100 protein-coding genes, 1 tRNA gene, 6 pseudogenes and 1 riboswitch (2 of these 108 only partly in view) are annotated in these 115,343 nt (G+C 43.9%); of the genes and pseudogenes, 8 read left to right on the top strand and 99 right to left on the bottom strand.

The window, feature by feature from the left end:
• On the bottom strand, positions 1 to 961 hold the 5' portion of the coding sequence (locus EYS05_RS14285) for an MFS transporter (RefSeq protein ID WP_118623784.1). It extends 440 nt beyond the left edge of the window; 961 of the gene's 1,401 nt are visible here — the first part of the coding sequence; its start codon is at positions 959 to 961; the stop codon falls past the left edge of the window.
• Between the two features lie 261 nt (positions 962 to 1,222).
• Between EYS05_RS14285 and EYS05_RS14280 the strand changes: the two genes are divergently transcribed.
• Complete coding sequence (locus tag EYS05_RS14280; RefSeq protein ID WP_138277408.1) at positions 1,223 to 2,803, top strand: PucR family transcriptional regulator; 1,581 nt, start codon at positions 1,223 to 1,225, stop codon at positions 2,801 to 2,803.
• A 21-nt stretch (positions 2,804 to 2,824) separates the two neighbouring features.
• Here EYS05_RS14280 and EYS05_RS14275 read toward each other — a convergent pair whose 3' ends face one another.
• From EYS05_RS14275 to EYS05_RS14240, 8 genes and pseudogenes are all read right to left on the bottom strand, one after another.
• Positions 2,825 to 3,607, bottom strand: a complete 783-nt coding sequence (locus tag EYS05_RS14275; protein WP_138277407.1) for an arylamine N-acetyltransferase family protein — start codon at positions 3,605 to 3,607, stop codon at positions 2,825 to 2,827.
• A 15-nt stretch (positions 3,608 to 3,622) separates the two neighbouring features.
• Positions 3,623 to 4,162, bottom strand: coding sequence for a DUF2284 domain-containing protein (locus tag EYS05_RS14270; RefSeq protein WP_138277406.1), 540 nt, complete (start codon positions 4,160 to 4,162; stop codon positions 3,623 to 3,625).
• Positions 4,163 to 4,178: 16 nt separating this feature from the next.
• Entirely contained in the window at positions 4,179 to 5,879 is a 1,701-nt protein-coding gene (locus tag EYS05_RS14265; RefSeq protein ID WP_243119121.1) for an ASKHA domain-containing protein, read from the bottom strand.
• A 91-nt stretch (positions 5,880 to 5,970) separates the two neighbouring features.
• Entirely contained in the window at positions 5,971 to 6,603 is a 633-nt protein-coding gene (locus tag EYS05_RS14260) for a corrinoid protein (protein ID WP_015524728.1), read from the bottom strand.
• A gap of 54 nt (positions 6,604 to 6,657) precedes the next feature.
• On the bottom strand, positions 6,658 to 7,473 hold the full coding sequence (locus tag EYS05_RS14255; protein ID WP_138277405.1) for a methyltetrahydrofolate cobalamin methyltransferase: 816 nt from the start codon (positions 7,471 to 7,473) through the stop codon (positions 6,658 to 6,660).
• 411 nt (positions 7,474 to 7,884) lie between these two features.
• Positions 7,885 to 8,817: a homoserine O-acetyltransferase MetA gene (gene metA, locus EYS05_RS14250; RefSeq protein ID WP_118515882.1), complete on the bottom strand. Its 933-nt coding sequence runs from the start codon at positions 8,815 to 8,817 to the stop codon at positions 7,885 to 7,887.
• Positions 8,818 to 8,908: 91 nt separating this feature from the next.
• Positions 8,909 to 10,870: an NAD-dependent DNA ligase LigA gene (gene ligA, locus EYS05_RS14245; protein ID WP_138277404.1), complete on the bottom strand. Its 1,962-nt coding sequence runs from the start codon at positions 10,868 to 10,870 to the stop codon at positions 8,909 to 8,911.
• Between the two features lie 133 nt (positions 10,871 to 11,003).
• Positions 11,004 to 11,606, bottom strand: a pseudogene (locus EYS05_RS14240) (pseudouridine synthase); the annotation flags it as partial.
• Positions 11,607 to 11,718: 112 nt separating this feature from the next.
• On the opposite strand from EYS05_RS14240, the gene EYS05_RS14235 reads away from it, so the two are divergent.
• Positions 11,719 to 12,255 carry an N-acetylmuramoyl-L-alanine amidase family protein gene (locus tag EYS05_RS14235; protein ID WP_138277403.1) on the top strand — a complete coding sequence of 179 codons (537 nt, stop codon included), beginning with the start codon at positions 11,719 to 11,721 and terminating at the stop codon, positions 12,253 to 12,255.
• Between the two features lie 66 nt (positions 12,256 to 12,321).
• Here EYS05_RS14235 and EYS05_RS14230 read toward each other — a convergent pair whose 3' ends face one another.
• The 12 genes from EYS05_RS14230 to EYS05_RS14175 form a co-directional block, all read right to left on the bottom strand.
• Positions 12,322 to 13,242, bottom strand: a complete 921-nt coding sequence (locus EYS05_RS14230; RefSeq protein ID WP_227752215.1) for an SH3 domain-containing protein — start codon at positions 13,240 to 13,242, stop codon at positions 12,322 to 12,324.
• A 57-nt stretch (positions 13,243 to 13,299) separates the two neighbouring features.
• A tRNA-Arg gene (locus EYS05_RS14225) sits at positions 13,300 to 13,371 on the bottom strand.
• 207 nt (positions 13,372 to 13,578) lie between these two features.
• Positions 13,579 to 14,409: a hypothetical protein gene (locus EYS05_RS14220; protein WP_138277402.1), complete on the bottom strand. Its 831-nt coding sequence runs from the start codon at positions 14,407 to 14,409 to the stop codon at positions 13,579 to 13,581.
• A 34-nt stretch (positions 14,410 to 14,443) separates the two neighbouring features.
• Positions 14,444 to 15,508 carry a DUF6077 domain-containing protein gene (locus EYS05_RS14215; protein WP_138277401.1) on the bottom strand — a complete coding sequence of 355 codons (1,065 nt, stop codon included), beginning with the start codon at positions 15,506 to 15,508 and terminating at the stop codon, positions 14,444 to 14,446.
• A gap of 1 nt (position 15,509) precedes the next feature.
• Positions 15,510 to 17,804 (bottom strand): xanthine dehydrogenase family protein molybdopterin-binding subunit, encoded by a 2,295-nt coding sequence (locus EYS05_RS14210; RefSeq protein WP_138277400.1) that lies wholly within the window; start codon positions 17,802 to 17,804, stop codon positions 15,510 to 15,512.
• A complete protein-coding gene (locus EYS05_RS14205) occupies positions 17,801 to 18,271 on the bottom strand; it encodes a (2Fe-2S)-binding protein (protein WP_015524717.1) in 471 nt (156 codons plus the stop codon). Before EYS05_RS14205 ends, EYS05_RS14210 begins: the two co-directional genes overlap by 4 nt.
• On the bottom strand, positions 18,268 to 19,080 hold the full coding sequence (locus tag EYS05_RS14200; RefSeq protein ID WP_118623768.1) for an FAD binding domain-containing protein: 813 nt from the start codon (positions 19,078 to 19,080) through the stop codon (positions 18,268 to 18,270). Before EYS05_RS14200 ends, EYS05_RS14205 begins: the two co-directional genes overlap by 4 nt.
• Before the next feature lie 121 nt (positions 19,081 to 19,201).
• Positions 19,202 to 20,878, bottom strand: coding sequence for an alpha-glucosidase (locus EYS05_RS14195; protein WP_138277399.1), 1,677 nt, complete (start codon positions 20,876 to 20,878; stop codon positions 19,202 to 19,204).
• 192 nt (positions 20,879 to 21,070) lie between these two features.
• Positions 21,071 to 22,234 (bottom strand): RNA-guided endonuclease InsQ/TnpB family protein, encoded by a 1,164-nt coding sequence (locus tag EYS05_RS14190; protein WP_119238777.1) that lies wholly within the window; start codon positions 22,232 to 22,234, stop codon positions 21,071 to 21,073.
• Positions 22,164 to 22,820 carry an IS607 family transposase gene (locus EYS05_RS14185; RefSeq protein WP_174235862.1) on the bottom strand — a complete coding sequence of 219 codons (657 nt, stop codon included), beginning with the start codon at positions 22,818 to 22,820 and terminating at the stop codon, positions 22,164 to 22,166. The genes EYS05_RS14190 and EYS05_RS14185 overlap by 71 nt, the downstream gene beginning before the upstream one ends.
• Positions 22,821 to 22,909: 89 nt before the next feature.
• A complete protein-coding gene (locus EYS05_RS14180) occupies positions 22,910 to 23,545 on the bottom strand; it encodes a GNAT family N-acetyltransferase (RefSeq protein WP_015524714.1) in 636 nt (211 codons plus the stop codon).
• Positions 23,546 to 23,565: 20 nt separating this feature from the next.
• On the bottom strand, positions 23,566 to 25,611 hold the full coding sequence (locus EYS05_RS14175) for a M28 family peptidase (RefSeq protein ID WP_243119119.1): 2,046 nt from the start codon (positions 25,609 to 25,611) through the stop codon (positions 23,566 to 23,568).
• 415 nt (positions 25,612 to 26,026) lie between these two features.
• Here EYS05_RS14175 and EYS05_RS14170 point away from each other — a divergent pair, with 415 nt between their 5' ends.
• Positions 26,027 to 26,614: a cytidylate kinase-like family protein gene (locus EYS05_RS14170; protein ID WP_118515872.1), complete on the top strand. Its 588-nt coding sequence runs from the start codon at positions 26,027 to 26,029 to the stop codon at positions 26,612 to 26,614.
• 378 nt (positions 26,615 to 26,992) lie between these two features.
• Here EYS05_RS14170 and EYS05_RS14165 read toward each other — a convergent pair whose 3' ends face one another.
• The 39 genes from EYS05_RS14165 to EYS05_RS13965 all read right to left on the bottom strand — a co-directional run bounded on the left by EYS05_RS14165 (position 26,993) and on the right by EYS05_RS13965 (position 70,686).
• Positions 26,993 to 28,099 carry a DUF362 domain-containing protein gene (locus tag EYS05_RS14165; protein ID WP_138277397.1) on the bottom strand — a complete coding sequence of 369 codons (1,107 nt, stop codon included), beginning with the start codon at positions 28,097 to 28,099 and terminating at the stop codon, positions 26,993 to 26,995.
• 177 nt (positions 28,100 to 28,276) lie between these two features.
• Complete coding sequence (locus tag EYS05_RS14160; protein ID WP_118515870.1) at positions 28,277 to 29,125, bottom strand: alpha/beta hydrolase; 849 nt, start codon at positions 29,123 to 29,125, stop codon at positions 28,277 to 28,279.
• Between the two features lie 16 nt (positions 29,126 to 29,141).
• Complete coding sequence (gene thrH, locus EYS05_RS14155) at positions 29,142 to 29,744, bottom strand: bifunctional phosphoserine phosphatase/homoserine phosphotransferase ThrH (RefSeq protein WP_015524708.1); 603 nt, start codon at positions 29,742 to 29,744, stop codon at positions 29,142 to 29,144.
• Positions 29,745 to 29,879: 135 nt separating this feature from the next.
• Complete coding sequence (locus tag EYS05_RS14150; protein ID WP_138277396.1) at positions 29,880 to 31,271, bottom strand: alanine/glycine:cation symporter family protein; 1,392 nt, start codon at positions 31,269 to 31,271, stop codon at positions 29,880 to 29,882.
• A 248-nt stretch (positions 31,272 to 31,519) separates the two neighbouring features.
• Entirely contained in the window at positions 31,520 to 32,914 is a 1,395-nt protein-coding gene (mgtE, locus tag EYS05_RS14145; protein WP_138277395.1) for a magnesium transporter, read from the bottom strand.
• Positions 32,915 to 33,455: 541 nt separating this feature from the next.
• On the bottom strand, positions 33,456 to 36,803 hold the full coding sequence (locus EYS05_RS14140; RefSeq protein ID WP_138277394.1) for a DEAD/DEAH box helicase family protein: 3,348 nt from the start codon (positions 36,801 to 36,803) through the stop codon (positions 33,456 to 33,458).
• 95 nt (positions 36,804 to 36,898) lie between these two features.
• Positions 36,899 to 37,207: a hypothetical protein gene (locus EYS05_RS14135; RefSeq protein WP_138277393.1), complete on the bottom strand. Its 309-nt coding sequence runs from the start codon at positions 37,205 to 37,207 to the stop codon at positions 36,899 to 36,901.
• Positions 37,182 to 39,320, bottom strand: coding sequence for a histidinol phosphatase (locus EYS05_RS14130; protein WP_138277392.1), 2,139 nt, complete (start codon positions 39,318 to 39,320; stop codon positions 37,182 to 37,184). The genes EYS05_RS14135 and EYS05_RS14130 overlap by 26 nt, the downstream gene beginning before the upstream one ends.
• A gap of 30 nt (positions 39,321 to 39,350) precedes the next feature.
• Complete coding sequence (locus EYS05_RS14125) at positions 39,351 to 40,268, bottom strand: DUF6602 domain-containing protein (protein ID WP_138277391.1); 918 nt, start codon at positions 40,266 to 40,268, stop codon at positions 39,351 to 39,353.
• Between the two features lie 258 nt (positions 40,269 to 40,526).
• Positions 40,527 to 40,988, bottom strand: a complete 462-nt coding sequence (locus EYS05_RS14120; protein ID WP_138277390.1) for a hypothetical protein — start codon at positions 40,986 to 40,988, stop codon at positions 40,527 to 40,529.
• Positions 40,989 to 41,447, bottom strand: a complete 459-nt coding sequence (locus EYS05_RS14115; protein ID WP_138277389.1) for a DUF3990 domain-containing protein — start codon at positions 41,445 to 41,447, stop codon at positions 40,989 to 40,991.
• 102 nt (positions 41,448 to 41,549) lie between these two features.
• Positions 41,550 to 42,302, bottom strand: coding sequence for a hypothetical protein (locus EYS05_RS14110; protein WP_138277388.1), 753 nt, complete (start codon positions 42,300 to 42,302; stop codon positions 41,550 to 41,552).
• A 216-nt stretch (positions 42,303 to 42,518) separates the two neighbouring features.
• Positions 42,519 to 43,706, bottom strand: a complete 1,188-nt coding sequence (locus tag EYS05_RS14105; RefSeq protein ID WP_138277387.1) for a restriction endonuclease subunit S — start codon at positions 43,704 to 43,706, stop codon at positions 42,519 to 42,521.
• Positions 43,663 to 45,165 (bottom strand): class I SAM-dependent DNA methyltransferase, encoded by a 1,503-nt coding sequence (locus EYS05_RS14100; RefSeq protein WP_138277386.1) that lies wholly within the window; start codon positions 45,163 to 45,165, stop codon positions 43,663 to 43,665. The genes EYS05_RS14105 and EYS05_RS14100 overlap by 44 nt, the downstream gene beginning before the upstream one ends.
• 14 nt (positions 45,166 to 45,179) lie before the next feature.
• Positions 45,180 to 46,235, bottom strand: a complete 1,056-nt coding sequence (locus EYS05_RS14095; protein WP_138277385.1) for a Fic family protein — start codon at positions 46,233 to 46,235, stop codon at positions 45,180 to 45,182.
• A 249-nt stretch (positions 46,236 to 46,484) separates the two neighbouring features.
• The gene (locus tag EYS05_RS14090; RefSeq protein WP_138277384.1) at positions 46,485 to 47,048 is read right to left on the bottom strand and encodes a Fe-S-containing hydro-lyase; all 564 of its coding nucleotides are present in this window, start codon (positions 47,046 to 47,048) and stop codon (positions 46,485 to 46,487) included.
• Between the two features lies 1 nt (position 47,049).
• Positions 47,050 to 47,892 (bottom strand): fumarate hydratase, encoded by an 843-nt coding sequence (locus tag EYS05_RS14085; protein WP_118063568.1) that lies wholly within the window; start codon positions 47,890 to 47,892, stop codon positions 47,050 to 47,052.
• A 51-nt stretch (positions 47,893 to 47,943) separates the two neighbouring features.
• Entirely contained in the window at positions 47,944 to 49,554 is a 1,611-nt protein-coding gene (locus EYS05_RS14080) for an FAD-dependent oxidoreductase (protein WP_138277383.1), read from the bottom strand.
• A gap of 13 nt (positions 49,555 to 49,567) precedes the next feature.
• A complete protein-coding gene (locus EYS05_RS14075) occupies positions 49,568 to 50,245 on the bottom strand; it encodes a 2Fe-2S iron-sulfur cluster-binding protein (RefSeq protein ID WP_021652990.1) in 678 nt (225 codons plus the stop codon).
• Between the two features lie 263 nt (positions 50,246 to 50,508).
• Positions 50,509 to 51,363 carry an FAD/NAD(P)-binding protein gene (locus tag EYS05_RS14070; RefSeq protein WP_015524689.1) on the bottom strand — a complete coding sequence of 285 codons (855 nt, stop codon included), beginning with the start codon at positions 51,361 to 51,363 and terminating at the stop codon, positions 50,509 to 50,511.
• Positions 51,356 to 52,393 carry a 4Fe-4S dicluster domain-containing protein gene (locus EYS05_RS14065; RefSeq protein WP_138277382.1) on the bottom strand — a complete coding sequence of 346 codons (1,038 nt, stop codon included), beginning with the start codon at positions 52,391 to 52,393 and terminating at the stop codon, positions 51,356 to 51,358. Before EYS05_RS14065 ends, EYS05_RS14070 begins: the two co-directional genes overlap by 8 nt.
• Before the next feature lie 3 nt (positions 52,394 to 52,396).
• Positions 52,397 to 53,371, bottom strand: coding sequence for a 4Fe-4S dicluster domain-containing protein (locus EYS05_RS14060; RefSeq protein ID WP_138277381.1), 975 nt, complete (start codon positions 53,369 to 53,371; stop codon positions 52,397 to 52,399).
• Entirely contained in the window at positions 53,359 to 53,802 is a 444-nt protein-coding gene (locus tag EYS05_RS14055; protein WP_015524686.1) for a hydrogenase iron-sulfur subunit, read from the bottom strand. Before EYS05_RS14055 ends, EYS05_RS14060 begins: the two co-directional genes overlap by 13 nt.
• Positions 53,793 to 55,781, bottom strand: a complete 1,989-nt coding sequence (locus EYS05_RS14050; RefSeq protein WP_118623737.1) for a CoB--CoM heterodisulfide reductase iron-sulfur subunit A family protein — start codon at positions 55,779 to 55,781, stop codon at positions 53,793 to 53,795. The genes EYS05_RS14055 and EYS05_RS14050 overlap by 10 nt, the downstream gene beginning before the upstream one ends.
• Before the next feature lie 4 nt (positions 55,782 to 55,785).
• Positions 55,786 to 56,175 (bottom strand): 4Fe-4S dicluster domain-containing protein, encoded by a 390-nt coding sequence (locus EYS05_RS14045; RefSeq protein ID WP_015524685.1) that lies wholly within the window; start codon positions 56,173 to 56,175, stop codon positions 55,786 to 55,788.
• Positions 56,172 to 56,966, bottom strand: coding sequence for a CoB--CoM heterodisulfide reductase iron-sulfur subunit B family protein (locus EYS05_RS14040; RefSeq protein WP_118623982.1), 795 nt, complete (start codon positions 56,964 to 56,966; stop codon positions 56,172 to 56,174). Before EYS05_RS14040 ends, EYS05_RS14045 begins: the two co-directional genes overlap by 4 nt.
• A 375-nt stretch (positions 56,967 to 57,341) precedes the next feature.
• Positions 57,342 to 58,781 (bottom strand): L,D-transpeptidase family protein, encoded by a 1,440-nt coding sequence (locus EYS05_RS14035; protein ID WP_138277380.1) that lies wholly within the window; start codon positions 58,779 to 58,781, stop codon positions 57,342 to 57,344.
• A gap of 216 nt (positions 58,782 to 58,997) precedes the next feature.
• Positions 58,998 to 60,242, bottom strand: a complete 1,245-nt coding sequence (locus EYS05_RS14030; RefSeq protein WP_138277379.1) for a 3-isopropylmalate dehydratase large subunit — start codon at positions 60,240 to 60,242, stop codon at positions 58,998 to 59,000.
• Positions 60,243 to 60,263: 21 nt separating this feature from the next.
• The gene (locus EYS05_RS14025; RefSeq protein ID WP_015524680.1) at positions 60,264 to 60,755 is read right to left on the bottom strand and encodes a LeuD/DmdB family oxidoreductase small subunit; all 492 of its coding nucleotides are present in this window, start codon (positions 60,753 to 60,755) and stop codon (positions 60,264 to 60,266) included.
• A gap of 135 nt (positions 60,756 to 60,890) precedes the next feature.
• A complete protein-coding gene (locus EYS05_RS14020) occupies positions 60,891 to 62,141 on the bottom strand; it encodes a 3-isopropylmalate dehydratase large subunit (protein ID WP_138277378.1) in 1,251 nt (416 codons plus the stop codon).
• A 3-nt stretch (positions 62,142 to 62,144) separates the two neighbouring features.
• The gene (locus EYS05_RS14015; RefSeq protein ID WP_022426042.1) at positions 62,145 to 62,627 is read right to left on the bottom strand and encodes a LeuD/DmdB family oxidoreductase small subunit; all 483 of its coding nucleotides are present in this window, start codon (positions 62,625 to 62,627) and stop codon (positions 62,145 to 62,147) included.
• Between the two features lie 139 nt (positions 62,628 to 62,766).
• Entirely contained in the window at positions 62,767 to 63,903 is a 1,137-nt protein-coding gene (gene fliB, locus EYS05_RS14010; RefSeq protein ID WP_044962413.1) for a flagellin lysine-N-methylase, read from the bottom strand.
• Positions 63,904 to 64,042: 139 nt separating this feature from the next.
• Complete coding sequence (locus EYS05_RS14005) at positions 64,043 to 65,431, bottom strand: MATE family efflux transporter (protein ID WP_138277377.1); 1,389 nt, start codon at positions 65,429 to 65,431, stop codon at positions 64,043 to 64,045.
• Positions 65,432 to 65,851: 420 nt separating this feature from the next.
• Positions 65,852 to 67,534 (bottom strand): recombinase family protein, encoded by a 1,683-nt coding sequence (locus EYS05_RS13995; RefSeq protein WP_008979761.1) that lies wholly within the window; start codon positions 67,532 to 67,534, stop codon positions 65,852 to 65,854.
• A 94-nt stretch (positions 67,535 to 67,628) separates the two neighbouring features.
• Positions 67,629 to 67,883, bottom strand: coding sequence for a DUF6870 family protein (locus tag EYS05_RS13990; RefSeq protein WP_008979760.1), 255 nt, complete (start codon positions 67,881 to 67,883; stop codon positions 67,629 to 67,631).
• Between the two features lie 480 nt (positions 67,884 to 68,363).
• Positions 68,364 to 68,606 (bottom strand): helix-turn-helix domain-containing protein, encoded by a 243-nt coding sequence (locus EYS05_RS13980; RefSeq protein ID WP_002604473.1) that lies wholly within the window; start codon positions 68,604 to 68,606, stop codon positions 68,364 to 68,366.
• A complete protein-coding gene (locus EYS05_RS13975) occupies positions 68,590 to 69,027 on the bottom strand; it encodes a sigma-70 family RNA polymerase sigma factor (RefSeq protein WP_002604474.1) in 438 nt (145 codons plus the stop codon). Before EYS05_RS13975 ends, EYS05_RS13980 begins: the two co-directional genes overlap by 17 nt.
• A 473-nt stretch (positions 69,028 to 69,500) precedes the next feature.
• A complete protein-coding gene (gene rlmN, locus EYS05_RS13970) occupies positions 69,501 to 70,484 on the bottom strand; it encodes a 23S rRNA (adenine(2503)-C(2))-methyltransferase RlmN (RefSeq protein ID WP_002584956.1) in 984 nt (327 codons plus the stop codon).
• A 16-nt stretch (positions 70,485 to 70,500) separates the two neighbouring features.
• Positions 70,501 to 70,686 carry a cysteine-rich KTR domain-containing protein gene (locus EYS05_RS13965; protein WP_003431289.1) on the bottom strand — a complete coding sequence of 62 codons (186 nt, stop codon included), beginning with the start codon at positions 70,684 to 70,686 and terminating at the stop codon, positions 70,501 to 70,503.
• Between the two features lie 387 nt (positions 70,687 to 71,073).
• On the opposite strand from EYS05_RS13965, the gene EYS05_RS13960 reads away from it, so the two are divergent.
• The 3 genes and pseudogenes from EYS05_RS13960 to EYS05_RS13950 form a co-directional block, all read left to right on the top strand.
• Entirely contained in the window at positions 71,074 to 71,430 is a 357-nt protein-coding gene (locus EYS05_RS13960; RefSeq protein ID WP_002584957.1) for a helix-turn-helix transcriptional regulator, read from the top strand.
• Between the two features lie 201 nt (positions 71,431 to 71,631).
• Positions 71,632 to 71,961 (top strand): plasmid mobilization protein, encoded by a 330-nt coding sequence (locus tag EYS05_RS13955; RefSeq protein WP_008979758.1) that lies wholly within the window; start codon positions 71,632 to 71,634, stop codon positions 71,959 to 71,961.
• Positions 71,922 to 72,248: pseudogene (locus EYS05_RS13950) on the top strand (relaxase/mobilization nuclease domain-containing protein); the annotation flags it as partial. The gene EYS05_RS13955 and the pseudogene EYS05_RS13950, both read left to right, overlap by 40 nt.
• Here the strand turns inward: EYS05_RS13950 and EYS05_RS18120 are convergent.
• The 12 genes and pseudogenes from EYS05_RS18120 to EYS05_RS18115 all read right to left on the bottom strand — a co-directional run.
• A pseudogene (locus EYS05_RS18120) lies at positions 72,247 to 72,939 on the bottom strand (CD1108 family mobile element protein); the annotation flags it as partial. The pseudogenes EYS05_RS13950 and EYS05_RS18120 sit on opposite strands and share 2 nt — an antisense overlap.
• Position 72,940: 1 nt before the next feature.
• A pseudogene (locus EYS05_RS13940) lies at positions 72,941 to 73,297 on the bottom strand (PcfB family protein); the annotation flags it as partial.
• 36 nt (positions 73,298 to 73,333) lie between these two features.
• Complete coding sequence (locus tag EYS05_RS13935; protein ID WP_008979747.1) at positions 73,334 to 74,278, bottom strand: DUF6017 domain-containing protein; 945 nt, start codon at positions 74,276 to 74,278, stop codon at positions 73,334 to 73,336.
• Between the two features lie 128 nt (positions 74,279 to 74,406).
• Entirely contained in the window at positions 74,407 to 74,625 is a 219-nt protein-coding gene (locus tag EYS05_RS13930) for a hypothetical protein (RefSeq protein ID WP_008979746.1), read from the bottom strand.
• 145 nt (positions 74,626 to 74,770) lie between these two features.
• Positions 74,771 to 75,190: a hypothetical protein gene (locus EYS05_RS17825; protein ID WP_305764570.1), complete on the bottom strand. Its 420-nt coding sequence runs from the start codon at positions 75,188 to 75,190 to the stop codon at positions 74,771 to 74,773.
• A 123-nt stretch (positions 75,191 to 75,313) separates the two neighbouring features.
• Positions 75,314 to 76,393, bottom strand: coding sequence for a tetratricopeptide repeat-containing glycosyltransferase family 2 protein (locus EYS05_RS13920; RefSeq protein WP_138277376.1), 1,080 nt, complete (start codon positions 76,391 to 76,393; stop codon positions 75,314 to 75,316).
• 104 nt (positions 76,394 to 76,497) lie between these two features.
• Complete coding sequence (locus EYS05_RS13915) at positions 76,498 to 77,148, bottom strand: HAD family hydrolase (RefSeq protein WP_021650403.1); 651 nt, start codon at positions 77,146 to 77,148, stop codon at positions 76,498 to 76,500.
• Positions 77,149 to 77,163: 15 nt separating this feature from the next.
• Entirely contained in the window at positions 77,164 to 77,637 is a 474-nt protein-coding gene (gene ribH / locus EYS05_RS13910) for a 6,7-dimethyl-8-ribityllumazine synthase (RefSeq protein WP_006427673.1), read from the bottom strand.
• 29 nt (positions 77,638 to 77,666) lie between these two features.
• The gene (locus tag EYS05_RS13905; RefSeq protein WP_118515669.1) at positions 77,667 to 78,884 is read right to left on the bottom strand and encodes a bifunctional 3,4-dihydroxy-2-butanone-4-phosphate synthase/GTP cyclohydrolase II; all 1,218 of its coding nucleotides are present in this window, start codon (positions 78,882 to 78,884) and stop codon (positions 77,667 to 77,669) included.
• 18 nt (positions 78,885 to 78,902) lie between these two features.
• Entirely contained in the window at positions 78,903 to 79,556 is a 654-nt protein-coding gene (gene ribE / locus EYS05_RS13900) for a riboflavin synthase (RefSeq protein WP_118515667.1), read from the bottom strand.
• Positions 79,538 to 80,665, bottom strand: coding sequence for a bifunctional diaminohydroxyphosphoribosylaminopyrimidine deaminase/5-amino-6-(5-phosphoribosylamino)uracil reductase RibD (gene ribD, locus EYS05_RS13895; RefSeq protein WP_021977314.1), 1,128 nt, complete (start codon positions 80,663 to 80,665; stop codon positions 79,538 to 79,540). The genes ribE and ribD overlap by 19 nt, the downstream gene beginning before the upstream one ends.
• Before the next feature lie 2 nt (positions 80,666 to 80,667).
• A pseudogene (locus tag EYS05_RS18115) lies at positions 80,668 to 80,793 on the bottom strand (DUF6783 domain-containing protein); the annotation flags it as partial.
• Here EYS05_RS18115 and EYS05_RS18110 point away from each other — a divergent pair.
• Positions 80,743 to 80,940, top strand: a pseudogene (locus EYS05_RS18110) (DUF6783 domain-containing protein). The pseudogenes EYS05_RS18115 and EYS05_RS18110 sit on opposite strands and share 51 nt — an antisense overlap.
• 159 nt (positions 80,941 to 81,099) lie before the next feature.
• Positions 81,100 to 81,214: riboswitch (FMN riboswitch) on the bottom strand.
• Positions 81,215 to 81,403: 189 nt separating this feature from the next.
• On the opposite strand, the gene EYS05_RS13880 reads toward EYS05_RS18110, so the two are convergent.
• The 18 genes from EYS05_RS13880 to EYS05_RS13795 form a co-directional block, all read right to left on the bottom strand.
• Positions 81,404 to 81,670 carry a hypothetical protein gene (locus tag EYS05_RS13880; protein WP_044960682.1) on the bottom strand — a complete coding sequence of 89 codons (267 nt, stop codon included), beginning with the start codon at positions 81,668 to 81,670 and terminating at the stop codon, positions 81,404 to 81,406.
• 305 nt (positions 81,671 to 81,975) lie between these two features.
• Positions 81,976 to 82,914: a translation elongation factor Ts gene (tsf, locus tag EYS05_RS13875; protein WP_118515661.1), complete on the bottom strand. Its 939-nt coding sequence runs from the start codon at positions 82,912 to 82,914 to the stop codon at positions 81,976 to 81,978.
• Between the two features lie 36 nt (positions 82,915 to 82,950).
• Entirely contained in the window at positions 82,951 to 83,694 is a 744-nt protein-coding gene (rpsB, locus tag EYS05_RS13870; RefSeq protein WP_138277374.1) for a 30S ribosomal protein S2, read from the bottom strand.
• A gap of 178 nt (positions 83,695 to 83,872) precedes the next feature.
• Entirely contained in the window at positions 83,873 to 84,640 is a 768-nt protein-coding gene (locus tag EYS05_RS13865) for a pseudouridine synthase (protein WP_138277373.1), read from the bottom strand.
• Positions 84,640 to 86,823, bottom strand: coding sequence for a DUF6449 domain-containing protein (locus EYS05_RS13860; RefSeq protein WP_138277372.1), 2,184 nt, complete (start codon positions 86,821 to 86,823; stop codon positions 84,640 to 84,642). Before EYS05_RS13860 ends, EYS05_RS13865 begins: the two co-directional genes overlap by 1 nt.
• On the bottom strand, positions 86,798 to 87,700 hold the full coding sequence (locus EYS05_RS13855) for an ABC transporter ATP-binding protein (protein WP_138277371.1): 903 nt from the start codon (positions 87,698 to 87,700) through the stop codon (positions 86,798 to 86,800). The genes EYS05_RS13860 and EYS05_RS13855 overlap by 26 nt, the downstream gene beginning before the upstream one ends.
• Complete coding sequence (locus tag EYS05_RS13850) at positions 87,693 to 88,067, bottom strand: GntR family transcriptional regulator (protein WP_118515651.1); 375 nt, start codon at positions 88,065 to 88,067, stop codon at positions 87,693 to 87,695. The genes EYS05_RS13855 and EYS05_RS13850 overlap by 8 nt, the downstream gene beginning before the upstream one ends.
• A gap of 279 nt (positions 88,068 to 88,346) precedes the next feature.
• Positions 88,347 to 89,141, bottom strand: a complete 795-nt coding sequence (locus EYS05_RS13845) for a CPBP family intramembrane glutamic endopeptidase (protein ID WP_243119117.1) — start codon at positions 89,139 to 89,141, stop codon at positions 88,347 to 88,349.
• A gap of 32 nt (positions 89,142 to 89,173) precedes the next feature.
• On the bottom strand, positions 89,174 to 89,821 hold the full coding sequence (locus EYS05_RS13840; RefSeq protein ID WP_118063528.1) for an HAD family hydrolase: 648 nt from the start codon (positions 89,819 to 89,821) through the stop codon (positions 89,174 to 89,176).
• Between the two features lie 46 nt (positions 89,822 to 89,867).
• Positions 89,868 to 90,776, bottom strand: a complete 909-nt coding sequence (locus EYS05_RS13835; RefSeq protein WP_118623715.1) for a hypothetical protein — start codon at positions 90,774 to 90,776, stop codon at positions 89,868 to 89,870.
• Positions 90,754 to 91,995: a serine/threonine protein kinase gene (locus tag EYS05_RS13830; protein WP_243119116.1), complete on the bottom strand. Its 1,242-nt coding sequence runs from the start codon at positions 91,993 to 91,995 to the stop codon at positions 90,754 to 90,756. Before EYS05_RS13830 ends, EYS05_RS13835 begins: the two co-directional genes overlap by 23 nt.
• Before the next feature lie 275 nt (positions 91,996 to 92,270).
• Positions 92,271 to 94,037 carry an arginine--tRNA ligase gene (gene argS / locus EYS05_RS13825; RefSeq protein WP_138277370.1) on the bottom strand — a complete coding sequence of 589 codons (1,767 nt, stop codon included), beginning with the start codon at positions 94,035 to 94,037 and terminating at the stop codon, positions 92,271 to 92,273.
• A 39-nt stretch (positions 94,038 to 94,076) separates the two neighbouring features.
• Positions 94,077 to 94,946 (bottom strand): DegV family protein, encoded by an 870-nt coding sequence (locus tag EYS05_RS13820; protein WP_118623709.1) that lies wholly within the window; start codon positions 94,944 to 94,946, stop codon positions 94,077 to 94,079.
• 255 nt (positions 94,947 to 95,201) lie between these two features.
• Positions 95,202 to 96,818, bottom strand: a complete 1,617-nt coding sequence (gene ptsP / locus EYS05_RS13815; protein ID WP_138277369.1) for a phosphoenolpyruvate--protein phosphotransferase — start codon at positions 96,816 to 96,818, stop codon at positions 95,202 to 95,204.
• Between the two features lie 195 nt (positions 96,819 to 97,013).
• Positions 97,014 to 98,276, bottom strand: a complete 1,263-nt coding sequence (locus EYS05_RS13810) for an ABC transporter permease (protein ID WP_138277368.1) — start codon at positions 98,274 to 98,276, stop codon at positions 97,014 to 97,016.
• Positions 98,277 to 98,293: 17 nt separating this feature from the next.
• The gene (locus EYS05_RS13805) at positions 98,294 to 100,375 is read right to left on the bottom strand and encodes a hypothetical protein (RefSeq protein WP_138277367.1); all 2,082 of its coding nucleotides are present in this window, start codon (positions 100,373 to 100,375) and stop codon (positions 98,294 to 98,296) included.
• A gap of 4 nt (positions 100,376 to 100,379) precedes the next feature.
• Positions 100,380 to 101,051, bottom strand: coding sequence for an ABC transporter ATP-binding protein (locus EYS05_RS13800; protein ID WP_015524653.1), 672 nt, complete (start codon positions 101,049 to 101,051; stop codon positions 100,380 to 100,382).
• Positions 101,048 to 102,490, bottom strand: coding sequence for an efflux RND transporter periplasmic adaptor subunit (locus EYS05_RS13795; protein ID WP_138277366.1), 1,443 nt, complete (start codon positions 102,488 to 102,490; stop codon positions 101,048 to 101,050). The genes EYS05_RS13800 and EYS05_RS13795 overlap by 4 nt, the downstream gene beginning before the upstream one ends.
• Positions 102,491 to 102,934: 444 nt before the next feature.
• Between EYS05_RS13795 and EYS05_RS13790 the strand changes: the two genes are divergently transcribed.
• Complete coding sequence (locus tag EYS05_RS13790) at positions 102,935 to 104,068, top strand: hypothetical protein (protein ID WP_138277365.1); 1,134 nt, start codon at positions 102,935 to 102,937, stop codon at positions 104,066 to 104,068.
• Positions 104,069 to 104,152: 84 nt separating this feature from the next.
• On the opposite strand, the gene EYS05_RS13785 is transcribed toward EYS05_RS13790, so the two are convergent.
• The 9 genes from EYS05_RS13785 to recJ all read right to left on the bottom strand — a co-directional run.
• Positions 104,153 to 104,908: a sulfite exporter TauE/SafE family protein gene (locus tag EYS05_RS13785; protein ID WP_173753132.1), complete on the bottom strand. Its 756-nt coding sequence runs from the start codon at positions 104,906 to 104,908 to the stop codon at positions 104,153 to 104,155.
• A gap of 6 nt (positions 104,909 to 104,914) precedes the next feature.
• Complete coding sequence (gene aspS / locus EYS05_RS13780; RefSeq protein ID WP_138277364.1) at positions 104,915 to 106,714, bottom strand: aspartate--tRNA ligase; 1,800 nt, start codon at positions 106,712 to 106,714, stop codon at positions 104,915 to 104,917.
• 77 nt (positions 106,715 to 106,791) lie between these two features.
• On the bottom strand, positions 106,792 to 108,045 hold the full coding sequence (gene hisS / locus EYS05_RS13775) for a histidine--tRNA ligase (protein WP_118608503.1): 1,254 nt from the start codon (positions 108,043 to 108,045) through the stop codon (positions 106,792 to 106,794).
• On the bottom strand, positions 107,978 to 108,613 hold the full coding sequence (locus tag EYS05_RS13770; protein WP_306466225.1) for an HD-GYP domain-containing protein: 636 nt from the start codon (positions 108,611 to 108,613) through the stop codon (positions 107,978 to 107,980). Before EYS05_RS13770 ends, hisS begins: the two co-directional genes overlap by 68 nt.
• 21 nt (positions 108,614 to 108,634) lie before the next feature.
• Positions 108,635 to 110,188 carry a coproporphyrinogen dehydrogenase HemZ gene (gene hemZ, locus EYS05_RS13765; RefSeq protein ID WP_138277363.1) on the bottom strand — a complete coding sequence of 518 codons (1,554 nt, stop codon included), beginning with the start codon at positions 110,186 to 110,188 and terminating at the stop codon, positions 108,635 to 108,637.
• The gene (locus EYS05_RS13760) at positions 110,136 to 110,765 is read right to left on the bottom strand and encodes an MBL fold metallo-hydrolase (RefSeq protein ID WP_118608501.1); all 630 of its coding nucleotides are present in this window, start codon (positions 110,763 to 110,765) and stop codon (positions 110,136 to 110,138) included. The genes hemZ and EYS05_RS13760 overlap by 53 nt, the downstream gene beginning before the upstream one ends.
• A gap of 22 nt (positions 110,766 to 110,787) precedes the next feature.
• Positions 110,788 to 113,112: a RelA/SpoT family protein gene (locus tag EYS05_RS13755; RefSeq protein WP_118515623.1), complete on the bottom strand. Its 2,325-nt coding sequence runs from the start codon at positions 113,110 to 113,112 to the stop codon at positions 110,788 to 110,790.
• A 78-nt stretch (positions 113,113 to 113,190) separates the two neighbouring features.
• Positions 113,191 to 113,715, bottom strand: coding sequence for an adenine phosphoribosyltransferase (locus EYS05_RS13750; protein ID WP_118515621.1), 525 nt, complete (start codon positions 113,713 to 113,715; stop codon positions 113,191 to 113,193).
• Between the two features lie 202 nt (positions 113,716 to 113,917).
• Positions 113,918 to 115,343, bottom strand: the 3' portion of a protein-coding gene (recJ, locus tag EYS05_RS13745) for a single-stranded-DNA-specific exonuclease RecJ (protein WP_138277362.1). The gene runs 293 nt beyond the window's last position; the window shows 1,426 of its 1,719 coding nt (coding positions 294-1,719); the start codon falls outside the window, past its right edge; the stop codon is at positions 113,918 to 113,920.

The following is a 115,343-nucleotide window of genomic DNA, read 5'->3' as shown; positions in this document are numbered from 1 at the left end:
CAATGATCATAGTTGTACGGGACGATATTGCTTTTGCAATGTATCTCATGGAAAAAGCTCCGATGATGGCACCGATGGCAACCCAGAGAAGATAAGTGGTCATCAGTCCCGGATTTCCCATTGCATCCCTGAAATAGTAAATAGCTGATGCTGCTGTTACAAATTTCACACACCATTTTGCAAGGTCTGCCAGCATCAGGACCATAAGAGGCGGATTCTGAAACAGGGAAGCAAACATCTCTCTGATCGTGATCTTTGTTTTGTCATTTTTCTTTCCTGCTGTTTCCGTTTCAATCTCTTCATAGCCTTCCGTCATCTTGAAATGGGCAAAATAGGTTACGACCATCAGAATACCCAGGCAGAAAGCTGCTGCTGCAAATTTATTTTTCTCACCGACATATCCGGCAAGAAGTGTTGCAAATGGAAGACCCATATAGGAAAACAACAGACCGCCTATGTTATTCCAGGTTGCCCTGGAGGATGCAAGCGTTGCTTTGTCTTCCGGTGTTTTACCAACAACACTGATCAGGGTTGCGTTGGCAACATAGCTGAAATTCCATGCCACATGAGATGCGATGGATGCGACAATGATCACCACTGCCGAAACCCATTCATTATCGCTGACACGTATGAACATGAATGCATACAGAAACGGCACCATCCACGGAACCATGATCAGCCAGGAACGATAACGCCCCCATTTCTTTGCTTTTGTGCCGTTGATGATTCCTCCGTAAAGCCAGGACAGACAGGCATCAACAATGGTAAATACGGAATTGATCACACCAGCTACACCAGCTGCAAAGCCTGCCAGATCCGTCAGAAATGTCATAAAGTAAAATGTCTCGATGTTACTCATAAGAACAAATCCGGCATCACCAACACCAAAGAAATATTTCAGGGCATTTGTAAGACCCTTTTTCTGTTTCGGATCTTGTTTCGGTATTTCATTTTTACTCATTTTCTTTCCCCCTTCGCTGTTTTTTGTGGGGCCGGCCATTTCCACAACTTCACGTTACCTTTGATGGTTATAGTATAGTTGTTTTTTTCCTGTTCGTAAATCCGCACACTTCTTCATTCTTTCTCCAATGCTTCATACTTTTTGTACAGTTATTATTGTAAATATGCACAAATAATTTTCTCTCCGTTTTCTTTTTATTTTCCGTCTAATATGTTATAATTTCCTATAAATACAAGGCTTTTATGAATTGGAGGAAATATTTTGAATAAAAGAGAGCATTTCGTGAATAGCCCGCATACCGGCTTCCATCTTAATCTCCAGATCATTGCTGACGATTTTGCGGAGAAAAAAGAGGATGTTTCCATCCTCTGCCGTGAAGACCCCCTGACGCTGGATGGTCTTCGCATATATCAGGCAGGAGCCCTGCTGAAGCCATGCTACCTTTATCTTGTCTTCGGCAATTCTCTTTCCGAAAGTTTCCTGCGATACCAGAACATCGCATTTGTAGTGGTGGGTTCCGGTGATCTTTCCTGTTTTTCCGAAAGCTGCAGGATCCTTCACATAAAGGGCACCCTTTCTTTTTCTGAGATCTTCAACCAGATACAGCAGACCTTTGACAGATATTCTGACTGGGACAGCAAACTCCAGCTTGCACTTGGAAGTATCGATCCGCTGAATGAGATGCTGGAAGCCAGTCTGGATATATTTCATAATCCGGTTTTTGCCCACGACACCAACTTCTATATCCTTTCTTCTCCCCGGCACGTAACCGGTATGTCCGAATGGGTCCATGACCAGCGTACAGGAAGACTCATCGCACCTTTAAGCCTGATTCAGGATTTCAAGCTTGACGCCGAATACCAGCGCACACTTATCACCCACGGCACCAATATTTATTCCGAAGAGCTCCGCGGTTACCGTATCCTCTACATGAATCTCTGGGTCAGCGGCAATTATCAGGGTCGGATTTGTGTGGATGAGCTTCAGACGGAGATACAGCCCGGGCATTTTTCTGCTCTTGAGTATCTTGGCTCCTTTATCGAACTGTGTATCCGTCGGCACAATCTGTTCCAGATCTCAATGGGAAATGACTCCCGGCAGTTTTTCACGGAGTATCTTTCCGGAAAGCTCACAGAGCTACAGGCAGTTACCGATCAGATTCAGTATCTGAACTGGAACCGTCATGACCGGTATCTTGTACTTCGTCTGGAAACCCAGCAGCAAGATGACCGTATGCACTCTTCCATCGCCACACTTGGACACATTGAAGCCCAGATCCCGGAAGGTCTGGCCTTTACCTATCAGCAGGGAATCGTTGTGATCGTTAATCTGTCCTTTAAGCACTCTGTATCTTCCGATGTTATCAGTTCACTTGCGATCATCATGCGCGAAGGGCTTTTTAAAATGGGAGTAAGCTCTGAATTTCGTGATTTTTTCCTGATCCCTCAGGGCTATATTCAGGCTGTTTCCGCCTTGCGCCTGGGCAAAAAAAGCCAGAGCATGGTCTGGTGCTATCATTTTGATGCTTATCTTCTGGAATATATGCTTTCCCAGATCAGCCATCAGATCAGTCCCGAGCTTCTGGTCTCTTCACGGCTGGATGCACTGCAGAATTATGACCGAAAAAACAATACTGAACTGTATCACACACTCAAGGTCTATCTGGAGCACGAACGCAATTCTCTTCAGACAGCCCGTGAGCTTTTTATACACAGAAGCTCCCTGACCTACCGCCTGGAGCGCATCCGGAAGCTCACAAAGATTGATCTGGATGATCCGAAAGACCGGCTTCTTCTGCAGCTCTGCTTTCTTCTGCAGGAAAAGGACCAGACTGTCACCTGACAACCTGGTCCTTTTTTCTGTTTATATCTGTAAAAACTCCAATCCGAAATAATGTTCCATCCATAGCCTGATGGTTTCTTCCGAATCGCTTATTTTCGTTTCAATGGATCCATCTTCCTTCTGGATCGTAAGAACATCCCCGGTCAGCGCAACACTTCCTTCCGGTCTGCAAATGCTCACCACTCTTTTTCTGGTAAACAATACATCCGGAGATTTTGCACAATAGAAATTCAACAGTTCAAAATCTGCTTCTACTGCAGGAATCTGTGAAAATCTGAGTATTGGCAGATATTTTTCTTCTTTCTTTCGTTCAACAAGAATCTCTCCGTTTGTATTTCCCGGTTTCATGTTAACACGGTACCATCCGTTTTTTTCTCTGTGGATACCATCCTTCATAAGAACCGGCTTCTTGGGTCCGGGGCCTCCGTATCCTACATCACAGTAATAGCTTCCTTCCTCAAAAATAACAAGCGTTGCCCGGTGCAGGACCGGCGGAAGCTCTTCCCGGTTCCACAATATCCTTACCGCCACAGGGATCACACGGAAATCCAAAGCTTTCAGAAGCTCATAAAACAATTTATTCAGCTCAAAGCAATATCCGCCTCGTTTTCTGACAATGATCTTCTCATAAATATCTTCCGACCTCAGAGAAGGAACCCTTCCATCGTCAAAAACTTCCAGATTTTCAAAGGGAATACTGCATAGATGAAGTTCCATTATCTTTTCCAGACATTTTTTATCTGTTCTTAATTCCCCCTCATATCCGATCCTGTTCAGATATGCCTCCCGTTCTCTGTCATTCATTTTTTCACTCCTGTTCTATTCAAGAAGATAGCAGCTGGTATAGGCGATCGTGCAGGGACCATAATAGTATTCCAGACCATTTGCCTGGCATACCTGTGTTACCAGCATTCCATAGGCTTCCATCGAAGAAAATGCCTGTTCGGGGAAACGGCATGGAGCATCCGGATATGTACACGTTTTACATTTTGTACAGCACCCGGCCCCTATGGGGAGCATGCCCGGCCATCTTTCTCTGAGCACTTTTTCAAATTCATAAAAATTCTGTTTATGAACCGCTTCTGTCTCCATCATCGTCTCTCCGTCCAGAGGATCCTCCAGTTTCCCCACTGTCTGGACAATAATGCCTTCCCTGTACTTTTCTATATTTTTTCTACATACTTCAAGATCTCCGCATCCAGGAGGACAGCTCCAGCGTTTTGCATACATATGGCAGGTATTATTTTTGCACATTTCCCTTACTTCCGGCATAAGCTCGATCGAATCGCTCTTCAGAAGCGCTACATGGGAAAATCCTGCCTTTTTTCCCATTTCTTCCAGTTCTTTTATATTTAGCATATCCATTCTCCTCGCATTACGGAAAGCATAAGCCATCCACAAAACAGTCCTGGAACTCCGGCGAAGCTGCCAGCTCCACAAAATCCATATTTTTGACAATCCGATCCATTTCTTTTCTTTCCTCTTCATTCAGAAGCGCGATCCTGGCACCTTCTCCGGCTGCATTTCCCACCGGCTGTATCCTGGGCAGCAGCCCGGCCGGGAACATCCCGATCACCGCCGCACTTTCCGGATTCATGTAATTGCCGAATGCACCGGCAAGATAGACCCGTTTAATATCCTTTTCCGTGATCTCCAGTCTTTTCATAAGGAGAAAAATTCCCGCTGCGATAGCCGCTTTTGCCAGCTGCACCTCTCCGATATCCTTCTGTGTCAGATAAACGCCCCTGTCATTCCCCGACTTTTCCGGAGGTACTAGCACAAACACTCCTGCCTTTTCCTGGCCGCTTTCCAGATGGCCACTTTCATCAATAAAACCAGCCAGGTACAGCTGTGCCACAAGATCGATCAGACCTGAGCCGCATAAGCCTGCCGGAGCCTTATTTCCTATGGTTGTGTATTCCCATTTTCCATCTTTGTATACTACATGATCTACTGCTCCTGCTCCTCCGCGCATCCCGCACTCGATCTTCGCACCTTCAAATGCCGGACCGGCAGCTGTTGAACAGCAGGCTAATCTCGTTTTATTTCCGAGGACCATCTCCCCGTTCGTTCCAATATCGATCATAAGGCTGATCTCGTTCTGCTGATCCTGTCTGAGCGTCAAAATGCAGCCACAGGTATCTGCCCCTACATACCCGGCTATATCAGGCAGTATAAGCAGTTGCCCCTTTCTGTGGATATGGAGCCCATATTGCTCTGCATTCAGTGTAAGTCCCTGACTGATCGCCGGATTATACGGCGCATGGACCAGCGATGCCGGAGAAATCCCAAGAAAAAGATGATGCATGCAGGTATTTCCTACCACTGATACCTGACAGATATCTGATCTGCTTCTTCCTGCTTCCTCTGCCAGTTCCTGGAGCATTTCATCAACCGCATTTCGTATGCAACCGGACAGCTGCTCTACGCCATGCTCCAGAGCATGATCCGCACGCATGATCACATCTGCGCCATACTGAGTCTGTGGGTTCATTCTGCTCTTCAGAGCCAGCTGCTTCCCGGTTAATGCATCCATAAGATAGCCGACCACCGTCGTTGTACCTATATCAAAAGCCGCAAAACAGATTTTTTTCTCTTCTCTGCTGATATCCAAGATTTCATTTCCTGCACAGATCACATACCATTCTTCTGCTTCTTTTCTGCAGCCGTAAAGCTTCGATGCAATTTCAGTATCAGGCAGAACAGGTTTTTCCACATCCAGCTGCTCTGTCAGCCGCTGCCATTCAGAGCGGTTATCTCCTGTCTCCGGTTTCTCAAGAATAACTTTTTTCTGTTTCAGATCAGGCCTGAACGCAACCGGTCTCTGCATTCCTTCTGTAAGGATCTCCTCTTCCCGGCATCCGGACAATGTATCTACTTCAAGGTCACTGTGGATTTCCGTCTGACATGCAAGCACCATGTGATCCTCTATTTTAACACGACATTTCCCGCACTTTCCCCGGCCTCCGCAAGGTGCATCAGGAACCAGCTTTGCTTTTCTTTCCGCCTCAAGGATCCTGGTACCCGGTTCCACCAGGATCTCCTTTTCCTCCCTGATAAATTTTATTCGGTACATTTTTATCCCTCCGATGGTCACTGTAAAGCAAAAGCCGCTCTGCCGTCTATGCCATGCACAGACAATACAGAGCGGCCCGTTTTATTTTCCCTTATGCTGCCAAAGCTTTTGCAAGAACTGCTGCGCTTGCTGCATCTTCTGAATATCCATCTGCGCCGATCTCATCTGCAAATTCCTTCGTGATCGGTGCTCCTCCAACCATGATCTTAACATTGCTTCTGAAATCTTCCGCATTAAGTGCTGCAACTGTATCCTTCAGAGCCGGCATTGTAGTTGTGAGCAGCGCTGAAAGTGCAATTACCTTAACATCCGGATTTTCTTTGTAACATTCAATAACCTTCGATGCAGGTACATCAACACCGAGATCAATAACTTCAAAGCCGGCACTTTCGATCATCATCGCAACAAGATTCTTCCCGATATCATGAAGATCTCCTGCTACAGTAGCGATGATAAGTTTTCCCATACTTCCTGTAGCGCCGGATGCAAGATGCGGTTTCAGAACCTCAACACCTTTTTTCATTGCACGGGCTGCTACCAGCATTTCCGGAACAAAGATTTCTCCGTTTTTAAATCTTTCACCTACAACAGCCATTGCATCGATCATGCTGTTAAGAATCTCTGTTGCCTCACAGCCTTCATCAAGAGCTGACTGTACAGCTGCACCTACAAGTTTTGCTTTTCCTTTTTCTACCAATTCTGCTACTTCTGTGATTTTTGACATAATCAAACACCTCCGCTTTTTATTTTTTATCCGCATTCCGCATATGCGTTTTATTTATTTTTTTACAGGTCCGATCAGACCTTCTCTGTATGCTCCGATGTATTCCATACAGTAATCATCCAGACCAAGCAATGCCTCTGTTGCATATACAAGTCCAAGCATATCTCTGTTTGTAGGATCCATGATCGCGCTGTCAAGGCCGGCATTCATTGCAAGTACCACAAATCCGAAATTGATAAGCTTACGTACCGGCAGATTGAAGGAAATGTTGCTGATCGCCGCTGTAATGTGGATCATCGGATACTGTTTACGAACACTTGAAATTACTTCCACGTTCATCGCAATACCATCTTCAGATGTACAGAGCATCTCAACCAATGGATCAATATGGATACGATCCGGTGAAATTCCGTACTCTTTTGCTTTTGCCATGATCTTGTCAAATACCTTCAGCCTGTCTTCCGCACTTTTGGGGATACCTGTATCATCGCTTAGAAGTGCGATAACCTGCCACCCTTTATTTTCAGGCTGTGCCATAAGAGGAAAAATCTTATCGATCTTATCTCCCTCACCGGATACAGAGTTAAAAATACCCGGTTTTCTGCAGAATTTGTAAGCTTCTGTAAGAACATCTGCGCTGGGACTGTCTATGGAAATCGGAAGATCTGTCACTTCCTGAATACAGTCGATCATCCATTTCAAGGTTTCTACTTCTTCTGCTTCCGGAACAGATGCGCAGCAATCGATATAGCTTGCTCCTGAGTTTGCCTGAGCAAGTGCCCGCTGCTTGATGAATTCTGCATCTCTGTTTGCGATCGCCTCCGCCACAGAGGGGATAGATCCATTGATCTTTTCACCTATGATTATCATATTATTTATCCTCCCGTTAACATATTCTGGCCTGCATCAAGAACTGTTACTGTTCTCTCCGTTCTCAGCAACGCGCTTCGCGATATACAAAATTTATGCTAATCTCATAAATTCACGCGGTATTTCCCGGGTTTTCTGTGACCTTTGCTCACAAAAATCACCTCGCGGAATATTACCAATGAACAGTAACCAAAAATTCTTATTTCAGTTCCATGTCTTTTATGTAATAATTGTATCAAAATAAATGCAAAAAGCCAGCCGCATTTCATACCATAAACATTGCATTTATTCCTACATTTTGTAGGAAAATTTTTCAGGGAAGATATTCGTGAGCGACAATCTAAAATAAACCCATAAATCATAGCTTTATCTACGATTTATGGGCTTATGCCAATACTTATTTCATATTTCTTACAGTTCCCTAAAATCCGGTGTCCCGTACAGGTCATACGGAGTACTCTGGTATACGTAATAATTCAGCCAGTTCGTATACAGATTGTTGGCATGGGCTCTCCAGGTGAGGAGTGGTTTGTTGTTTGGATCGTCATCTTTGTAATAGTTTTTTGGGATTTCAATAGGCAGACCCTTGGCAAGGTCTCTCTTATATTCGCCATCCAAAGTCACGCGGTCGTATTCCGGATGTCCCATAACAAAGATTTTACGGCCTCCCTCCGCCATTGCAAGGAACAGACCAGCCTCTTCGCTTTCCGCCAGGACTGTAAGGTCTTTGCATGCATGGATATCTGCAATGGGAACTTCTGTGTGTCTGGAATGCGGCGCAAGAAATACATCATCAAAGCCCCGGACCAGCGGGATCTTACGGTTCAGTACCCTGTGCTGGAAAAGTCCGAACATTTTTTTATCCAGAGGTTTTTTCTCCAGACCATAAAAATGATAGAGACTGGCCTGCGCTGCCCAGCAGAGAAAGATTGTGGAAGTCACATGCTTCTCAGTCCAATCCATGATCTCAGTCAGCTCATTCCAGTAATCCACTTCCTCAAAAGGCATCTGCTCCACCGGTGCTCCTGTAATGATCATTCCATCAAATTTACGTTTCTTTATATCGGTGAACGTTTCATAAAACTTGTTCAGATGGCTGAGTGATGTATTCTTCGCTTCATGGCTCTCCACAGCCATAAATGTTACATCCACCTGCAGCGGTGTATTGGAAAGAGAACGCAGAAGCTGCAGCTCTGTTTCTTCTTTCAGCGGCATCAGATTCAGGATCAGAATCTGGATCGGACGGATATCCTGGTGCATGGCACGTTTTTCGTCCATTACAAATATATTTTCTCTCTCCAGGATCTCCTTTACCGGAAGATCCCCCTGTGTTTTGATCGGCATTGTTTGCCCTCCTTATATATGAAGCGTCTCTTATAAAGGAGCCGCTTGGCTTTTTTCTTCAGATAAAAAGTATCTCCAGTCTGTACGGCCTTTACTGTACTCCGGCAAGTTTCCGAAAATCTTCTTCTGAAAGGATCGGAATCCCCAGTTCTCTTGCCTTTTTGTTTTTGGATGAATTTGACTGGATGTCGTTATTGATCAGATAATTGGTCTTTTTGGTAACTGAACCGGTAACCTTGCCTCCCAGGGATTCGATCAGCTCTTTGGCCTCACTTCGATTTCCAAAGTGCACCAGACTTCCTGTGATCACAAAATTCATTCCTTCAAAGATCTGTTCCTGTTTGGGACTGTCCTCCTGAATATGAAGAAAGCTCATCAGATGATCCAGGCGGCGATTGTTATCCTCATCCTTAAAATAAGCTACCAGATTTCCGGCAATGACCGGCCCGATGGTATCAATATCACTGACCTCTTCCAGACTGGCATGACGTATCCTGTCCAGATCATTGTCAAAATGGCGGCAGATCACTTTTGCATTAGCCAGACCGATATTTGCGATCCCAAGACTGTAGATCACCCTTGGAAGTGTAGTCTCTTTCGCCCGTTCCAGACTTTCCATAAGATTATCATAGGATTTCTGCCCAAAGCCCTCCATTTCCACAATCTCATCTTTATACCGGCTGATCTCAAAAATATCGCCAAAGTCATGGATAAATCCCCTGGCAATAAATTTCTCCAGTGTTGCCTCGGAAAGTCCGTCGATATTCATGGCATCCCTGCTTGTAAAAAGCCCAAAGGACTTGATCTTCTTGGCCGGGCACCCCGGATTGACGCAGAAAAGACATTCCACATCGTTTTCTTTCTTCACTATCGTTTCCTGTCCGCAGGCCGGGCAGTTATGCGGGATCGGTGCATTGCCGCTTCCGGTCAGATTTTCCGCGATCTGAGGAATGATCATATTTGCTTTGTATACACGAATGGTATCTCCGATCCCCAGTTTCAGTTCTTTCATGATACTGATGTTATGCACACTGGCTCTGCTCACTGTGGTGCCTTCCAGTTCCACCGGCTCAAAAATTGCTACCGGATTGATCAATCCGGTCCTGGACGGGCTCCACTCAATCTCCAGAAGTCTCGTATCACGCATCTCATCGGCCCATTTAAATGCCATGGCATTCCTTGGAAACTTGGCCGTAGTTCCCAGAGATTCTCCGTAAGCAATATCATCATACAATGCCACAAGCCCATCTGACGGAAAATCATTGGTCGTAACTGCTTCCGCAAAGTAATCCATCGCTTCATCCAGAGTTTCTGCTGTGACTTTTCGATATTCCACAACCTCAAAGCCCTGTTCATTCAGCCACCGGAACTGCACCTCCCTGGAATTTCGGAAATCCACACCTTCCGCACTCACTAAAGAAAAAGCATAAAACCGTACGTTTCTCTTCGCTGTAATTTCATTATTCAGCTGACGGACAGAACCACTGCAGAGATTTCTGGGATTTTTGTATTTGGCGTCTGCATCTCCGATGGTTTCGTTGATCTTTTCAAAATCCGAATAGGTAATGATGGCTTCTCCGCGAAGGACCAGTCTCCCTTTAAAAGAAATTTTCAGGGGTATGTTCTTAAATACTCTGGCATTATTGGTAATAACCTCTCCCACAATACCATTCCCCCTGGTAACTGCCTTTATAAGCTCTCCGTTTTCATAGGTAAGCACGATCGTCAAGCCATCCAGCTTCCAGGATAAAAGTGTAGGATGTTCCCCTATAAACTCTCTCAAAGCTTCTCTCTCTTTAGTCTTGTCCAGAGACAGCATCGGTCTCTCATGTTCCTCCTTGGGAAGCTGTTCCACTGCCTCATATCCTACATTAACGGTTGGACTGTCTGCCAGAACGATCCCTGTTTCTTTCTCCAGCGCGCTCAGAGTGTCGTACAGGGCGTCGTACTCCACGTTGGACATGATCTCCCTGTCTTCCTGATAATAGGCCCTGGACGCTTCCCGGAGTTTTTCTCCCAGCTCTTTCATTTTTTTTATGGATGATTCGTTCATGGCTTCCTCCCGTCCTTTTTTTTGATTTTCCGGAGGAAAGCATTTCCTCCAGTTCTTTTCGTTCTTCCGGCCGGATCTCACGATATTTCCCCTCTTCCAGGCCATCAAGGTGCAGATTCATGATCCGAACACGTTTCAGTGTTACGACTTTATATCCGAAATATTCACACATACGACGGATCTGGCGGTTCAGACCCTGGGTAAGGATGATACAAAAACTGTTCTTACCTGTTTTTGTGACCTTGCAGGGACGTGTGACCGTATCGAGGATCGGCACCCCGCCACTCATGCCACGGATAAATTCTTCTGTCACCGGTTTATTCACGGTTACCTGATATTCCTTTTCATGATAGTTTCCCGCCTTCATGATGCGGTTCACCAGATCTCCTTCATTGGTAAGGAGAAGCAGGCCTTCGGAATCTTTATCCAGCCGTCCTATGGGATAAACCCGCACCGGATAATCCAGATATTCTGTTACTGTCATCTCATTCCGCTGTTGTCTGGTGCTACAGACAATCCCTTTTGGTTTATGAAAAAGAAGCAGGATCTTTTTTTTCTGTTTTTTTACAGGCTTTCCGTCAATACAGATCTCCGCATCCGGGAGGATCTTCATTCCTGTGGAAACCAGTTCTCCATTGGCAGTAACTCTCCCCGCTTCTGTCAGTCGGTCTGCCTCTCTTCTTGAGCAGACTCCTATATCGCTTAAATATTTATTGATTCTGATTTTTTCGTCCATTGTTCTATTATATATTTTTTCTCAGGTGTTCGCAACCGGTTATTTTTCTTGTATTTTCTTGCTCATTATTGTATGATAAACAGAAATGCACTTAAATATCAGGAGGAAAAACATGTCAGAACGTACTCCACGTATAAAACGGCTGCTGATCTTTATCACTGTTTTCCTGTGTCTGATCTGCGGTATTCTCTTTACCCAGTCATCGGCCGGTCCTTTTGAAAACAGCAGTACTTCCGTAATTTCCGTAAATACAAGCGATATTTCGGCTATTGAACCAGGTTCAGATCGCGATCACCATACAGATGCATCTATATCTTCCGGCGCTCCCTCACCTTCCGCCACACCGTCTCCTGTTCCCACAGAGATTCCCGAAACAGAACAGGTTTCGCCGGAGGCAGAAAACGGAGTCTGGACACCGGATGGTACCAACTGGAAATTTATGGTTGACGGAACCGCCTATACCGGATGGCTTACCGATACAGATGCTCATCGATATTATTTCAACAAGGATGGGATCATGCAGACCGGCTGGATCACCCTGGGCAAAAAACGTTATTATCTGGACGAAGACGGAATCATGCAGACCGGAACCATCACCGTAAATGGAAAAAAATACACATTGGCAGCAGACGGTTCACTCAAAAAATGATCTTTCGTTATATCAGAACAACAAAAATGCAGGTTCTTCCGGAACCTGCATTTTTGTTAACCCTTATTATTCTAACAGACCACTATAGACATAACCGGTCTGCCCATCATAATCAACCTGTATCCAGTCGCCTTCCTGCCCCTTCTTTTCAACTTCCGTTCCTGCAGAAAAACCACCGATAACCTCACCCTCTGAATCTGCGGAAGCACGAACATTACAATCCTCTGTAACTGTAAGCATTGTCCCTGCATCTGCGGAAGCACTGGCATCTTCACCAAGGCCCTGAAGGAATTCTGCCAGAGAGGAATCACTCTCCTGCGCAGCTTCATAGTCTGCCTTTACCTTTGTGATAAGCTCCTGCACATCCTTCTCGGATTCCAGTTTTTTCACATAGGCACTGATATCTGCATCGTCATCAGCACCACCTTTGATCTTCAGATTGCCGTCACTGCCCGTCTCCACGTAAAACTGGCTCAGTGCCGGAACCGGAGTCTCAATTCCAGTACAGATATAATTAAAGACTACATAAACGACATACGAATCGTCCGTCAGTCCCTTCTTAGCGTAAACATTCTGTACTTCATACCCATCAATATAATCCCTTGAATTAACCTGCGATTCGTCAGCCGGCGTAAATCCGTCCTCGATCGTCTTAAGTGTTGCAATGTCTTTTTCCCCAAAAGCTTTATAATAGCTCTGAATCAGCTCGGTTACTTCCGTGCTGGCTTTTTCCATGGTTGTCTCCGCATCCGTATCTGCCGCGGGACTGGCGTCTTTCTTCTCGTCTGTCTCCCCATCATTTGCCGGAGAAGAAGGATCATTTTCCTGGTTACTTTGGGCTGTTGTCTGATCTTCATTGGAATTCCCCTTCTTACCTCCAACACAGGCGCGGACGCCAAAGATCAGAACAAGCACGATCACCAGAATGGCTCCGCCTAACATAAAATAGCGAAGGTTATCTGATAACCATTCTCTGAAATCATCCAAGTTTTTGTCCTCCTTATCATAACAACACGCCGGAACAATTCCCACTGTTCCGGGTAACACACCTGAAGGGAATCGAACCCCCGCACATGGTACCGGAAACCACTGCTCTATCCACTGAGCTACAGGTGCATAATGAAAAACATAACTTCTAAATTCAGGTATGAAATTATCAAAGTAGGTTTACACTGTTTATGATTTTAACACAAATCCATGAAATTGTAAAGATTTTTTTAAACAGTACATATTCATCACACATTTTATGGTTGCTGTTCACTCCGTTCTCAGTATCATTTTACGCACTTTAGTCATTTTCCCAGGCCAGAAGGGTGAACACATTCACCCTTCAAACCTGTATACCACATATTTTTCTGTCTGCGCAACAGGGGTACATCCTGCCTGACGGATATAGTCATGATTTGTAAGATTTACCGGAAGAACGAGATAATCGGTTTCCGTTCTTTTCAATACCTGCCGGAACTTATCGATTCCTACATCCATCTGATAACTTATCACATCCATGATCACTTTCTGGATCTGGTAGGCCTTGCTGTTTTCGTAGTTTCCTACCACAGTACTTCCTGCACGATACAGGGTAAAATTACGATCCAGAACAAGGATCAGTGAAGGATCATACTGTCTTGCCACCAGATTCAGCTCATTGTCAAAAACAACCTTGGGTTGTTCTTTATCGCAGTCCTGATGGATCACATCGCATACTGAACGCAGCTCATTCGGGACTTTATAGATATTTTCCGCCATCACATAATCTTTTGCAATGCCGGGCACAGGTGTCCCCGTAGTGACGATCACTGCCGCAAGGATCAGCGCTGTTACAACTTTCAGCCATCGAAACCTTACCGCTTCCACGATCCGTACAACATAATAGGCAGCACCCGGGATCACCGGAAGGATCCAGATAAAACGATAATATTCACTTTCAAAATGCACCTTTGGTATCACATATTTTACAAGAACCGGATTATATACCGTAAGTGCCAGAAAGACCAGATAATACAGGAACACTCTGGATTCTTTTCTCCTGCGGTAAAAAATATCCCAGAGTACACCTGCCAGAAAAAATACAGGCAGCAGACAGCCACTCCAGTAATTCTCCATACAGATCTGCACAAAACGCAGTCCCAGTTCTTCGATTGTTACTCCCGTCATTTTCTTCTCCTATCCATGGTATCTTCCCAGTTTCCTATGATGCCGGAAATGCGATCCATCCAAGCTTTGCCGAAAAATAAACCAGGGCATACAAAAATCCCGGCAGCATACAAAGCGCATAGGGAACTGCGTAGGAAAGCTTTTTCTTCAGCACCATCACCGGAAGGATCGCCGTACTGACTACTGCCGGATAAATAAGGGAGGATCCTGAAAACGTCAGCGCACTGACGGCCGCAATGAAAAGCAGCACCCAGCTTTCTTTATTTCTGCCATCTTTGTTGAGCCAGAGACGTATACTTACCAGAAGCGCCGCCGGAATGGAAATATTTGCCAGCAGGGCCTTCCCTTCATAAACCCGCATAAACGCAAAGGTTCCTGTTGTATAGATAGAAAAAGAAAACAGTTGCATCAGGCACACAAAAAGAACCATCAGGTCTGCTTTTTTTTCATCTCCACGAAAAAGGCTTTTTCCGATCTGGTAGATCAGAAGATTGATCATCAGCATGTTGATCACAGACATCACGACCTTGGACTGAACGATCGGGTGGATGCCCAGAAGGACACACCACACCGCATTGTTCATCGGATATGCAGAAAGATCATAGCGGAGATTAAAATTTCTCTGGATCACACCGGTAAGCGGACTGTATCGGGCAAGAGTGTCTGTATACACAGAAGTGCTTACTGCACCAATATAATGTGTTGCATCTGCAGTAACGTCCTGATATGCAGCCACCAGAAAACACTGCAGGATCACTGCCGCAGCGATCAAAAGCAGCAGCAGTGAATGTTTCCGAAATGTTTCTCCTATCCGGTCCAGCTGTCCCTTCCAAAGTTTATGCGCGAACAGACATGCAGCCAGTACACAAGCTGCCATGATCGCCATCCACAGATACGAAAAGGCACTCAGTTTTACCCATTTCAGTGTCATAGGAACTGCAAGTATCTCAAAAGCCGCAAAATACAGAAGATATCCCAGGACCAGTTCCATGGTTATTTCCGCCTTAATTTTCAGTATCCGTGTCAGCAGACTTCCTGCACAGAAAAATACCAGCAGCTCCAGGATCAGTCCGGCAATTGCCAGTATCAGCTCCTGCATTTCACACCTTCTCTCCGGTTTCTCTGGCAAGGATTCCCATTGCAACCTTCTCCGGAGTGATCGGAAGTTCTCGGACACGTACACCTGTTGCATTATAAACTGCATTGGCAATAGCCGGACAAGGTGTATCGATCACAAGCTCACCAATGGATTTTGCACCGAAAGGACCTGTCTTCTCGTAGCTGCTCTCAAACTCGATCCGCACCTTCGGAATATCCATACGGTTGGGGATCTTATACTGCATAAAAGAATTATTACGGATCTTTCCCTTATCTGTATACTGCACATCCTCATACAGAACCATTCCGATTCCCTGACCGATACCGCCTTCTGCCTGCACTCTGGCAAGATTTGGATTGATCGGGGTTCCACAGTCGATCACGCCCACATAATCAATGACGTCGATCTGTCCGGTCTCTTTATCGACCTCCACTTCAGCGGCACCTACCATAAACGGTGGCGGAGAGATCGGAGAAGAATATTCTTTTACGACCTGAAGCTCACTGCAGACTCCGCAGGTCGCTTTTCCTGCGATCTGCTGCAGCGTTACCTCTTTTCCGTCTTCTGTGCGGACTTTTTCTCCGTCAAAATCAGAATCCTCTGCAGATACTCCAAGCATCTGTGCGCCAAAAGCGTGGATTCTCTTTCTGAGTTCTCCGCAGGCCTGGATCACGGCATTTCCGGTAGCGTAGGTTGTGGAAGATGCATAAGAACCGGAATCATAAGGAGAAATATCTGTATCCACACTGAATACCACGATATTTTTCATATCTGTATCCAGACAGTCTGCTGCCATCTGAGCAAGAATGGTATCACAGCCGGTTCCCATATCAGAACATCCAAGTGCCAGGGTATAGGAACCATCCTCATTTAATTTAATGTCTGCTCCGCCGACATCGATCCCTGCAATAGATGAGCCCTGCATGGCCATAGCAATGCCGACACCCCGTACTTTACCGTTACCCATATCACGGAACGGATATTTCTCATCCCATCCGATCATTTCCTTTGCACGGGCAAGACATTTATCCATGGTACAGCTGCCATTGACCGGTACATCCGGATATCCCGGAAGTGCCTCTCCCTCCATAGGCATGTTCAGCTCACGGAATTTTACCGGATCCATCCCCATCTTATGAGCCAGCTCATCTGCTGCGGACTCCACAGCAAAAATACCCTGTGTGGCACCATAGCCACGATAAGCGCCAGCTGCCTGCATATTGGTGTAAACAACATCATAAGCAAAACGGTAAGCTTCCGTATGACGATACAGCGCAATGGATTTGTGGCCTGAAAGTCCTACGGTTGTAGGCCCATGCTCTCCATAGGCACCGGTGTTGGAAAGAGTATAAAGATCGATTGCCTTTACAATACCGCTTTCGTCTGCACCCATACGGATATGGACTTCCATCTCATGACGCGGAGAAGACGCGATCATGGATTCCTTTCTGGAAAAAACGATTTTGGACGGACGCCCGGTAACCCATGTTACCAATGCCGGGAAAACCTCACTGACAGAAGACTGTTTTGCACCAAAGCCCCCGCCGATACGCGGCTTGATCACACGAACTTTGGAAGAAGGAATGTTCAGCGCGTTTCCTACGATCCTTCGGATATGAAACGGGATCTGGGTGGAAGAAACCACCGTCAGTCTCTGAAAATGGTCCATATAACAGTAGGTGCGGAAGGTCTCCATCATGGTCTGCTGATTTGCCTTTGTGTGGTAAACCTGGTCTACTGTATACGCACATTTCTCCAGCATAGCATCCACATCACCCACTTCTTCTACATTGGAGGAACAGAGATTACGCTTATTATCTCCGCCGGCCGGGATCGGCATATACCAGTCATCCTCCGGGTGCACCAGAATGGGATTATCCTTGGCTGTGTGGATATCCAGAACTGCTTCCTCCACACGATATTTTACCTTAATGCGTTTCAGGGCTTTATCTACTGCCTCTTCTGTCTCACCAGCTACGATGGCAACCGGATCACCTACAAAACGCACATGCTTATCTATGATATAACGATCCCATGGACTGATCTCAGGCGCTGTCTGTCCGGCCAGAGTAAATCTTTTGTGAGAAACATCCTCATAGGTCAGAACACAGGCAATCCCCTCGATCTTCTTTGCCGCATCTGTCTTGATTTCTTCCACCCAGGCATTTGCATGAGGACTTCTTAAGATCTTGACGATCAGGCAGTCAGAAGGTGCAAGATCATCGGTATAGACCGGTTTTCCGGTTACCAGCGACATTGCATCTGTTTTTGGCACTGGCTTGTTTACGTATTTCATTTTCCTTCCTCCTGTCCTTTTTTATAGTCAAGAAATTTCAGGATACTTCTGGTCTGTCCCACAAATCCCGAGCAACGGCACAGATTTCCGGAAAGATACTCCAGGATATCCTCTTCTGTGGGATCTTCCAGTTCCTTTAACATGGCAAATACATTCATGATAAATCCCGGATTGCAGAAACCGCACTGCTCTGCTCCCTCATTTGCCATAAAAGCTCCGAATTCCTTTGCTTCCTCCTGCATTCCCTCCAGAGTCACGATCCGTTTCCCGTCTGCGCGGGCAGCCAGCATGGAGCAGGACAGTACCGGACGTTCATCCATCAGCACAGTACAGAGACCACAGTTTGCAGTCTCACAGCCACGTTTTACGCTGTAACAGCTGTTTTTCCGCAGGAAATCCAGAAGCAGTTCATCCGGACGTACCTCTGCCTGCCGTTTTACACCATTCAGCCAGAAAGTGATATTCATTCTGCTCTCCCTCCGATCTCTTCCCAGGCTCTTCTCGTGAGGACTTTCACAAGAAGACTCCTGTATTCTTTTGAAGCACGCATGTTCTTGTCTGTAGGAACATGTTCCGCTGCATATGCAGCAAAAGAAGCTGCTGCATCCTTTTTCTGCTGTACATTCATCTGTACAAAATCTTTTAAAATTCCCTCTTCATCTTCCACGATCATTGCTTTTCCGGGTCTGGCCCCAATGACAGTTCTTGCTTTTCCGTCAATAAGAGCGGCCGCACAGGTGAGCACAGGAAAATCTGTGGAATTGTTCCGCTGACTTAAGTACACACTGTTCAGCGGCTGTTTTTTTACAATGATATTTACCAGGATATCGTTATCCTTTTCCATGGATGCAAACTGTGCCAGCGGAATGGTTCCGCCATTATACAGCTCCACCCAGGTATCCAGTGCCAGAAACATGGTCAGTACATCGGAAAACCCGAATCTTCCGAAAATACTTCCGCCCACTGTGGCACAGTTTCGAAACTGCACACCCACAATGTGCCGTACACTTTCCCGGATAGCACCGTTTGTATAGGCATTCAGCTCTTTATGGGTTTCCAGCGCATGAAGTGGTGTCATGCAGCCGATCACAAATGCTTCTTCTGTTTCTGTAATAGTATCCAGCCCAAGACCTGACAGATCAATGGCTGTCATGATGTTCCGGTTTCCCATTTTCAGCCAGACCATACCGCCCAGCACACAGGCTGTTCTTTTCTGGTTCAGTTCATATGCCTGTTCAAGGCTTTCTGCCTTTACATAATTCTTTATCTTCAGCATACTTTATTCCCTTCTGAATTCTCATTCTCTTTCTTTACGGCTGTTTTTTCAGCCGAACATTTATTTTAACAGACTGTCAGCTAAATAGCTATTGTTTTTTCTCTGCTGTTCTGACGCCGCATTAGTCAGCTGTCTCCAGAACGATAAACTGATACGGTTTCAAAACAATCTCCTTTTCTGTGATCTCCACAGCTTTCTGATTATTCAGAAGCACCTTTTTCACTTCTCCCGGCAAAGATACCTTCTGTGACTGTGCCTGCATATTTCCCAGGATCAGAAGATTTTTCTCACCATTTCTTGTATATGCGATCAGATTCTTCTGTTCTTCCTGATATGGAGCGAATGTTCCGTATACAAGCGTTTCTTTATATTCCGGAGCTTTTCTCAGTGCAGTCAGCTTTTTGTAGAAAGAAAGGAGGGAGTCACTGTCCGTTAACTGGGACTCTATATTGATCTCCTTATAATTCGGATTAACCCCAAGCCACGGCTCTCCTTTTGAAAATCCCGCATTTTTCTCTGCGCTCCACTGTACCGGAGTTCTGGCATTGTCTCTGGAAAATGCGGAAGCAGCATCAAGCGCTTCTTTTTCACTGCATCCGGCACGGAGCGCTACCTGGTATTCATCGATGGTACTGATGTCATCGATCTGGTCCATAGAAGTAAACTCCATATTTTCCATACCGATCTCCTGCCCCTGATAAATAAACGGAATTCCCTTCAGCAGGAAATAAACACCTGCCAGGAGCTTCCTTGAATCCGGACAGCGGTCTTCCGGAGAAATATAGTGACAGACACCTCTTGGCTCATCATGATTCTCAATAATGTTGGAGATCATACCAGTATCCCCGATCCTTTTCTGAGTATGGAAAATACACTTCTTGTACTCTTCCGGAGTCAGGTACGGTTTGGATGCATACCAGCCATCCTCGCTCTTTCCGTAACAGGTTTCCTCAAAATCAAACATGGATGAAAAGTATCCGTTTTCTCCGATAAAATCTTTGATCTCATCTTCCTTCTCATTGAATACCTCTCCTACAGTAAAAGCATCATAGGGATGAAAGCACTTCTCAGCCATCTCTCCCAGGAATTCTCCAATCCCCTCTGCCTCCTCCAGCATCCTCTCGATGCTGCAGAGCCCGTCTGCACGATCGGCAGGATAATCAGAAAATGGAAGCTTCTTCTTGATATTGATAATGGCATCAATACGGAATCCTCCAAGCCCCTTTTCCATCCACCAGCGGATGTTTTTGTAGACTTCCTCTCTTACTTCAGGATTCTCCCAGTTGAGATCCGGCTGCTTTTTGTGGAATACATGGAGATACTGTTTATCCGGATGTCCCGGAAGCTCTTCCCATACCGGGCCACCGAAATAGCTTCTCCAGTTGCAGGGAGCCTTGTCATCCTTTTTGTCCCGGATATAAAAGAAATTTCCATACTTTCCGTCCGGATCCTTAATGGCCTCCTGAAACCACTCATGCTCATCGGAGCAGTGATTCACCACCAGATCCATAAGGATGTACATTTCTCTTTTGTTTGCTTCTGCGATCAGACGATCCATATCCTCCATGGTCCCAAACCTAGGATCAATAGAATAATAATCTGCGATGTCATATCCCTGGTCTGCAAGCGGAGATTTATAGATCGGGGAAAGCCAGAGGATATCTGCTCCCAGTTCCTTCAGATAATCAAGCTTGCTGATGATTCCCGGGATGTCTCCGATCCCGTCTCCGTTAGAATCATAAAAGCTCTTGGGGTATATCTGATATACCACCTTGTCATGCCACCATTTTCGTTGCATCCTAATTCCTGCCACTCAAAATGTGATTAAACATACTCACATCGAGATAATGCGGATTCTCACGAATACCGCTTACTGTTTCTTTGTGTATGCTTTTGAGTAACCGGAGTTATCTCTACTCACAGATCCTAAGTACACTCCACAGTCGTTAATTCCCGAAATAGCCTTCGGTACATACTTACGTTTGCGGGATCATGCAACTTCGTAAGTCTCTGCATCTCTCAGATTCAGTGCTGCATTGAGATCTCTGTCCTCAATATATCCACATGTGCATCTGTAGATCCTGTCTGAAAGTTTCAGATCTTTTTTTATACAGCTGCAGCAGTGGCAGATCCTGGAAGATGGATACCATCGGTCAACTACCCTCAGTTCGATTCCATATTCAGCACATTTTGTTTTCAATTTTGTCCGGAATTCATAGAATTTCTGGGACGCAACTGCTTTTGAGAGATGCCGGTTCTTCATCATCCCGGATATGTTCAGATCCTCAATCGTTATATGAGACGGCTTGGTTTTCACTATCTCAGATATTACCTTGTTGATATGATCTGTACGGATATTTTCTATCCGATGATGAAGTTTCTGTACTTTAAGCTTTTGTTTGCATATATTTGCTCTTTGAGTGGACTCTCCTTTCTTTAAGTTCTCATATTTACGGGAAAGCTTTCGCTGTGCCCGTCTTAATTGTTTCTCAAGTTTTCTGATCCGTGCTGTTTTATTGATATTTCTGTATACAGTTCCATTTGACACAACTGCAAAGTCTTTCAGCCCCAGATCGATTCCGATCCCATCAGTGAAATTTCCAGCTGCTTCCGGAGCAGGTATATCGACAAGTGCAGACACATAATATCTGCCTGCTTTCACGGAAACTGCCCCGCTTCGGATCACATATCCATCCTTAGAGGTCGGAATGTAACCTTTTTCTTTCAGCCTTACCCAGCCAAGTGTTGGGATCTTGATCCTGTGACGTTCACAGAGACAGTCTTTGGGATTATTCTTTACAAAATACATTTTTACATCAGATCTTCCTTTTTTCTTATATCTCGGGAAACTACTCTGATGATGAAAAAATCTTGAAAAAGCGGTACAGGCATTTTCGATTGCATTCTTTACCGATTTGGAACTGACTTCTCTGATCCAGAAATATTCCGGATGCCTTGGAAGGTATTCATTGTTCAGCCATACACTGAACGACTTGCCGCTCATAAATCTTTCACCGGCATCATAACGTTCTTTATTATGAAACAGATAGAAATTATAAATATATCTGCATGTGCCGATTGTCTTATGTATTTTGATCTTCTGCTCTTCTGTAGGATCGATCTCTGTCTTGAAGCTCTTCAGCAATCTCCTCATCCTTTTCTATCTGTTTTTTATACTTACGAAGTCCATATAATCTACAGGAAAACACATGAAGGATGGAAATAATATCCTGTACAAGTTCTTCCTGTGGTGACAGTTCTTCATTGTTCACCACCAGTATCGTTGTGTGGAATTTCATGCAGAATCTTTCAAACCAGTCGTATCCAAAACGGATAAATCTGTCTTTATACGTGATCACTATGGTTTTGACCTTCTGCTCCATGACTTCGTCCAGTAATCCATTCCATTTCTTGCGGTTATAATTAAGTCCGCTTCCATAGTCTTCAATGCACTGGTCTACGATCATTCCTCTGGCATTACAGAACTGACGCAGAAATGCTGTCTGATCTTGAAGATCATCCCTTTGGTTTTTGGTAGATACTCTTGCATAAATAACAACTTTTCGTTTATCATGTTCTATATTTATACCTTTAAATTGAAGATACTGGTCATATGTGTAATAACGCCTGTCTGTTGGAGTTCGGTTTGCTTTTAAGATTCCCTCTCTGTCCCATCTCTGAAGCGTTTTTACAGAAACACCTAATAATTCAGCAAAATCTTTTGGTTTATAATTTGTGATATTTGATGTGTTCATAATATACCTCCATAAGTATATTTAAACACATTTAATATCTTTTTACAATATATTTAGTTACTTATATCATCCTCCTATGCCTGTTTGATCATGCAGTACTGCTTCAGATCAAATCCTTTTTTCTGTACAATGCCATATAATTTAAATCCGAATTTCTCATACATGGAAACATTTGCCGGATTATGGGTTTCCAGAGAGATCATCAGCTTATGCCTGTCCGCATAATCGATCACCTCATCCATCAATTTTTCAGCAAGACCGTGATGCTGCATCTTCGGCGCCACTGCCAGATAGATCACATGAAGCCTTTCTGCTGTATGAAGCTGGGAAGTCCAGCTGGAATTCAGATAGTCTTTTCCCTGGATGAATTTCCGCAGGGTCGCAAGACTTGGATCCTCCTTGATCAGATAGCCATCTGTTTTCAGAAGGGCAAAAAAATCTACCATCAGATTATGTAAGGCTGCTTCATGCTCCGTTCCGTCGGATACTACCAGGATACTGTTCAGCTCACTGCTGTCTGCATAGATCTCGCAGGTCTCAAAAAACTCCGTAAGATCACAGGTAAAAAGCTCCGGCATCAGCCGTTCTCTGGTATCCCTGTCCGGGATCAGTGCATGATACAGAGGATCCTCCGAAAAACATACAGTCAATATCCGGATCAGCTTGTCCAGATCTTCTTCTTTCACTCGGTATAAATTATGGCTTTCCATTCTTTCCTCCAGGTATGGTTTTATTCTGTTCTTTTTTCAAACATATCACTGACCTCACAGATCAGATTCCTGAGTTTTTCCACTGCACGGATCAGATATTCAATATCATCCTCATAATAATGCTTCTGTCTTTCCCAGGCTTCCCTCAGGGTCTGCTTTTCCGCCTCCAGGCTGTCACCCGGCTTCTTTTCCTTCAGCCTTTCCACAAGATCATAAAGATTCTCATGGTGGATGATCCTGCCCTTTCCCCACATCAGGCGATCCGGGGACTGCTTCAGGATATATTCTGTAAAATGATAAAAGACTTCCCGCTCAAACTGAAAGGCATAACAGTTGTTGTCAATACTGTAAAAGGCCTCCAGCGCAGGTGCGATCTCTCCCTTTTCCAGATATCCCATAGCTTTCTTCAGTGCATAAAGATTATTCTGCACTGCCTGCTGCGGAAAGATCACATTATCATCCCAGTCCAGACGTACCAGATAATCCTGAGATTTTCGGAATACACCGAGAAGCTTTTCGGTAATGGCATCGGCTTTTTTCCAGTCACGTTTTTCTTCCGGAAGGCTGTTGAAGCGCCGTACCTGCTCTGCAAGGATGGCAGCCGCTTTTTTTGCCTCTTCTGTTTTTTTCAGAAGAAGTATACTGTCGACGCCGGTCTGCATACACAGATCCAGATCCAGGGTCTTAATACTTTGGTCCAGTACCCGACTGAAATCCATTGGCGGCAAAGCAAGGCTGTCAATAGCCAGAAGAAGTTTCAGATAAAATTCATGATGGAATCTGTATACCTCTTCCTCATAAACATCCTGGTTATCATACTGGGAATGATAATAATTTTCCATAAACGGGCCACCGCTGAAATCATTGACCATGGACGGGATCCCGGAAATAGCCATGGTAAAATCATCAGACCAGGTTTCAATGGGATACAACGTGGTCATGCCCTCCGGATAAATCCCCTCCGGCATCTGCACAGTATCCACGAAGCTGCGCACAAAATCCGCATACTCATAGGTACACCGTACTGCATCTCTGGTACTGTGTGCATGAGCCGGAAGCTCAAAATTCAAATCTGCGATCACGCGACCCTGCCACTCCGGTCTTGCCTCAAACACCTGGCGGTAAGCACCTGTGGACCAGTCATATTTTGTGTCGGAAATCCCCCATTCTTCTGCTGCAAGAGCACATACCACAATAGTATGGCGAGGTTTGTAGCCACCACGGATCAGCGCCCTGGCAATTCCAATGATCATGGCCACTGCCGCATTATCGTCCTGAAATCCTTCAAAATAGGAATCATAGTGAGCGCTTAACAGGATCATGGAATCCGAATCAGTTCCCGGGATTTTGCCAACGATATTGTAGGTATACTGGTCTTTGATCACCTCTGTGTCCGCATCAAATTCCACGGAAAGCTCCGGAACACGATTCCCATTCTCATTTTTCTCTTCCATCAGCCGGCGGATCATAAGAAAATCTGCCCGTGACATGGAAAATGCAGGCGCACAGGAAGGTCCTGCGATATCCTGTGCATTCAGAGCCGTATCATCGATCTGTGCATATCCCCTGCTCTGTACGGCGATCAAAGCCGCTGCACCCTTCAGGTGTGCCTGATACACCGGGTAGTTGATCCACCATTCTTCTCTCTGATTGATCTCAATAAGAACCAGCTTTCCTTTCACATCGATATTCTTATATTCGTCAGCTGTACCTTTTCCAAGATATACAAGATCAAACCTCTGAAAGCCATTGGTCTTAAAATCTGTCTGATATGCGCCAAGCTGGATCTCCCGGCAGGTTCCCTCTCTGTCATGGCAGCGCATCACCGCTTTCTTAAATTCCCATGCATCCACACGGATCTTATCTTTTTCTACCTGGGTGAGACCGGCTTTTTTCATTTCTTCCAAAAGCATATCTCCGGTTTTTCGCTCTGCCAGGGAGCCTGCTGTACGATATCCCAGAACCGGATTTGTTTTTTCCTGTTCCATGCGCCTGGCCAGATCATAAGATTCTTTTATATTCAGGCATGAAACACATTTCTCTACGATGTTCAAATTTACTGTCATCCCTTTCTCGGCAGTGTCCCGGTCATCAGTTCTGTCAATCCGGCAGGGACATGCCTTTAACTGCTATAAATTATACCTTATCAATGTGCGGATTTCCAGATAAAAAAACGCGATTTGTTCAGGCAGGAAAAATCCTTCTCACAAATCACGTTTTTATAATATCGATCTGAAAAGACATGCTCTTTCCGTCCTGTGAAACCCCGGTAAAAAAGATATGCTATTTTTCATATGTAAATACGGATAGTTAATCATATTTTCTGTCTGTTACCATCATTTTTGTATATATTAAATATTATTTTAAGTATTATACATTATTTTCTGGTATTTTTTACCGAAATATGTTATAAAAGAAGTAAGAAAAACTACCGGAAATCAGATATTCCTGTTTCCGGTCCGAGATAAAGGAGGTATCTTTATGGAAAAACGTATTATCACCATCAATCGTATGTTTGGAAGCAACGGACGCCTTATCGGCAAGACTCTGGCTGAAAACCTGGACATCGGTTTTTATGATAAAGAACTGATCGACATGGCTGCCAAGAAAAACAATATCCCCTTCGACACCCTGGCAAAGGTAGACGAGAAAAAGGCCAGTCAGTGGGTATTTCCCGTTGACAGCGAACTGCAGTTTACAGATAATTTCTCCTTTGTACCAATGAATGATGTTCTCTATGATCTTCAGAGAAAGATCATTCTTTCCCTTCCGCAGAGAGAGGACTGCGTAATTGTCGGCCGCTGTGCGACCAATATCCTGAAGGATAAATCACTTAAAATTTTTATCCATGCTCCTTTTGAGGAAAGAGTCCAGAATGTGATACGCCGTACCGGCAGAGAAGAAGCCAGCGCACGGAAGCTGGTCAAAAAAATGGATAAAGAGAGAAAGGCTTACTATGAATACTTTACAGACAGCAAATGGCTGGATATGACACAGTATGATCTCTGTATTGACAGCAGCCGGTTTTCTATGGAGCAGATTGTTGAGATTGTAAAGAGATGTCTTTAGGATTCTTTTTTTCTGAAAAATGTTTTTACGCTTTGGAAGCGTAAGTGAAACCGCAGGGGAGGGGAAGCACTCGTAGTTGCGAAAGGCCGTTTCCCCTCCCCTGCACCCCTTCCCTCTGGCCCCGCTATGAACCGTACGTTTTGGTTATGTTACGTTGTTGACAGGGTGATGGATTCTGCGTTTGTTTAAAACGACAGGCTGTGCCGATCTCATCGGCATAACACCTTTCAACAAGAAGACGTATTCTTCCCACACCTCCAACGGCGGACGCTCAACTCATCAAAACGTAAGGACAGGACACCACGCGTCCGCTTCCACCTCTCCGGCTGAAACGTCAGCCGGGGAAGTGACAGTCCTCCGGGCTGCTACGGAGGACTGTCACTTCCCCGGCGTCCGTTCGCCAATATACCCTTTCAAAAACTCATATATATCCCTCTCCAGCGGCGGACACCCTTCCACATAATTCTGAAACTTACAGGTACAGTGTCCCACACCAAGCACACCCGTCTTACCACGATACCCCTGCCCGATGCAGATTTTTTCATCCAGCTTCTCAAAAAGCCCCTCTTCCTTCAGCATCTCCAATGCCGGGATCAGATACCCGTAGCAGGCACTGCAGGATTCCACTTCCTCCACGGCATCCGCAAGCTCCACAACCTTTCTGGATACCGGCATCCTCTGATCCGCACCATCCTCCAGAAATCTGACATCTGCCTTTGAAATATCTGAACAGCCCACGCCAAGCTCACCTGCCAGCTTCACATAGGGAACCTCAGCTACCTCATAATGCATCATCTGACACACATACGCGTCCACGAGAACCGGATCACAGGCAGCCATTACACGGTTCATCACGACAGGATTTCCGCCATCTTCAAAATCCAGATCCCCGCAGATATTATCCACAACAATAAAGTCCTGCTGTATCCCCATATTCAGATGAGCAATGGGTTTATGAAGCCCCAGAGAATGAAAACGTCTCTTTTCCTTATTTGGGATCAACCCCTTCATATTCTTAAGGGCACAAGTGATCTTTGTCTGACAATGGCCTTTCAGAACCGGCACATTAATCAGAAAATCAAGCTCCTTTACCCGCTCACAGACATTCAGCTCCATGCCGCCACAGTCCACAGAAACACCTTTATCCTTCTGCATATCCCAGAACGGCACCTGATACTCTTCCTCAAGTCTGTCAAAGCCACAGGTCTCAAAGGCCTCCCCTGTCTTATCTCCTACCCAGGATCCCTCCAGCATCACCATATCCCGGAAGCCATGCTCCTTCAAATACTCAATAATTCCTGCAACCACTTCCGGATGAGTCGTTGCGCCCCAGGAAGCCTCTGAAGGAGAAACCAGATTCGGCTTGATTCCGATCTTTTTCTTTCTGTCTCCGATATGGGACTGAAGATCCGCTTTTTCCAGAAGCTCCTTTGTCATTCTTTTATATTCCGTGCCACTGGTAATAAAAATCTGATTTTTATCCATAATTATCAAAATTCCTTTCTTTCTGAAATGTGAATACTGATCTATAGCAAAGCTTTTTTCATCAGACAGGCCAGACAAAACAGCCGACAAATACAGCAGTCATCACAATTATAAAAAATACCCTCTCTACCGGTTTCCCGGTAAAAAGGATATTTTATCCGACATAGCAGTCTCGTATTATCTTTCAATCTTTGCTCCATTCCACCATGGGAATTCACGGTTCAGCCATTTTCCTGCAAGCTCACTCCATGGTTCACAGGCTCTTGCGATCCCTCTGCCGTTTTCGTTGGCAGTCAGCTCATTTGCCAAGCCGATTCCATGGGGACCCTGCGGAAAAACGTGATACTCCACTGGAATGCCCTTTTTATAGAGTGCCTGAACAAAGAGAAGTGTATTATCCAGCAGCACCGTCTGATCCTCAAAGGTATGCCAGATAAAGGTTCTGGGTGTATCTTCCGTAACCTGAAATTCCAGAGACATCTGATCTTTCAGCTCCTCATAACGATCTCCCAGAAGATTTCGAAAGCTTTCTTCATGGCCAGCTTTCCCTGAAGTGATCACCGGATAATTCAGGATCATGCCATTGGGACGGATCCGCTCGTTTTCCATTCCCGTGATCCCGGCAAGCTCCTCAGTATTCCAGAACACTCCCAGAGAAGCTGCCAGATGGCCTCCTGCCGAAAAGCCGGATACAATGATCTTATTCTTTTCAATATGCCACTTATCGCTGTTCTCTCTGAGAAGAGCTACTGTTTTTGCCAGCTGACGGAGAGCCACCGGATATCTGGCAGGTGCCACACTGTAACGAAGTACCACTGCGTGATAGCCCATTCCCATAAACCGGACAGCAATGGCTTCTGCTTCTCTGTCTGAAGTCATGCAATAAGCTCCGCCCGGACAGATCACTATGACCGGACGCTTCTGTCCCGGATAGAGTTCTTCCGATTCCTGCCAGAAATAAGTTTCTATCCATGCCTCATTATAATCCTTTGTTTTCTCTTCGATCATAATTCTTTCGTTGATCATTCCAGTTTTCCCCTCTTCATTTCATCGCTTCTCTGATCGCTGCAAGAAGTTCATCGTATTCTTCGTAAGCAGGAATTTCCGGATGATCTGCACGGATCTGCTCTGTACTGCGGAAAAGGAAGCCTGCTTTGCTTGCCTGGATCATTCCGAGATCATTGTAGGAATCCCCGCTTGCGATAGTCTCAAATCCCATGGACTGCAGTGCCTTCACAGTTGTCAGCTTGGATTTCTCACAGCGCATCTTAAAGCCTGTGATCTCTCCATTCTCTGCTACTTCCAGGGAATTACAGAAAAGTGTCGGTCGTCCAAGCTTCTCCATCAGTGGAGTTGCAAACTGTGTAAAGGTATCACTGATCAGTATCACCTGGGAAAAAGATCTCAGCTCATCCAGAAATTCTTTTGCTCCCGGAAGGGGATCGATCTTTGCAATAGTCTCCTGGATCTCTTTCAGTCCCAGACCATGCTCCTTCAAAATTCCAAGTCTCCAGTTCATCAGCTTATCATAATCCGGCTCATCACGGGTTGTTCTCTTAAGCTCTGGGATTCCGCTTGCCTCTGCAAATGCGATCCAGATTTCCGGTACCAGTACACCTTCTACGTCCAGACATGTAATATACATCTTTCATATCCTCCTCTTGATCCAACTTACCGTTGATATTGCACAGAGTCTGACTCCTTCCGGCTGTCAGAACTCTTTATTCTTTTAGCGCTTTACCCTGATATTATCATATGCTCTCAAGGTCTGTAAACCGTTTTATTTTTTCTTCTTTTCCGATTCATAGATTTTCAGCTCTTTCAGTGCTTTTTCCCCAAGAGGATACAGCATGAAAATATTAAAGATCGTCATCAGGCCAATTCCTACATCTCCCAGATCCCATACAAATGTGTAAGCTGCGATCCCACCGATAAACAGCATCACCAGTGCCAGCACCTTATATCCTGTCTGTGAACCCCAGTTATCCCCAAAAAGATAGGACACATTGCCTCTTGCATAAAACAGGATTCCCAGGAATGTGGAAAAGCTGAACATAAACAGTGTTGCAGCAATAAAGATCACTCCAAACTGTCCCATATGATAATGCATGGCAGTCTGAAGAAGTTCCATTCCGGAAAGTCCCTGTACCAGATCCTCCGGTACCAGAAGCATGATCATGGCTGTACAGCTACAGATCACGATCGTATCCACAAATACACCCAGGGCCTGGACAAATCCGGCTTTTACCGGACTGTCACATTCTGCTGCCGCTGCTGCACAGGGAGCGGAGCCGCTTCCCGCTTCATTGGAAAAAAGACCTCTTTTTACTCCGTTCATCAGCACGACGCCAAATCCGCCGGCAGCAGCCTGACGAAATCCGAAAGCTTCTTCAAAAATCCGTTTAAATACTCCTGGCATACTTCCGAGATTTGTAAATATAATAAACAGTGTGATCACAAAATAAAGCACTGCCATCACCGGCACCAGAATATCCAGAACTTTAACCGTTGCATTCTTCCGAAGCACGATCACAGCTGCGATCACTACCAGCACGATGGTAGTATACAGCGGCGGAATATCAAAAGCATTTTTGAAAGACGCCGTGACGGAATTGCTGATAACCTGACTGATCCCACACCAGCAGATCAGGCCGGAAATGGCAAACAGAACGGAAAGCAGAACCTTTTTTCGTTTTCTGCCCTGTTTTTCTTCCCAATAGCGGTGGATATAGTAGGCAGGACCGCCCCTGTAGCCACCATAAAGAGGATCCTTTTCTTTATAGAGCTGTGCCAGGGTCGCTTCGATAAAAGCAGTGGAGGAACCGATCAGCGCCGTGATCCACATCCAGAATACCGCTCCTGCACCTCCTGCTGAGATTGCAGCTACCACACCGACCAGGTTTCCCATTCCCACACGGGTAGCTGTAGATACGATCAGCGTCTGAAATGCTGAAAGATTTTTTTTGTCACTTTTCTTTTCTGACAGGGCTCGCACCATATCCGGAAAAAGACGGATCGGCAGAAGCTTTGTCCGGATGGTAAAATAAATACCAGTCGGAATCAGAAGCAGGATCAGAAGTGAGATTCCCAGCGTACTTCCTCCCGGAAGCGGGATCCTTATCAGATCTCCCCACAGAAATGAATAGACCTTTTCGATCATTGTTACTATCATGTTACTGTTTCCTTTCCCCAATCACCCCATGTGATCGTTTTGTTCTCTTTTTCTGCCCGTTATTTGTATTTATTTCTGCAACGTTTTAAACGGGCAAAGTGTATCTTTTATTATAGTAGCTTTCTGTTCGTATGTAAAGAAAAATCCCGAATCTTTCGATCCGGAATTTTTTTATATTGGTAACTTTTCTGTTATTCGACAGATTTCTGATATCTGTCTCTTTTTATGAGCATAGCTGCATTTTACTCTCAGCCAGCCAGGTGGAACATCTCAATCAGGAATATCCAGCTCATTCCATAGTATGTTATCACGGCTACAAGGTCATTTACCGTAGTGATCAGAGGACCTGAGGCTACTGCCGGGTCCACACCAACCTTTTTGAAAAACAGCGGTATGCAGGTTCCCACTGCACTGGATACCAGCATGGCCACCAGCAGGGATAATCCGATACAGCCGGATACCGCATAGGCAAATACGAGTGTTTTTCCTTTGAATAAGAAAATATACAATCCGATCAGTACAAAAGACAGAATACCGAGCAGACCACCGTTGCAGAGACCGATCCGCATTTCCTTCAGCACAAGCTCTGCTTTCTGTCTTCCCGTCAGCGTCTCATCCATCAGTACACGGATGGTTACAGCCAGGGACTGGGTTCCAACATTTCCTGCCATATCCAGGATCAGAGACTGGAAGCACATGATGATCGGCAGACAGGTAACTACTTTTTCAAACATTCCCACAACAGAAGATACCAGCATACCAAGGCCCAGAAGAACGATCAGCCAGGGCATTCTTTTTTTCATGCTTTCAAAAAGAGGTTCTTTCAGATCTTCCTCTGCAGTCAGACCGGCCAGCTTTGCATAATCCTCTCCCATCTCATCATCTACCAGATCGATGATCCCTGCGGATGTGATCACTCCAAGGAAACGATTGTCATCGTCCAATACAGGAATGGAATCTTCGGAATAATCCTTCAGTCGTTCCATACAGTCATCGATCTGCTCAGTACCATACACATATGGATAGGAAGTTACGATCAGCTCTTCCATAGGGTGGTCCTGTCTTGCTGTGATCAGATCCTTCAGATCCAGGGCTCCATAAAACTCCCCTCTGTCCGTCACTGCAAAAATCGTAGAAATATTATCATTATCTGCCGCCTGAGAAACCAGCTCACTCATGGCCTGCTTTACGGTCAGGTTTTCACGGATCACAATGCAGTTCGTTGTCATTCTGCTTCCGATCTCATCCTCATCAAAGGAGCGGATCATTTCGATATCTTTCCGCACCTGTTCATCCAGAAGCTGGATCAGAAGCTTGCGTTTTTCTTTATCGATCTGCTTTAAAACATCTGCCAGGGCATCGGTTTCCATTTTGGAAAGAATGGCTGCCGCTTTTTTAACATCCATCTCCTCCAGATATTTTACAGTTTCTTCTTCCTCCAGATACTCAAAAACATCTGCCAGCATACTGCTTTCCAGGATACGGTATAGTCTGCTGCGCTCCGCAGTGCTTAATTCTCTTAATACTTCCGCCAGATCGTTTTCGTGGAAATCCTGCAGCCTTTCACTTAAAACTGCCGGAGAAACACTGCTTCGGATCAGACTCAGAATATCTTTTGAAAAATCCTGATTTCTTTTTGTCATTTTCTCATCCTCCTCACATAGTATCGCACAAAATACGCACACCAAAAACAGACATGTTAAAGCATGTCTATGTGCTGTCTGATTTTTGATTGTGTTTCCTTGGGATTTGAGTATAAAGCGAAATGAATTTATACATGATCGCTTTACTGTAAGATTCTCAGAATGAGAAGAATGAAAAAAATATATATTATAATCCTGCTGCAATTATAATGTAATAACACCGTACAGGTTCTGCTGACACCGTTACATCCTGTCATACATATCCTTCCGATATGCAGATATACTATTCTCACAGATATTCTGTATACTTAAAACAGAATGGAACAGTCTCATCCTTCTCTGTTCTTTCCATCTTTCACTCTGAGAGCTACAACTTCGCCCATGAGAATCACAACTGTCCATTCTGTTCACCTGCCTTTTTTCTTAAAATATTCTATCAACCCGGCCATTATAACGTTCCCGGCCGGGTTTTGTCAACCGGATTTATGGTTAAATTTATTGTAAATCCGGGTAAAATTTTTCCACTTTACAGAGGTGGAGTTTATGCTGCTGCATTTCCGTTGATCGTATCAATGACTTTTTTTATTCCAAGCCAAACACTCATATCTGTAAAGATTTCTGAAATGCTCCCACGATCTGTAAACGGAGATTCCAATAAAACAGAAAGATCCTTCATCATCCCATTATGAACAATATACTCAATGATCTGATTTACAAAATAAATCTGCCTGCTGTCCAGACTTACATCCTCAAGATACTTTGAAAAAGCTTCCTTGGCTGCATTCATATCAAGACCTACCATTTCTCTGATAAATTCTCCCAATGGCTTTCTGCCAAATTCTGCTTCATAATCCTCTTTTGTACCAAGCTCGCTCCAGAGAATTTTTTCCAGTTCATCTACATCTTTTTCTGTAAGTGGCTGATTCTTTTTCAACTTTGATATCACATGGTCATCCTGATGCTGCCGGACATAATATTCTACCCGTGCCTTATAGTTTTTCAGATCATCGTTTTCCAATTCTGCTTCTTTCCATTCCGTTGAAAGAATTTCGTCTGTAAAATTGGTCATATATTTATTCCTACTCTTATCCGGAATATACTTCATAAGATCTCTAAGATTTTCCCTGATATTTTCAAATTCATTGATTCCTGCATTTTCCATATAATCTGTATGCAAAATCTGATCGATCAGCCCTGCTTGTGCCTGAATCTCCGGTATATTTGCCACACCGGCAATTCCGGAAACCTTTTTTAAAAGATCTTTTCGTGCACTTGTATATTTCTTTCCAACCAGAGATGCAAGTTCTATTCCATACATAAGTGCATCAAAACGTACTGCTGTTACTTCATCACTTTCAGGCAAAATCAAGGGTGCAACTTCTTCCCTTACAAGTAAAGTATCTTCATAAGTAAGCATCTGATAGTTCGACTCTTCTGAATATAATTCTACATATTTCAAATGTTGGCGAACTGTAAAACTATCTCTTGGGAGCTCTTTTACTTTTTCAGTCATGTGCTTTACAAGCGCAGTCCTGTACGCAGTTAATTTATCTGTCTGATATTTAATATCCTGAAGCTTGTACGAAATCTCAAACTGAAGATTAAAAACCGCACTTTGCAACGCCATCAGATTTGCACTTGCTTTTCCCTTATTCATTCGGAAAAACTCAAAATTCCCACAGAAATCAAAAATGTAAAACTTTTTCTTATCTTCCCCATCCAGCAATCCCGGGCATAGTCTTGTTCCTCGTCCGATCATCTGCCAGAATTTTGCTTTACTCATGACTTTCTTAAAGAATACAAGATTAAGAACTTCAGGTACATCAATTCCAGTATCTAACATATCTACAGAAATTGCGATCTGCGGTAGTTTTTTCGGATCTGAAAACTCATCAATTGCACTCTGTGCATATTTCATTCTGTTATCGATCACCATGGCATAATTCTTTAAATGCGGATATTCCTTATTAAAAATCTCAAGGATTTTTTCTGCATGATCATGATTTTTCGCAAAAATAATTGTTTTTCCAATCTTCTGTCCATATTCAATTTTAATTCCATCTCTCATCAGGACATGAAGAACTTTTTTAATTGTATCTTCGTTAAAAATCCAGGTATTCAATGCAGCCGAATTTATCGCTTCCGGAAGCTTTCCATTTTCGTCTTCAAAAGTATTTTCATAGATTTCTTTATCTGCTTCTGAAAGTTCATCATATACAATTCCCTGATCAATAAATTTCACCCTGGATTCTACTGACAGATAATCAACCAGATATCCATCCTTAACCGCCTGCGCCAGATCATATCCATAAGTAGGATCTCCGTTTGCCAGTTCAAATACTTCATATGTATTTTTGTCAATCTCATCTTTCGGTGTTGCAGTAAGTCCTACAAGCAGTGCATCAAAATATGTAAAAATATCTTTATACTTATTATAAATAGATCTGTGCGCTTCATCACAAATGATCAGATCAAAATGACCACAGGTAAAAACTTTTCCTTCTTTATCATTTATCACATCAATACAATTTATCATGGTCTGATATGTGGAGAAAACACATCGTGACATATAATTATTCTTTTCTTCAACCAGATTTGTACAGGAAAAATCCTGCATCCAGTTTACAAAATTTCTTTTCGCCTGCGTTACCAGTGAATTTCTGTCCGCCAGAAAAAGGATATTCTTTACCCAGCCCGCATCAACCAGTACCTTGCACAAAGCCATTACTGTTCTGGTTTTTCCGGAACCTGTGGCCATAACCAGCAGTGCTTTTCTCCGATTCTTTTCATCAAAACTCTGGCATACTGCTTTTATCGCGGCTTCCTGATAATAGCGTCCTGCAATTTTTTTATCTACAGAAATATCCTGCAGGCTTGTCCGCATACTCAAAAGATTAAACCATTTCTCCAGATCCCGTTTGGAATAAATAACCGAACATTTTCTTTCCGGATATTGTCCGTCTATGATCCGGGTTTCAAAACCATTGGTAAGGAAAATTACCGGGCGTCGTTCATATTTCTTTTCCAGCAGATCTGCGTAAAGTTTCGCCTGCTGCCTGCCCTCGGCAACGTCTTTACAGGTACGTTTTGCTTCAATAATTGCCAGAGGTTTCCCTGTATCATCATAGAGAATATAATCAATACGTCCAATTCCTGATTTATTCGGCATTCCTGTCACGGTCATCTCATTTAACCAGTCTTTTCCCTGTGTCCATCCTGCATCAATGAGCATAGAATCTATGTAAAGTTTTCTGGTTTCATATTCAGACAGATCCAGAGGTTTCGGAACATATGTCTGCTGCTGTTTCTCATGACGTGCGGACAGTTCTTCCCTGAGAAAAGTATTTTCTGCCATTAGTTTTTGTAGATCCAGTTCCTGCTGGGCAGTTTTTTCCTGTTCTTTCAGAAGTGTTTCCTTTGTTTTTCTGGCTGTTTCCCTGGATGCCTTTGCCTTCTCAATTCTGTCATCAATAATCGACTTGTCAAATGGATGCTCATGATACTGTTCTCCATAACAATATGCAACGTAATCTAAAAAAATTGACAGATTTTCAAGGCAGAGCATCGCTGCATCTCTGCCAGGTTTTTTATTGCTATGTGCCACACTGTTTCCACATCTGCGGATATAATCCATCCGTTTCCAAAGATCCGGTCCCACTAACTGTCTGAATTCCTCTGTATTCATCAAAGTGTGAAGGTTATCCTGGTACGGAATCTGCAAACTGTTCTCCACAGAATACAACCATTTCACAGCAAATTCCATAGCCCGCCGGCTGTTAAGAATACTCGCATCCGGATCTGCTAATATAATTTTCTCTGCAGAGATGGCAACATTCGCAAATGCAGAGAATTTTGATTCATTTTTTAAATAATCAAAGTTTGTTACCATTGTGAAATCTCCCTCTTTTACTTTCAACTTTTTATGTCATTTGTAAAAAAATCTGGAGTTTACTCTGTGTTCATATAATTTTGAAAGTTTTATTATCACTGTATTTTTAATTTTTCTGGCATGTTTTTTCTTACATTTGTAATCTCTTTATTTAAATCTTTTATATATTCTTTACACACGTCTATATATAATCCTGTTTTATATTCTGAGTTTTCCAAAAAATGTAATTCAATTGGATGTTTTGTAATCTCCGTAAGTAACTTTACAAATATACTTTTCAAATCATTTTGACTCTCATCATTATTAAGACATACTTCTGCAGTTTCTTCAAAGTCAAATACTAAATAATCTTTATTTTCTCTTTTCTCCAAATGTACATTAATCACTTTGCTTTCCTGATTCATAAATATCCTTTCTATCATAAAATGCATTTTTACCACCCTCAAGAGTATGCATACTTTCTTGAGTCCAGTTTTTAGTGTCTGTTTCATCATCTATATTTTTAAGTTCATCATAAAATGGATTGCCAACATATGTTTTATATACTCCATTCTCATGAGTTCTTAGTATACTGATATACGGAAGTGTACCAACTGCAATATTAGCATTATGTGTTGCTATAATTACTGTTTTTCTCCGTTTTGCAAGATCAGTTAATCTCGGAAGTATATTAGATGTTATATATGAATTTCCCATTCCTAACTCCGGTTCATCCAAAATATATACATCGCTTTCCGAATCCAATAATTTTTGCATCAGCAGTATTCCCCGTTCTCCATTAGACGGTTTGTAAATTTCTCCATCTTCTAATGCTGTTTCTTTAGATATTCCTATAAAAGCTCCTATATCTTTAATTCCATCATCATAGAACTCTTGAAACCTTGATATTTCTTCTGATATATTCTCCTCTAGGATAGCTTTTTTTATCCCACTTATTAAAAGTTTACAATTTCTTAAGACTGTTATTCCCTGTTTAAATTCATCTGTACGTGATTCTTTTGTTAACATTCTATATCGTGTTTGAATGTATATATCACCTTTTTCTTCGAGATTTCCTAAGTATTCTTTTTCAACCTTATCCTCAGTAGAAAATACACTACATATTTCTTCTACATTTTCAAACAACTTAAACCTTTCCATGGCAAAATCATAAAACCCTACACTGCTAGGCTTAGATATTGTATCAGAACATTTATCCGCTATTGCTTTTATCCTATCAATGCTCCAATTTGTAAGTTTAATACTCTTATTACTGTTCCACTTTTGTATTTTTGCATTATTTATATTTTTACATAACTTTTCCAATAGCAACATCAAAGTTGTACTATCTTGCTCATCCAAATATTTTTCTACATCAATTTTTTTGAATGTAGATTCTGTGAATTCTTTCAAATATTTATAATCTAATTCAAGTTTTCGGTCACGAATTTCCTCCTCTATATGTACACACTCTGTTATTTTCATTCTCCCTTTATTTTTATTGTTATCTTTTGTTTCCATCCAGCTTATATATTTTTCAAAAGATGTTGGCAATTCTTCTTTCCAATTATAAATATCAATAAATTGTTGTCTCATATTATCCAGTTGAAGTTTCTCAGGTGTAGCTATTACATCTTTAACTTTTAACATTTTTGAAAAATCTTCATCTTTTTCATTGCCTTTGTAACTTTCCATTGCAATTCCATTTTCAATATAATATTTCTTCAAAGATTCAAGGATTTCAGTTTTTCCCGTCCCCTTTTGTCCGAAAATAATATTAACATCCTCATAAAAAGGTAATTTAAAGGTTACTCTTTTACATGGCGATACAGGAATCTCCTTTTTCCGTTTTTGATTGAGCAATGTATCTATTATTTGTACATCTTTTTTCGCTAACAAACAAAATTGCTCAAATGTTTGTACTGGTAATCTTATATCCGCAAACTTACTAGTTTCATACTTGTCCCAATCCTGTACATCACTTCCTATAATAACACTATAATCAAAATTGGAAAAAACTCCAAGACTTCGATAATCAGATGTTTCTTTAAATAACCGACTAGAATCGGGTAATAACTCCTCTAATTCCTGAATATCTTCATCTGAAAGTTTGGGTTCTTTATGAAAATGTGGTATATAAATACAATCACATTTTCCAAAGACTTCATACACTTTTTTTACACTAATCTGAAATGTATTTACATCTTCATCTTTAATCAATTTTTGTACTTGAGTATTAAACAGCTCAACATTTTTAGGATTAGCAATTACTATCAAATGACCCCTTTTACGCTTTCCCTTTTGGTCTGCTTTTCCTAAAATATCAAGTTCTACTCCCGGCCATATATCACAATTTCCCGCTGTAACATCTTTAAATTCTTTATACTGCTCATAATCAAAATGATTGTGATTTGTTATTGCAACAATTTCAACCCTCGCTTCAATAATCTTTTGAAAAAATTTGTCTTTGGTAACATTTCTTGTATACGCATCTCCTGTTTTTACCTTTTTTGTGTGACAATGTAAATCAATTCTCATAATTGCCTCCCATCTCAGGTATAAATGTTTTTAATATATCACCATACCCCATTCATCCCAAAATCCACCATTTTTTAACTTGTATATATTTTTTTGTGTTTCTTCCGATAATACATTCCATTCCCATGGCCTTGAATACCCACTACCGCTACCAAAAATATTTAATTTTCCCATATAAGTTACAATATCTCTTACGCTCGGATATCTCCACGCAATCTTTTGAAGCAAATCAAAAACACATGCTCCCACAGGAGTAAAAAATTCTTCTTTATTATCTGATGCTATATACCCACTCATAACATAATTTCCTTTTAATCCCTTACCGTTATCATAGTTTGGTACTATCATCTTTTGAGATTTCCATACTCCTAAGTCAGCAACACATATGATATCTGGAGTTTCCCTAGGATGTGTAACATATTTTTCATTATATTCCCAAATAGATTTTTCAATATTTTCTTTCGGATTCGAATTTTCTTTTTTCCATTCATGTGAATGTGCCAATAATCCATAATAAATTTTGCTTTGCAAATCTTTTCTTGGTGTTCCATTCTCATTAATAGCTAATTTTTCTATCTTCTTTGAATGCTCTATAAATTCGCCAATATGTTTACGCCTTAATGTAGTTTTACATTCAAATGCAGCCACTACTCCTCCAGATAAGTATTCCTTACAATTCAACAAGCTTTTGGGATAATCTGGTGATAAAACAATCACATCCACTTGCGGACTTGTTTCTCCTGAATCACTTAATATTCTTCCTTTTGTAACTATTTGAAAATAAGGTGGAATCCAAGATTCCAAAAGTTCTTTCCAATTTTCTTCTCCTTGATCCCCTGCAGTTCCTGGATCTTCATTTACTCTTCTACAAATTCTCGTATATTCATCTGAAATATTTCTATTTGCCTTTTTAAAAAAATCAAATAAATCATGTGTCGAAGTGCTCATATTCGTTTCCCTTCATTCCTGCTATACTTATTTTAATCATTATATATATTTTTTTATCCAACGCTTTTGCAATTTAACTTTTTATTTATGCAAAATCTATTTCCAAACAAATTATTTCAACAAACAATAAATTCGTACAAATGCAATCATAGCATTTTATTTTATAATTGTACTTATCAACTACAGTTATCAAGGAATCCTTGATAACTGACTTTTATTTTTGTCTCAAGATATGCCAACATCTTTCAGCCATTTCGTTTATAACATTCTGTTTTCTCGGTACGATTCAAATATATATGACGGATTTTCGTAATATACACTGCTGTTGTAGTCATCAATTTTTGCACTGATAAAAGAATTGTATACTTTTATTATAGCATCTATAATTCCAATACCCTCATCTGCAGCAACCATTTTTATCAGCCGCTTATATACCTTTCCAATGTCCCAATGTGATGGAATGCTGTATTTACAATTACCCACATTGTCAAATTTTCCCTCTTGTATTTCTGCTTCTTTAATAAAATCATCACTGACTCTGTCAATGTTATCACAATGGTAGACATCTGCGAGGTCATAAATTTTATCAATCCTCTGCTTTCCAAGCTTGTTTACAACATTTGTCCGTGTATTCTTTGTTTTCCTGGCAATGTAATCGATCAGGCTGCATGTGTAAAATAAATCATTATCTTTTTTACTTTCCCGTCCTTCTCCTGCCATTTACAGCACCTCACAATCTCTATATTTCAAACATTTCAGTGATTCTTTGGAGCAAAATGCAATCTGATGGGTTGGATATTTAAACTTTGCAAGAACCCAGAACTGTTCTCTGGTAATCGTACCATCCATATAATCAGAAACAAAATTATAAATCTGATCATCCGCCATTGCGCCGATTACAATATCATATTCATGATCATTCCCACCCCGGCATGCAATTATAAAATCCAGCCATTCTTCTGTCATATCTTTGAATTCTTTTATTTTCAGATCCGGTTTTAAACGCACATCGTATACAGATACAACCTTCGTGTCATATCTCCTGGCCCATCTTTGAGCCTGTTCTTTTATAATCGTACAATAAAAGCCTGTTCCAAAATCTTTTGTATTACGTCCTTTCCGGATTTTCGGTTTCTCTACAACCTGATATCCACCATGATACACTGTCATTATTGCCATTCAGATTCCCCTTTCTAAGCAAAATGCTGTTGCACAAGACTGTTATATAATTTTTGCGTTTCATCTAGCGCTTTTTGTACTTTAACTTTTAATTTATATATCTTAATATTTAGAAAAAATTTCATCTGATTTTTCAATAATTGTTTTTTCATATTGTGCAAGAATTTCATCACGATTATATATCATTTGATTTAATATGCTTTTTTTATCATTCATATATTTATACGGTGCTGTTCTCTTAAAGTACAAGCCATATATTTTTAATAATAAATTATATTTCATTCCTGAATGTGCAAAGTATTTCATGCTAGGTTTATTCATAGAATATATTAGTTCTTTGTCAAATTTCTTATACCATTTACGTATCCCCTCGTACAACGGAACGCTTATCCACCGTAATTCTTCATCTGGAAACCCTGCTCTGCCACATTTTAAAGCATACTCTATAAAAAAATTTTTAATATATACTAAATAAATCACAGATGTATGTCTCAAACAACATCCAAATTCTCCGTATAAGTCGTTTAATGTTCTTGAAATTTCCACAAGTGTTTTATAAGTATAACAACTCGCTGGCGTATAGACTTTCTTGCCAATATTTTCAGAAATTAATGACTTTTCATCTTCTGTAACACATAAATCTTCATACTGAAATAATATATGGATTTCTTTCCTTATTTGGGTTATTCCCTTATATTTTCTTTTTGAAAGTTCACTTGCAATTTTCAATTTTTCTGTATATCGCAATTTGAAATTTCCTAATAAATGTGTTAATAAAGTAGTTATCAAAGCAACCGCAAAAGATATCGCAGCTGTTACAATTTCGCTTTGATATGTAACAAATAAATCTTTCATATCCCTTCCTCATTTAGTACTTCAATATATAATTATTAATGTATTAAAATCCATCGATTACCTCTCTCGCAAACTTTCTACTTACCAAATTCGTTTGTAATATCCGTTTAGATATTCTTTGTCTTCCCAACAATGTAATCGATTAGGCAACCGGTGTAAAATAAATCATTATTTTTTAGGCTTTCTCGCCCTCCTACCATTATAACTCCACTCTTTCTATCCAAAGTACTGTTGCATGAGACTGTCGAATAACTTCTGTGTTTCATCCAGTGCTTTTTGGACTTTAACTTTTGATTTATTGATTTGATTATAAAAGATAACAAATTTCTTTTGTAACTCTAACGGCGGTAATCTAAATTTTAAGCCTTTAATAATTGTCAAATTTAATCCATTCATTATTGCACCTTTAGATTGGCTTTCTAACTGCTTTCGAATTAATGGATGAACCTGAAAAACATTCACTAAGAAATATGAATCCACGATATTGGTATCAGGCGTCAAACATGCCAAATGCTTAGTATTAATTGCCTTTGGCATATCCTCAGGTATTACTGCCGATCTTCCAACAGTCCCCATGATTGTAATAATCACATCGCCTGGATGCACTGTATAACGTTTTAATTTCTCATATTTCTCTTCTGTTATATATCTCATACGATTATATGAAAACTTATTTTCTACCGCATTATCAATTCCTAAAACAAATATTCCTTCATCCACAAACTCATCATGATGCAACGCACTACCAAATGGTCCTGTTCTCATATCTTTGCAAATATCTGCTATAGTCACTTCTTCCCAATTGGCATTAGTTTCATTGAACATCTCGACAAATCGGGCTTTAACAAGATTATCCAATTTTTCAATTTCTTTTTGTCTGACATTAATTATTTTCTCACATTTACCAAGAATATTAATTATTTTAGATTGTCTATCAATAGAATCCAAATTAAACTTTTCATTCTTATAATCCTTGAAATAAATATGTGGTATTGTAGCTCCTGTATAATATTTTTCTAAATGCATATATCTCACAACATAATATAGATATTCTGGAAGTATATTTTCTTTTGGTATCAAATATTGCATTGTGCCAATAATAGAAGATTTTGCAGGACATAACGATGTTCTTCCAATTCCTGCTCCATCTTTAACAACAGCAACATATGATTTTTCCTGATGGTAAAACTCCACATTTCCAATATATCCTGCCGCTCCATAAATAGGATATTCTCCATCTTTTCCTAAAACATCTGACTGTTTTAAATTTGATGAATCGCGTATGCAGACATCTTTAAGTTTAACTTTCATATATTCATCCCACACAAATTCCGAATTTTCGAATCTGCCATCCTTTCTTCTATAATCCCAACAACCTCTCCAACTCATCCATTTCTTTTCCAATCTCCAGCTCCAGCTCCCGGATATTGGCCATGATTTCTGATGTTGGCGGATATTCCACCGGGGTGTATTCGATTTCTTTGTATTTGTTGATACTGAGATCATAATCATTTTCCACAATATCTTTTTTCGGTACCATAAATGACTGGTCTGTTCGTTTCCGTTCTGCTTCTTTATCAAGATTTTTGAAACGTTCTACAATATCCGGAATGTCATTCTCTGTGACAGGAGTACGTTTATCGTCCAGACTGAATCCGTCTGCTTTCATATCGTAGAACCATACCTGGTCTGTACCACCGTGTTCTGTTTTTGTGAAAATGAGAATTGCTGTGGATACTCCTGCATAGGGTTTAAATACACCGGAAGGCATGGATATTACAGCTTCCAGTCTTTGATTCTCAACGATTTCTTTTCGAATGGATTTATGTGCCCGTGATGATCCGAAAAGTACACCATCTGGTACAATACAAGCGCATCTTCCTCCAATTTTCATAATCCTCAGGAACAAAGCAAGAAATAAAAGTTCCGTTTTCTTTGTCTTGCAAACCTTAAGAAGATCTCCGGAAACAGATTCTGCATCCAGGCTTCCTTTAAAAGGAGGATTTGCCAGCACAAGGGAATACTGATCTTTATCTGCATTCTGATCAGATAAGCTGTCCCGATACTCAATATAAGGGTTTTCTATTCCGTGAGTCATCATATTCATGGCTCCAATACGAAGCATGGTACGGTCCATATCGTACCCATGGAACATATGATTCATGTAATGATCTTTTTTCTGCTTATCATAAAAAATTTCTTCTTTTCTTTTTTCTTTCAAATATTCTCCTGCTGCAACCAGAAATCCGGAGGTTCCACATGCCGGATCACAGATAATCTCATCACTGGACGGATCCATCATCTCAACCATCATCCGGATAATATGTCTTGGTGTACGGAACTGTCCATTCCGTCCGGACTGAGCTATTTTTGAAAGAAGATATTCATATACATCTCCTCTGACATCTGCTGTCTGGATTTCATTCATAAGTTTGTAAATTTCATCCAGAGAATCCACCACTTTGGATAAAAGGAGTGGTGTCGGAAGCTTAAATATCGCATCGTCCATATATTTGGAATATGCACTGTTTTTATCATTATGAAGATTTTTTATAAACGGAAATACCCATTCCTGCATGATCATATACATTCTATCTGCCGGAAAATCATGGAATACGGACCATTTCAGCTGACTTCCGTCAATTGTTCTCTCACCTATTTTTACTTCTCCGGCAAAAATACTCTGAAATGGCAAGCCAAGCATTGCACTTTCTCTTGCACGCATATTATCGGAATCATCCAGATCATGAATAAACATCAGGTATGTAATCTGCTCGATTACTTCCAGTGGATTGACAAGTCCTCCTGCCGCAAATATATCCCATAAACCATCTATTTTATTTTTTAATTCACCAGTGATCATTTTTTATCTCCCATCTATCGTTCATTATTCCAGGTATATTTCGTATACCTGCCGCCGCCGATTTTTAAAATTTTTTCTGCTGTCAGTAATTCTGCCAGTGTTCTCTGTATCGTTACCACACTGATATCCGGACATTTTTCTGCGATTTCCTTTTTTGTAATTGTTCCCAGAGTATTTTTTATAATCTCTTCTATTCGTTCCGGTTTTGATATATTCTGCGTTATCAGCAATTTTATTCTTGAAGAAAACTCTCTGTATGCTCCTACGATAACGCCAAGCATATATTTTACAAATGGTATATAATCATTCTTATTCTCATACCAGTTCTCAGAACTTTCCCTTAAACATTCATAGTATAATTCCTTTGAATTTTCTATCATTCTCTCGATACTGATATATTTTCCCACAATATAGCCGGATCTGTGCAAAAGTAACAGTGTAAGTAAACGGCTCATTCTTCCATTGCCGTCATTAAACGGATGTATACATAGGAAATCCAGAATAAACATTGGAATCAAAAGAAGTGGATCTATTTTTCCTGTTGCCATTGCCTCTTCAAATGCTCTGCACAGTTCTTCCATTGCTTCCGGTGTTTCCCATGCCGGTACTGGTTTAAATCGTATTTTTTTTATTCCCTGAGAATCTTCTTCCTCAATGACATTATCTGCAGTTTTATATTTCCCTCCAATATTGTAGCTTTCAAATTTATACAAATCTCTGTGAAGCTGTAAAATAATCGCAGACTTTGGCGGGATATGGTCATGGCTTTCATGAATTGTATTCAATACATCTCTGTATCCGGCAATTTCCTGTTCATTTCTTGTCCTTGGCCTTGTTTTGTCTTTTACCAATTCCCGCAATCTGATGTCTGATGTATAAATACCTTCTATTTTGTTGGAACTTTCCGTACTTTGAATTTTAGCGATTTCAACTAATTGTGTAAGAGTATCTGCTTTGGCCTCAATAAAAAGAGTTTGTTCTCCCTTAAATTCATGTATCTGTGTCAGATAAGATACAATTTCAGGAGTCAACAGATTTTTCCACTTTTCCTGATAATCAAACCGTCTCATATATTTTCCATCACCTTCTTTGTCACTCTTTTTTCGATTTTATTTACTTCAAGTATATAAATCAATTTTATCATTGTCAACTTCAATTTAATCATTTTATCAAGATTGATCAAATTAAAATTAAAATGTTAAAATTAAAAAGCCCGGCAATAAATGCTTCTGCACGGATCTTCAGCATTTACTGTCGGACTTTTATCCTTTTTATTCCTTTTTGAAATATATCACAATATCATATTGTTGAGCAAAAGATTATTCTGCGTGGCCTTTCAGGTACTCTGCACGTCCCTCTTCGTAGAGGTTATTTCCCTCGCTGTCAATGATGACTACAAGCGGCATGTCTTCCACATAAAGCTTGCGGAGTGCTTCTGCGCCCAGGTCTTCGTAAGCGATAAGCTCTGCTTTTTTGATGCATTTTGCAAGAAGTGCTCCTGCTCCGCCGATGGCTCCGAAATATACGCCGTCATATTTTTTCATTGCTTCTACGACTTCCGGAAGGCGGGCACCTTTTCCGATCATTCCTCTGGCGCCTACGGACATCATGGTCGGTGCATAGGCATCCATACGGCCGCTGGTTGTAGGGCCTGCGGAACCGATGACTTCGCCTGGTTTTGCAGGAGTCGGACCTACATAGTAAATGGTAGCGTCTTTAGGGTCAAAAGGAATCTTTTCTCCTTTCGCAAGGGCCTCGCACATTCTCTTATGACCTGCGTCACGGGATGTATAAATGGTTCCTGTCAGTAAAACCTGGTCGCCTGCATGGAGAGTTCTTGCCAGCTCTCTTGTCAGAGGCAGTGTGATCTTTCTTCTTTCCATATTAAAGCACCTCCGTTTTATGACGTGTCACATGGCAGTTGATGTTAACTGCACATGGCATACCTGCGATATGAGTAGGCATAGTCTCAATGTTCAGACCGATAGCTGTTGTCTTTCCGCCAAAGCCCTGGGGACCGATGCCAAGCTTGTTGATCTTCTCCAGCATTTCTTTCTCAAGATCTGCATAGTAAGGATCCGGGTTCTCTGTGTTCAGAGGACGCATCAGCGCTTTCTTTGCAAGAAGTGCACATTTGTCAAAAGTTCCTCCGATTCCAACACCAACTACCATAGGCGGGCATGGGTTCGGACCTGCCGTTTCTACAACTTCAAGAATGAAATCCTTGATTCCCTGAAGGCCTGCAGATGGCTTGAACATACGGATCTGGCTCATGTTCTCGCTTCCGAAGCCTTTTGGTCCTACTGTTACTTTCACCTGATCTCCGGGAACGATCTCTGTATAGATCATAGCCGGTGTATTGTCACCTGTATTTCCACGGCGTACCGGATCCTTGACAACGGATTTTCTCAGGTAACCTTTGTCGTATCCGCGGCGTACACCTTCATTGACGGCATCATTTAAATCTCCGCCTGTAAAGTGGACGTCCTGGCCAATTTCAAGGAATACGCATGCCATTCCGGTATCCTGACAGATCGGAACATTCTCACTGTCCGCAATATCAAAATTCTCGATAATATTATCAAGGACACCTTTTGCGATCTCGCCGTCCTCGCAGGCGCGGCAGGTTTTGATAGCATCCTTCACATCTTCCGGGAGATGTTCATTGGCTTCGATACAGAGTTTTTCGATGACTTCTGTAAGTCTGCTTACTTCGATTTCTCTCATAATAGACCCCTTTCGCTTATCTCATATGTTTTCTACTATAATAGCACATTTTCAGCGTTCGTGACGAGCATATTCAGGCAAAAGCATAGGAGATACTTCTCCTGTGTCGATTCCTGCGTTTTTCAATTCCTCTTCATATTTTTTGATATGATCCAGGTTCATGGTGCCAAGCTCTACCTCTTTGCATTTGGCAGCTGCTTTTTTACCTGCATTTCGTCCGAATACAATTACATCAAGAAGAGAGTTGCCCATCAGTCGGTTTCTTCCGTGGATTCCGCCTGCTGCCTCTCCTGCAACCAGAAGGTTCGGGATTTCTTTTGTAAAGCCGTCTCCGTTGATCTCAAGGCCACCGTTCTGATAATGAAGGGTCGGATAGATCACGATCGGGACTTTTCTCATATCAATGCCGTAGTTCATGTACATACGGAACATGGCAGGGATCCTCTTTTCGATAGTTCCCTCACCTCCCAGGATCTCGATCATCGGAGTATCCAGCCATACACCCTTTCGTCCACCTGGAACTTCAACACCACGGCCTTCCTCACACTCGCGGATAACACCGGAAGCATTTACGTCACGGGTTTCCAGCGGATGAATATAAGCTTCTCCGTTTGCGTTTACAAGCTGTGCACCAACGGAACGAACCTTCTCTGTTACCAGGGCACCAAGAATCTGTGACGGATAGATCGCACCTGTTGGATGATACTGGATAGAATCCTGATAAAGAAGGGAAGCGCCTGCTCTGTAGCCAAGCACAAGTCCGTCAGCAGTTGCTCCGTAGTGGTTGGAGGTCGGGAATCCCTGGTAATGCATTCTTCCTGCACCACCGGTTGCAATTACAACTGTTTTTGCTCTTGCAACGGAATAATCTCCGGTTTCCATGTTAAGAAGGACTGCGCCGGAAACCTGTCCTTTTTCATCCTTCAGAAGTTCTACAGCGGAGGTAAATTCCACTACCGGGATCTTAAGATTTAAGACCTCATCACGGATAGTACGCATGATCTCTGATCCGGAATAATCCTTTGCAGCATGCATTCTCTTTCTGGAGGTACCGCCGCCATGTGTAGTGACCATGGTTCCGTCTTCTGCTTTATCAAACTCAACACCAAGGTCGTTGAGCCATTTGATCGCATCCGGGGCTTCCATTACCAGTCTTTTTACAAGCTCCGGTTTTGCGGCAAAATGTCCGCCTCCAAAGCAGTCCAGATAATGCTGTACCGGGGAATCATTTTCTTTATCTGCTGCCTGGATCCCGCCTTCTGCCATCATGGTGTTGGCATCACCGATACGAAGCTTTGTGACGATCATAACGTTGGCACCTGCATTATGAGCCTCGATGGCACAGGAAGAACCTGCTCCGCCACCGCCGATGATAAGTACATCTACATCATAATCAATTTTTGTAAGATCGATTTTTTCGTTAAGCAGACGGCTTTCTGAATGGAGCATTTTTGTCAGTTCCAGTGGTGCTTTCTGTCCCTTGTTCGGTCCTACCTTGATCTCTGCAAATGCAACCGGGTTATAATCCGGATGGAATTTTTTGAGAAGAGCATCTTTCTCATCTGCACTCAGACGTCTTGGCTCTGTTGCCATACGCTCCGCTCTTGTAGCCTCTACCTTTTTGATGGATTCCATCATATTTTCTGGATATGGTGCATACATGTTTTACGCCCTCCTACTTCTCGATTTCTCTGCTGTTGTAAAGTTCCTGCATCTCTGTGATCGGCTTCTGCATGATCTTCTCGATCATATCGTCAAATTTGCCCTCGTGGATCTCTTCCACACGTTTCTCCAGATGTTCGCTTTTCGGTGCGATATATTTACCGGTGAGACGTCTTGCCAGAAGGCCTACCATCGGATGGGAAATTCCTGCCGGACATCTTACAGAACAGCAGCCGCAGCTTACACAGTCAAAGGATTCTTCTGCACATTTCTCAAGCTCGCCTCTCTGTGCATATGCAATATACTGCATGACATTTAAGTCCTGTGTACAGGCCTTTGTGCAGGCGTTGCATCCGATGCAGCTGTAGATCTCCGGATAGAGCTCCATCATTACCTGCTGGTTCGGCTTAAGATCTTCTATATTATAAAGTCTCTTGTCTGTAGGGAAGAACGGGATGCTTGCCACATACATTCCCTCCTGCACCTGTGTCTGACAGGCGAGACAGGTTTTCAGTTCATTCTGTCCCTTGATCCTGTAGATGGTCGCGCAGGCGCCGCAGAATCCGTGTCTGCAGCCGCATCCTCTTTTTAATGTATAACCGGCATATTCCATAGCTGTCATAATGGTCAGATCACCGGGAACGCTGTATTTCTTACCGAAAAAATATACGTTTACCATATTATTTTCCATGTTGGTGTCCTTTCTTTTATCCAAATCGTACGCCATGTGGAACAGCCATCTCACACGTGCCCGTCGCAACGCTCCTAAAATTGGCAGCTTAGCGAGATGGTTCCCATGGCTGTGTACTGTACCCCGCAGTGCCAGGCTCGATTCCACTTCGCTTCATCTCGCTTGAGGGCATTCGCCCTATACAGCCGCCGATAAAAACAGCTGCTTACATGCAAGCATGACGCATCTGTTTTTATCAACGTCTGTGCACTGCTCATTGCTTATCAATACTCATTAGGTAATTCATCAACCTCATCACATCTAAATACCGGTCCGTCTTTGCAGACGTATTTGTCTCCGATGTTGCAGCGGCCGCATTTTCCGACACCGCATTTCATACGAAGCTCCAGTGTGGTATATACCTGATCTCTGGAGAAGCCCAGCTCTTCCAGTCCTGCCAGAACGAATTTGATCATGATCGGCGGGCCACAGACCAGAGCGGTCTTATTGGTATCAAAGCCAATCTCCTTCAGATAATTCGGAACAAATCCCACATGACCGTCCCAGCCTTCCTGCTCGCGGTCAATGGTAAGATATACATTTACACCTTCTGTTTTCATCCATACTTCCTGGATTTCCTTAAGCTGCACCAGATCATCTGCGGAACGGGAACCATAGAGAATATCTACTGTTCCGTAATCCTCACGGTTATCCAGCACATAATTGATCACGGAACGAAGAGGTGCCAGACCGATTCCACCTGCGATAAACAGGAGATTTTTTCCCTTTAATTTATCTTCCACCGGAAAATGATTTCCGTATGGTCCGCGGACTGCGATCTCATCTCCAACCTGAAGGCTATGAAGATAATCGGTAAGGGATCCGCATTTTTTGATACTGAATTCCTGATAATCTTTTACAGTCGGAGAAGAAGTAATGGAAAACATACCTTCACTGACGCCTGGTGCACAGACCATGGCACACTGCCCTGGCATATGCTCGAAAAGCTTTCCACCCTCCGGAGCTTCCACACGGAAGGTTTTTACATCCGGTGTCTCCTGACGGATATCTGTGATCACGCCAACCTTGGGAATCAGCGTATCCAGTGTATAATTTTTATGACAGGTACATTCACTCATTCTTTTCACCTCCCTGTTTTTCAAAGGCCTTGATGACTTTTACGATATTTAAAGATTCCGGACATTTCTCCACGCAGCGGCCGCAGCCAACACAGGAGAACATACCGTCATTATTTAACGGATAATAAACAAGCTTATGCATAAATCTCTGACGGAATCTCTGCATCTGGCTGGTACGGTTGTTTCCGTGAGCCATCATGGTAAAATCAGAGTACATGCAGGAATCCCAGCAGCGATAACGGTGAACACCGTGCCCTGTATCGTAATCCTTGATGTCATAGCACTGACAGGTCGGACATACGAAGGTACAGGTTCCACAGGCAAGGCACGGCTTGTACAGCTTCTCCCATACAGGAGAGTTGAAACGATCCATGTATTCTTCCTGCGCCCATCCTTCCAGTGAAAGATGTGAATATGGAAGAAGTTCGATGATATCACGGATCGCCTTCTTTTCCTCTTCTACCCTTGTCTCATCAGAATCTGCCAAAAGCTCCTTCACAGTTTCTGTCAGAGCATTTCCCTTTTCTGTGAGAGGCTTCCAAAAAAGTTCTCCCTCGATGATCCAGGCTGCAACATCTGCTTCCGGATCTGCGGCATCAATGCCAAATACTTTACAGAAGCAGCTTTCCTCCGGTTCATGACAGGCAAGAGCTACGATGGTTCCGTGTTCTCTTCTTGCCTGGTAAAAAGTATCCACCGGATCCCCAAGGAACACATTGTCGAGAACCTTCACGCCCTGCACATCACAGGCTCTCATTCCGAATACGACAAAATTCTGGTCTTTCAGTGCCTGAGGCTCAATGCTGATATTTTTCCCGTCTTTTTTACAGGTATAGAGATTTTCACTCTGCGGAAAGAAAACATCCTTCGGTGATTTTACGGTTTTCAGTGTTTCAAGGGAAACTTCTGCATCCTCGCTCCATACCTTGAAATTTACCTGCTCACTTACCTTTACCGGTAAATATAATTCCTGGTCTGCGGCAATTTTCCGGAATAATGCCGGCAGATTTTCTACTGCGATCTTATACATACATTATCCCCTTTCTGCCACGATCCCTGGCTCTACATCATCAAAGGTAAAGCTGGTAAGCGGACCCTTTGACTCCGCATCCTCGCCTGCCTGGTACTCACCGTAAAAATCATCAATATCCTTGATAAACTTACGGTTAAACAGATGAAGGGGAATTCCCTGCGGACAGACTCTGCTGCACTCGCCACAGTCCGTACATCTTCCTGCTACATGGAAGGCACGGATCACATGGAACATCTTTTCCTCAAAGGAATCCACATTTGCCTTCTGGGCGCTGTCGAACTTATTGCTGTCAAAAACGCATTTGCGGCAACTGCAGGCCGGACATACATTACGGCAGGCATTACAGCGGATACATTTACTCAGCTCACTCTGCCAGAATGCAAATTTTTCTTCCGGACTCATTGCCTCGATCCGCTCAATTTCTGCGAAACGGTCAGCGTCCTTTGTCTCCTTTGACTCACCGATCAGTTCATCGTAAATTTTATGCTCTTTTCCTTTACATACATGGCAGCGTTCCAGCATGGCATCTTTGTATGCACAGGTTTTTTCTCCGTAAACAGTATCCACAGTCAATGTCTCTGCATCTCCGGTAATCTCTGCTCCGGAAATTCCCCGGATACCCTTGATTCCCATTTTGCGGATCTTTTCAATATCCAACTTTCCTTTACAGCCAACGCCTACGATATAGGCTTTTTCTCTATCTACACGATGCTCTTTCAAAAGCTGGTTAAAGCTATATGTATCGCAGGGCTTCAGACAGACCATGGTTTTTCCTTCCAGCTTGGAAGCTTCGATCATATATTTGCTTAAATTGGCACCGCAGAATCCATCATAGACAAAATCCTCCAGAGATTCCGGTGTTTCAAAATAGGCTGGTTCCGGATTAAAGGCAAGATCTCCGGCTTTCCACCCAAGAACCCGGACTACCGTGCCATCTGCAAGCAGTTCTTTTGCACGTTTTATCAGCTCCTGCATCTTATATCCTCCAATCTCACGTTTTTACCAAGTGAATGGATCTTCTCAACAAACTCATTCATAGTCTGTGAAAATTTCACGCCTTCTGCGGCAGATACCCATTCAACACGTGTTCTTCCGTTTTCTACCCCAATATAATCCAGCATTGAAAACAGAAGTGTCATACGTCTTCTTGCATAATAGTTTCCGGTACTGTAATGGCAGTCTCCCGGATGGCATCCGCACATGATCACACCATCGGCTCCTTTTTCAAAGGCACGGAGGATGAACATGGGATTGACACGGCAGGAACAAGGCACGCGGATGATCTTTACATCCGCCGGATAGCTTAAACGGCTGCTTCCGGCAAGGTCTGCTCCGGCGTAGCTGCACCAGTTACAGCAGAATGCCACGATCTTTGGTCTGAATTCTTCCTTTGTTTCTATCGACATATTGCATCCACCTCCGCGATAATCTGTCTGTTGGAGAAGCCCTGAAGGTCCATGGCTCCTGACGGGCAGGCTACTGTGCAGGCACCGCAGCCCTGGCAAAGTGCTGTATTGACAACCGCAACTCTTCTTGTCTCACGGATACCGTGATCGTTGACCTGTTTCTCCTCATAGGAAATCGCTCCGTAAGGACATACATTTGCACAGGTAGAGCATCCGTTACAGAGAAGCTCGTCGGATTTTGCCGTACATGGATTGGTTGTCAGCTTATCCTTTGCAAGAAGTCCTATGGCCTTTACAGCCGCAGCTCCTGCCTGGGCAACTGTCTCCGGGATATCCTTTGGTCCCTGGCATACACCGGAAAGGAAAATTCCTGCTGTCGGTGATTCTACAGGACGAAGCTTTGCATGAGCTTCTGTAAGGAAATTGTTGGTGTCAATACTTGCAGTAAGCATGGTAGCGATCTTACGTACATCCGGATTCGGCTCAATGGCTGTTGCAAGAACTACCATATCTGCTTTCTTGAAGATCTGCTTATTGTCAAGAAGATCCGAGCCCTGAACAAGAAGTGTTCCATCCGGCTGCGGGATCACTTTTCCTACCTGACCTTTGATGTAGTTTACGTTATACTGCTCAACTGCTCTTCTGTAAAACTCATCGAAGTTTTTACCAGGTGTACGGACATCAATATAAAATACCGTCACATTGGTATCCGGATATTTATCACGGATCAGCATGGCATGCTTAGCTGTGTACATACAGCAGATCTTGGAACAGTATGGCTTTCCACGGTCATCGGAGCAACGGCTTCCAACACACTGGATAAATACGATCTCCTTCGGTGCTTTTCCATCGGAAAGGCGCTCAAGATGTCCTTTTGTAGGTCCTGCAGCATTCATGATACGCTCCAGCTCCAGAGATGTGATCACATCCTTGCTCTGGCTGTATGCGTATTCATCATATTTGTCAAGCTTGATGGTATCAAATCCGGTTGCCACCACGATTGCTCCGTATTTCTGTGTTACGATCTCATCCTGCTGATCGTAATCAATGGCTCCTGCCTGACATACTTTGGAGCAGACACCACATTTGCCTGTCTTAAATTTCAGGCAATGCTCTCTGTCGATCACAGGAACATTTGGAATCGCCTGTGCAAACGGAGTATAAATAGCTGACCGGTTGTTCAGCCCTCTGTTGAACTCATTTGGAATCTTTTTGGAAGGACACTTTTCCTGGCAGACTCCACAGCCTGTACATTTGTCCATGTTGACACTTCGCGCTTTTTTGCGGATATCAACGGTAAAATCTCCTACAAAACCTGCAACTTTTTCTACTTCACTGTATGTATAGATATTGATCTTTTCATGAGCTGCAGCCTCCACCATTTTTGGAGTAAGGATACATGCGGAGCAATCCAGAGTAGGGAAGGTTTTGTCAAGCTGTGACATTCTTCCGCCGATACTTGGTGTTTTTTCCACAATATCAACTTCATAGCCTGCATCGGCAATATCAAGAGCCGTCTGGATTCCGGCGATACCGCCTCCGATGATCAGGGCTCTCTTTGTAACCCGGCTTTCTCCCGGCTGAAGAGGAGCATTTAAATTGACTTTTGCTACTGCTGCTCTTGCAAGGATCACGGCCTTTTCCGTAGCCTCCTGCATATCCTTGTGGATCCAGGAACAATGCTCACGGATATTTGCGATCTCCACCATATATGGATTCAGGCCGGCCTTTTCCGCTGCTTTACGGAAAGTTGCCTCATGCATACGCGGAGAACAGGAACAGACAACCACTCCTGTGAGATTTTTTTCACGGATGGCTTCCTGGATCCTGGACTGTCCTGCTTCGGAACACATATACTGATAATCTTCTGCATGGACAACTCCAGGCTCTTTTGCAATGATTTCCACAACTTTTTTCACGTCTACCGTAGCGGCAATATTACTTCCGCAATGACAGACAAATACACCGATTCTCTGCACTTTCTCACCTCCTGTATCTTCTGAACGCACTTACAAGCAGCTGCTGAGGAAGCTCCGGATCAAGAAGCTCCGGAATTTCATTTGGTGAAAGATAGTCGCCGCCTTTTTCCCGAACAACCAGCTGTCTTGCCCCGTCAATGATCTTTCCGGGTTTTACGTCTCTCGGACACCGCTCCACACAGGCAAAGCAGGAAAGACATTTCCACAAAGATGCTGAATTTACAAGTGCTTCGATATTTTCATTGATCACGTAGGACACAAACTGATGAGGCTTGATATCCATCTCGTCAAAGGATGGGCAGGTAGCAGAGCATTTGCCACACTTCATACATTTCAGAGGATTGGTTCCGCTGATCTCCTTTATTTTTTCCGCAGCAGAATGGTTATCTCTCATTTTGCCACCTCCTCTTTGACGCCAAGGGCTTCTGCCAGAAGCTCTGTAAAATAGTAAACCGGCATTTTATTTCCGGAATTTTTATTCAGATTGTATTTGCAGAGCGGACAGGCAGTGATCAGCATATCTGCGCCAAAGCCTGCTGCGCTTTCTTCAATCTTTTCACACATATTCTGTGACATTTCTTTTTCTTTCAGGGATATATATCCTCCACAGCATTCATTTCTATAAGGATAGATCACAGGCTCAGCGCCAAGGGCACGGATAAAATCTTCCATGATCCTTGGATTTTCCGGATCATCAAATGCCATGATCTTTCCAGGTCTCAGAAGCAGACATCCGTAATAGGCTCCGATCTTCTTTCCGGTAAGAGGATTTACTACTTTTTCTTTCAGTTTATCAAAACCGACTCTGTCCCGGAGAACCTCCAGATAATGGAGAACGGTTGTCTCTCCTTCATAGGGAGCTTCCAGCTGCATATAATTGTTGGCTCTGGTCCGGATATCTTCCACGTTTTTCATATCATCATTGACACGCTTGATCACATGATGACAGGCAGAACAGATTGTCACCAGATCCTGGCCTTTTTCTTTTGCCTGGTTCAGCGCACGGACGGAAGAAAGCTTTGTGGCGATCTCATCTGTGCCAAGCGGATAAACACCACCACAGCACTGCCAGTCCTCGATTTCCTCAAGCTCAAACCCAAGGGCTGTGGCACTGGCTCTGGCATACTCATCCAGATCTCTGGCCTTTGTTCTCAGGGTGCAACCCGGATAATAACTGTACTTCATACCTTTCATTATCCTTTCTTAGTCTAAAATCTGACGTTTATAGTAGATATTCTTGTTCATATATTGTCTTTTTTTTAACAATACATAAATAAAAAAATGAAACCCCAACTAACACTTATTTGAGTTTTTTTATCAATTTGCACCCAAATAAAAGAGAAAAACACTCTTCCTCCGCAATCAAGAAGTGTATTAGCTCGATTTCCGGAATCATCATATCACGTTATTTCTGTTTCGACAAGACTTTTTCGATATTTTTTGTGTTTTTTTTAACGTACTTTTGAAAAATCTTATCATTTACTATCCTGCTTACATGATAATTTTCATTTTCAGGCATAAAAAAAAACTCCGGATCTCTCCGAAGCTTTTTTGCTCATATCAGTAAATAATGATCGGATAACCTGCATCAATGGTGTTATAGATCAGTGCTGCCTGATCCTTAGGCAAATTGATGCAGCCGTGGCTTCCGTTGGTTTTATAACGGTTCCCGCCAAAGGATGACTGCCAGGACGCATCATGAAGTCCCTGTCCGTAGACAAAAGGCATCCAGTAATTAACCTTTACATCGTAACCATATTCATTGCTGGTAAGGTTAAAGGGACTCGCCTTGTAGGCGATCGGCCAAGCACCACGATATGTTTCACGCCCCTTCACCGGCTTACCGCTGACAATATCTGTTTCCGTCACAAGGCTTCCGTCCTTATACAGCCACAAATGCTGTGCATCCAGACTGACCTCTATGTAACTGCCTGCCAGATCGTCTGTTCCGTTTCTCTGATATCCTTTTTTGCTGTAAACAGGCTCTCTCGTTACAACAGTACCGTTTTTCAGGTCTTCCAGAAGCTGAGAATATTCTCCGTCCTGATCGATCCGGTAGCCGTACTCATTTCCCTCAATGGTCACATCGGTTCCCGCAGATGTATGAAAGGTGCGGGGAACATAAATGGTATTGTATTTGTTGGCAAGCTCACTGATGTAGGCTTTAATGGCTTCTTCATCTAAAGCCAGCGTCTCCCCCTCAGCCTTCAGCCAGGATGTGATCGTATCGGAATCCAGAACAGCCGTTTCACTTCCGAATGTATAAGTTACTGTACTGCTGCGGTATTTCTTCAGCTGGCTGTTCAGGTCTGTAATCTTATTTTTCATATCCTCTGTTACAGTGACCGTCGGGCTTACATACACATGCTTGTTGATCGGTACTGTGATGGTATCCCCAAGCAGAGCCGTATCAAATGCTGCGTTCAGATTTGTGTCCACGGTAGTCTCCAGCTTATCCGGATCGATTTCCGTCCCCTGTACCTGTTTCACAAGGGTGAATTCTTTTTTCTCCTTATCGTACTGAATGGCTGCATCAACAGAAGCTTTTCTTTCTTCCGTACCGAAATTTGAAAGATCGAGAGCCTGCTTTTCCTGCTCCTCATCTTCCTCGATCTGACATTCCGGTTCTATATTTTCTTCCTTTGGAAAAAGCTTCCGGCTCTCTTCCCGCTGTTTCTGAATTTCTGTAAGCTTACTCAGAAGGGCTTCTTCATTGAGACTGTAGCCCAGCTCTTTCAAAGTAGTACTGTAAACTTCCTGATCATTTTCCTGAAAGGATACCGGACGATCTGCAAATTCCGCAGTGATCTTTTCTTCTGCCTGCTTTGCATCCAGTCCGGAAACATCCACTCCCCATATGGAAATCTTCCGTCCCAGCGTATTGTGATCTGCCAAGTATGTATAGACAAATAACCCTGCCACTGCCAGGATTGTTACGCCAATGCAGATCCCAAGTATGATCTTCAGTGTCTTTTTACTGATGGTTGATCTTTTCTCCATACCCTTATCCCTCGAGTCTTATGTAATATATGTTATGTTGTCACACTGGCTGTTATTATAATACAATAAATCCCATTTTCTGTAAAAATGACTTATCCCGGATCCTTCTGATCCGGTAAAAAAAGACAGACTGCCACTCCTCGCGAAAATCTGTCCTTTCATACGTTTCTTTTTTATGTTTCTGTCAGCAGTATTTCCGAACGGATCTTCTGCTGCTTATTCCGGCATTACGATCTTACCTGCGATCGCACAGGCTGCTGCAGTTTTCGGAGATGCCAGATAGATCTGAACCTTGGAAGTTCCCATACGTCCCAGGAAATTACGGTTGTTGGTTGCCACAACCTTCTCCCCGTCTGTCAGGATTCCGCCGGTCCTTCCGCAGCAAAGTCCGCAACCCGGATGTGTAATGATAGCCCCTGCTTCCGCAAGAGTATCCAGAATGCCAAGCTCAATAGCCTGACGGTAAATTTTGCGGCTGGCAGGAGTTACGATCAGTTTTACAAAGTCTGCAACTTTTTTGCCCTTCAGCACCTCTGCTGCCGCCATAAGGTCCTCCAGACGTCCGTTGGTGCAGGAACCGATGAATACCTGGTCGATGGTCTCACCCTGAAGCTCACTGACATCACGGATCTTGTCCACCTGAGACGGACATGCCATTACCGGCACAAAATCTTCTGCCTTGTAAGTCATGGTCTTCATGTAGACAGCATCCTCATCTCCCACAAGACTCTTCTGATAATCATCAAGCTCTACGTTGCAGTAAGCAGCTGTCTTCTCATCCGGTGTGAAAAGTGCACATTTCGCACCGGCCTCAATTGCCATATTCGCCATAGTCATACGGCTTGCCACAGACATATTTTCAATGGTGCTTCCGCAAAATTCCAGAGCACGGTAAGTAGCTCCATCTGCACGAAGATCACCGATCAGGCGGAGGATGATATCCTTGGACATGACATTCTCCGGAAGTTCTCCGTCGATCACAACCTTTATGGTTTCCGGAACCTTGATCCACATGGTTCCTGTTCCCAGGATGCTGGCCATCTCTGTGTAACCGATGCCGGAAGAAAACGCACCGACACATCCATAAGTCGTGGTATGGCTGTCTGTGCCAAATACAATATTACCGGGTTTAACATAACCTGCCTCAGTCATAAGCTGATGACAGATACCGTCACTTCTGTGTACGTTTTTCATGCCATATTTAGCTGCAAAAGCATCTCCCACATGGAAATGTCTGGTATCATCCTGCTGACTTGCCGGTACAAGATGGTCATAGATCAGAACAACCTTGTCCGGATCCCACAGCTTCTGAAAGCCCATCTCCTCAAATTTTTCCGCTACAAACGGAATAAAGATATCATGGATCATCACTCTGTCCACATTGACCGTCACGATATCACCAGGCTTTACTGCCTTACCTGTATTATGTCTGATAATTTTTTCAATGATCGTCTCGCCCATTATTTCTCTCCTCTCCGTTTTTTAGTCCAGGCCGTTCAGCTTACGCATGGCTTTTACCAGTCCGCCAGCCTGGATGATATCCATCAGATTCTCTGGAAGAGAAGCGATCGGGTACTGTTTTCCATTGTGCTCTACATGCTCATTCATTACTACCGTAACCTGATCTCCCTCTTTTACATTGTCATGAAGATCCGGCTGCTCAATAAGAAGAAGGCCGTTGTTAATGGAGTTGCGGAAAAAGATCCGGGCAAAAGATTTCGCAATGACACACTGCACACCCAGTGCCTTGATGATCTCCGGTGCCTGCTCTCTGGAGGATCCGCACCCGAAGTTCTTTCCTGCTACAATAATGTCGCCCTTTTGGATCTGTCCGGCCAGCTCCGGACGAAGGGGGCTGAATCCGTACTGTTTCATATCGTCAATGGTTTTCAGTGCAAGGTACTCCGTCGGGATAATAATATCCGTATCAATATCATCACCAAGTACCCACACTTTTCCTGTAAATGCTTCCATATGTATATCTCCTGTTTATTCCGTTCCGTATCATCAGGCAAATGTTTTCTGTCTGCCCTGTTATAAGAACCCACGCCGAAACGGATCATCCTCTGATAATTTCTGAATATATTATTTAAATCTTTTCTGAAACTCTTATACTCTGTCAGCAGTTGCAATCTCACCTGCAACGGCAGATGCAGTAACTGTTGCCGCAGATCCCAGGTAAACCTTGGAGCTCGGATGCCCTGCACGTCCCTTGAAATTACGGGTTCCTGTGCTGATCAGAACCTCATTCTCGCCGATAACACCCTGGCAGCTTCCCCAGCATACACTGCAGTTCGGGTTCATAACAATAGCCCCTGCTTCCATGAAGATATCGATAAGCCCCTCCTTTAATGCCTGACGATAGATGGTCTGGCTTGCAGGAACAACCAGGAAACGAACTCCCTCTGCAACTTTTTTGCCTTTGATCACCTCTGCGCCTACACGGAGGTCTTCAATACGGCCGTTATTGCAGGAGCCAAGAAACGCTTCGTTGATCTTGATGCCGCAGGTTTCCTCAGCCGGAACCACATTGTCAACAAAGTCTGGCTTCGCTACAACCGGACGGACTTTTGAAAGATCAAAGGTATACTCTCTTGCGTAAACGGCATCCGGATCGCTGTGATATACCGCTTTTGGCTCACGTCCATGCTCTTTCAGATATTCCAGAGCTTTATCATCAGCCTCAAAGATTCCTGTCTTCGCACCAGCCTCAACAGCCATGTTGCAAAGTGCCATACGGTCGCTGATGCTTAAGGTTCTGGCGCCCTCACCGGTAAACTCCATTGCCTGATAGTTGCAGCCGTTTGCCCCGATCTCGCCGATAATGGTAAGGATCAGATCTCTTGCGTAAACGCCCTCAGGAAGCTTCCCTGTCAGGTTAAATTTTACGGTTTCCGGAACCATGACCCAGGAAGTTCCGGTTACCATTCCGTAAAGGAAATCTGTACATCCTACACCGGTACCGAAAGCACCAAGTGCTCCGTAGGAACAGGTATGGCTGTCAGCACCGAAGATCAGCTGTCCCGGACGGACATAATTCTCGATCATGATCTGGTGGCAGACACCCTTTCCTTCCCAGAAATCAATATTATTTTCTCTCGCAAAATCTCTCATTTTTTTCTGGGATGCTGCTGTTTTCGGGCTGTCAGACGGTACATTGTGGTCTACGATAAATACCAGTTTCTTTGTATCTGCGATATGTGGATTTTTTAATTTATTGTTGTACATATCAACAGTCAGATGTGTGGTTCCGTCATTGCTCATCAGATGATCCAGTGAAACCGTATAGATATCTCCGGGTTTTACACTGTCCACTCCAGCCGCTGCCGCGATGATTTTTTCTGCGATCGTCATTCCCATCTCTTATTCCTCCTCACGGTTCAGAGAAGCGATAAGGCCGCCCTGATTCAGTATATTCTGCATGTATTCCGGCAGTTTTGTGCAGGAATAAGTCTTACCATTAGCAACAGCAGTTCCCTCGGACATATGAAGCTCCAGGGTATCTCCTGTCTTCACAGCATCCGGAAGATCCTTACAGACAATTGCCGGAAGTCCGATATTAATGGCATTGCGGAAAAAAATACGGGCAAAAGATTTCGCAATAACTGCCTTTACTCCAAGTGCCTTAAGAACACCCGGTGCCTGCTCTCTGGAGGATCCGCATCCGAAGTTCTCTCCTCCAACTACAAAATCTCCCGGTTTAACCTTTTTGGAAAAATCCGGATCCAGTGATTCAAATGTGTGGCCTTTCATTTCATCCAGATTCGGCAGAAGCAGATACTGGGATGCAATGATCTGATCGGTATCAAGGTCATTATGAAATTTAAAAATTGTTCCCTTATCCATAAAACAAGTTCCTTTCTGATCGTTATCCATTTCAGGGCAGTCATTCCTCCGCTACCCTATTCGTCCTATATTCTAACACAAAACATCATATAATTAAAATGTATATTTTTAATACTTAATATAACTTTAAGTTATAAAGTCATTTCCCTGTGATCAGCGCAAAATATCCCCACTCCCACAGAAGCTCTTCAAAACTGTTCTCAAGATATTCCCGGATATCGTCTTCCTCATATCCGGTCATTCTGGAGATCACTACCATATAATCCCGGAGTGTTTCGTAGGGAAGAGATCCCCGTCCATCTTTCTGCCACCGAAGAAAAACAGCCTGGCGGATGGTGGCATATTCCATACCGATCCACTGCATATGGACCAGGGCATCTTCCAGATCTCCCTCCGGTGTCAGAAGATCTGAATATACTTCGTTGGCAAGAAAGCTCCGGAGAAGGTCTTCATATACACGAAATTTCCGATAAAAATCCTCCCGGGCTTCCACCAGTTCCTTTTCCTCATATTCTTCGGACAATTCCTCCGCAAGTTCCATCACCGGCTCCAGATATTTCCGGTAAAGTCCCTCTTTCCGGTAATTTACAGCCAGGTCCTGCAAAAGTTCATTGCATTCGTCCATGGTATCCAGAACAGGCAGCTCTATTTCATTAATAGCATGTTCCAGTTGGCGAATCGTTTTCTCTGAAAAATAATCTTCCACAAGCTCTGTGGTAAGCGGCATGTTCCAGTGAAGTTCCTTCAGAACATAAAAACTTTCAAGAAGGATTTCCTCCGGTGTTTTTTCAGGATCCATTATAAGATCCATAACCTTCCGGCGCACAAGAAAAAGCGGCTGTTCCTTTTCTTTTGGAGTTTCCGGAAAAGCGATTCTTTTCTTCCCCTTCCAGATGTCCAGGACAGCCGGGCAACAGGGCATCATGGTCGCTTCCTTATGATCCTGAAATTCATGGATCTCCCTTGGAAAAATCTGGCAGGTCTCTGAAAGCATCGAATCCCCATAAGCACTTACCAGATAGCACAGTCTGTTCTTTGCAAGAAAAGGACAATCGTGCTCTTCCGTCATCTTCATGATCCGGCTGCCGTCCTTTTTCATGGTATAGGCCTGCAGGCAGCTTCTGTGTCCGGGCACCTCTGACGGCGGCTGGATGGTTTTCCAGTTTCTGTAGGTTTCATCATCTATGTTGATCTTCCATTCCCTGCAGCAGCTGATGGTGCATTTGTCTGCAATACAGGTAAATTCGTCGTAATAATCAGGTTTTAATAATTCCATGTTTCCTCCATATTCTTTATTTTCCAGCTCCAATGTCTCCTGTTTGCAAAATGGACATGAGTTGACCTGTTTTATTTTCCCCGTAAACACAGAAAAGCGGAATTCTATCCGCTTTTTCTGATATTCTGTGTATTCGTTTTTATTCTGCAGTCTCTCCCAGAAGCTGCCTGTGAACTTTCCGCCTTACAAACCAGAAACAGGTCACCTGCATGATGATCGTAAGGATCCAGGATGCCGGATAAGAAATAAACAGTACTTTCAGTGATCTGTGAGCCGGGAAAATTCCGAAAATCCACACAATTCGAAGGCCGACCGTTCCGATAATAGACAGGATCATGGGGACACCGGAGCGTCCCATTCCGCGCAGTGCTCCCGGAAACAGATCCATCTGTCCGCAGAGGAAATAGGTAACTGTGGTATAGGCAAGAATCTCCATTCCGCATTGGATAACCTTAGGGTCTTCCGTATAGATCTTCAGAAGCTGCGGACCGAAAAAGTATGCACCACAGCCCATGGCAAAGGATACGACAAAGGACAGGATCATACAGTCAACAAGCACCCGGTCCATACGTTTCGGTTTTCGCACACCATAATTCTGACTGGTAAAGCTCATGCAGGCCTGGGTAACCGAATTCACGGACACATACAGAAATCCAAAAATATTATTGGCTGCTGTATATCCTGCCATAGCAATGGAACCAAAGGAGTTTACAGAAGACTGAAGAAGTACATTGGAAAAATTGATCACTGTACTCTGGATCCCGGCAGGCAGTCCCACCTGGAAGATCTGCTTCAGGTACTCTCCCTTTATGGACAGTTTTGAAAAACGCAGCTGATAGCTTCCCTCTGTCTGATACAGACACCGAAGGACAAGAATGCAGGAGATCAGCTGAGAGATCACCGTTCCGATTCCCACACCGGCCACGCTTAAATGACACACGATCACGAAAAACAGATTCAAAAGCGCATTGGCACAGCCGGAAATGATCAGAAAGACCAGCGGCCGCTTGGTATCTCCCACAGCACGCAGGATCGCCGCACCATAGTTATACAGCATAAAAAACGGCATTCCCAGGAAATAAATACGCATATAAAGAGTAGAAAGATCGATCACATCGTCCGGTGTATCCATCAGTTCCAGGCAGATCCTGGCAAAGAGCACTCCCAGAAATGCCATGATGACCCCGCTGACCAGAGCCAGTAAGATCGATGTATGTACTGTTTCTGACATTTCTTCATCCTTACCGGCAGCATAAAATCTGGCTGCCAGCACATTGGCACCAAGAGAGATCCCGATAAAAAGGTTGGTAAACACATTGATCAGTGCGGTAGTGGAGCCTACTGCCGCCAGTGCCTCACTTCCGCTGAAACGTCCCACTACCACGATATCCACTGCATTGAACATCAGCTGCAGGATACCGGACAGCATCAGCGGCAGTGAAAACGAAATCAGCTTGTCCATGATCGACCCATTACACATATCGATCTCATACTTGTTTTTTTTCACGATTTCATCCCCTATAATCATACTTAGATAAAAATATTATAGCACCTTTCGTCAGAAAGCTACAATGAAATATTTTTATGGAGAATATGCAGCGGCTGCATAAAATACGCAGCCGCACAGTAACGTGTGTTTATCATTTCACTATCTTTCCAGGAGTCCTGCATCACGAAGGTTTGCAAGAAGTGCATTAAAATCCTCCACAATATCATCTACCGTTGTTGCATTTCCAACAGCAGCTGCCGGGGTTACTGTTCCGGCAGGGCCGGTGGCTCCTGTTGCTCCTGTTGGACCTGCTGGACCCGTGGCTCCGATCGCACCAGCCGGACCTGTTACCCCCGTCGTTCCCGCTGGACCCGTTGCTCCTGTTGCTCCTGTCGCTCCCGTAGAGCCGTTTATTTATGCACAACATTAGATTTTCCTTTGTGTTGAATAGGCAAGCCGTTAGATTGCCTTGTTCTCAATCACTCGGATAACGTTGTGGTTATTCTCGATGTAATCAATAATTCGCTGGTACTCGTCGGCAAAATTGAAGTCAACCGTTATTTCCCCGTTCTCATGCACCCAAACCGCTTTTACGAGTTCAACCATAATCCCGCGGTTAAGGCTCTGAATGTTTTTGTATTTCAGAAAGGCGGTTAGATACGGGTCGTCGGTTCCGATACCATCAGCCATTACCTGCATTTCCTCTTTCAGATAGGAGATGTTCGCTTCAAGCTGTTGTATCTGTTCTGCAATCTTGCCTTTCAAGCGGCGGTATTCCTCTTTGGTAATCTCACCGCTTTTCCAATCAAGGTACAAGCTATCGGAAGCGTCATTGTACTGTTTTAGCTGCTTCTCTGCCTGTTTCAAGGAATGGGATAATCTCTTGCTTTCCCGGTTGATAACAGGCGCGTTGTTAATCCGTTCAATTTCTTCTGCAAGCCGATCTACAAGGGCAATTTGCATTTGCAACGCTGCCAATACCGCGTTTTCCAACTTGTCTTGCCGGATAGAATGTTTGCTGCAAATCTTCTTATCGGTGTAGCTGCGGCAAGAGTAGTAGGCAATATCGCGGGCGGTTTTGCGCCGCATGGCCTTTTTGCAATCCGCGCAACGGACAAAGCCGGACATGAGATAGACTTCCTGTTTGCCGGGGGCTGTCCTTGTGTCGCGCTTATGTAGGGCTTGCGCTTTCTCGAATGTTTCCCTGTCAATAATCGCTTCGTGTGTGTTGGGGACGACAAACCATTCTTCTTCGGGGACGTTGATCTGCTTGTGTACTTTGTAGCTTATTACGCGATTACGGCCTTGCACCATTACGCCCGTATAAACTTCATTTTGCAATATCCTTACAATCGTGCTGGCAGACCACAAACCATCGTTTTTGTCGGAATTAGGGTTGTTATACTTAAAGCCTTTTTTCTTCTTATAGGCTTCGGGGTTCGGCTCTCCCATTTGGTTAAGCCGCTTTGCAATCCCCATTTTACTGTACCCCTCATTGACAAACCAATGGTAAATGCTTTTGACAACCTCCGCTGCTTCTTCATCTACAATCAAGCTGTTTTTGTCGTTTGGGTCTTTCTTGTAGCCGTAAGGGGCAAACGCGCCTATGAACTCGCCGCGCTCCCGTTTCATCTTGAATGTTTTGCGGATTTCTTCGGAAGTGGTCGCGGCAAACTGCTCGTTGAACATTCCCCTAATAGGTACTTCAAGGCCGCTTGCAGAATGGGGATTTGCGTAAGTGTCAATAAATGGTGTGCCTGTGCAAATAAACCTTGCACCGTTAATGGGTATGAACTCCTCTAAAAACTTTTGCTGGTCGGCAAGGTTGCGGAAACCGCGTGCAAGGGATTTGATAATCATGCAGTTTACTTCTTTTCGGACAATGCAGCCCTCAAGCCGTTTGAAGTTTGGTCGCGCTGTGTCGGTGCCTGTCAATCCGTCGTCGGCAAACACGTCTACAATCACATAGGTTCCCGGCTCAAAATAGCTGTCTACAAAGTCGCGGAGTATCTTTTCTTGGTTGATAACACTCTCGCTTTCGTCCTCGTTGTCGTCCTCTCTGGATAGTCGAATGTATAGCCCAATTTTCCAAAACGGCTCTGCATAACTGCGTGCCATTTTGTCTTTGCGTATGCGGGGCATTATACCTCCTTTCCCCCTATAATTACGAGTTAATTATACCATTTTCGCCCCGTAATCACAAGGTCTTACCCATAGAGTTAGGGAAAGTCGGCGGTTATTTCAGACTTAAAAAGTAATCGCACAATGATTGCTTTAGCGTTCTATCCTCTGCGACAAACCGTATTCTTACGGGCGTATCGCCGCAAAGAAAACAATACGGATTGACGATCTGCTCCAAGTAGCTTTGCATTTTTTTTGCTGCTGGCAAAGAACTGTCAATATGGATATTACGAATATCAACCAAAGTGCTGCGGTCAACCTGTGTAATATCAACATTTCTCATTTGTTGAAGTTGTAACTTGGTAATCATCTTCTTTCCCTCCCGGTTAGCGGCATAGTACAGAATATGCGCTCCGGCTTGTACGATATGAGAAATAAGGCTGAAACGGGCGGTTGTTAGCTGCAACCTCACGGGAGTTTCACCCCGGCCCATGCTTATGGGTGCGCCGCGCAATACTTTGAGGGTGTTCAACGCGGGAGTATCATTGTGCCGCCTTGTATGTCGTCGCCCACAAGCTGCTAAACCTGTTTTACGGCGCGGTAGTTGTCGCTCGACTTTTCCCCGTAGGGGAAAAGCTGTCATGGCGTACCCGCCGACTGGCTCGGTACAGACGGAATGTACCCGTTTGCCTGTTATGCTGCGCACCAAAGGCCGCTTTCTTTGTCAAAGAACAATAGGCTTTGTCGGCCTGCAAAAGCACATCAACAGCGGATATGCTTTTGCGGAACGACAAATAGCCCATAACGGGAAGCGTGGAAAGGGGACACGCTCCCCGCATGGGCTAAAAGATTATCCTACATGAAAAGCAAGGGTGCGGGTAATAAGGCGCACTTGCAGCCTGTTACGCATTTCCTCGTCCACATAGGAATAGGTATTGCCCGCGTCGTCTTTCAGCGTGCGGGTACAAAGTTTCGCTATGTAACCCTCGTAGTGCTTCAAGATCGCGCACATGGCGGTTGTGTCGCCGTTTGCCGCTGCGGAAATGACAGGGAACGGCAACAGATTTTCAGACTTCCTAACGGTATTCATCATCTGCTTTTCCCTCCAAATACTGTTTGATTTTCGCAAGCGCGGATTTCCTGTGCCGGAAAACCGTCGTGCGTACAACATTCAGCAGTTCGCCAATTTCCGCGTCGCTCATATCCAAGAAGTAGGACAAAAGGATAATGTCGCGTTTCCTTTCGGGCAAAGCGTTAAGGGCTTCGGCAAGCAGTTCATTTTTGACGAGTACATCAAAGCCGGACACTTGAAAACGGAAATAATCGCTTTCGTATTCGTCCGTTGTGAAAAGCTGCGCGAGTTCGCTTTCGCTCAAATCCGAAAAAGTAACTTCGCGTGCTGCGCGTTTCGCAAGAGTGCGGCGGTGGCTTTTCGCTTCGCCGACCAAAGTTTTCTTTGCTAATGCGTCGTACTGATGTTGTATTCTTTCCTTGTCGGAAGAAGATAGCTCCATAGAGTTCACCTCCTTCCCGCGTGGAGTAGAGGACGGGAGTTAAGGGCTTGTCCTCTCTGCCCCTTTCGCTCCGTACCCGTTCGGGAGATGGCTCTTGAGTGCGCTTTTCAGAAAAAAGTTGAAAAAAGCAAAATGCGCCCGTCCGCAAGACGCGGACGGGCGCAAAGGAAATGTAAGCAGTAGCTAAATGTATTGACAGTTCACATTCATAGCCGGAATATCCCGCTTGCGGAGCATAGCTTTTTTTGACCGCAAAGCATTAGGCGGGTTACAGTAAATAAAAATGGACACGGCGATACCTCCCCGATACCGCCGTATCCTTAAAAAAGGGCGACTTTAATACACTACCCGCAATCCATTCTATAATAGGGAACAGCGGCTTTTGCGCAATATTAAATAAAAAAGCCGATAACACATAGGTTTTTTGACCTAATGCGTTATCGGCTCTGCGTCTATGCGTCTGGCACTTTTAATCATTTTTTTTTGAATTTATTATATGTGTTAGCTAACTGTCCACAAGCCGCGTTAATCTCTCTGCCATGAGAAACTCTCATAGTAACTTCAAGTCCTGCTTGCTCTAATTGATGTTTGAATGCAACTATTTCCCGTTTCTGTGGTGCTTTAATTCTTGAATTGCTTGTTGGGTTGTATTGTAACACGTTAATCATAACTTTTTTGCCCCGAAACCATTTTGCAAGTTGTCTTACATCTGAGGGCCGGTCATTTATACCCGGTAAAAGCAAATACGCAAAGACAATTTTGCGATTATGCCTTTCAGAATAGGATAAGGCTTGCTTAACAACATCTTCAATAGCATATATGCGCATGTGAGGAATAATACGATTTCTTGCAGATTGTGTTGCTGCGTGTAAAGATATTGTCAACTGAATTTTAAGATGTTCCTCGCGCAATTTTTTTAATTGATCGACCGGACCAACTGTTGATATGGTAATGCCGTCGGTTGGAAAGTTGAGCCCATATCTATCTCGGAGAATATGGATTGCTTTTATCAAGTTGTCATAATTGAATAAAGGCTCTCCCATACCCATAAAAACGATACGGTTTACTTTTCGACGCAACAATATAATCTGTTGTACGATTTCTGACGATGTTAGATTACGAACAAAGCCATTTCGCCCGGACTCACAAAAAATACAACCAACAGGACAACCGACTTGTGTGCTCACGCAAACAGTTCCACCATCTCGCCGCTTGATAAAAACCGTTTCAATGTATTTGTTGTCTTTCAGTTCGTAAACATACTTTTCAGTATCACTGCTTTTGCAAATATTTTTTACCAACATTGATAGATTTTTTTTGCGTGGTAATTGCTTATATAATTCTTCATATAAGGCTTTTGCTTCATTCTCGCCAATAACTTCCGACATTTCTTTGTAAGTAAATCCGTATGGATCATTCCGTACTTCCGCAGGCGTATATTTAGGTAAACGTTTCATTTTTATATCCTTTCTTCTAAATAATAAAAGTTTGTTTTTCTGTATTTTTGATTACAATCTCTAATTTTTCTACATCAATGATATGCGTCAATTTGCATTTAGGGCAGAAAAGAGGAAAATCTTTTAATACAGTATTATGAAATACTTGAACTCTCGTCTTTCCGTTACAAATCGGACATTTTATCCAATATTTTTTAAGCATTATATTTCACTCGTCCTTTTTACACAAAAAAATGCAGGTCAATCCTCAACATGAGCATTGACCTGCATTTATAATGCACAGAGCAGTACAACAAAACTAAGGCATAGCTTGCACTATATCTATACGTCGTTAGTTTTTTGTATAGCATCCGCAAAATAAGCATGACAAAAAAGCCCATGTTGAAAATGGGAAAATCCTTTTTTTCAATGCTTATCTAATACGCATGCTATGCAACATAAACGCCGCCTCCTTTTACATAAATTTTATTTTATCAGAAAATCAGTCTACTGTCAATACACAACAGGAAGTATTTAACCTAATGATATGAATTGTGTGGACATATCCAAAAAGAAAGGTGAACTGTAAAATGTAACAGGGTGAATGAAAATGGCAAAAAGACCCGTACCATTGTACGACTTTAAGGCTTTCGGGGCAGCTATAAAAGCCGCGAGAAATGAATACGGCGAGAGCCGCAAAAAGGTAAGCGACGAGTTATATATTTCCCCGCGCTACCTTGCGAATATCGAGAACAAGGGACAACAGCCGAGTTTACAGGTATTCTATGACCTTGTAACCCGGTATCATATTTCGGTAGATCAATTTTTCTTCCCGAACAGCAATGCGGAGAAATCCACCGGGCGGCGGCAGCTTGACGCGCTGCTGGACGGTATGAGCGATAAAGGCATACGGATTGTAACCGCAACAGCAAGGGAGATAACGGAAGTCGAAAAAGCAGAGGATTAACCTCACAATATGAGAAATCGGGAGATTGCAGCGCATGGCGGCTGCAATCTTTTTTTGCGTCCAAAATCAAGGGAATGCGCAACAAATACCGCCTTTCGGTAGGGGTATGGAGTAGATAGCAAGCACAGCAAACGAGTACCCGTTTGCGAAAAATGCTTGTTGGGATAATCCCAAACCCTTATACCGAAAGGCGGCGCGGAAATGGAAAACCGAAAGAGAAATATCCAAATGAAGTTTTACGTTACGGAAGAAGAAAAGCGGCTGATCGACGAGAAGATGAAGCAGCTTCCCATAAAGCAGTATGGGGCATACTTCCGCAAAATGGCGATTGACGGGTATATCCTTGTCATTGACCGAAGCGACACGAAAGCATATATCCGGGAACTGCAAGCGGTGAGCCGGAACATCAATCAAATTGCCAAACGCGCCAACGCGACGGGGGCGGTTTACCAGCAGGACATTGAGGATATAAAAAAGGCGGTGGACGAGATATGGCGGTTACAAAGACGCACCCTATTAAATCAACCTTAAAGGCCGCAATAGACTATATCTTAAATCCCGAAAAGACAGACGGAAAGCTGCTTGCGTCCTCTTTCGGCTGCGGGCTGGAAACCGCCGATATAGAGTTTGCATGGACGCGGGAAGCTGCCGGAGATCGCGGCACACATTTAGGGCGGCACTTGATACAATCCTTTGCGGTAGGCGAAACCACGCCGGAAGAAGCGCACAAAATCGGCATGGAACTTGCGCAAGCGGTGTTAGGCGGCAAGTATGAGTTTGTTTTGACAACCCACGTCGATAAAGACCATCTGCATAATGAAGAATGTAATAGTTATATGGGACTTCAACCTCATATTCGTTGCCCTCGCTGTCCGTCCTCGTTTCGGTGCGGTAGCGTACCTCGACTTCCTCCGTAACGGTCAAGATATACTGTTTCTCAAAGAGCATTTCAAGGGTGCTTTGCGCTTCATCAAGGGTAAACACGCCCTCATGCAGCGCGGAAAGGATAGAGATTAGCACATAGGGGTCATGCTCGATCTCGTCTGCGTTCACCCGGTATTCGTCGTAGCCGGGGTATTCGCGCTCGATATTATTCAGCATATCCTGTAACTCTGCTTCCATATCGGTGTAAGCTGCTTCCGCGCCCGTAATATCCGCGTCCTCGGAAAGATAGGACGACGCAATCAAGCCGCTACCGCTGTTGCCGCCAAAGAGGGAGCAAGAGGACAAGCCGCCGAAAAGCAGCAGCACGATAAAGGCAATCCCGCCCACAAGCAAGCAGCCTTTCCAATGCCGGACGACAAAGAACGTCGCCCGTTTGGTTTCCTGCGCGGTTTTCTTCGCTGCCTTTGCGGTGGCTTCGGCGGTCTTTTTCACCTTGCCGCCCGCTTTCAGCGTCTTTGCATACTGCTTTTTAATGCGCTGCTTCTGCCAAAAACGGGAAATGGGGTTAGAGTGCGCAAGGGCGGGGTTATCGTGCAGCGCCTTTTGATAGAGGAAATCGGCGTTTCAGCTTCTTTGCGGAAAACTCTTGAAACGCTGCGATCATAACGTCCGCGTCCCTGCCTTTGAAAAACACAAGGTAACGGGTCTGTTCGCCCTTAACCTTTTTCAGCGAAAAATCTATGTTGTACTTCTTCGCGGTACTCTCAAAGGCTTTGATATTGCTGTCGGTGATCTCGATGTTGGAAACACCCGCATTTTGCTTCATAAGCTGCCGCATGGTCTGTTTCCCATGCGGGGCTTTGCTTTTCTGCTCCAAAAACTTCTTGATTGCTTTTTGCAACGCCTGTTCGGTAAGCCTTGCCGCGCCTTTTCCCACATTGACGGATAGGGCAATCGTTTTTTGGGTTACTTCCTCCTGCAAGGTATCAACTCCTTTCCCGGTAAACTGCGGCTATGCTCATTTGCTGCCGTAAAAGTCGTGATTGACAAGGGCGGTATAATAGCTGTCAATGGTACTCGGCGCGTTGAACAGTACCGCTTTCAAATACTGCTTGATATTGCGCACTTTGGTTGTGTTCTCCCTCATGCAATCCAAAACAAACTCAATATGGCTGCTGTTCAGCTTCAAAAACTTTGATTTCACTAATTCGGCGGGGTAGTCGTCCCCGGCAATACGGATTGTCTTTCGCGCTGTGCAGACGGTTTCCAGCATAAGGTCAACTATCTCATTTAGGCGGTCTGCGTCAATTTTGCAGTTTTGAATGAGATGGTCGTATTCGATATTGTCCTTGATAATCTCCCTGTAAATCTCTACTGCGCTATTGCTTTTCGCTTCCGTTCTTTTCCTTTCCGGCGGCGTAGCCGCTTCGCCCTGCTCAAAGGGCAAGGGGTTTAGGGAATGGAATGGAAAGGAATGGGTACTTGATAAATCCGTAATTGATTGTTCTTTACTTGATATATCTTTATTTAATTGCGTTGGATTTTCCAACGTAGGTTTTTCCTGCGTAGGTTTTTCCAACGTTGGATTATCCAATGTTGGATTTTCCAATGTAGGTAAATCCAATATAGGCGGCTGTCCGCCGCTGGTAGCTGCTTCCGGCTCTCGCGGCTGCGGCTGCTCGTATATGACGTAATCCGCGCCCCGCAAGCGTCCCTTTTCGTCGCGCTCCCGGCTGCGCACGATATATCCGGCTTTTTCGAGTTCCTTTACCGCTTCGCGGATTGCGTCGATCTTCTCCCGGTTGATATGGGATAAGCCCGCAAGGGTATAATCCCAATCCTCCGGCAAAGACAGCATTTGCGACAACAAGCCCTTTGCCTTTAAGGACAATTCTTTGTTGCGCAAGTGGTGGTTGCTCATAACGGTATATCCCGTATTTCGCTCCACTCTGAAAACTGCCATATTTCCTCACTTCCTCTCTTGGTCTGCGTGGACAATTAGAAAGCCGTTTTCGGCGGTTTTGGTATTGCAATATGCCCTTTGCCGTTTTCGCGTCTGCAAAGCCGCATGGCACAAGGGCTTTTGCCCGTCTATTTGTCCATGCTGGCGGGCGTTTTCCGCGTCCTCTTGCCGGGGCAATAGGGACACTCTTTGAAAACGCAAAACTCATATTTCCACCCGGGGCGGTAGAAACGGCAAGTGCCGCAATCTTCATCATCTCCGGCACAACCGGATTGATAGCGGTCAAATCCCGGCTTCTGCTGCATGAGCAGTTCAAACGCCCGCTGCTTGCCCTTTGTGAAATACATTCCGGCTGCGCCTCCTTTCCTGCGGGCATAAAAAAACGCCACAACTTCTTTGAAGCTGCGGCGGCATATCCTACCCACTTAAAAACGCCATATCAAGGCTTGTCCAACCTTGCTACGGCGTTTTAGGTGTAATCATAGGGGCTGTTTAATTGTCTTTAAGATAGTGGAAAGCCGCATGGTTACGGCAATTTCCGTGTTGTGCATATATTGACGGAGCAGTTGCTCCCGTCGGACCTGTTACTCCTGCAGGACCGGTGGCTCCTGTTGCTCCCGTCGGACCGATGACTCCCGCTGGACCCGTTGCTCCAGCCGGACCAGTGGCTCCCGTATATCCCTGTATTCCCGGTTCCCCCTGCGGTCCCTGAGGACCCATAGGACCCGGAACTCCCGGACAGCCTCTGGGACCGGTTGGTCCTGTAGGTCCCACAGGGCCTGGGCAGCCTCTTGTTCCACATCTGTCACATCCACAGGAACTATGATTTCCATAACAGGACATACAGGACAAATCCTCATGACTGTCCTGCTGCATTTCCATTTCCTTACGTTTTCGATGCCTGAACAGCATTCTTCGATCACCTCATAGGAAAATAACTTTCCCTACAGTATATGACAACAGCTTTTACCTGTGCATAGGATCCCCGCAAGCTTGTACCCTGCCAGGAAAAATATAATAAAGATATCTTTTCTTTTATACCAGACCATATTTTTCCCAGAAATATTTCTGGTCATACAATACTCCCGGATCTTCCGGCTTCAGTCCCTTCGCTTTCTTATGAAAAAAGAATGCCTGCTCCGGACATCCCATCTTATCATAACAAACGCAAAGCTGCATATATGGCACAAATCCATGACACTCAGCCATAAAAAATCCACATTTTTTCTTATCTGACGGCACAGTAAGCGCCTGCCCATACCAATAGCCAGCCTGTCTGGGAAGCTCTCTTTCCAGAAAAATCTTTCCGACCTCACAACAGATTTCCGCCCTCGGCACATCCATAGTCAGACTGTACAGAAAAGCTTCCAGTGCGTACTTTTTTTCTCCCATTTTCCGGTAGCACTGTCCAAGTACAAAACAGGCATCGATCTTATTTTCCAGCCATCCGGATGGATTTTTCAGGAACTCCACCAACACAGCCTCTGTCTCCGGATAACGCTGATGATAATACAGTTCTCTCCCATAATAAAGCTGATGTCTGGGTTCCAGCGTTTCTCCTCCTGCCAGCATTTTTTCATAAATGCGAAGATTACGGTCCGGATCACCTTTTCCACATTTCCGGTGCCGGATCACCACATCCGAATAAATGATATTTCCCTCCGGAATCACAGTTTCATGAACTGCCCCATTCCATCTGAAATTTCTGGATGTTTTCATTATCCGCTCCCGAAAATAAGAAAATGTTGTTCTCCCGCTCTGGTCAAACCCTGCCGCATATTCCATCATTACAACATCTGTTCCGGAATCCAGAGTTTCTTTAAGACTCTTCAGTTTTTCCAGATTTTCTTCATCCAGGACATCATCCGCATCCAGCCACATCCAGTAATCGGTGCGGACTTTTTCCAGAAGAAAATTACGCGGAGCAGAAAAATCATCACACCAGGGAAAATCAAACACCTGCGACGTATACTGCTCCGCGATCTCTTTTGTTCTGTCTGAAGAACCGGTATCTGCGATCAGGATCGCATCCATCACCTGAGAAACCGGCTTCAAGATCCTCTCAAGAACTGCTTCTTCATTTTTTACGATCATACATAGACTGAGGGAAATCATATTTTAGGATCCTTCGGATTTTTATAATATTTATGCCGTTCCCGTCAGTCCTATGCCTTCTGTCAATGTACAGCTTCTACTTTCGGATAAAGCTGAGCTCATCCTCATATCACCAACTGTGGTATATCCTCTATATGTTCTGCAAGACGATCTGCTCCGTTCAGCTCCCCGCTCTCACCATATCCATACAGGCATCCTATAAATGGGCTTTTGCAGGCTCTGGCACATTCCAGATCCTGCCTCCTGTCTCCGACCACCAGATAAGGGCCTGTATATTCCCGGATGATTTCCTGCACAATTTCTGTCTTTGGACGGAATCCATACGATTCGCAGTCATAAAAATGATCGAACCATCGTTCCATCCCAAATTCCTTCCAGTGCGCCTCACGATAGGAAGCTTTACAGTTACTTAAGATCACAAGATGATATCCCCGGTTCTTCAAGGCTGTAAGCATCTCCTCTGCTCCCGGATACCACACTGCCTTATGCTTCCTGATCTGTCTGACCATCAGTTCTCCTACCATCCTGCTCGCCTGCTCTTTATAGCTCTGATCCAGCTCCGGCAAAAATGTATTCCACATCTCCTTACTGTTAAATCCCAGCCAGCCGGCAATTTCCGCCGAGCCTATCTCCCGTTCTTCTGCAGCCTTCTGTTCTGTCAGCCACTGATAGGTTTCACGAAATGCCGGTTCATAGATTCCAATGGTATGATGGATCGTTCCATCATAATCGAATATGATTGTTTTTGTCATCATTTATTTCCCTATCTATTAGAGCTGCTTCATCAGATTGACCATCTCGATCGCAGATAACGCACAGTCATAGCCTTTATTTCCCGCTTTGCTTCCTGCCCGCGCAATAGCCTGCTCGATATTCTCAGTCGTGATCACTCCGAATAAGACCGGGATCCCTGTTGCAAGTTCAACCTGTGCGATCCCCTTGGCAGATTCATTGCACACCAGATCATAATGTGAAGTATCTCCACGAATGACAGCTCCCACGCAGATAACTGCATCATATTTTCCTGACTGTGCCATTTTCTGTGCTGTAAGCGGAATCTCAAATGCTCCCGGCACCCATGCTGCAGTAATATTCTCTTCTTCTACTCCATGTCTTACCAGTCCGTCGACTGCCCCTCCCAATAATTTATTCACAATGATCTCATTGAATCTCGCTGCCACGATACCAACCTTCATTCCCTCCGGTGCTACTACTTTTCCTTCTACTAAATTGATCTGTCTCATTTTTTCTTCCTCCTGCTATTTGCTGTTTTTTATAAATTTATTTCTTTAAAAATATGACCCATCTTTTCCTGCTTCGTCTTCATATACTTCCGGTCATACTTTTGTACCGGAATCTCCAATGGTACTCTCTCATTGATCTTCAACCCGAATTCGCCAAGCCCATAGACTTTATCCGGGTTATTGGTCAGTAATCTTAATGATTTCACACCAAGGTCTGACAGTATCTGTGCCCCAACCCAGTACTCTCTGAGATCCGGTGCAAACCCTAACTTCACATTAGCCTCCACGGTATCATATCCCTGTTCCTGAAGCGCATAGGCTTTGATCTTATTGATCAGTCCGATCCCTCTGCCTTCCTGTCTCATATACAGAATGATCCCTCTGCCTTCCGCCTCTACCTGGCGCATCGCTGTCTGCAGCTGCAGGCCGCAGTCACATCTGAGCGATCCGAATGCATCTCCTGTCAGGCACTCCGAATGTACACGGCAAAGCACATCCTCACCATCTCCTAGATCACCTTTTACCAGTGCCAGATGATGCTCTCCTGTAATGTCATTGATATAGCCATACATTTTAAAATCACCGTACTGCGTTGGGAGGTTTGCAGCTGCTTCCTCCTTTACATGCTTTTCATGTATTCTTATATAATCCTGCAGATCACGGATCGTAATAAATGTAAGGTTATGCTCTTTTGCCATTTCCCATAGCTGTGATGTACGCATCATAGTGCCATCTTCTTTCATAACTTCACAGCACACGCCGCATTCTTTCAGTCCGGCAAGTCTCATAAGATCTGTTGTTGCCTCCGTATGACCATTTCGTACCAGAACCCCGCCTTTTCTGGAAATAAGCGGAAATACATGTCCCGGTCTTCTGAAATCCTCCGGTTTTGACTGATCATCCACACACTTCATAATGGTATAGGAGCGTTCTGCCGCAGAGATACCGGTGGTTGTATCTGCGTGATCCACTGCCACGGTAAATGCTGTACTGTGATTGTCCGTGTTCTCAGCAACCATCGGCGGAAAATTCAATCTCGCCGCAATTTCTGCACTCATCGGTGTACAGATAAGACCCTTTGCATAAGTCGCCATGAAATTAATATTTTCCCGGGTCGCAAACTCTGCCGCACATATCAGATCTCCCTCATTTTCTCTGTCCGGATCATCTGTGACCAGAACTATTTTTCCTTCCTTAAGATCCCTAAGTGCCTCTTCAATTGTGTTGTACTGATAATTTTGTGACATAGTGTATATCCTCCTGTTCTAAAACCCGAATTCTTCAAGAAACTTCATCGTAATTCCGGATTCTTTTTTCTCTTCTTCATTTTTTCTGATGCCAAGCAGTTTTTCTACATATTTTCCGATCACATCATTTTCCAGATTAACCAGATCCCCCGGCACCTTTTCCAAAAGGGTGGTTTCTTCTCCTGTATGTGGAATGACCGACACCTGAAAACCAGCTTCATCAACCCTTGCAACTGTCAGGCTGATCCCATCAATACAAACGGATCCTTTTTCCACGATCAGATGCAAGATCTGTGGCGATGTCTCAATCGATACCCAGATGGCATTTTCTTCCCGGAGCATGGAACGTATCACTCCAGTCCCATCAATATGGCCGCTTACTATGTGTCCCCCGAACCTGCCATCTGCAGCCATTGCACGTTCCAGGTTTACCTGGCTTCCAGCTTTACAGCTGCCAAGACTGCTTCTTCTGATCGTCTCTGCCATCACATCGGCAGTAAATCCGTCCGGCTGGATCGACGTAACTGTCAGACACACACCATTCACAGCAATACTGTCACCGATTCTTGTCCCTTCCAGGACTTTCCGGGCTTTCACTGCCAGGATCCCTGATTCTCCTGTCAGCTGTATATAACGGACTTTTCCTTTCTCTTCTACGATTCCTGTAAACATGATTCCTCCTGTTTTTTCTCACACACCTGACATCTTATCCGGATGTCCTCACCAATCTGGCAGATATCTGTATATTTCAGTTCCACTGCTTCAGACGGGAATTCAACTCCGATACCTTCTACCGGTGTCTTCCCGGCCACACCGCCAAACAGCTTTGGTGCCACAAAAGCCTGTACTTCCTTTACAATTCCGGCTCGCAGGGCACTGTCATTTAACGTACCGCCTCCTTCCAGGAGAATACTGTCAATGCCTTTGCTTCCAAGATCTGTCATCAGCTTCTTAAGGTCTATCTGATTCTTTTCATCCGGACAGTAAATGGTCTCAACTCCCATGGTATGTAATATTTTTATTTTTTCTTCTGTATTTTTCTGATCTGCATAAGCCACGATCGTCCGGTACTTTTCCGCACTTTTTACGATCTGACTGTCCGGCGGGATTCTGAGCTTACTGTCGCACACAATCCTGACAGGACTTTTCCAGCCTTCTACCCGGACGTTTAACATCGGATCATCTGCAAGCACAGTTCCAATACCTGCCATGATCCCCATGTACTGATGCCGCATATGCTGTACTTCTTTTCTTGCCGCTTCTCCGGTAATCCATTTTGATGCTCCTGTCTTCGTTGCGATCTTCCCATCCAGTGTCATGGCATACTTCATCACCACATAAGGAGTCTTCATAGTAATATAATGAAAAAACACCGGATTCAGCTGATCACATTCTTCTCTCATAAAATCTTCAACTACTGTTACACCGGCTTCCCTTAACATCTGTACACCTTTTCCCGCCACTTTCGGATTCGGATCCCGGGAACCGATCACCACTTTTCTTATCTTCTGTTCAATGATCGCTTCCGTACATGGAGGTGTTTTTCCATGATGACAGCAAGGCTCAAGCGTAACATAAATCACCGCACCTTCTGCTGATTCTGTAAGAGAAGCAATAGCATTACGTTCTGCATGAAGTTCTCCATACTTTTTATGATAGCCTTCCCCGATGATCCTTCCGTCTTTTACGATCACTGCCCCTACCATCGGATTGGGATTCGTCCAGCCTTCTCCTTTTTTTGCCAGCTGAATCGCCCGAAGCATATATTCCTGATCCGTCATTTTTATTCCTTCTTTCTTATTCCTGTTCTTTGCCTAGAGCGTGTTTGAAAAAGGCTTTCTGCAAGATGTGCGTCACAATTTGTGGGAGATTTTGTCCGGATGAGGGCGCCGTAGCGGGCTACGGCAACTGAATTCGGGCAAAATATACCGCAAAGTGGGGCGTGCAGATTGCAGGAATGATTTTTCAAACACGCTCTGGTACGCCGAAGCTTTTAGACCTGTGCAATCGGATTCACAGACAAGTAAGTGGTATATTTATTTCGAAAACAATGTAACAGATACAAAAAAAGCCTGCAGAAATATCTACAGGGTGGAATTGATCGGTTACATCTGATCGATAAATGAATGTCTGATTTCCTATATAAAAAGCTCTGAAATGGATTACCATCTCAGAGCTCTGATACTACATTCATTCATACAAAAATCAACTGTACTATCATCTTCTTCCATCCAGACTGTACTGTCGGCTCCGGAATCTCACCGGATCATACCTCTCGGCTCGCGGGCTTTACCGCCGGTAGGGAATCTCACCCTGCCCTGAAGATATCTTCTTGTTTATTTTAATACTTTATCTGTAATTTGTAAAGCGGAATTTTTATTTCACTCATTCCATGCGGAATATTAGTTACTGGCAGGCAATCGTCGTATTGCTATTCTCAGGCTTTGGTTGACAAACAGACACGCAAGCAATGACCGATAGCCAGCACACAGAGCCTGTGCCTTGGAAGATGAATTTTTTTATCTGCAGTTTACTATTGCTTTTTGGGCAGCAGCAAAATCTTTTTCTAGTACATAAATACATGTTGTTTCATTCTTATGATCAATTCCCGATGCAAAAGTATGATAAAAAATCAGGAAAAAAAGATTATTGATAAATGTTCCTTTTTTCAATCTCGTTTCGTAAAGAATATTATTTTCATTCAACGCTTGTGTTAATCGCACGAGATGATCCATATTATCAGTTTCACATAATTTAATTTTTCCATTATCCTGGGTATATTTCATAAAAATCTCCATTCCGCCGCCTTTGGCTGGCGGCACAAATAGTGAGGAATTATAAGCGGAAACAGGCGCAGGCCGTGACATTTAGGAGTTTTGAAAGTATCGATTATCTCTGTCAATGCATGATCTTGCTTATTTTGATGCGGCTGGAAGAACCAGAGAATATATTTGACAGAGTGTCCAAGATATTTGGATAAAGAAAACCGATGGCTTTGACTGTTATCAATCTACACCATCGGCTTTCAAGGTTTTTAAATACTTAAATTCAGACTTATTAAAATAATATAATGAAAACTTAAGTTAATGGATTATTTACCCATCTGTTTTGCAACTTCCTCAGCGAAGTTCTCTTCTTTCTTCTCAAGACCATCGCCTGTCTCGTAGCGAACGAAGCCTTTGATCTGGATCTTAGCGCCGTTCTCTTTTGCTACCTGCTCTACGTATTTAGCAACGGACTGTTTTCCGTCCTCTGCTTTTACGTATGTCTGGTCAAGAAGGCAGATCTCTTTAAGCTCTTTCTTGATACGTCCTGTGATCATTCCCTCGATAACCTTAGCCGGTTTCTGGGACTCCTTCGGATCATTCTGGATCTGAGCCATAAGGATCTCTTTCTCATGCTCAATGTACTCAGCGCTTACTTCTTTGTCGCTTGTGTACTGCGGTTTCAGAGCTGCGATCTGCATAGCTACGTTCTTAGCCATCTCTTTAACAGCATCGTTAACAACATCTGTCTCAACGTCTACAAGAACGCCGATCTTTCCACCCATATGAGTGTAGGAAGCGATGAATCCGTTCTGCTCCTCAACCTGAGCAAATCTACGGATGTTCATGTTCTCGCCGATTACTGCGATCTGAGCTGCAAGAGCCTCTTTTACAGTCTTAGTTGTATCAAGTGCCCATGCCTCAGCAAGGAAAGCATCGATATCAGCTGCTGCTGTGTTAAGTGCCTGTGCTGCAACATCTGCAACATAGCTCTGGAATTTCTCGTTCTTTGCAACGAAGTCTGTCTCAGCATTAACCTCAACAACGACTGCTTTCTTTCCATCCTCTGTTACCAGAGTTTTGCAAAGACCCTCTGCTGCGATACGGCTTGCTTTCTTCTGTGCTGTAGCAAGACCCTTCTCACGCAGGAACTCAACTGCTTTATCCATATCGCCTTCTGTAGCTGTAAGAGCTTTCTTACAATCCATCATTCCGGCGCCGGTCATCTCTCTTAACTCTTTTACCTGTGCTGCTGTAATAGCCATTGTTCGTTTCCTCCTGAAATATTCTGTTTATACGAATTATTCCTCTGTAGCTGCAAACTCCTCAGACTCAGCCTCGATCTCGCCATCTGCCTCAGCAGTTCCCTGCTTAGCCTCGATAACAGCGTCAGCCATCTTGGAAACGATGAGTTTTACTGCACGGATAGCATCGTCATTTCCCGGGATCACATAGTCAAGCTCTTCCGGATCACAGTTTGTATCGCAGATACCGATAAGCGGGATTCCAAGTGTATGAGCCTCCTGTACGCAGATTCTCTCTTTCTTAGGATCTACGATAAAGATAGCATCCGGGATTCTCTTCATCTCTTTGATTCCGCCAAGGTTCTTCTGAAGTTTAGCAAGCTCTTTGCGAAGCTCGATAACCTCTTTCTTAGGAAGTACGTCGAATGTTCCGTCAGCTTCCATTGTCTCGATCTCTTTCAGTCTTGCGATACGGCTCTGGATTGTCTTGAAGTTTGTAAGCATACCACCAAGCCATCTCTCATTTACATAGAACTCTCCACAACGCTCTGCCTCTGTACGGATAGCATCCTGAGCCTGTTTCTTAGTTCCTACGAAAAGGATGTGTCCACCGTTGGCAACGATATCTGCTACTGCATTGTAAGCATCGTCAACCATTCCTACAGACTGCTGAAGATCGATGATATAGATACCATTTCTCTCTGTGTAGATGTACGGAGCCATTTTAGGGTTCCATCTTCTTGTCTGATGTCCGAAATGAACACCTGCCTCTAAAAGCTGCTTCATTGAAATAACGCTCATGTCTTTTCTCCTTTTTGGTTAAATTCTTCCGCACAGGTCGCCTTCTCCCGGGACCCCTTACATACTGTAGGGCACCGTCCTTACAGAATCGCCGTGCGTGCTTATTTTTGCAACTTCTAAATTATAGCATAGAAAATCCCCTTATGTAAAGGGGATTTTTCCAATTTTTTTCTGTTTTTCAGCGGTTTCCGGCAGATTTCAGAAGCTCCAGCTCTTTTTCGGTGAGCGGACGATATTTTCCTGTCGGAAGATCCGCCGGGAGCGCCAGCGGTCCCATGGAAAGCCTTTTGAGATAGGTAACTTTTTTTCCCAGTGCTTCCATCATCCGTTTCACCTGATGAAATTTTCCTTCATGGATGGTAAGGCGGATCTCGGATTCCCATCTCTTACCGTTTTCCTCCGATCCTGTGTCGGATTCCCAGGTGGAAAGGATCTCAAGCCTTGCCGGCCGTGTGAGATCCTTTTCCCCGATATCCACGCCTTCTGCAAGCCTTACGGCATCTTCTTCTGTCACTTTACCGGATACTTTTGCATAGTAGGTCTTGTCAACATGCTTTTTCGGAGAAAGAAGCTCGTGTGCCAGAGGACCGTCATCTGTGATCAGAAGGAAGCCTTCTGTATCTTTATCCAGGCGTCCCACCGGAAAAAGTCCCTTTCTTCTGTCTTTCTCTTCAATATAGTCGAGAACCGTTTTATCTCTGGAGTCCTCCGTTGCGCTGACACAGCCCGCCGGCTTGTTAAAAAGATAGTATACATATTCCGGTGCAGCATGAATTTCCTGCCCGTTCATAACCACCTGATCTTCTTTTGTTACTTTCAGTTCCGGTTTCTTCACAGATTTCCCGTTAACCTGCACCTGACCCTTCTGTATGTATTTTTTTACCTCGCTTCGTGTACCTGCGCCGGCATCTGCCAGAAATTTATCCAGCCGGACTGGTTTTTCCATTAATCATTTACCTCCCATTCTGTTACATGGGCTGCCTTTGCATCTGCTCTGATGAAATCCGGGATCTCACCGGCAAATGTCATATAAAGTCCGGAATCCCCGTCGGTGCTCTCCTGTCCTTCCAGAACCACTTCCATTGTGACATCTGCATTCCAGATAGTCCATCCGTTTACCAGCTGTGATGGGCGGATACACTTTTTCAGGGTTTCCAGCTGTTCCTTTTTATCGTAACGGACTTTATAACCGTTCTCTGTTTCTTCAAGATCCGAAACAGGCTCAATGTCGGAAAAAACCTCATCATCTTCGCCGGCAGCTTCGGAGCTGAAGTAATAAACATCAATATACTCAACAGACAGCTCATCCATGGAAAGAGGATATCCTGTTTCTTCCAAAATTGCAAGTGTTCTCTTATATGCCGGATACACCAGAACGGAGGTAGACACCCTCTCTCCTTCCTGAACAGCCGGTACATTCATTCCCCATTCATCCATGTATCCTTCTGACGGAATTCCCGCATAATCGAACATCAGCATTGCGCATGGCTGGTCTTTTACTGTCTGACCGCCGTTTTCCAAAATGTCCTTTCTCAGCGCCTCTGCCAGCGCCTGACGCTTCTCTGCATTTTTCTCAAATAATGTTTGAATATCTCCGTCACAGAAAGTACCGGTGACCTCTTTCAGATACTGTTTGTCCAGCTGGAAAAATGAATATCTGTCTTCTTTCCATGTCTGCTCATCATACAGGGCTTCCATAAGATTCTGTGCCTGTGCAGAGGATACATTATAACCTCTGCATACACTGAATCCATGTTTATTTATGTAGCGCACATACAAGCGCCTTCCTGATTTTTTTCCTTTTTCATTCTGAAGCCTGATATCCTCCAGACTGTTATATAATGCTTTACTTTTCATCACCGGCTGATCCAGCAGACCAGAACTATTGTCTGAGGTAGCAGTATACCGGATCTTATAGATTCCGTTTTCTTTTTTTTCCACATTGCAAAGCTGCTCTGTATATGAGAGATTGCATACATTTACCACAACTCCCTGAAGATTGTCATAAGCCGGAAAATAACTGTCATATCCCAGAAGATCCATTTTCATGGTCAGTGCACAGATTGCCACAACACCTCCAAAGATCATAAGCTGCACTTTTCTGCGGAAAAATCTGCGAAAATCCATTTCGTAGATCACTTCCAGAATTCCATGGACCAGGATCGTTCCCAGTATCATTCCGAAGATCCCCCATGCTGTTTTGGATGAATCTTCCGGGATCATATAAAAGATCAGACCGATTCCCAGTCCGGATGGTATTGTGATCAGGGCACTTAAGACCGGCTCCATCCAGGTATATACCAGAGCTTTTCCGGTATTCTCTGACCTTCGTCTGCAGAATGCCATCCAGGAAAGTACTGCCATGACAAACAGCGTTAGGATCAGTATCAGCAACTGCTTTCCAAAGCTCCCGCTGCTGTATTTATCTATAAAGCTTACGATCACCATAAGAGGAGATCCCAGATTCCGCACTGCTGCCAGAATTCCGTAACTGCCCTCGTACCAGGTATCAAAAAATAAATGTCCGCTTAACTGCAGCATCACTGCCAGAATGATACTGTAGGTAAACAATCCTGCCCATGCAAGTGCTCCCATCAGCATGGTACCGGTGCAGGCGATCACCAGCACTGTGGAAAAATACACCAGAAGATACATCAGGAGATGGAGCACCAGCAGGATCAGTGCCTTTTTCATAATGGAAAGGCTGTAATATCCTCTGGCTGCCCCGATGCATACCGCAGCAAATTCCATGATCACATATGGCACCAGATAATAAAGAACAGCCAACAATACTCTGTGCAGAAACAGTGCACTTCGCTTTACCGGAAGGCTGTGATAGAAATCCACTTTTCTCGGGGAATACAGATACCAGAAGCCGCTTACTGCTACAAAAAATGCTGTTACCGCAGCCACAACTGCTCCTATTGTGAGAAAATCACTGCTCCACAGGCTGGAATACAGATAGGAAAGCTGACTCTGAGTATAACTGCGCTCATTCCATTTTCCCATCAAAATAAGTTCCGCTACCGGAAATGCAAGGAGAAATGCGATCATGGCAAATGCCGGGATCCATCTTTGTCCTTTAGAAGAGGATTTCATATACTCACTGGAATAAATTTTTGACTTCATAGCCTGCCACCTCCGTTTCGCTGATAAATATTTCTTCCAGAGTCAGTGGAAGCACTTCACAGAAAAGAGGATTTTTTGCCTGTATCTTCTCCAAGATCTCTCTTCTTGTTCCCCTTGCAGTAATAAGCAGCAGGGAGCCCTGATGCTCTGTTTTCAAAACATCCAGCTCTTTCTTTAATTCTTCTTCTTTCTTTTTGTCAGCAAGTACACACTGGATCTTATGGATGTGGAATTTCATATCCTCCAGATCTCTGGAAAGGAGAATTCCTCCCTGATGAAGAAGCCCGATGTGATCGCAGATATCTTCCAGCTCACGGAGATTGTGGGAAGCGATCACCGGCGTAAATTCACGACTCATGATCTCCGATGCAAAAATACTTTTTACTGCCTGGCGCATTACCGGGTCAAGGCCATCAAAGGTTTCATCACAGAACAGATATTTCGTTCCTGTACTGATTCCCAGGATCACCAGAAGCTGTTTCTTCATTCCCTTGGAAAAAGTGCTGATTTTTCGTTTTCCATCCAGATGAAACTGCTTCATCATTGTCTCAAAACGTGCCTGCTGAAATCCCGGATAAATACAACGGTAAAATTCTGCCATGTCCAGAGCATTGTAATTTGCCGGAATATATGCATCGTCCGGGATGTAGAAAAAATGTTCTTTGATCCTTTCATTTTCAAAAACCGGTTCTTCATCCATCAGCACCTCTCCTCTGTCCTGACGAATGATCCCGGCCATGATACGAAGCAGAGTACTTTTTCCCGCACCGTTGGAGCCGATCAGTCCAAAAACCTCCCGTTCCCCGATATCCATGGTTACCTTATTTACTGCCTGTATTTTGCCAAAAACTTTGCTGCAGTTTTTTATCTCAATCATTGTTTCCCTCCTTATAGCATGAGCAGATCACACCGATCATTTCTTCCTCCCCTACTCCCAGAGCCTTTCCTTTTTCTGCGATCTCTTTCAGCTCACTTAAAGTTTCTTCCATACCGATCTGCCTGATCCTGCTGCTGTCTGTGACAAAACTGCCTTTTCCCTTCACCGGACAGATCAAACCCTGCTGTTCCAGTTCCATATATGCCCGCTGGATGGTATTGGGATTGATTGATAATTCCACGGCCAGCTGCCGCACAGACGGCATCTTGGAAGATGGCTCCACAGCTCCTGACAGGATCAGCATCCGGAATTTCTCTACGATCTGCTCGTAAATGGGACGTCTGTCCTGATAGTCCAAGAATAACATACGACGCTCCTTTCTCTGTAATCTGCGTATTAAGTGTATTAATTCTTTTAATACACTTATAATAGCACGTGATACAAAGATACGCAAGAAATGGTCTCTTAAATAAATATAAAATCTGTATAAATTTACCGGCAAAAAAAGATTCCGACATATTTTTATAAAAAAATCTGTAATGGCATCCCTATACTATGATCCCACTACAGATTCTCTGTAAAGCAAATATTCATCTATCACTCTGCCTGAGCCAGTAGCGAGCAGACATTCGTGATCCACATCGGATCAGACAGCCCGGTAGCCACGTTTTTCTCCCCGGCGTGCAAAATACTGATATCCTCCGACCATCGCTGCCGCAAAAACACCATATATCATCAGAAGGCTTCCTGCTCCGGCTTTTTCCACCAGAGTCTGGGCATATTCACTGAAAATAAGTATCCAGGTATTGGCTCCGATGTGCATCAGCACGCTGGTCCACTTATTACCGCCCATCTCCAGAAACCACGCAGAAATTCCTCCCAGAACAAACGCATACACAGCCTGCAGGACATTTCCGTGATAAATTCCGAAAAACGCCGCAGAGATCACAGCGGAAAACAGTACAGAAAAGTGATCCCGAAGTCGCAGATAGATCAGCCAGCGAAAGATCATTTCTTCCGCAACAGGCGCTATGATTCCCATCCAAAAGATCATCATAAATAAACTCTTTCCTGAGGTGATCTTCGTCATCGTCTCTCCATAGCTGGATGAGATCCAGTTCTGCAGGATTGCCACCAGCACATTGGCATATTGGGCAAATCCGGCTCCAGCTGCAAGAAGAAGCAGCATTTCAGGAATAGATAGCCGTTGTTCCTCAACGGAAGTCAAACCGCCGATCAGCCTTCCTATACGATCCTTTCGATAAAAATATACTGCCGGAAACATGACCAGCACTCCGGTAAGTCCGGTGATCACCAGCGTATAACTATAATACCTTTCCTGTACGTTGCCGACATGCCCTGCCAGCCAGAGAAGCACGGCACTTCCGAGGATCTGTCCGATAAGATAATGGATTCCTGCCGGATAAAGCTCCCTCCACACTATTTGAAAAATATTCTGTCTGTGCAGAGGGGTCAGACGAAAAAATTCAGAAGTTCATCTGCGGAAGCTACGATCTGAAGAGGCTGTGCCTTTTCCAGTTCTTCTCTGCTTCCATATCCGTAAGATACAGCCACACACTGGATCCCGCATCGTCTGGCTCCAAGAATGTCATGTTCTCTGTCACCCACCATGATCACCTGGTCACGGTGATCAGAAAGACTCATTCTTTCCAGAGCTTCCTCGATCACCTGGGATTTGGTTACTTTCGGTCCATTTAGATCCGTCCCGGCAATCACCTCAAAATACCGGCTCAGATTAAAATGGTCCATGATCTGTGTCACATAAAAGGTCGGTTTCGCAGACGCCACAGCCAGTCTGTAGCCACGACGTTTCAGTTCTGCCAGAGTGTTTTCCACGCCCGGATAAACAGTGTTCTCATACATTCCTTTTTCTGAATATCTCTCTCTGTAATATTCAATTCCCTTCTGCGCTGTCTCTTTATCAAATCCCGCATATTTCATAAACTGTTCCAGAAGCGGCGGACCCACAAAAACTTTCAGTGGCTCCAGATCCGGTGCTGAAACTCCAAGCTTCTCCAGTGCATACTGTACGGATTTCGTAATCCCCTCTCCGGATTCTGTTAGTGTTCCGTCAAGATCAAAAAAGATTGCCTTATACATAAATTCCTCCTATTGTATAAAATAATCAGCAAGTATGCCTATTGTATCACTGTTTTTCTGGTAAGTCCATGCTTTCATAGTACAGCTTACCGGATTTCACAAAACCCAGGAGTTCTGCTTTCCAGGAATTTCTGCTTTTTTTCGGTAATTCCGCCAGAAGCTTTTTTCCTTGCCAGTAAAAATCACATTCTTTTCCATTGATCCGAAATGAAAGGATCTGGAACGGAATATCCGGACTGATCTCTATCCGGATCCTGTTACCGTCTGTTTTCATTCGGATCACCGGTTTTTGCTCTTTTTCTCTTTTCTTATCCGGCGTTCCTGTTGGTTCTGTCTGATAGTAAGATAATGCCGGATTTTGCTTCTTCTCCCCCTTTGATGCATCTGTTGCTGACTTTCGAACTGGTTTTTGAGTCAACGTTACAGATGGACTTGCTGCCACTGTCTGTATAGGGATCGGTTGTTCAGTCAGTATTGGCAGTTTTGTTGGTATCGGCGTTTCCGTCAGTTTTTCCGCAGGCGTATCAGCTATATCTGCTTCTTCCGGAATATTTCCATTTTCCATAAGGCTTTCTTCCTGAGAACGTGCCTCATCTGTCTGAAAATCTAAATTCCATTGTGCAGACTCCTCCTGATCATTTTCTGATTCTGCCCAGGCAGCGGAATGCTCCTCAGTATTTCCTTCTTCTCTGTTCCAATTACTGTCATCACTTCCTTCTCCTGCATAGCTTTCTTCCCAGTCTTCCGGCAGCTGTCCGGTTCCTTCTCCCACATTCATATCAAATCCGCCGGTATCAAAACTGTCCATCCCTGACACATCAAATCCATAAACAGCATTAGAAGGAATCATCCAGCTGCATAAGACCACCAGAAACAAAACAATACAACAGATTCTCTCACTGGAGATTTCCGTTTCTTTTGGTTTTTGTTGATCACTTTCTCTTCTTTTTCTCATTGATCTCCTCCCAAAGCTTCAGATTTCTGCTCTCACTATCATCCAATAATTTTGCTTTTTCTTTCTTTTTATAATCTTCCCACAACTTTCTGCTGGCCTCTTTCTGACCGGTCCGAATAAGAAACATCCCATATTCTCCGTAGGCCACAGGATATTCTGCATCATACAGAAGAAGATTTTCATAATACAAAGCTGCTTTTTCCGGTTCATCCAAAAGCTCCGCATTACATGCCAGCAGCAGTTCAATACGACGCTGCTGCTCCTTTTCTCCATAATTTCTGTTTAACTTCTGCAGTTTCTTTTCTGCTTCAATACAGCACTTTTTCCGACCTTTTGAGTCTTCCGGATACTGTCTGGCTTCGTAATATAAATCTGTTACTTCTGAGATCACAATAGAAAACTCTTCCGGTTTCAGTGTTCCTGCTATCAAAAGCAGTGTTCCTATCAAAATCCCCGCAGCTACCGCTTCCAAAAATCGTTTTCTCCAGGTGATCGTCCGATATCTGTTTTCCAGCTTTTGGATTTTCTTCTGAACCACTGACATATCTGAATATCGGTATTTTTCCTGTTTTCTGGTACATCGGAACAGAAACCAGAAAAAATCCGGATATAAAATCCACTGCCATTTCTTTTTTCTGCAAAGTTTTTCCAGGGTCTTCCCCAGAGCATAAATATCACTTCCCGGTCTTAAGTAGCCCTGATACTGCTCCGGCGCCGCATAGCCTTTCGTTCCTTCACAAATCTGTTTTATTTTTCCATGATCGAACATGGCACTTCCAAGATCTATCAGATACAGATGCCCGGTTTCAGAAAACATAAGATTATCCGGTTTCAGATCCCCGTAACAGACCGGTGGCTTCCGACTGTGAAGATATTCCAATACTCTGGCAATCTCCTTTCCCAGAGCAAGGATTTCCCGTAAAGAAAACCGTTTCCCTGAACGGAGAAGTTCTCCCAGCGACTGACCCTTGATATATTCCATGATCAGATAACAGTACTCCCCTGTTTCCATATAATCGATAATCTTCGGTATTGCAGGATATTCCAGATACTGCATGAGTCTGGCTTCTTTTTTCTTTGCGATTGGTATCTCTTTCACTGCACGACAGATACCAAGCTCCATATCTTTTGCCAGATAAAGGCTTCCACCTCCGCCATGTCCAAGTTGTTCCACAATACAATAACGTTCTTTCAGAACATTTCCGATCAGACAGATCACCTTCCTCTCATTTCTGTCAGACAATATTTATGATTACATTTCTTATTGATTTGGGATAATCCGGTGAATTCCGGTTTGAAAAAAATCAGATAGCTTATAGTCAGGCAGAAATTCGTGATCTGCCCTCATTTAAGACGAGTTCTATTATAGCACATCCTGTTCCTTTTGCAAAGAACTTTCTATATAAAAAGTCCGCCGAATATAGCAGACAAAAAATGTCTCTTTATCCGGCGGTCTGTCATTATTTATAGTGTTTGTATCTGTAAAACTATACCTTACATACGATCCGGTGCAGAGAATCCAAGAAGATCGATGCTTGTCTCAAGTACTCTTCTTGTAAGCTGAAGCAGCTGAAGGAAGGATTCCTTCTGTGCCTGATTCTCTTCGCTTAAGATCTTAGTCTCATGGTAAAAGCTGTTAAATGCATTGGATACCTCATAGATATATGCACAGATCTTATGTGGTGCTTTTTCTTCAAAAGCGTTCTCAACCATTGCTGCAAAGCCGGAAAGCTGAAGCATCAGGTTCTTCTCACTGGCATTGACTGCCGGAAGGATCTTACCTGCACTTAAATCTCCTCCTTCCTGCACATAACGGTTCAGGATCGACTTAATACGAACGATAGTATAAAGGATATACGGACCTGTATTTCCCTCAAAGGATGTAAAGCGGTCAACATCAAAGATGTAATCCTTGGTCGCCTGGTTGGAAAGATCTCCGTATTTGATTGCGGAAAGTCCTACGATCTTGGCAGTATCCTTTGCATCTTTATCTTTTACACTGCGATTCTCCACGATCTTACGATACATTTCCTCATCAATATCTGCGATCAGGTTCTCCAGACGCATAACACCGCCTTCTCTTGTCTTAAACGGTTTACCGTCTTTTCCATTCATGGTACCGAAACCAAGGAAGGAAAGCTTGGTCTCCGGATTTACAAGACCAGTTTTTCTTGCGCAGCGGAATACCTGAATAAAATGCAGCTCCTGACGCTTGTCAACAACATAAAGGATCTCATCCGGCTGAAAAAGTTTCATACGCTCTACGATAGTAGCAAGATCTGTGGTTGTATAGAGAGAAGCTCCGTCTGATTTCAGAAGCATACATGGAGGGATCTCCTTGGTATCATTCTCTTCTTTTACATCTACAACAAGAGCGCCCTGATCCTCATAGGCAAATCCTCTCTTCTTCATATCCTCTACCATATCCGGGATGTACGGCTGTGCATCGGATTCTTTTTTCCAGAGGTCAAAGTCTACATTCAGGTTCGCGTAGTTTCTCTTCAGGTCTGTTACAGATACATTCATGATGTGGTTCCAGAGAGCCATGTATCCGGGTTTGCCCTGCTGAAGAAGATGGGTTGCCTCCAGTGCCTCATTACGGTAAGCCTCATCCTCTTTTGATTTCCCACTGGCACATGGATAGATTTCTTCCAGCTCGCTGATGGTAAACGGTGCCTCTGCCGGATATTCACCGGTAAAGCTGTCATCAAAATATACCAGCTCCGGTTTCCGGTGTTTCAGCTCGGTGATGATCAGTCCCATCTGAAGGCCCCAGTCTCCAAGATGTACATCACCGATCACCTTATGTCCTACAAAACGTCCGATACGCTTGATGCTCTCACCGATGATCGCAGAACGGAGATGTCCTACGTGAAGCGGCTTGGCAACGTTTGGTCCGCCATAGTCGATAATGATCGTCTTCGGATCCTTGGCAGTCTCAACAGAAAGCTTCTCATCCTCTGCCATCTTATTCATGTATTCTGCAACAAATTCCGGTTTCACATCCAGGTTGATAAATCCAGGCTTTACAACTTCTGCTCTGGAAAAGATCTGGCTGTCTGACAGCTGTGCTACCACATCATCAGCGATCATAAACGGTGCCTTGTGATATGCTTTGGCTCCTGCCATAGCACCGTTACACTGATACTCACATAAGTCTGGTCTGTTGGAAACAGTAACTTTTCCGTAGGATGGATCATAACCTGCTTTTTCAAATGCGGTGGAAAGTTCTTCCGCCATCTGTTCCATAATCTTTTTCATGTTTCAAACTCCTCATATCTTTATTTCTGTATTTTATGCTTATAATGTCACTTTTCTTGAACATGCGACTGCAAGGGCACCATAACCGATATGGCAGGCAACACTTAAGGAAAGGGGATCCATATGTATCTCCATTCCCGGAAATACCTCCTGGATCTCTTTTTTAAATTCTTCTGCTTCTTCCAGATTTCCTGCATAAGCAGCCTGAAGACACATCTCACCGTCGGATGCATATTCCTTAAAACGTGTTTCCCAATCATTCTTCATTGCCTTCAGCATGGCACGTTTGGCCTGCTTCTTGCCACGAACCTTAGCATAGGCATCCAGCTTCTCTCCCTGGATCTGAAGTACAGGCTTCAGATTCAGAACTGTTCCGATGGCTGCGGCTGCCGGTGTGATCCTGCCACCTTTTTTCAGATATTTCAAGGTGTCAAGTGTGATATAAATGCTGGAATCGAGTTTCTGATCCGTAAGGATCTTCTTGATCTCTGCGGCACTTTTTCCCGCCTCAGCAAGCATCTTAGCATCCATTACAGACTGTCTCTGTGTTACGGAAATCCGCTGATTGTCCACTACCTGAACACGACCATTATAATCAATAGCAAGTCCCATCGCAGTAGAACAGGATGCACTCAATCCGCTTGACATTGGAATGTGAATGATCTCTTCATAATCTCTCAGCAGTTTGTCCCACAGATCACAGAGATCAGCCGGACTTGGCTGAGATGTAGAGATTGGTTCATCCTTCTTAAGCTTCTCATAAAACTCTTCCTGAGTAAGAGTTACACCTTCAAGATACATTTTTTCATTAATATAAAACGGCATCGGGATCACATAAACGCCAAGCTCTTCTGCCTGTGCCTGTGTGATACCGCTGTTGCTGTCTGTTACAATGGCAATTTTGCCCATTCTTTCTCTCCTCCTGGTCTGTTATCTCACAGTTCAAAGAATTAATGCATCAGCCCCTGATGGACTAATTCTTTGAACTGCTGTAAAAAGCCATGATGTTAGTGTATCATATTTTTTTCTATACCACAATTGGAAATTTTCCATGAAAATCCCGCAGAATATTACCACTAAAAAACAGCTGCCATACAAATATTTATGCACAGCAGCTGTCACACTATTTATCAAAAATATCCTTATCTATTTATGATCTGTGTTTTATTTCATCTCTCTAACGATCTTTCGAACCGGAAGAACAAATGTCGGAGATACGGACAACTCGTCCAGTCCCATCTCTACAAATCTCTCAGTAAGTGTAGTATCTGCACCAAGCTCACCGCAGATTCCGGCCCAGATACCTTCTTTGTGTGCATTGTCCACAACCATCTGGATCATACGGAGAACTGCCTCATGATGGGAATCATAAATGTTGTCAAGCTTTGCATTCTGACGGTCAATAGCCAGTGTATACTGAGTCAGATCATTGGTTCCGATACTGAAGAAATCAACCTCTTTTGCAAGAAGATCACTGATCATAACCGCAGCCGGAGTCTCGATCATGATACCCTGCTCCACGTCATCACGGAACGGGATCCCCTGTTCCTTAAGCTCTGCTTTCACTTCTGCTACAATGGCCTTGATCTGCTTCACCTCTGTTACAGAGATGATCATCGGATACATGATGGAAATGTTTCCGAACATGCTTGCGCGGAAAAGTGCTCTCAGCTGTGTCTTAAATACTTCCGGACGGTCCAGGCAGATACGGATCGCACGATATCCCATTGCAGGGTTCTCCTCATGCGCCATATTAAAATAATCGATCTGCTTGTCTGCTCCGATATCCAGAGTACGAATGATAACTTTTTTGCCGGCCATATTCTGAGCTACAGTCTTGTAAACCTGGAACTGTTCTTCCTCTGTAGGATAATCTTCTTTCTCCAGGTATACGAACTCACTCCGGAAAAGTCCGATGCCTTCCGCATCATTGGCAAGTACATTCGCAACATCACCTGTACTTCCAATGTTGGCATAGAGGTGGAGCTTACGGCCGCTCTTGGTAACAGTTTCTTTACCTTTCAGTTCTTTGAGCATTGCACGCTGTGCAAGTTCATCGACACGCATATCCTCATATTTTTTAAGGGTCTCTGCATCCGGCTCAATGATCAGATTTCCGCTCTTTCCGTCTACGACTGCCATCTTACCGTCCATGGACTCATCGTATTCAATATTGATCAGCGCCGGAATATTCATGGTTCTCGCAAGAATCGCAGTATGTGAGTTAGAAGAGCCTTTTCTTGTGACAAAAGCAAGAACCTTGCTCTTATCCATCTGTACAGTCTCACTTGGTGCAAGATCCTCTGCAACTACGATCACCGGCTCGGATGCTTCAAGCTCTCCATCTCCATGGCCGGAAAGCACCCGTACCAGACGGTCTGAGATATCCTTCACATCAGCTGCTCTTGCTTTCATATAATCGTCGTCCATCTGTGCGAACATTGATGAGAAGTTATCACCAGTTGTTGCAACCGCATATTCTGCGTTTACAGATTCTGTACGGATAATGTTGTGAATGGAATCCAGATAGTCATCATCATCCAGCATCATCTGATGAACCTCAAAGATTGCCGCTCCGGACTCTCCAACTTCCTGAAGAGCCTTGTCATAAAGCTTCTGAAGTTGTGCCACAGCCTGCTCTCTGGCTGCCTCCACACGCTTTACCTCTTCTTCCGGATCCTCCACGTGAACACGTTTAACACTGGTGTCAACTTTCTGGAGGATTGAGATCTTACCGATCGCAATACCGGAAAATACAGATTTACCTTCCAAAACCTTCATGAAATTATCTCCTTCTGTTTTAATATTTGCCCACTTATGATGTATTATAGCACATGATCCTGAGATTCTGCTACGATTTTTTTGTTATCTCTGAAAAACCTGTAAAAACTCTATTTATACTTTCTTTTTTTGCCCTATATACAGCAAAAGTGACTAAATAAAGACCTCAGAGTTTCGTAAAACATGAAGGATACTTTATTCACTGCGAAGTGCATCGATCGGATTAAGATTAGACGCCTTTACAGATGGCAGTAATCCAAAGATGAGACCGATCAGCATGGAAAACACCACAGAGCCGATGATAGACGGAACGCTGATGGCTGTTGGTGCTCCGGACACCTGAGACACGATTTTTGACAGGATGATTCCAAGGATCACACCAATAATTCCTCCGATACTGGTCAGCACCGAAGCTTCCGTCAGAAACTGCCCCAGGATCACTTTTTTTCTTGCTCCGATAGCTTTTTTCAGTCCGATCTCACTAGTACGTTCTGTGACAGATACAAGCATGATATTCATAACACCGATACCACCAACAAGCAGGGAGATACTTGCAATCCAGATCAGCTGCTGATTGGTACTTTCGCTGAGCTTCTGGAGATTCTTGACCTTCTCCATAATGTCTTCCGCTTTATATTTAAAGTTCGATTTGTTTTTTTCATTCTGGATCCCTGTATTCAGAACATCCTCTGCTGCTTTTCCTACAGAACTCATATTATCTGTGCTGTCTGCACGGACTGTCACATTTTGCGGCTGATCAAATTTAAATGCAACAGGCCAGGTTGTATCCGGGATCATCACGCTTCCCATGATCGTCTGCGAATATTCCTCGTACTCAGAAATCGTATTGATCTTTGGCATGCTGTCCTCGCTCTGAGTGATCACGCCTACAATGATGTACGGTTCTGATCCCACCTCAATGGTTTTCCCTACAGGGCTCTCACTTCCGAAAATATTCTGTGCAGCATTGGAATCCACAAGGGCAACCTTTCGGTAGCTGTCATAATCTTTTTGTACAAATCCCCGACCGGACTGGACCAGGTATCCCTTCGTTTTCAGATAACTGCTGTCAATTCCGTACACGGTTCCGCCCTGAAAGCCAGTGTTTTTATAATAAACACTGGCAGACTGACTGCTGTAATAAAATGTAGAACTTATTACATGATCCAAGTCTCCGATCGCCGTTTTCTGGGAATCAGAAATAACCGGCGGTGTGGCCGAGCTTCCGTAAGAACCATAATCCATATCGTATGTACTGTCTCCGTCATAGAGCATAACCTGCACGGTATTGTTTCCGGACCCGATCAGATCTTCCTTGATCTGTTCACTGGTACCTTTGATCGTAGATACAATTGCAATAATAGATGCAATACCAATAATAATACCTAACATGGTCAGAAAGGATCTCATCTTATGTGACCATATTCCCTGAAAAGCCAGGCGTATATTTTCAAACATGAAATTTCTCCTTCCTGTTATTCATTGTACATATCATCCAAAGTCACTTCTTTTGTCTTGGCTCCTTCCTTCACGGCATCACCATATGGGAAAGCAAGAAGATCATCGGATTTCAGGCCTGAGGTTACAACTGCATAATATCCGCTGTTCACAATGCTTCCCACTGTGATCTGCTGCCTTTTCAGTGTTCCCTTCACGTCTTTGTATACATAGCTAGTTCCATTTTCCGTACGGATAAATGCCTTCATCACAACCAGACTGCCTTTGGCAAGTTTGTTTGACTTCAGAGATACTGTCACATAATCCTGGTCGGTAAACTGCAACGAACGATCTGTGATCTCTGCATTAAAGGTGTAATACGATACATTGGGATTAGAATCTCCACCATAATTAGTATTTGAAGAATTCACCGGGTAATCAGACACATTCAGTACCTTCGCCTCAAAGCTGCCGGAATTATAACTGGTACACTGAAGAAGTGTTCCCTCCTTCATCTGATCCAGCATCAGTTCGCTGACCGTTCCGGTAACATAAAAACCATCTTTGCTTTTTACTTTCAGAAAAGCATCTCCATTATAAGAACCTGTGACTTCATCTCCGATGTAAGCAACCGTTCCATCCAGTTTACTTGTTACCAGCTTGTTTTTTACTTTATTCTCCAGCTTGGTAATCTTCAGATTATTTTCCTCAATATCCAGTTTCAGACTTGCGATCTTGTTTTTCTGGATCTTGATCGCATCCTCTCTTGACATGGTCGTGCCATCAGTACCGTCATCTCCACCACCGCTGTCATCCGGTATCTCATCATCATTTTTGTCATATTTGGAAGCCTCATCCAGTGTAAATTCTGTTTCCGCATACATATATACCGGATTTTCAAGAAGACTTCCATCGATCAGATAATATCCTGTACAGGAAAGTGTTCTGTCCTGAAAATCCGCAATAGTATCATTCTTATGAAATTCCAGCTGGAACCAGCTGCCGCCTTTCCGGACCACTTTGGTCCCATCCTCACTGTATCCAGCCATTCTGTTAAAAAAAGATCCCATCACCGTAACTTTGCCTTTGGCACTGCTTACAAGAAAAACATAGGGATCTTCTTCCGTACCGGTTCCTGTAAACGGCTGAGAAGTATAGTCAAGTTTCTGATAAAACTCCGGTTCACCATCTGTGATCCCTGGAATTTCCGGTTCTGTTATATTGGGATCAGGAAGTTCATTGGGGCCCAGTGTGGGAGTCGGTGTCGGAGATACCATTGGGGTATCATCTTCTCCGGAACCCCAGTCCGTAGTCTCTCCGTCTGTAATATCATTGGCAGTAGGATCCTGATAAGTCGGATCCATGATCAGATCCTCATCGGATGCAGTTGTATCTTCTTCCATATCCGCTGTGTCATCTCCGGTCATCTGCTCTGTTTCACTATCCGTCGTTTCTCCGGACGGAATTTCTTCGGTAACTTTCTCTGCGGAATCTTCAATATCTCCTTCTGTATCTGTAAAGGCACTGAGAAGTAATGGCCTGGAAGAAGCCGCTGCAAGATAGCTGCTATCTGCAGTAGCCGCGGAACCGGTAGTTGACTGCATATCCTCGTCTCCGTCACTTCCGGAAGGTGTATCGGTATTTGTCATTTTTCCGTCACTTCCTGTATCACCACCTGTAAGATTCCGGTCCGTATCATCAGTACTGTCTGTATTGTCTTCGATGGGACCTCCATTCTGAAGACTTGTCAGACGGTTCTGTGCTTTGGTCAGATCCCGCTCCTGCTTCTGCAGTTTCAGCTTTGCAATATTCAGTTCCATCTCTACAAGTGTCATATCAAAGGAGATCAGATTATCGCCTTTTTTTACATCATCACCCTGGGATACATATATTTTCTCGATGATCATATCTTTATCCATATTTACATTTTGAGAAACATTTGTGGTGATGGTTCCATCCAGTGTTGTCTCCGAATACCAGTCAGTCTGAAGATTGCTGACGCTGGTTACCGGCACCTCTGTTACCTTGGATTCTTTCACATGCATAAGCCCTGTGTAGATTCCTCCGGCTGCCAATGCCGCAACCAGTACACCAACGATCACTCTCTTCACCACTTTCATTCTATCACCTCTTTTCCTGCAGCTCACCGTCACGGATCATAACAACCCGTTTGGCATGTGCCGCGATCTCCGGGTCATGTGTGATCATCAGCACAGAAACCCCCTCATCGTTCAGCTTCTGAAACAGTTCCATAACCTGTGCTCCCGATTTCGTATCCAGTGCCCCGGTAGGCTCATCTGCCAGCAAAAGCTTGGGGTTGTTTACGATTGCTCTTGCAATAGCCACTCTCTGCATCTGTCCTCCGGAAAGCTGGTTGGGCTTAAAATCTACCCTGTCAGCAAGTCCTACTCGCTCCAGAGCTTTCCGTGCGCGTTCCCTGCGCTCCTTTTTGGGAACCCTTGCATAATTCAGCGGCAGTTCCACATTTGTCAGCGCACTCTGTCTTGGAAGGAGATGAAAGCTCTGAAATACAAACCCGATCGTTTTCAGACGGATATCTGACATCTCATTCTCTGTACATTTGGCAATATCTTCTCCATTCAGGAGAAAAGTTCCCTTGGTAGGTTTGTCCAGGCATCCGATAATATTCATCAGCGTAGTCTTTCCGGAACCGGAAGGGCCCATGATCGCCACATATTCTCCCTCCTCCATGGAAAAATCTACATCTTTCAATACAGGTACAGTCATTTTCCCCTGTTGATAATCCTTATATATTCCTTTTAAATCCAAAATCATTCTGTCGGCGCTCCTTCCATCGGAACAAGGTCATCTCCCGAAGAAATATCGTCTGTCGCATCCATCATGTCACTGTCGCTCGCTCCATCTTCGATCATTTCAGGCTCTGAGCCATCACTTTCCGTGTATGCAGAATCATCAGAACTTTCATCATCCTCAGAATCATCCCACATAGCCGCTGTAGTCTGATCTGCAGTACCTTCTGCGACAGACATGCCTTCTTTCAGCTCATCTGTCGGAAATGCGATCTTATCTTTTTCAGAAAGTCCGTCTGCGATCTCATATTCCCCAAGATCTTCATCATACTGTCCTAATATGACATCTCTCTTCTCCAGCTTGTTCTGACCGTTTGCGATCCAAACATATGGGCTGTCTGTATCCGCATCCACGATAAAATAATCATTCAGCCAGATACCGGCCTTCTTCTCATCCTGTCCTTCATCCGGTTCAATATAAACATGCTGTCCCAGCATCAGACCCTCAGATGAATCCAGATTCACATAAAACGGATAGGTACTAGATGATGTCTGATCATCACTGGCACTGGACATTCCGAACATTGCCATATCCGAATTGCTGTTGCTGGTAGAATTATCCATGTCAACAGAACCCATGGTGCCCTTCCAGGTTTTTGAAGAATCCACTCTGGAACGGATGATCACAGGTGTCCCCTCTATGATCGAATCACGGTTTATTTCATTTACCGTTCCCTTTACACGATAAGCGCCTGTGCTCAGGATCGTGATAAATGCATTGCCGGAACCGTTTCCGGAACTGGAATCTGTGGAATCCGCCGTGCCTTCTGTTAACGTATCCTCCACGCCATTAGAATCATCACCACCCATCTTGGAGGTATCGATCTTCTGGATCACTCCATCGATCTCACTGCGCACCTCGGTATTCTGCGTTGCCTGGGAAAGCTTATCGATCTCTGCCTGTTTGCTTTTCTGATCATATTCATTCTTCTTGAGATTCATTTTCTGTGTTTCGATCTCTATTGTATAGGAAAGCTGATTATCCGCTGTAGCCTTCTTTTTCTCAGCTTCCAGTGTAGTGATCTGATCAGATATACTTAACTGTTCGTTTTTCAGACGGTCCAATGCCAGCTGTGCTTCCTGAAGACTCTGCTGGATACTTCCAAGATCATACTGAAAAAGAAGCTGCCCTTTCTTGACTTCCTGGCCGGTCTTTACCTGAACTTCTTTTACCTTTCGGCCGCTTTCGATCTTTATCTGAACCGTTTCCTGCGGTTCCACAACACCTGCATATCGGTTTTCCACTCCGGAATCCATTTCCGAAAGCTTACTTATCTTTGTTACATATACAATATCACTGCCTCCTGAGGACCCTGCATGATGTGTATAATAATACCATCCACCTGCTCCGATACCGGCTGCAAGTACAAGGACTCCAAGTGCGATCAAAATACGTTTTTTCATATCTGTCCCCTTTTCTCAGCATCATACTGAAACTATCTGTTGCTTCAAACATCATAGCAGATTCACCCTGAAAAGAAAAGTCCCTGAAGAAAACGATGTAGATTTCACAGATTTTTCATAAAAAAAAGTCTCCTTCGTGGCCAGGAGACTTTTTTATGTAATAATGATTATTTAACTGTTACTTTAACTGTCCTTGTTACAGTCTTGTGATTAGCCAGCTTAACAGTAACTTTTACAGTATATTTGCATTTTTCAGAATTTTTTTACTAGGTTTTACAGTTAATATCGGATATTGGTTTGTTCCGAGCAGAACCATAACTGCAAGCATAATAACTGCAAATTTTTTTCATTTTTCTTGATTTCTCCATTTTTGCGATATTTTGACTTTCAGTGCTTTATCTGCTAGAATATTATCATATAACTTTTTTGAAAGGAAAGAACAATATGAAGACAGTGAAACATCTGCTGGCTTTCTTGATGACCATTCTTCTTGCAGTTTTTTTATGTGGTTGCTCCCAGTCGGCCAAAGATCATGCAGAAAAGGCAATCAAAAAAGATCTGGATCTTCTTAAAAATCTGGACTCTGAAACAACCATGCAGTACATATCCTATCAGGAACTGTTTCCGGATTCTGATGACAGCACAGAGCTTTCTGCTGATATAAAGGAAGTATTTTCTCTCTTCTTTCAGAATTTCAATTACAAAATCCTGGGTATATCCGTTGATAGTGACGGAAAAAATGCTTCTGCGCAGCTTAAGCTTACTACTCTGGACGCTGAGACTCTTGCCAGTGATTTTGTTTCTGCAAGCCTTCAGGAAGAAATACTGGAAACCGCCTCCGGTAAAGAAAATGATAATGGGAATTCCCTGGAGCAGCGTTATCTGCTCCTGTACAAGCTTCTCAAGAATAACACGTACAGTTCTGTAGAACGTAATACTTCCATCCAGCTAAACAATCTTGGATCTTCTTCAGAACCTGACTGGGAGATCACGCACAGCTCCTCTCTCGAAAATGAGCTGGTCGGTGGCCTTATCACCTATCTGTCCGATCCTGATCTTGTGCCGCCTGCCGAAACGCTTACCGTCTATCTGAAAACACTTCAGGAGATGGATGTACAGCAGATGGCTAATTATCTGGGGCTGGATTCCATTCTGAACACTTCAGATTCGGCAAAAAATGCCATTGCTTCTGCCCTTATGGAACAGTTTCACTCCTGTTTTAACTACAAAATATCAAGCACCTCTGTTTCCGGATATCTTGCTGAGGTGGATGCAGAGCTCACCACATTTGACAGTGATTCCATTCTTACACAATACGAAAAAGAATTGAATACTTATCTGGCTTCTGCTGATGCAGTGATCGATGGTTCCCAGAAGCGTTACAACAAATCACATGAACTGCTTCTGGACAGTATCAGAAATAATCAGGCAACCATAACTGCTACTGCTACCTTCCATCTCATAAATGATGGTGCATCCTGGAAGCTTGAGAATGCCGGTACCGAACTTGGCAATGCTATCTTCGGGACACTTACCGCTTCACCGGTTCCTGAAGATTCTGCCGAAGATAACGAATAAAGGATAAAAGCAAGAAAACCCGTGAATATCTGCTTTCTCTGACAGGAAAGCGTGATCTTCACGGGTTTTTTATATTCTTCTTTTTTATATTCCGGATATGATCTTTATAAAAAGCAATGCAAGGACTATAAGAATAATAGGCCGTATGATCCGGCTTCCGTTTTTCATCACCATACCTGCACCGGTATAATGTCCTGCGATCGAGAACACTGACGCTGCAATTCCAAGCATGATCACAATCTTTCCGCTGAGCAGAAACACAACAAGAGCCGCTACATTGGAAGAGAGGTTGGTAACCTTCATGGTACCGGAAGCTTTTGCCACACTCATTTTTCCCAATCCTGTAAACAAAAGCAAGAGAAAAGTTCCTGTTCCTGGTCCATAAAAGCCATCGTAGCATCCTACAGCAAGAGAGCATACGGCACAGAGCAGGATCTGTTTTTTTCTGGCGATCTCGCCACCCTTCTCATCCATATTTTTCTTGCGCAGCACATAAAAAGCAACCACCGGAAGAACCGGGATCAGCATATAACGCAGGAGTTTATCACTGGCTATAAGAGCAAGGTGAGCTCCTATGGAAGATCCCAGGAGTGCCATTGGAATACATGGAAGCACCAAGAACCAGTCCACAAATTTATTTTTGCACAAACGGACAGTTGAGATCAATGTTCCTGTTGCTGATGACAGCTTGTTGGTGGCAACAGCATTATGTACAGGAACTCCGGCCAAAAGATAAGCAGGCAGGGAGATCAGTCCTCCCCCGCCTGCTACAGCATCTACAAATCCGGCAAGAAATACAAGTGGACAAACGATCAGAAATGTATATATTGTCGGCTGCATGATCTTTTATTCTTCCTCTTCTTTCTGCGGCTCAAGGTCAAGTCCCAGCTCATGAAGCTGCGCCTCACTTACCTGGCTAGGGGACTGAGTCATCAGACAGGATGCATCCTTAACCTTCGGGAATGCAATAACATCACGGATCGTATCTGCCTTTGCCATAAGCATAACAAGTCTGTCAAGGCCATATGCAAGTCCTGCGTGTGGCGGAACTCCATATTTGAAGGCATCCAGAAGGAATCCGAACTGCTCATGTGCAGCTTCTTTTGTGAAGCCAAGTGCCTCAAACATTCTTTCCTGAATATCATCCTGATGGATACGCACGCTGCCGCCGCCAATCTCATTTCCGTTAAGAACGATGTCGTATGCTTTTGCGCGAACCTTTCCCGGATCTGTGTCAAGAAGCGGAAGATCCTCCTCCATAAGCATGGTGAACGGATGGTGCATTGCTGTAAAACGATTCTCCTCCTCACTCCACTCAAGAAGCGGGAACTCTGTTACCCATACGAAACGATACTCATTTTTGTCTAAAAGATCCATCTGTTTTGCAAGCTCAAGACGGAGTGCTCCCAGTACATCGTATACCAATTTTGTCTTATCTGCTGCGAAAAGAAGAAGATCTCCCGGCTTACCGTCCATAGCTTTTACAAGAGCATCCATCTCTTCATCTGTCATAAACTTGGCGAAAGAAGACTTTCTGGTTCCGTCCTCTGCAATGGCAATGTATGCAAGACCTTTTGCACCATAACCTTTTACGAACTCAACAAGCTTATCAATCTTCTTTCTCGGCATTGCGCCCTGACCTTCTGCATTGATACCACGAACACTTCCGCCGTTCTCAAGCGCACCTGTGAACACACCAAATTCGCAGTCTTTTACGATATCACTGACATCATGAAGTTCCATACCGAAACGCATATCCGGCTTGTCGGAACCAAAACGATCCATAGCTTCCTGCCAGGTAATTCTCTGGATTGGAAGTTTTACATCGATATCCAGGACTTCTTTGAACAGGAATGCAAGATATCTCTCGTTAACATCGATAACATCGTCTACATCAACAAAGGAAAGCTCCATATCAATCTGTGTGAACTCCGGCTGACGGTCAGCACGAAGGTCCTCATCACGGAAACATCTTGCGATCTGGATATAACGATCAAATCCGGAGCACATCAGAAGCTGCTTGTACAGCTGCGGAGACTGTGGAAGGCCATAGAAGCTTCCCGGATGAACACGTGATGGTACCAGATAGTCTCTGGCTCCCTCAGGAGTACTCTTTCCAAGCATCGGTGTCTCGATCTCAAGAAATCCCTCTTCTGTAAAGAACTGTCTTGTAAGCTGGGCAACCTTGCTCTTCATCATGATATTTCTCTGAAGATCCGGTCTTCTTAAATCAAGATAACGATATTTAAGGCGAATCTCATCTTTTGTCTTGCTATTCTCTTCGATCGGGAATGGAGGAACATCTGCCTCAGCAAGGACACGGAGGGATTTTACACGAAGCTCGATCTCGCCAGTTGCAAGATTCTCGTTTACTGCTCCTCCACGTTTCTCTACGGTACCGGTTACAGCAATAACAAACTCACTACGCAGTTTACCGGCTTTTGTAAAACCTTCCTCGTCAATGCTGCCATTCTCAAAAATCAGCTGCATGATCCCGGAACGGTCACGAAGGTCTACAAATACAAGACCTCCTTTATTTCTGGCTTTTGCCACCCATCCCATTAATGTTACTTCTTTTCCGACCATCTCTGTGGTCACTTCTGCACATCGGCAGGTTCTGTGCAGTCCCTGCATGCTTTCAGCCATCTCTTTATCCTCCTCTGACTATTTTTTCATAGTCATTTTAATTTACTCTGCTATCTCCGTTTTCAGACGGGGCAGTTTCAGTCTCTGTTGAAAAATTCTACATACTCTGTATAACCATCTGCTGCCAGCTGGTCTTTCTGGAATTTTTTGTTCTTTTTCATGATAGAGATATTGATCTGTGTACCTGCACTTCTTTCCTCAGTTGCCTGTTTCAGGATGTTCAGAAGCTTGTCTGCCGGCATGTTCTTCTCGATCAGATATGCTTTCTTGCCATTCTTGGTTGGAATCTCATAGCCTCTCTCAAGAAGCAGCATAACGATTCTCTCAAATCCAATGGAGAAACCACAGGCACAGGTATTATTTCCTGTAAATTTACCGATCATCTCATCGTAACGTCCGCCTCCACCGACGCTTCCGCCGAACTCATCCATGGAAATCTCAAAGATCGGACCTGTGTAATAGGACATTCCACGTACCAGTGTAGGGTCAAAGGACATTTTGAAGTCTGCTGTTTTTACAGATTCTACAGTATTGATGATAGTTTCAAGATCCTCTGCAATACCCGCATCCAGAACATCAGAAAGTTTTTCTTTAATATAACGGACACCCTCAACATCGTTGGTGATCTCACGGAAAAGTCCAAGATAAGTGTCAATACTCTCTTTAGCAAAGCCCTCTTTCTCAAGCTCCTCTGCAACTCCCTCGATGCCGATCTTATCCATCTTGTCAAGAATAATAAAGACAGTATCAAAGCTCTCTGTCGGGAATCCGCTGTACTGAGCCATTGCCTTCAGGATTCTTCTGTCATTGATACGGATAGTAAAGTTATGGAAATCCAGTTTTCCAAGAAGTGTTGTTGTTGCAAGTACAAGCTCGATCTCGGCAAGATAGGTCGGCTCACCCAGGATATCGATATCACACTGCATAAACTGACGGAAACGACCTCTCTGCGGACGGTCAGCTCTCCATACATTTCCCATCTGAAGTGCCTTAAACGGAGCCGGAAGCTCGTTTGCATTATTGGAATAATATCTGGAAAGCGGTACGGTCAGATCATAACGAAGTCCGGAATCTGTCAGATCATTCTCTGTTTTTGCAGTATCCAGTTTCAGTTTCTCGCCTCTCTTCATGATCTTGAAGATCAGCTTTTCATTTTCACCGCCCTGCTTGCTGCAGAGATTCTCAATATGTTCTACACAGGGAGTCTCAATCGCGGAAAAACCAAAGGTTCCATACGTCTCTCTGATCATATTCATCACATAGTTACGGATTGCCATTTCCTTCGGTAAAATGTCCTTCATTCCTGTAACCGGTTTCTTTTTTAATGCCATAGTTTCCTCCTTTATGAATCACCCTCTGAAATGCAAGAAACACCTGCATGTCAAAGTTTTTAATCTCATCGATCATCAGTCTTAAAACTTCATCTTTTTCCAGAGCTTTCCGATATGGTCTGTCCATACTCAAAGCCGCATATACATCACATACTCTCAGTATCCTTGCACCCATAGGGATATCCTTTCCGCTTCTGTTGCTGGGATAACCGCTGCCATCAAAATTCTCATGATGATAAAGAATACTTTCCAGAACATAATCGGAATATCCCTGGTCTTTCAGGATCTCATAACCTAATGTGGAGTGCATGCGGACATATTTCAGTTCTTCAATGACCATCGGATTCTGCTCTTGGCCATTAATGTATCCTTCCAGCTTCAGCTTGCCTATATCATGGAGCATTCCGGCAATAGCCAGCTGATAGCATTCTTTCTCACCAAGACCAAGCTCCTTTGCCACATCATAGGCAAGGTTACTGACAACAGTTCCATGTTTCAGCTCTGCGGAAAGATCCATTTCCAGGATCCGGTCCTGCGTAGTTTCACTTATCTTCTGTACGCTTTTCAAGGATCCGTCTCTCCTTTCCGTCTACAGCCATTTTGCAATGCCCTCGCGTTTTCTCTCGATCATTTCATCGATACGTGTGATATAATTGACAACATCCTTCACATTCTCCACACGCTCAATGCGCTGTCCGTGATCAAACACAAGCTTGGAGGAACCACCTGCACCCAGTGCGATGATCGGCTGCTTTTCCTCCATAATCAGTATATTGTAAATCCCTGCTTTGTCAACCTCAGAATACCCGACATTCTCAAAATTCCCCTTCATATTCTTCTGTCTGTACAGATAATAAGGGCCCATTCCCATCTCGTAGGCAGTTTTCATAGTCAGATTCATGATCTCCTGATTGTTTTCAAAGGTCATCTCTTGGTATTTATCACGGAAAATATTCAGTCTTGCCGCACGCTTTACAGCAAGAGAATGTACGGTCAGGCTGTCCGGCCCGAGATTTTTCACCTCATCCAGTGTATGCTGCACTTTTGTGATATCTTCACCGGGAAGACCCACGATCAGATCCATATTGATATTGTCGAATCCGGCTTTTCTTGCCAGATGAAACGCATTCTTTGTCTGTTCTACTGTATGACGTCTACCAATGATATCCAGGGTTTCCTGATTCATGGTCTGTGGATTTACGGAAATCCTGGTAACCGGAAACTCCCGGATCGCCTGAAGCTTTTCCAAGGTTATACTGTCCGGTCTTCCTGCCTCAACCGTAAATTCTTCCAGCTCCTCACAGGGAAAATATTCTGTGATCGCGCCAAGAAGTCTCCGAAGCTGTTCCGGTTCCAACGTGGTAGGTGTTCCCCCGCCGATATAGACCGTATCCAGCTTCCGGTTTTTCATCATCCCGGAAACAGCCTGGATTTCCTTTACCAAAGCGTCCAGATACGCTTCTACATATTTACGCCATCTCTCCAGCGGATAGGAACTGAATGAACAGTACAGACAGATACTCGGACAGAAAGGAATGCCAACATAAAGGCTGTAACCGTTTTCATAATCAATGTTTTTCAGGATATCCCTCTCACGATTTGCGATGGTAACCGCAAGAGCTGTTTTCTCCGGACTTACCAGATACTGATCTCTCATATATCTGGCGATCTCCGTATTTTTCATTCCGGACTCCAGCATTCCCATAGCCATTTTCACAGGACGGATGCCTGTAAGATTCCCCCATGGAAGTTTCTTGCCTGTAGCTTTGGAAAGCATCTGATACAGGGCGTATTTGATCGCGTCTTTATTTTTCCTGCGGATATCATGGGCATCATTGCAAGAAATAAGGGCATCCGAAGCTTCTCCACTGGATTGCCCTTCTATCACAGCCCCATGAGCTGTTTTTTTCTCTATTCCGTTGTTGTAACTGATGGTATACCCTTCTTCATCACGTGAAACCCGGAAGCGGATATCATAATCCGCATCATCCTCTTCATAAAGAGAAATGATCTCATTCCCGGGATAAAACGCTTTGATCAGCTCATACACATCATGCTCAAAATCTCTGTTCTGAAACAAAATTCCAATCTTATACAAATGGATTATACCTCTTTTCGTAACCAATTGTTGTGGATGCGTCATGCCCCGGAAATACTTCTGTATCCTCCGGCAAAGTATCCACAAGCTTGTGAAGGCTTCTTACGATCTCAGCAGAACTTCCGCCAGGAAAATCGGTTCTTCCCACAGAGCCGCAAAACAATGTATCTCCGCTGAAAAGCACACCCTCTTCTTTGATATAATAGCAGCAACTTCCTTTGGTATGTCCCGGTGTGTGGAACATCTGGATGGAAAATCCGGCCGCTTCGAAGATCTGCCCGTCATCCAGAAGGACATCCGGCTTAATTGAACAGGCACTTCCATAAACAGCAGTCATATTTATCGTGGGCTCTGCCAGCATTGCTTCTTCCTGCCTGCATGCATAAACCGGAATCTGATATTTTTCCTTCACTTTCTTTACAGCCATGATGTGATCAAAATGACCATGTGTCAGAAGGATTCCCACCGGTTTTCCCTGCATAAGAGATACTTTCTGAAAAACTTTTTCTGCATAGTCTCCCGGATCTACGATCAGCAGTTCTCCGGTCTCTTTATTTTTCAAAAAATAGCAGTTGGTAAACACCTGGCCCAGCACACACTGCTGCATTTCAAGTTTACTCATAAAAATTCCTCCGTTTATCGGGTCAGCCCGTTGTTCGCTCTACATCAAGAACACTTTCAACCTGACGGATCTTTTCGATCAGAGAATTCAGTTCCTGTTTGCTGCATACATTAAAGGACATGGAAATCGTGGCGCGTTCCTGCTTGTTGGTACGGCTGTTAATGGAACGAAGATCGATCTTCCTCTCTGTAAAGATCTTGGAGATATCCACCAGAAGTCCGGTACGATTATTTGCGTAAACCTGGATCTCAGCTTCGTATTTCTCGGAATCCGCTCTGTCCGGCATCTGCCACTCTGCTTCAATGAGACGTTTCCTGTCAATCTCAGGCATGTTGAGCACATTCACACAATCTGTACGATGGATGGTGATTCCCCTTCCTCTTGTTACAAAGCCCACAATCTCATCTCCCGGAATCGGACTGCAGCATTTAGAAAATCGAACTGCCACATCATGGACACCTTTTACTACAATACCACTCTTACTCTTGGCAATATGAAGCTTCTCCTGTGATTCGGAAGCTGCCTCCAGAACCTGTTCATCTGTAAGATTCTTCTTATGCTCCCGCTCATAGGCTTCTACCAGCTTGTTAAACACCTGACCTTCTTTCAGGCCGCCATGTCCGATAGCTGCCAGTACAGAATCCCAGTCTCGGAAACCATATTTATGCATTACCGATTCCATATACTGTGGCTTGGTATATATGCCTAGTTTAAAGCCCTTGGTCTTGGCATACTGATTCAGCATGTCCTTACCCTTCAGAATATTATCTTCCTTCAGTTCCTTCTTAAACCACTGGTTGATCTTATTCTTAGCCTGTGTACTCTTTACGATCTTCAGCCAGTCACGGCTGGGGCCCTGAGAATTCTGGGAAGTTATGATCTCAATACGGTCACCGTTTTTGATCTTATATTCAATAGGAACAAGTTTGCCATTGACCCTGGCACCTACCATCTTGTTTCCTACCGCACTGTGCACACTGTACGCAAAATCAATAGGTGTAGAGCCATTGGGAAGCGTTTTTACATCTCCCTGGGGAGTGAAACAGTAAACACTGTCCGCAAAAAGATCCAGATCATTTTTCAGAAGGCTCATGAACTCCCGGTTATCAGACATATCACGCTGCCACTCCAGGATCTGGCGCAGCCAGTTCAGCTTCTCTTCCTCGCTCTTTCCAGGTTTCTTACCATCGGAAGTTTCCTTATATTTCCAATGAGCTGCAATACCGTATTCTGCGGTTTTATGCATTTCAAATGTACGGATCTGGATTTCGAAAGGCTGTCCGTTAGGACCAATAAGCGTTGTATGCAGAGACTGATACATATTGGCCTTCGGCATTGCGATATAATCTTTAAATCTGCCGGGGATAGGCTTGTACATCTCATGGATAACACCAAGAGCTGCATAACAGTCCTTCACAGTATCTACAATGATACGTACAGCAAACAGGTCATAAATCTGATCAATGGTTTTATCCTGATTGACCATCTTCTTATAGATGCTGAAGAAATGCTTCACGCGGCCATCCACCTGTGCCCTGATGTTGGCATCCTCCATATGCTGCTTTACCTGTTTCACGATAGAATTAACAAATTCCTCACGGGCGCTTTTGCGAAGGGCAACCTTTTCAACCAGATCATAGTAGACATCCGGCTTCAGATACTTAAGAGAAAGATCATCCAATTCCACCTTGATCTTGGAAATACCAAGCCGCATAGCAATAGGAGCATAGATATCCATGGTTTCCCTTGCCTTCTCCTGCTGTTTCTCCGGTCTCATATACTGCAGGGTACGCATATTATGAAGACGGTCTGCAAGTTTGATCAGGATAACGCGGATATCCTTAGCCATTGCAAGGAACATCTTTCTTAAATTTTCAGCCTGAACCTCTACCTTATCCTTAGAATATGACAGCTGACCCAGCTTGGTAACACCATCTACCAGAAGTGCTACCTCAGAACCAAATTCCTTTTCTACTTCTTCATAAGTCATCCAGGTATCTTCTACCGCATCATGAAGAAGACCTGCCACTATGGTCTCCTTATCCAGTTCAAGATCCGCAAGGATGATCGCAACACAGAGAGGATGAATGATATAAGGTTCACCGGATTTACGTTTCTGATCCTTATGTGCCTCACTGGCCACTTTATAGGCCTTTTCAATCATGGAAATATCTGTAGACGGATGATATTTCTTGACACTTTTTATCAGCTCCTGATAAAGAACCTCGGGGCTTGTAAAATCATGCATGGATTTCACCGCCGCATCTGCCTTCCGAACAGACTCTCTTTTTTCTTCTTCCTTCTGTATCTCAATGTTTTGTTTTTCCGTATTTTTTGTCTCTGCCATTAAATCCCACCTGCCTGTGCACAATTTCATACTGCCGTATGACTACAACAGTTCACATCCCCTTCCACCGACAAAAAATCATTTTCCGTCGTAACAGATCACAGATGCCACATCATAACCTTTGAGACGCTCACGTCCCTTCAGACCTGCAAGCTCCATGAGGAAAACAACTTTAACAACTACACCTCCAAGCTCCTCCACAAGCTTGATGGCTGCTTCCACACTTCCGCCCGTAGCGATCAGGTCATCCACGATAACAACCCTCTGTCCCGGCTTGATGGAATCTTTATGCATCTCAATAGTTGCACTTCCATACTCCAGATCGTAGGTTCTGGAAACGGTCTCACATGGAAGTTTTCCTGCTTTACGGACCAGAACAAAGGGTTTGTGAAGATTATATGCGATCGGCATACCAAAGATAAATCCTCTGGATTCAAGACCTGTGATCACATCGAACTCCACACCCTCCAGACAATCCTGCATAGAATCAACGGCAAGCTGTAATCCATCCGCATCCTGAAGGACGCTGGTAACATCACGGAAAATAATCCCTGGCTCTGGAAAGTCCGGGATACTTCTTACATATTCTTCTATTTTTTTCATAATAACCTCCAATGGTTTAATTTGTCAATCAGATGTTAGATAGTATAGCACTTTTTCTGTAGGGAATCAATGTGCAACCCGACAGAACTCGCGGAATTACGACAGGCCCTGGACTACATATTGCCCAGTGCAGAGCTTTCTTTCCTGTTTAACAGTCAATTACTTGCTGTCAGGACCTGCATTTTAGTGATACCTTCTCCTGTTATTCTGTAATATAATTCCGGATCACGATCTGTAAAGTTTCTCTTCCCTGATAACGGTTGATCTCAGGATAATATGTGACCGCCATACTTCCACAGTTTTTTATTCTATCAACAAATTCATCTGCTTCGCCAAAATATACTGCTTCCACTACACAACCAGCGCCATCTGACAGCTGGAGCTTCGCTACATTCCTATTTTTGCCAAGAATACGGCTGCTTAAAACCCGAAGTCCCTTCTGTGCAAAAATCGGTTTGGTATTTCCTTTTCCAAAAGGCTCCAGCAGGGATATCTCTTCCACAAGTTCCTTATTTATATAGGAAACCGGCATTGGCACATCGATCAGGATCTTTGGAGTCAGATCCTTTTCTGTCAGAGTACAGTTTTCGTTTAACCGTCTACGGAACTCTTCCACATTTTCTTCTTTAATGGATAATCCGGCAGCCATAGGATGACCGCCATACTGTTCCATCAGATCTCCGCATTTTACCAGTTCCTCAAACATAGAATAGCTTTCTATGGAACGTCCGCTGCCTTTCACCATTGTTTCACCTTTTGTCAGGACAAAGACCGGTTTATTGTACTTTTCCCGAATACGTCCTGCAATAATTCCAGCCAGACTTTCATGACAGTCCGGTAGATAGATCACAAGAACCCTGTCCTGTCCGATTTCTGTCTCTTCCACAATACGGATTGCCGCTTCCTTTCCCTCTTCTGTGAGAGCTTTTCTGCTTTGATTCAACGCAGTCAGATCGCCGGCAAGTTTTGCCGCTTCATCTTCCGTCTCCGCACAGAGCAGTTTCAGGGAACGTGCAGCGGTATCCAGTCTTCCACTGGCATTGATACATGGTCCCAGCACAAACCCTACATGATAGGCAGTGATCGGCCCATCCTCCAGGCCATTGGCACGGATCAGTTCACGGAGACCTTTGTTAAAAGTGTGGGAAAGTCGTTTCAGGCCTTCCTTTACAAGGATACGGTTTTCACCCTGAAGATCCATCACATCTCCCACCGTGGCAATGGCTCCTAATTCCAGAAAATCTTCCAACTCTTTTTCCGGAATCCCACATGCCTCATAGAGAGCTGTCACCAGCTTCAATGCAACAACTGCTCCGCACAATCTTTTCTCCGGATAATTACAGTCCGGTTGTTTTGGATTTACAATGGCATCAGCCGGCGGAAGGATCAGTTCTCTTCCATCTTCCGTTTCTTTATAGGGAATTTCATGATGATCGGTTATTATCACCGTCATTCCATTCTCTTTAGCCATAGTGATTTCATTGTACGCCGCAATTCCATTATCACAGGTAACAATTACGTCAATCCCATCATTCACTGCTCTTTCGATCAGGTGCTCATGGATTCCATATCCGTCCGCCACACGGTCCGGAATATATGTATCTGCCAGAGCTCCTGCACGCTTCAGT

Origin of the sequence: Blautia sp. SC05B48, assembly GCF_005848555.1 — a bacterium.
Taxonomy (GTDB): domain Bacteria; phylum Bacillota; class Clostridia; order Lachnospirales; family Lachnospiraceae; genus Blautia_A.
Note: the sequence above shows the minus strand (reverse complement) of the source record. Positions and strands in the feature narration are given on the sequence as shown.

Bases quoted from the DNA above. Each gene is read 5' to 3' on its own strand.
- EYS05_RS13930 (WP_008979746.1), bottom strand. From the start codon at position 74,625: ATGTATTTCACAAAGGGCAAGCAGCGGGCGTTTGAACTGCTCATGCAG.
- EYS05_RS14180 (WP_015524714.1), bottom strand. From the start codon at position 23,545: ATGGAAAGCCATAATTTATACCGAGTGAAAGAAGAAGATCTGGACAAG.
- EYS05_RS14025 (WP_015524680.1), bottom strand. From the start codon at position 60,755: ATGGAAGCATTTACAGGAAAAGTGTGGGTACTTGGTGATGATATTGAT.
- hisS (WP_118608503.1), bottom strand. From the start codon at position 108,045: ATGGCATTAAAAAAGAAACCGGTTACAGGAATGAAGGACATTTTACCG.
- EYS05_RS14080 (WP_138277383.1), bottom strand. From the start codon at position 49,554: ATGTATGCACCATATCCAGAAAATATGATGGAATCCATCAAAAAGGTA.
- EYS05_RS14055 (WP_015524686.1), bottom strand. From the start codon at position 53,802: ATGTCGATAGAAACAAAGGAAGAATTCAGACCAAAGATCGTGGCATTC.
- EYS05_RS13835 (WP_118623715.1), bottom strand. From the start codon at position 90,776: ATGAGAAAAAGAAGAGAAAGTGATCAACAAAAACCAAAAGAAACGGAA.
- EYS05_RS13800 (WP_015524653.1), bottom strand. From the start codon at position 101,051: ATGATTTTGGATTTAAAAGGAATATATAAGGATTATCAACAGGGGAAA.
- thrH (WP_015524708.1), bottom strand. From the start codon at position 29,744: ATGTATATTACATGTCTGGACGTAGAAGGTGTACTGGTACCGGAAATC.
- EYS05_RS14065 (WP_138277382.1), bottom strand. From the start codon at position 52,393: ATGTATAAGATCGCAGTAGAAAATCTGCCGGCATTATTCCGGAAAATT.
- EYS05_RS14060 (WP_138277381.1), bottom strand. From the start codon at position 53,371: ATGCAGGAGCTGATAAAACGTGCAAAAGAACTGCTTGCAGATGGCACG.
- EYS05_RS14215 (WP_138277401.1), bottom strand. From the start codon at position 15,508: ATGCAGGAGCTGATACTGGCAATTGCCGGACTGATCCTGGAGCTGCTG.
- EYS05_RS14090 (WP_138277384.1), bottom strand. From the start codon at position 47,048: ATGGAAAGAAGAAAGATCACACTGCCTCTGACAAGAGAGCTGGCAAGA.
- ptsP (WP_138277369.1), bottom strand. From the start codon at position 96,818: ATGAAGGTTTTGGAAGGTAAATCTGTATTTTCCGGTATTGCGATCGGT.
- EYS05_RS13975 (WP_002604474.1), bottom strand. From the start codon at position 69,027: ATGGAGCTATCTTCTTCCGACAAGGAAAGAATACAACATCAGTACGAC.
- EYS05_RS13995 (WP_008979761.1), bottom strand. From the start codon at position 67,534: ATGCCCCGCATACGCAAAGACAAAATGGCACGCAGTTATGCAGAGCCG.
- EYS05_RS14255 (WP_138277405.1), bottom strand. From the start codon at position 7,473: ATGATAATCATAGGTGAAAAGATCAATGGATCTATCCCCTCTGTGGCG.
- rpsB (WP_138277374.1), bottom strand. From the start codon at position 83,694: ATGAGCGTTATTTCAATGAAGCAGCTTTTAGAGGCAGGTGTTCATTTC.
- EYS05_RS13760 (WP_118608501.1), bottom strand. From the start codon at position 110,765: ATGAGTAAACTTGAAATGCAGCAGTGTGTGCTGGGCCAGGTGTTTACC.
- ribD (WP_021977314.1), bottom strand. From the start codon at position 80,665: ATGACGGATCAGGAATATATGCTTCGGGCGATTCAGCTGGCAAAAAAA.
- EYS05_RS13790 (WP_138277365.1), top strand. From the start codon at position 102,935: ATGAAGACAGTGAAACATCTGCTGGCTTTCTTGATGACCATTCTTCTT.
- EYS05_RS13850 (WP_118515651.1), bottom strand. From the start codon at position 88,067: ATGTTATTCTTGGACTATCAGGACAGACGTCCCATTTACGAGCAGATC.
- EYS05_RS14040 (WP_118623982.1), bottom strand. From the start codon at position 56,966: ATGAAGTACAGTTATTATCCGGGTTGCACCCTGAGAACAAAGGCCAGA.
- EYS05_RS14235 (WP_138277403.1), top strand. From the start codon at position 11,719: ATGTCAGAACGTACTCCACGTATAAAACGGCTGCTGATCTTTATCACT.
- EYS05_RS14260 (WP_015524728.1), bottom strand. From the start codon at position 6,603: ATGTCAAAAATCACAGAAGTAGCAGAATTGGTAGAAAAAGGAAAAGCA.
- EYS05_RS13820 (WP_118623709.1), bottom strand. From the start codon at position 94,946: ATGGGCAAAATTGCCATTGTAACAGACAGCAACAGCGGTATCACACAG.
- EYS05_RS13795 (WP_138277366.1), bottom strand. From the start codon at position 102,490: ATGAAAAAACGTATTTTGATCGCACTTGGAGTCCTTGTACTTGCAGCC.
- EYS05_RS13805 (WP_138277367.1), bottom strand. From the start codon at position 100,375: ATGAAAGTGGTGAAGAGAGTGATCGTTGGTGTACTGGTTGCGGCATTG.
- EYS05_RS14150 (WP_138277396.1), bottom strand. From the start codon at position 31,271: ATGATAGTAACAATGATCGAAAAGGTCTATTCATTTCTGTGGGGAGAT.
- EYS05_RS14125 (WP_138277391.1), bottom strand. From the start codon at position 40,268: ATGAGCACTTCGACACATGATTTATTTGATTTTTTTAAAAAGGCAAAT.
- EYS05_RS14020 (WP_138277378.1), bottom strand. From the start codon at position 62,141: ATGGGAATGACGATCGCAGAAAAAATCATCGCGGCAGCGGCTGGAGTG.
- EYS05_RS13810 (WP_138277368.1), bottom strand. From the start codon at position 98,276: ATGTTTGAAAATATACGCCTGGCTTTTCAGGGAATATGGTCACATAAG.
- EYS05_RS14195 (WP_138277399.1), bottom strand. From the start codon at position 20,878: ATGCAACGAAAATGGTGGCATGACAAGGTGGTATATCAGATATACCCC.
- EYS05_RS13915 (WP_021650403.1), bottom strand. From the start codon at position 77,148: ATGATGACAAAAACAATCATATTCGATTATGATGGAACGATCCATCAT.
- EYS05_RS14030 (WP_138277379.1), bottom strand. From the start codon at position 60,242: ATGGGCGAGACGATCATTGAAAAAATTATCAGACATAATACAGGTAAG.
- EYS05_RS13920 (WP_138277376.1), bottom strand. From the start codon at position 76,393: ATGATTTCCCTCAGTCTATGTATGATCGTAAAAAATGAAGAAGCAGTT.
- EYS05_RS13840 (WP_118063528.1), bottom strand. From the start codon at position 89,821: ATGTATAAGGCAATCTTTTTTGATCTTGACGGAACACTAACAGAATCC.
- EYS05_RS13865 (WP_138277373.1), bottom strand. From the start codon at position 84,640: ATGGAAAAACCAGTCCGGCTGGATAAATTTCTGGCAGATGCCGGCGCA.
- EYS05_RS13955 (WP_008979758.1), top strand. From the start codon at position 71,632: ATGGAAAACCGAAAGAGAAATATCCAAATGAAGTTTTACGTTACGGAA.
- EYS05_RS14175 (WP_243119119.1), bottom strand. From the start codon at position 25,611: ATGACAGTAAATTTGAACATCGTAGAGAAATGTGTTTCATGCCTGAAT.
- argS (WP_138277370.1), bottom strand. From the start codon at position 94,037: ATGAAAAAGATTATGGAACAGATGGCGGAAGAACTTTCCACCGCATTT.
- EYS05_RS14115 (WP_138277389.1), bottom strand. From the start codon at position 41,447: ATGGCAATAATGACAGTGTATCATGGTGGATATCAGGTTGTAGAGAAA.
- EYS05_RS14130 (WP_138277392.1), bottom strand. From the start codon at position 39,320: ATGAGAATTGATTTACATTGTCACACAAAAAAGGTAAAAACAGGAGAT.
- EYS05_RS14190 (WP_119238777.1), bottom strand. From the start codon at position 22,234: ATGAGGAGATTGCTGAAGAGCTTCAAGACAGAGATCGATCCTACAGAA.
- mgtE (WP_138277395.1), bottom strand. From the start codon at position 32,914: ATGACAAAAAGAAATCAGGATTTTTCAAAAGATATTCTGAGTCTGATC.
- EYS05_RS13880 (WP_044960682.1), bottom strand. From the start codon at position 81,670: ATGAAATATACCCAGGATAATGGAAAAATTAAATTATGTGAAACTGAT.
- EYS05_RS13860 (WP_138277372.1), bottom strand. From the start codon at position 86,823: ATGAAGTCAAAAATTTATTCCAGTGAGTATATGAAATCCTCTTCTAAA.
- tsf (WP_118515661.1), bottom strand. From the start codon at position 82,914: ATGGCTATTACAGCAGCACAGGTAAAAGAGTTAAGAGAGATGACCGGC.
- hemZ (WP_138277363.1), bottom strand. From the start codon at position 110,188: ATGACGCATCCACAACAATTGGTTACGAAAAGAGGTATAATCCATTTG.
- EYS05_RS13750 (WP_118515621.1), bottom strand. From the start codon at position 113,715: ATGAAAAAAATAGAAGAATATGTAAGAAGTATCCCGGACTTTCCAGAG.
- metA (WP_118515882.1), bottom strand. From the start codon at position 8,817: ATGCCGATCAAAACACAGGGGGATCTTCCGGTAAAGGAGATCCTGGAG.
- ribE (WP_118515667.1), bottom strand. From the start codon at position 79,556: ATGTTTACAGGAATCGTAGAAGAGAAAGGAAAAGTCCGTTATATACAG.
- EYS05_RS13855 (WP_138277371.1), bottom strand. From the start codon at position 87,700: ATGATTGAGATAAAAAACTGCAGCAAAGTTTTTGGCAAAATACAGGCA.
- EYS05_RS13960 (WP_002584957.1), top strand. From the start codon at position 71,074: ATGGCAAAAAGACCCGTACCATTGTACGACTTTAAGGCTTTCGGGGCA.
- EYS05_RS14045 (WP_015524685.1), bottom strand. From the start codon at position 56,175: ATGAGAGATAACCATTCTGCTGCGGAAAAAATAAAGGAGATCAGCGGA.
- EYS05_RS14265 (WP_243119121.1), bottom strand. From the start codon at position 5,879: ATGTACCGAATAAAATTTATCAGGGAGGAAAAGGAGATCCTGGTGGAA.
- EYS05_RS14015 (WP_022426042.1), bottom strand. From the start codon at position 62,627: ATGGATAAGGGAACAATTTTTAAATTTCATAATGACCTTGATACCGAT.
- EYS05_RS14220 (WP_138277402.1), bottom strand. From the start codon at position 14,409: ATGACGGGAGTAACAATCGAAGAACTGGGACTGCGTTTTGTGCAGATC.
- EYS05_RS14035 (WP_138277380.1), bottom strand. From the start codon at position 58,781: ATGGAGAAAAGATCAACCATCAGTAAAAAGACACTGAAGATCATACTT.
- rlmN (WP_002584956.1), bottom strand. From the start codon at position 70,484: ATGAAACGTTTACCTAAATATACGCCTGCGGAAGTACGGAATGATCCA.
- EYS05_RS13785 (WP_173753132.1), bottom strand. From the start codon at position 104,908: ATGCAGCCGACAATATATACATTTCTGATCGTTTGTCCACTTGTATTT.
- aspS (WP_138277364.1), bottom strand. From the start codon at position 106,714: ATGGCTGAAAGCATGCAGGGACTGCACAGAACCTGCCGATGTGCAGAA.
- EYS05_RS13905 (WP_118515669.1), bottom strand. From the start codon at position 78,884: ATGTCACAAAATTATCAGTACAACACAATTGAAGAGGCACTTAGGGAT.
- EYS05_RS14075 (WP_021652990.1), bottom strand. From the start codon at position 50,245: ATGGAAAATAATATGGTAAACGTATATTTTTTCGGTAAGAAATACAGC.
- fliB (WP_044962413.1), bottom strand. From the start codon at position 63,903: ATGGAATTATTAAAACCTGATTATTACGACGAATTTACCTGTATTGCA.
- EYS05_RS14205 (WP_015524717.1), bottom strand. From the start codon at position 18,271: ATGAATATCACTTTCTGGCTGAATGGTGTAAAACGGCAGGCAGAGGTA.
- EYS05_RS13990 (WP_008979760.1), bottom strand. From the start codon at position 67,883: ATGATTACCAAGTTACAACTTCAACAAATGAGAAATGTTGATATTACA.
- EYS05_RS14275 (WP_138277407.1), bottom strand. From the start codon at position 3,607: ATGAATGACAGAGAACGGGAGGCATATCTGAACAGGATCGGATATGAG.
- EYS05_RS13755 (WP_118515623.1), bottom strand. From the start codon at position 113,112: ATGGCAGAGACAAAAAATACGGAAAAACAAAACATTGAGATACAGAAG.
- EYS05_RS14070 (WP_015524689.1), bottom strand. From the start codon at position 51,363: ATGAGTGAATGTACCTGTCATAAAAATTATACACTGGATACGCTGATT.
- EYS05_RS14270 (WP_138277406.1), bottom strand. From the start codon at position 4,162: ATGCTAAATATAAAAGAACTGGAAGAAATGGGAAAAAAGGCAGGATTT.
- EYS05_RS14165 (WP_138277397.1), bottom strand. From the start codon at position 28,099: ATGGATAAAAATCAGATTTTTATTACCAGTGGCACGGAATATAAAAGA.
- EYS05_RS17825 (WP_305764570.1), bottom strand. From the start codon at position 75,190: ATGCTGTTCAGGCATCGAAAACGTAAGGAAATGGAAATGCAGCAGGAC.
- EYS05_RS13980 (WP_002604473.1), bottom strand. From the start codon at position 68,606: ATGATGAATACCGTTAGGAAGTCTGAAAATCTGTTGCCGTTCCCTGTC.
- ribH (WP_006427673.1), bottom strand. From the start codon at position 77,637: ATGAGACAGATCAATTTAGTAGAAGGAAAAGTAGTAGCACCGGAGGGA.
- EYS05_RS13965 (WP_003431289.1), bottom strand. From the start codon at position 70,686: ATGCTTAAAAAATATTGGATAAAATGTCCGATTTGTAACGGAAAGACG.
- EYS05_RS14100 (WP_138277386.1), bottom strand. From the start codon at position 45,165: ATGATCACTGGTGAATTAAAAAATAAAATAGATGGTTTATGGGATATA.
- EYS05_RS14170 (WP_118515872.1), top strand. From the start codon at position 26,027: ATGGAAAAACGTATTATCACCATCAATCGTATGTTTGGAAGCAACGGA.
- EYS05_RS14085 (WP_118063568.1), bottom strand. From the start codon at position 47,892: ATGAGAGAAATCGAAGTAAGCAGACTTACAGAAGTCATCGAAAAACTC.
- EYS05_RS13935 (WP_008979747.1), bottom strand. From the start codon at position 74,278: ATGGCAGTTTTCAGAGTGGAGCGAAATACGGGATATACCGTTATGAGC.
- EYS05_RS14210 (WP_138277400.1), bottom strand. From the start codon at position 17,804: ATGAAATACGTAAACAAGCCAGTGCCAAAAACAGATGCAATGTCGCTG.
- EYS05_RS14135 (WP_138277393.1), bottom strand. From the start codon at position 37,207: ATGAATCAGGAAAGCAAAGTGATTAATGTACATTTGGAGAAAAGAGAA.
- EYS05_RS14160 (WP_118515870.1), bottom strand. From the start codon at position 29,125: ATGATCAACGAAAGAATTATGATCGAAGAGAAAACAAAGGATTATAAT.
- EYS05_RS14005 (WP_138277377.1), bottom strand. From the start codon at position 65,431: ATGATTATAGGGGATGAAATCGTGAAAAAAAACAAGTATGAGATCGAT.
- ligA (WP_138277404.1), bottom strand. From the start codon at position 10,870: ATGAACGAATCATCCATAAAAAAAATGAAAGAGCTGGGAGAAAAACTC.
- EYS05_RS14110 (WP_138277388.1), bottom strand. From the start codon at position 42,302: ATGAAAGATTTATTTGTTACATATCAAAGCGAAATTGTAACAGCTGCG.
- EYS05_RS14140 (WP_138277394.1), bottom strand. From the start codon at position 36,803: ATGGTAACAAACTTTGATTATTTAAAAAATGAATCAAAATTCTCTGCA.
- EYS05_RS14095 (WP_138277385.1), bottom strand. From the start codon at position 46,235: ATGAGACGGTTTGATTATCAGGAAAAGTGGAAAAATCTGTTGACTCCT.
- EYS05_RS14200 (WP_118623768.1), bottom strand. From the start codon at position 19,080: ATGCTGAAGATAAAGAATTATGTAAAGGCAGAAAGCCTTGAACAGGCA.
- EYS05_RS14120 (WP_138277390.1), bottom strand. From the start codon at position 40,988: ATGGCAGGAGAAGGACGGGAAAGTAAAAAAGATAATGATTTATTTTAC.